79 protein-coding genes and 1 tRNA gene (1 of these 80 only partly in view) are annotated in these 87,471 nt (G+C 66.7%); 43 read left to right on the forward strand and 37 right to left on the reverse strand.

The window, feature by feature from the left end; genetic code table 11:
- On the reverse strand, nucleotides 1-298 hold the 5' portion of the coding sequence (locus ABIR17_RS05615) for a hypothetical protein (protein WP_348003386.1). The gene continues 107 nt to the left of window position 1, outside the view; the window shows 298 of its 405 coding nt (coding positions 1-298); the start codon lies at nucleotides 296-298; its stop codon lies off the left edge, out of view.
- Nucleotides 299-426: 128 nt separating this feature from the next.
- Here ABIR17_RS05615 and ABIR17_RS05620 point away from each other — a divergent pair.
- Nucleotides 427-516, forward strand: a tRNA-Ser gene (locus tag ABIR17_RS05620).
- A gap of 84 nt (nucleotides 517-600) precedes the next feature.
- Complete coding sequence (locus ABIR17_RS05625; protein WP_348003387.1) at nucleotides 601-1,476, forward strand: carbohydrate ABC transporter permease; 876 nt, start codon at nucleotides 601-603, stop codon at nucleotides 1,474-1,476.
- A 14-nt stretch (nucleotides 1,477-1,490) separates the two neighbouring features.
- On the opposite strand, the gene ABIR17_RS05630 is transcribed toward ABIR17_RS05625, so the two are convergent.
- Nucleotides 1,491-2,102, reverse strand: a complete 612-nt coding sequence (locus tag ABIR17_RS05630) for a DUF1349 domain-containing protein (RefSeq protein WP_348003388.1) — start codon at nucleotides 2,100-2,102, stop codon at nucleotides 1,491-1,493.
- Nucleotides 2,099-2,770, reverse strand: a complete 672-nt coding sequence (locus ABIR17_RS05635; RefSeq protein WP_348003389.1) for a substrate-binding domain-containing protein — start codon at nucleotides 2,768-2,770, stop codon at nucleotides 2,099-2,101. Before ABIR17_RS05635 ends, ABIR17_RS05630 begins: the two co-directional genes overlap by 4 nt.
- Nucleotides 2,771-2,776: 6 nt before the next feature.
- On the opposite strand from ABIR17_RS05635, the gene ABIR17_RS05640 reads away from it, so the two are divergent.
- The 4 genes from ABIR17_RS05640 (at nucleotide 2,777) to ABIR17_RS05655 (ending at nucleotide 6,241) form a co-directional block, all read left to right on the forward strand.
- Complete coding sequence (locus ABIR17_RS05640) at nucleotides 2,777-3,283, forward strand: beta-galactosidase trimerization domain-containing protein (protein ID WP_348003390.1); 507 nt, start codon at nucleotides 2,777-2,779, stop codon at nucleotides 3,281-3,283.
- On the forward strand, nucleotides 3,276-4,100 hold the full coding sequence (locus ABIR17_RS05645) for an aldo/keto reductase (RefSeq protein WP_348003391.1): 825 nt from the start codon (nucleotides 3,276-3,278) through the stop codon (nucleotides 4,098-4,100). Before ABIR17_RS05640 ends, ABIR17_RS05645 begins: the two co-directional genes overlap by 8 nt.
- A 261-nt stretch (nucleotides 4,101-4,361) precedes the next feature.
- Nucleotides 4,362-5,417 carry a mandelate racemase/muconate lactonizing enzyme family protein gene (locus tag ABIR17_RS05650; RefSeq protein WP_348003467.1) on the forward strand — a complete coding sequence of 352 codons (1,056 nt, stop codon included), beginning with the start codon at nucleotides 4,362-4,364 and terminating at the stop codon, nucleotides 5,415-5,417.
- Nucleotides 5,414-6,241 (forward strand): amidohydrolase family protein, encoded by an 828-nt coding sequence (locus ABIR17_RS05655; protein ID WP_348003392.1) that lies wholly within the window; start codon nucleotides 5,414-5,416, stop codon nucleotides 6,239-6,241. The genes ABIR17_RS05650 and ABIR17_RS05655 overlap by 4 nt, the downstream gene beginning before the upstream one ends.
- Before the next feature lie 16 nt (nucleotides 6,242-6,257).
- Here the strand turns inward: ABIR17_RS05655 and ABIR17_RS05660 are convergent, their stop codons facing one another.
- From ABIR17_RS05660 to ABIR17_RS05670, 3 genes are all read right to left on the reverse strand, one after another.
- Nucleotides 6,258-6,896: an SDR family oxidoreductase gene (locus ABIR17_RS05660; RefSeq protein WP_348003393.1), complete on the reverse strand. Its 639-nt coding sequence runs from the start codon at nucleotides 6,894-6,896 to the stop codon at nucleotides 6,258-6,260.
- A 75-nt stretch (nucleotides 6,897-6,971) separates the two neighbouring features.
- Nucleotides 6,972-8,144, reverse strand: coding sequence for an NAD(P)/FAD-dependent oxidoreductase (locus tag ABIR17_RS05665; RefSeq protein WP_348003394.1), 1,173 nt, complete (start codon nucleotides 8,142-8,144; stop codon nucleotides 6,972-6,974).
- Nucleotides 8,141-9,577 (reverse strand): MDR family MFS transporter, encoded by a 1,437-nt coding sequence (locus ABIR17_RS05670; protein ID WP_348003395.1) that lies wholly within the window; start codon nucleotides 9,575-9,577, stop codon nucleotides 8,141-8,143. The genes ABIR17_RS05665 and ABIR17_RS05670 overlap by 4 nt, the downstream gene beginning before the upstream one ends.
- A 69-nt stretch (nucleotides 9,578-9,646) precedes the next feature.
- On the opposite strand from ABIR17_RS05670, the gene ABIR17_RS05675 reads away from it, so the two are divergent.
- A complete protein-coding gene (locus ABIR17_RS05675; RefSeq protein ID WP_348003396.1) occupies nucleotides 9,647-10,243 on the forward strand; it encodes a TetR/AcrR family transcriptional regulator in 597 nt (198 codons plus the stop codon).
- Between the two features lie 3 nt (nucleotides 10,244-10,246).
- Here the strand turns inward: ABIR17_RS05675 and ABIR17_RS05680 are convergent, their stop codons facing one another.
- The 4 genes from ABIR17_RS05680 to ABIR17_RS05695 are packed head-to-tail and all read right to left on the reverse strand — an operon-like array spanning nucleotide 10,247 to nucleotide 13,399.
- A complete protein-coding gene (locus tag ABIR17_RS05680) occupies nucleotides 10,247-10,540 on the reverse strand; it encodes a DUF2277 domain-containing protein (RefSeq protein WP_348003468.1) in 294 nt (97 codons plus the stop codon).
- Nucleotides 10,541-10,598: 58 nt separating this feature from the next.
- The gene (locus ABIR17_RS05685) at nucleotides 10,599-11,807 is read right to left on the reverse strand and encodes an aminotransferase class V-fold PLP-dependent enzyme (RefSeq protein ID WP_348003397.1); all 1,209 of its coding nucleotides are present in this window, start codon (nucleotides 11,805-11,807) and stop codon (nucleotides 10,599-10,601) included.
- Nucleotides 11,791-12,672, reverse strand: coding sequence for a hydrolase (locus tag ABIR17_RS05690; RefSeq protein WP_348003398.1), 882 nt, complete (start codon nucleotides 12,670-12,672; stop codon nucleotides 11,791-11,793). The genes ABIR17_RS05685 and ABIR17_RS05690 overlap by 17 nt, the downstream gene beginning before the upstream one ends.
- Before the next feature lie 31 nt (nucleotides 12,673-12,703).
- The gene (locus tag ABIR17_RS05695) at nucleotides 12,704-13,399 is read right to left on the reverse strand and encodes a hypothetical protein (RefSeq protein ID WP_348003399.1); all 696 of its coding nucleotides are present in this window, start codon (nucleotides 13,397-13,399) and stop codon (nucleotides 12,704-12,706) included.
- A gap of 106 nt (nucleotides 13,400-13,505) precedes the next feature.
- On the opposite strand from ABIR17_RS05695, the gene ABIR17_RS05700 reads away from it, so the two are divergent.
- The 5 genes from ABIR17_RS05700 (at nucleotide 13,506) to msrA (ending at nucleotide 17,247) form a co-directional block, all read left to right on the forward strand.
- Nucleotides 13,506-14,048: a PadR family transcriptional regulator gene (locus tag ABIR17_RS05700; protein ID WP_348003400.1), complete on the forward strand. Its 543-nt coding sequence runs from the start codon at nucleotides 13,506-13,508 to the stop codon at nucleotides 14,046-14,048.
- A gap of 11 nt (nucleotides 14,049-14,059) precedes the next feature.
- Entirely contained in the window at nucleotides 14,060-15,748 is a 1,689-nt protein-coding gene (locus ABIR17_RS05705) for an AarF/UbiB family protein (RefSeq protein WP_348003401.1), read from the forward strand.
- 34 nt (nucleotides 15,749-15,782) lie between these two features.
- Nucleotides 15,783-16,136, forward strand: a complete 354-nt coding sequence (locus ABIR17_RS05710; RefSeq protein ID WP_348003402.1) for a hypothetical protein — start codon at nucleotides 15,783-15,785, stop codon at nucleotides 16,134-16,136.
- Between the two features lie 107 nt (nucleotides 16,137-16,243).
- Nucleotides 16,244-16,714 (forward strand): peptide-methionine (R)-S-oxide reductase MsrB, encoded by a 471-nt coding sequence (gene msrB, locus ABIR17_RS05715; RefSeq protein WP_348003403.1) that lies wholly within the window; start codon nucleotides 16,244-16,246, stop codon nucleotides 16,712-16,714.
- A 2-nt stretch (nucleotides 16,715-16,716) separates the two neighbouring features.
- A complete protein-coding gene (msrA, locus tag ABIR17_RS05720; protein WP_348003404.1) occupies nucleotides 16,717-17,247 on the forward strand; it encodes a peptide-methionine (S)-S-oxide reductase MsrA in 531 nt (176 codons plus the stop codon).
- Here msrA and ABIR17_RS05725 read toward each other — a convergent pair.
- Complete coding sequence (locus ABIR17_RS05725; RefSeq protein ID WP_348003405.1) at nucleotides 17,244-17,621, reverse strand: RidA family protein; 378 nt, start codon at nucleotides 17,619-17,621, stop codon at nucleotides 17,244-17,246. The genes msrA and ABIR17_RS05725 overlap by 4 nt on opposite strands.
- A 111-nt stretch (nucleotides 17,622-17,732) precedes the next feature.
- Between ABIR17_RS05725 and ABIR17_RS05730 the strand changes: the two genes are divergently transcribed.
- The 13 genes from ABIR17_RS05730 to ABIR17_RS05790 all read left to right on the forward strand — a co-directional run bounded on the left by ABIR17_RS05730 (nucleotide 17,733) and on the right by ABIR17_RS05790 (nucleotide 35,425).
- A complete protein-coding gene (locus ABIR17_RS05730; protein WP_348003406.1) occupies nucleotides 17,733-18,884 on the forward strand; it encodes a GAF domain-containing protein in 1,152 nt (383 codons plus the stop codon).
- A 98-nt stretch (nucleotides 18,885-18,982) separates the two neighbouring features.
- Nucleotides 18,983-19,690, forward strand: coding sequence for a DJ-1/PfpI family protein (locus ABIR17_RS05735; RefSeq protein ID WP_348003407.1), 708 nt, complete (start codon nucleotides 18,983-18,985; stop codon nucleotides 19,688-19,690).
- 185 nt (nucleotides 19,691-19,875) lie between these two features.
- Nucleotides 19,876-21,468 (forward strand): carboxylesterase family protein, encoded by a 1,593-nt coding sequence (locus ABIR17_RS05740; protein ID WP_348003408.1) that lies wholly within the window; start codon nucleotides 19,876-19,878, stop codon nucleotides 21,466-21,468.
- A complete protein-coding gene (locus ABIR17_RS05745; protein ID WP_348003409.1) occupies nucleotides 21,465-22,328 on the forward strand; it encodes a carbohydrate kinase in 864 nt (287 codons plus the stop codon). Before ABIR17_RS05740 ends, ABIR17_RS05745 begins: the two co-directional genes overlap by 4 nt.
- A gap of 59 nt (nucleotides 22,329-22,387) precedes the next feature.
- Nucleotides 22,388-23,176 carry a DeoR/GlpR family DNA-binding transcription regulator gene (locus ABIR17_RS05750; RefSeq protein ID WP_348003410.1) on the forward strand — a complete coding sequence of 263 codons (789 nt, stop codon included), beginning with the start codon at nucleotides 22,388-22,390 and terminating at the stop codon, nucleotides 23,174-23,176.
- 132 nt (nucleotides 23,177-23,308) lie between these two features.
- Nucleotides 23,309-24,766, forward strand: coding sequence for a mannitol dehydrogenase family protein (locus tag ABIR17_RS05755; protein WP_348003411.1), 1,458 nt, complete (start codon nucleotides 23,309-23,311; stop codon nucleotides 24,764-24,766).
- 13 nt (nucleotides 24,767-24,779) lie between these two features.
- Complete coding sequence (locus tag ABIR17_RS05760; protein ID WP_348003412.1) at nucleotides 24,780-26,348, forward strand: ABC transporter substrate-binding protein; 1,569 nt, start codon at nucleotides 24,780-24,782, stop codon at nucleotides 26,346-26,348.
- 69 nt (nucleotides 26,349-26,417) lie between these two features.
- Complete coding sequence (locus ABIR17_RS05765; RefSeq protein ID WP_348003413.1) at nucleotides 26,418-27,359, forward strand: ABC transporter permease; 942 nt, start codon at nucleotides 26,418-26,420, stop codon at nucleotides 27,357-27,359.
- Entirely contained in the window at nucleotides 27,356-29,290 is a 1,935-nt protein-coding gene (locus ABIR17_RS05770; RefSeq protein ID WP_348003414.1) for a dipeptide/oligopeptide/nickel ABC transporter permease/ATP-binding protein, read from the forward strand. Before ABIR17_RS05765 ends, ABIR17_RS05770 begins: the two co-directional genes overlap by 4 nt.
- The gene (locus tag ABIR17_RS05775; RefSeq protein WP_348003415.1) at nucleotides 29,287-30,336 is read left to right on the forward strand and encodes an ABC transporter ATP-binding protein; all 1,050 of its coding nucleotides are present in this window, start codon (nucleotides 29,287-29,289) and stop codon (nucleotides 30,334-30,336) included. The genes ABIR17_RS05770 and ABIR17_RS05775 overlap by 4 nt, the downstream gene beginning before the upstream one ends.
- Nucleotides 30,333-31,682, forward strand: a complete 1,350-nt coding sequence (locus ABIR17_RS05780) for a carboxylesterase family protein (RefSeq protein ID WP_348003416.1) — start codon at nucleotides 30,333-30,335, stop codon at nucleotides 31,680-31,682. Before ABIR17_RS05775 ends, ABIR17_RS05780 begins: the two co-directional genes overlap by 4 nt.
- Before the next feature lie 107 nt (nucleotides 31,683-31,789).
- Entirely contained in the window at nucleotides 31,790-33,457 is a 1,668-nt protein-coding gene (locus tag ABIR17_RS05785; RefSeq protein ID WP_348003417.1) for an aminotransferase class V-fold PLP-dependent enzyme, read from the forward strand.
- Between the two features lie 51 nt (nucleotides 33,458-33,508).
- Complete coding sequence (locus ABIR17_RS05790; RefSeq protein WP_348003418.1) at nucleotides 33,509-35,425, forward strand: right-handed parallel beta-helix repeat-containing protein; 1,917 nt, start codon at nucleotides 33,509-33,511, stop codon at nucleotides 35,423-35,425.
- Nucleotides 35,426-35,433: 8 nt separating this feature from the next.
- On the opposite strand, the gene ABIR17_RS05795 is transcribed toward ABIR17_RS05790, so the two are convergent.
- Genes ABIR17_RS05795 through ABIR17_RS05805 form a run of 3 tightly spaced genes read right to left on the reverse strand, consistent with a single transcriptional unit; the run spans nucleotide 35,434 to nucleotide 37,447 of the window.
- Complete coding sequence (locus tag ABIR17_RS05795; RefSeq protein WP_348003419.1) at nucleotides 35,434-36,198, reverse strand: ABC transporter permease; 765 nt, start codon at nucleotides 36,196-36,198, stop codon at nucleotides 35,434-35,436.
- Nucleotides 36,195-37,124 (reverse strand): ABC transporter ATP-binding protein, encoded by a 930-nt coding sequence (locus tag ABIR17_RS05800; RefSeq protein ID WP_348003420.1) that lies wholly within the window; start codon nucleotides 37,122-37,124, stop codon nucleotides 36,195-36,197. Before ABIR17_RS05800 ends, ABIR17_RS05795 begins: the two co-directional genes overlap by 4 nt.
- Entirely contained in the window at nucleotides 37,121-37,447 is a 327-nt protein-coding gene (locus ABIR17_RS05805) for a PLD nuclease N-terminal domain-containing protein (RefSeq protein ID WP_348003421.1), read from the reverse strand. The genes ABIR17_RS05800 and ABIR17_RS05805 overlap by 4 nt, the downstream gene beginning before the upstream one ends.
- A gap of 62 nt (nucleotides 37,448-37,509) precedes the next feature.
- Here ABIR17_RS05805 and ABIR17_RS05810 point away from each other — a divergent pair, with 62 nt between their 5' ends.
- A complete protein-coding gene (locus ABIR17_RS05810; RefSeq protein ID WP_348003422.1) occupies nucleotides 37,510-38,796 on the forward strand; it encodes an aspartate aminotransferase family protein in 1,287 nt (428 codons plus the stop codon).
- Between the two features lie 67 nt (nucleotides 38,797-38,863).
- Here the strand turns inward: ABIR17_RS05810 and ABIR17_RS05815 are convergent, their stop codons facing one another.
- On the reverse strand, nucleotides 38,864-39,028 hold the full coding sequence (locus ABIR17_RS05815) for a hypothetical protein (RefSeq protein ID WP_348003423.1): 165 nt from the start codon (nucleotides 39,026-39,028) through the stop codon (nucleotides 38,864-38,866).
- A gap of 9 nt (nucleotides 39,029-39,037) precedes the next feature.
- A complete protein-coding gene (locus tag ABIR17_RS05820; protein ID WP_348003424.1) occupies nucleotides 39,038-39,520 on the reverse strand; it encodes a DUF892 family protein in 483 nt (160 codons plus the stop codon).
- A gap of 192 nt (nucleotides 39,521-39,712) precedes the next feature.
- Here ABIR17_RS05820 and ABIR17_RS05825 point away from each other — a divergent pair, with 192 nt between their 5' ends.
- The 5 genes from ABIR17_RS05825 (at nucleotide 39,713) to ABIR17_RS05845 (ending at nucleotide 46,718) form a co-directional block, all read left to right on the forward strand.
- Nucleotides 39,713-40,399 (forward strand): endonuclease/exonuclease/phosphatase family protein, encoded by a 687-nt coding sequence (locus ABIR17_RS05825; RefSeq protein ID WP_348003425.1) that lies wholly within the window; start codon nucleotides 39,713-39,715, stop codon nucleotides 40,397-40,399.
- Between the two features lie 23 nt (nucleotides 40,400-40,422).
- Nucleotides 40,423-42,507 carry a phosphate acetyltransferase gene (pta, locus tag ABIR17_RS05830; RefSeq protein ID WP_348003426.1) on the forward strand — a complete coding sequence of 695 codons (2,085 nt, stop codon included), beginning with the start codon at nucleotides 40,423-40,425 and terminating at the stop codon, nucleotides 42,505-42,507.
- Entirely contained in the window at nucleotides 42,504-43,658 is a 1,155-nt protein-coding gene (locus tag ABIR17_RS05835) for an acetate kinase (protein WP_348003427.1), read from the forward strand. Before pta ends, ABIR17_RS05835 begins: the two co-directional genes overlap by 4 nt.
- Before the next feature lie 66 nt (nucleotides 43,659-43,724).
- On the forward strand, nucleotides 43,725-46,115 hold the full coding sequence (locus tag ABIR17_RS05840; RefSeq protein ID WP_348003428.1) for a phosphoketolase family protein: 2,391 nt from the start codon (nucleotides 43,725-43,727) through the stop codon (nucleotides 46,113-46,115).
- A gap of 39 nt (nucleotides 46,116-46,154) precedes the next feature.
- Entirely contained in the window at nucleotides 46,155-46,718 is a 564-nt protein-coding gene (locus ABIR17_RS05845; protein WP_348003429.1) for a GIY-YIG nuclease family protein, read from the forward strand.
- Nucleotides 46,719-46,787: 69 nt separating this feature from the next.
- On the opposite strand, the gene ABIR17_RS05850 is transcribed toward ABIR17_RS05845, so the two are convergent.
- From ABIR17_RS05850 to ABIR17_RS05875, 6 genes are all read right to left on the reverse strand, one after another.
- Nucleotides 46,788-48,101 carry an ABC transporter permease gene (locus ABIR17_RS05850; RefSeq protein ID WP_348003430.1) on the reverse strand — a complete coding sequence of 438 codons (1,314 nt, stop codon included), beginning with the start codon at nucleotides 48,099-48,101 and terminating at the stop codon, nucleotides 46,788-46,790.
- Entirely contained in the window at nucleotides 48,098-48,850 is a 753-nt protein-coding gene (locus ABIR17_RS05855; RefSeq protein ID WP_348003431.1) for an ATP-binding cassette domain-containing protein, read from the reverse strand. Before ABIR17_RS05855 ends, ABIR17_RS05850 begins: the two co-directional genes overlap by 4 nt.
- Before the next feature lie 199 nt (nucleotides 48,851-49,049).
- A complete protein-coding gene (locus ABIR17_RS05860) occupies nucleotides 49,050-50,102 on the reverse strand; it encodes a substrate-binding domain-containing protein (RefSeq protein ID WP_348003432.1) in 1,053 nt (350 codons plus the stop codon).
- Nucleotides 50,103-50,251: 149 nt separating this feature from the next.
- Nucleotides 50,252-51,622, reverse strand: a complete 1,371-nt coding sequence (locus tag ABIR17_RS05865) for a glycoside-pentoside-hexuronide (GPH):cation symporter (RefSeq protein WP_348003433.1) — start codon at nucleotides 51,620-51,622, stop codon at nucleotides 50,252-50,254.
- Between the two features lie 15 nt (nucleotides 51,623-51,637).
- The gene (locus ABIR17_RS05870; protein ID WP_348003434.1) at nucleotides 51,638-54,568 is read right to left on the reverse strand and encodes a glycoside hydrolase family 38 C-terminal domain-containing protein; all 2,931 of its coding nucleotides are present in this window, start codon (nucleotides 54,566-54,568) and stop codon (nucleotides 51,638-51,640) included.
- Nucleotides 54,569-54,607: 39 nt separating this feature from the next.
- A complete protein-coding gene (locus ABIR17_RS05875; RefSeq protein ID WP_348003435.1) occupies nucleotides 54,608-55,264 on the reverse strand; it encodes an NAD(P)H-binding protein in 657 nt (218 codons plus the stop codon).
- Nucleotides 55,265-55,361: 97 nt separating this feature from the next.
- On the opposite strand from ABIR17_RS05875, the gene ABIR17_RS05880 reads away from it, so the two are divergent.
- A complete protein-coding gene (locus tag ABIR17_RS05880; protein ID WP_348003436.1) occupies nucleotides 55,362-55,730 on the forward strand; it encodes a helix-turn-helix domain-containing protein in 369 nt (122 codons plus the stop codon).
- Nucleotides 55,731-55,808: 78 nt separating this feature from the next.
- Here the strand turns inward: ABIR17_RS05880 and ABIR17_RS05885 are convergent, their stop codons facing one another.
- The gene (locus tag ABIR17_RS05885) at nucleotides 55,809-56,069 is read right to left on the reverse strand and encodes a hypothetical protein (RefSeq protein ID WP_348003437.1); all 261 of its coding nucleotides are present in this window, start codon (nucleotides 56,067-56,069) and stop codon (nucleotides 55,809-55,811) included.
- Between the two features lie 428 nt (nucleotides 56,070-56,497).
- Here ABIR17_RS05885 and ABIR17_RS05890 point away from each other — a divergent pair, with 428 nt between their 5' ends.
- Nucleotides 56,498-58,429, forward strand: a complete 1,932-nt coding sequence (locus tag ABIR17_RS05890; protein ID WP_348003438.1) for a diguanylate cyclase — start codon at nucleotides 56,498-56,500, stop codon at nucleotides 58,427-58,429.
- Nucleotides 58,430-58,441: 12 nt separating this feature from the next.
- Here ABIR17_RS05890 and ABIR17_RS05895 read toward each other — a convergent pair whose 3' ends face one another.
- Complete coding sequence (locus ABIR17_RS05895; RefSeq protein ID WP_348003439.1) at nucleotides 58,442-59,857, reverse strand: NAD(P)/FAD-dependent oxidoreductase; 1,416 nt, start codon at nucleotides 59,855-59,857, stop codon at nucleotides 58,442-58,444.
- Nucleotides 59,858-59,867: 10 nt separating this feature from the next.
- Nucleotides 59,868-60,188, reverse strand: a complete 321-nt coding sequence (locus tag ABIR17_RS05900) for a hypothetical protein (protein ID WP_348003440.1) — start codon at nucleotides 60,186-60,188, stop codon at nucleotides 59,868-59,870.
- A 38-nt stretch (nucleotides 60,189-60,226) separates the two neighbouring features.
- On the opposite strand from ABIR17_RS05900, the gene ABIR17_RS05905 reads away from it, so the two are divergent.
- Complete coding sequence (locus tag ABIR17_RS05905; RefSeq protein WP_348003441.1) at nucleotides 60,227-60,493, forward strand: hypothetical protein; 267 nt, start codon at nucleotides 60,227-60,229, stop codon at nucleotides 60,491-60,493.
- On the opposite strand, the gene ABIR17_RS05910 is transcribed toward ABIR17_RS05905, so the two are convergent.
- The 3 genes from ABIR17_RS05910 to ABIR17_RS05920 form a co-directional block, all read right to left on the reverse strand.
- Nucleotides 60,494-61,279 carry an SDR family oxidoreductase gene (locus ABIR17_RS05910; RefSeq protein ID WP_348003442.1) on the reverse strand — a complete coding sequence of 262 codons (786 nt, stop codon included), beginning with the start codon at nucleotides 61,277-61,279 and terminating at the stop codon, nucleotides 60,494-60,496.
- Nucleotides 61,276-61,890 carry an NAD(P)H-dependent oxidoreductase gene (locus tag ABIR17_RS05915; protein ID WP_348003443.1) on the reverse strand — a complete coding sequence of 205 codons (615 nt, stop codon included), beginning with the start codon at nucleotides 61,888-61,890 and terminating at the stop codon, nucleotides 61,276-61,278. The genes ABIR17_RS05910 and ABIR17_RS05915 overlap by 4 nt, the downstream gene beginning before the upstream one ends.
- A gap of 101 nt (nucleotides 61,891-61,991) precedes the next feature.
- Nucleotides 61,992-62,774, reverse strand: a complete 783-nt coding sequence (locus ABIR17_RS05920) for an EAL domain-containing protein (RefSeq protein ID WP_348003444.1) — start codon at nucleotides 62,772-62,774, stop codon at nucleotides 61,992-61,994.
- 124 nt (nucleotides 62,775-62,898) lie between these two features.
- Here ABIR17_RS05920 and ABIR17_RS05925 point away from each other — a divergent pair, with 124 nt between their 5' ends.
- Nucleotides 62,899-63,216: an ATP-dependent DNA ligase gene (locus tag ABIR17_RS05925; protein ID WP_348003445.1), complete on the forward strand. Its 318-nt coding sequence runs from the start codon at nucleotides 62,899-62,901 to the stop codon at nucleotides 63,214-63,216.
- Nucleotides 63,217-63,288: 72 nt separating this feature from the next.
- A complete protein-coding gene (locus ABIR17_RS05930; protein ID WP_348003446.1) occupies nucleotides 63,289-63,663 on the forward strand; it encodes a hypothetical protein in 375 nt (124 codons plus the stop codon).
- Between the two features lie 3 nt (nucleotides 63,664-63,666).
- On the opposite strand, the gene ABIR17_RS05935 is transcribed toward ABIR17_RS05930, so the two are convergent.
- Nucleotides 63,667-64,377 (reverse strand): hypothetical protein, encoded by a 711-nt coding sequence (locus ABIR17_RS05935; protein WP_348003447.1) that lies wholly within the window; start codon nucleotides 64,375-64,377, stop codon nucleotides 63,667-63,669.
- Between the two features lie 210 nt (nucleotides 64,378-64,587).
- Between ABIR17_RS05935 and ABIR17_RS05940 the strand changes: the two genes are divergently transcribed.
- From ABIR17_RS05940 to ABIR17_RS05950, 3 genes are read left to right on the forward strand one after another with little or no spacing between them, the layout of a single operon-like run.
- Nucleotides 64,588-65,085: an RNA polymerase sigma factor gene (locus tag ABIR17_RS05940; RefSeq protein WP_348003448.1), complete on the forward strand. Its 498-nt coding sequence runs from the start codon at nucleotides 64,588-64,590 to the stop codon at nucleotides 65,083-65,085.
- Complete coding sequence (locus tag ABIR17_RS05945; RefSeq protein WP_348003449.1) at nucleotides 65,078-66,004, forward strand: hypothetical protein; 927 nt, start codon at nucleotides 65,078-65,080, stop codon at nucleotides 66,002-66,004. The genes ABIR17_RS05940 and ABIR17_RS05945 overlap by 8 nt, the downstream gene beginning before the upstream one ends.
- A gap of 10 nt (nucleotides 66,005-66,014) precedes the next feature.
- Nucleotides 66,015-68,474: a hypothetical protein gene (locus tag ABIR17_RS05950; protein ID WP_348003450.1), complete on the forward strand. Its 2,460-nt coding sequence runs from the start codon at nucleotides 66,015-66,017 to the stop codon at nucleotides 68,472-68,474.
- 9 nt (nucleotides 68,475-68,483) lie between these two features.
- On the opposite strand, the gene ABIR17_RS05955 is transcribed toward ABIR17_RS05950, so the two are convergent.
- The 4 genes from ABIR17_RS05955 to ABIR17_RS05970 all read right to left on the reverse strand — a co-directional run bounded on the left by ABIR17_RS05955 (nucleotide 68,484) and on the right by ABIR17_RS05970 (nucleotide 75,061).
- Nucleotides 68,484-69,263, reverse strand: a complete 780-nt coding sequence (locus ABIR17_RS05955; RefSeq protein WP_348003451.1) for a DNA-formamidopyrimidine glycosylase family protein — start codon at nucleotides 69,261-69,263, stop codon at nucleotides 68,484-68,486.
- Nucleotides 69,264-69,277: 14 nt separating this feature from the next.
- A complete protein-coding gene (locus ABIR17_RS05960) occupies nucleotides 69,278-69,826 on the reverse strand; it encodes a thermonuclease family protein (protein ID WP_348003452.1) in 549 nt (182 codons plus the stop codon).
- Nucleotides 69,827-69,848: 22 nt separating this feature from the next.
- Nucleotides 69,849-74,450: an ATP-dependent helicase gene (locus tag ABIR17_RS05965; RefSeq protein WP_348003469.1), complete on the reverse strand. Its 4,602-nt coding sequence runs from the start codon at nucleotides 74,448-74,450 to the stop codon at nucleotides 69,849-69,851.
- A 137-nt stretch (nucleotides 74,451-74,587) separates the two neighbouring features.
- Complete coding sequence (locus ABIR17_RS05970) at nucleotides 74,588-75,061, reverse strand: alpha/beta hydrolase-fold protein (protein ID WP_348003453.1); 474 nt, start codon at nucleotides 75,059-75,061, stop codon at nucleotides 74,588-74,590.
- A 183-nt stretch (nucleotides 75,062-75,244) separates the two neighbouring features.
- On the opposite strand from ABIR17_RS05970, the gene ABIR17_RS05975 reads away from it, so the two are divergent.
- Both ABIR17_RS05975 and ABIR17_RS05980 read left to right on the forward strand, forming a co-directional pair.
- On the forward strand, nucleotides 75,245-75,787 hold the full coding sequence (locus ABIR17_RS05975) for an NUDIX hydrolase family protein (protein ID WP_348003454.1): 543 nt from the start codon (nucleotides 75,245-75,247) through the stop codon (nucleotides 75,785-75,787).
- Between the two features lie 235 nt (nucleotides 75,788-76,022).
- Entirely contained in the window at nucleotides 76,023-84,446 is an 8,424-nt protein-coding gene (locus ABIR17_RS05980; protein WP_348003455.1) for a DUF5979 domain-containing protein, read from the forward strand.
- Here ABIR17_RS05980 and ABIR17_RS05985 read toward each other — a convergent pair.
- Nucleotides 84,418-84,891 (reverse strand): hypothetical protein, encoded by a 474-nt coding sequence (locus tag ABIR17_RS05985; RefSeq protein WP_348003456.1) that lies wholly within the window; start codon nucleotides 84,889-84,891, stop codon nucleotides 84,418-84,420. The genes ABIR17_RS05980 and ABIR17_RS05985 overlap by 29 nt on opposite strands.
- 45 nt (nucleotides 84,892-84,936) lie before the next feature.
- Here ABIR17_RS05985 and ABIR17_RS05990 point away from each other — a divergent pair, with 45 nt between their 5' ends.
- Together ABIR17_RS05990 and ABIR17_RS05995 are read left to right on the forward strand one after the other, a co-directional pair.
- Nucleotides 84,937-85,383, forward strand: a complete 447-nt coding sequence (locus ABIR17_RS05990; protein ID WP_348003457.1) for an EVE domain-containing protein — start codon at nucleotides 84,937-84,939, stop codon at nucleotides 85,381-85,383.
- Complete coding sequence (locus ABIR17_RS05995) at nucleotides 85,380-85,829, forward strand: hypothetical protein (RefSeq protein ID WP_348003458.1); 450 nt, start codon at nucleotides 85,380-85,382, stop codon at nucleotides 85,827-85,829. The genes ABIR17_RS05990 and ABIR17_RS05995 overlap by 4 nt, the downstream gene beginning before the upstream one ends.
- On the opposite strand, the gene ABIR17_RS06000 is transcribed toward ABIR17_RS05995, so the two are convergent.
- The 3 genes from ABIR17_RS06000 to ABIR17_RS06010 all read right to left on the reverse strand — a co-directional run.
- Nucleotides 85,826-86,389, reverse strand: a complete 564-nt coding sequence (locus ABIR17_RS06000) for a CGNR zinc finger domain-containing protein (RefSeq protein WP_348003459.1) — start codon at nucleotides 86,387-86,389, stop codon at nucleotides 85,826-85,828. The genes ABIR17_RS05995 and ABIR17_RS06000 overlap by 4 nt on opposite strands.
- On the reverse strand, nucleotides 86,358-86,882 hold the full coding sequence (locus ABIR17_RS06005) for a SprT-like domain-containing protein (protein WP_348003460.1): 525 nt from the start codon (nucleotides 86,880-86,882) through the stop codon (nucleotides 86,358-86,360). Before ABIR17_RS06005 ends, ABIR17_RS06000 begins: the two co-directional genes overlap by 32 nt.
- On the reverse strand, nucleotides 86,882-87,471 hold a 590-nt coding region (locus ABIR17_RS06010), incomplete at its 5' end, for a PQQ-dependent sugar dehydrogenase (RefSeq protein WP_348003461.1). The genes ABIR17_RS06005 and ABIR17_RS06010, both read right to left, overlap by 1 nt.

Below are 87,471 nucleotides of genomic sequence, written 5' to 3' on the forward strand. Positions count from 1 at the left end.
GTGGCCTGGACTGCTGGCCGCCCTGACCGCCCTGACCGCCCTGTTGTCCCTGCTGAGCGCCAGGTCCGCCGGGGAAGTGGGCCTGCTCCATCGCGACGCGGCCCTCGCGGTGGTCGGTGGCCCGCCCAATCGCGAACCCTCCGATGCCACCAACGACGAGCGCGAGCGCAATCGCCAGGGCTGAAACGAGCGGCACCAGCCAGCTGCGCCGCTCGCGAACGATCGTCACCGGAGTGGCGGTCGTGACGGGTGACGCGGCTTCCACCGGCGCCACTTCGGGGTTCTTGTTATCTGCCATGTGGACCACCGTCGCCGGAGCGTCTCGGGCTAGACCCAGGCTGGGCTATGGATCCGCCGAGAATCGTCCGGCGGCCGCCGCGATGGGGACGGCTCGATGAGGATGCCGACTGGGCTAAGATCGTCCGCGGTACCGTGTCCGAGCGGCCGAAGGTGCAACTCTCGAAAAGTTGTGTGGGTGAAAGCCCACCGTGGGTTCAAATCCCACCGGTACCGCCAAGGAAAGACCGGGAACTCAGGGTTCCCAGCCCGGGGCGGTGAAATCGAGCCGAAGGGTCGTGAGTGGCGGTGAGAAGCAACGCTGTGAGAAGCAATCTGCGCGTCGTCCGCGCAGGACTGGCTCCCAGCCGCTGGTTGGGACGCGTGCTCGCGTTTGCCATCGTCGCGTTCTTCACGGTGTTCTTCGCATTGCCCGTGGCGTGGCTTCTGCTGGCATCGACGAAGAGCACCTCGCAGCTCAATGGCCTAGGCGGCGAACTTCCGCTCAGCTTCGGGTCGTTCGACCAGCTCGCGCAGAACTGGATCCATCTCACCGGGTACCAGCACGGCATCATCTGGGTCTGGCTCGGCAACTCGGTGCTCTACTCGGGAGTCGCCCTGGTGATCACGATCCTCGTGACGATCCCCGCGGGCTACGCGCTCGCGATGACCGACTTCAGAGGCCGTCGCGCCCTGCTCATCACGACGCTCCTGGTCATGCTCATTCCCAGCACCGCCCTCGCGCTTCCGATCTTCCTCGAACTCGCGACCGTTCACCTCATCAATTCGCCGCTCGCGGTGATCCTGCCGTTCTCCTTCTTTCCCTTCGGCGTCTACCTGGCATACATCTACTTCTCCACGACGGTGTCGCGCGACCTTCTCGACGCCGCCCGCATCGACGGCGCGGGGGAGTTCGCTGTCCTCCTGCGGATCGCCATGCCCCTCGCGGCCCCCGTCATCGCCCTGGTCGGTTTCTTCAACTTCGTCGGGAACTGGAACAACTACTTCCTCCCCTTCATCATGGAAACCGGGTCGACGAGGGTGCCTGTGCAGATTGGCCTGGCGGACTTGACCCGGGGTCTCAGCTCTCCCCAGCTGGCCTTCGCGATCCTCCTCTCCGTCGCGCCGGTGCTGATCATCTTCATGTTCTCGCAGCGCTTCCTCGTCACCGGCCTGACGGCGGGTGCCACAGTTGAGTGAGCGGAAGGCGGGAGCTAACTGCCGTCACGGGAGTCCTGGAGCCCAGTCTCCTGCCACCGGAAATCTGAGAACACCACGCTCGTCCCTTCGCCGGCCGGCGACTGCGCGGCAATCCCGATATGGAGCGCAACGTCGTTGTTCTGATTGAGCGTGAAGTAGCGAACGAGGTCCCACCGGCGACCATCGTTCGAGGCGTGAAGCGCGAACGTCTTGCCTGTGCGAGCGATCCGTAAGAGAACGTCTTCCTTGACCAGAAACGTGCTGTTTGCGTCATCCGATCGCCCGTGAGTGACGACCGTGACCACCCGCTTCTGCCCGAGCGGATCTACCTCTGCGCAGATCTTGAACCACGCTTCGTCATTGAAATATCCGACCAGCGCACCAGAATCGAACTTTGCCCTGAATGTCACCCTGATTCGGGCGCTGAATTGGAAGTCGCCCGTAACTTCACAGGTGAAGAGGCTCGCCGTGTTGACGAGACCGTCACCGCTTGGGTCCGCGAAGAGGTCGTCCCCCGCTTTCGCGACGAGGGTCACTGCGTTCGCGTCGGACTGTACAACTGATGCGTGGTCGCCCTCCTCACTCGTGAGCGGATGCGGAAGTTGTGCAATGGAGATGGCGGTCATGCAGTCGCGGTCTGAGGTACTGGGCCGGTCGACCGACGCACGATCAGTTCGGGGGGTCGTGCCTGCGATGGCGGGGGCGCTATGCCGTCGATGCGCGCGAGCAGTTGCAGCACCGCATCCCTGCCCTGGGCGGCAAAGTCGAGCCGAAGGGTCGTGAGTGGCGGCGAGAAATACGCCGCTTCCGGGGTGTCGTCGACCCCCGTCACGCTCACGTCGTCGGGTACCCGGTGGCCGCGCTCGCTGAGGGCGAGCATGGCACCGAGCGCCGTCTGATCGTTGGCTGCGACAAACGCCGTCGCGGGTAGCTCGGTCGGCAGTGATGCGATCGCTTCATAACCGGAGCGGGAGGACCAATCGCCGTGGATGACGCCTCGAGAGCGAAGGCCAAACTCGACGACTGCCGCCTCGTACTCGCGAACGCGGTTGCGCGCCCCCACCCAGTCGCGTGGGCCGGCTATGTGCACGACATCGCGGTGCCCGAGATCGGCGAGGTGCCGCAACACGGGGAAAAGACCGCCGGGCGTTGAGTCGGTCGGAAGCCTGTCGTGGCCTGTGGCCAGGTAAAGCGGCACCCGAAACGTCGTGGTCTCCACCGCGTTCGTCACCTCGTCGGTCGAAGCCCGGCAGCACTCGACAACCTCGCCGCCTACGCGGATCGCGGTGGCCATCTCGTCGTGACGTTCCAGACCGGCATCGTCGATGAGGCGATGCACATCACCGCGGGCGGCTACCTCGGATCGCTGCAGGCGACGCTCGGCGTGAGCATTGAGGAGTTCGCTCCGCTCGCGCCCCCGGACCTCCGGAAGGATGCCACCGACGCACCGCCGACGGTCGCGCTCGAGGGTGAGCTGGCGGGCACGGGAGCACTGTTCAGCGAATACCTACGGGTGTCGGATGCGGACGTGCTCTCGGTGTTCGCGTCTGGCAACCTCGCGGGGGGTGCCGCCATCACGCGGCGCGCGAACGCCTGGTATGTCGCGACGCTGCCCGACCGCACCCTCACCGGCAAGCTGCTTGACGACGTGCTCGCCTCGGCGGGCGTGCCGACGGATGCGGCCGGCCCGGATTCGGCGGGCATGGTCGAGCGCGTGCAACGCGGCCGATACCGATTCGCGATCGATCATGGCTCGCAGGCCGTGCAGATCGAGGTTCTCGCGAAGACGGCAACGCCGGATGCCTAGGGGCTGGTACCGGCGGATCGGACAGACGCCGCTATCCACCTCGACCATCATCGCGGGAGCGTCGCCGCTGGGCTCGATGCCTCATCTCTACGGCTACGACGTCGACGAATCGGCGGCCGTGGACTTCGTCCGCGCGCTCCTGCGAAGTCCCATCCGTGCCATCGATACGTCCAACAACTACAGCGACGGGGGCAGCGAGCGTCGAATCGGAAAGGCGATCGCGTCAGCCGGGGGAGTTCCCGATGACTTCTTAGTCATCACGAAGGTCGACCGTTCGGGAGAAGACTTCTCCGCGAGCCGGGTGCGCGAGTCATTCCGGGAAAGTTTGGAGCGGCTCGGCATGGAGCGGGTCCCCCTGCTCTTCCTGCATGACCCGGACGCGTTCGACTTCGAGTACATGACGTCCGCGGGGGGCGCCGTCGACACACTCGTTCAGATCCGTGACGAAGGGCTCGCCGATGCCATCGGGGTTGCGACGGGTAACACCAGACTGTTGCACCGGTATCTCGACCTGGGTGTGTTCGATGTGATCTTGTGCCACAACCGGTTCACCCTGGTCGATCGCAGCGCAGACGATCTCTTCACTCGCGCGGTCGAGCTCGGGGTGGGAGTTCTGAATGCGGCCGTCTACGGCGGCGGAATCCTGGCGCGCCCCGGCCAATCGACGAATTACTCGTACCAGCCGGCTAGTCGCGAACTCCTTCAGGCGATCGCCGCCATGGATTTCGAGTCTCATCGCGTCGGCCGGGAGGCAGATCCCGGATGCTGTTTGGGACGAACTGGAACACCTTGTCCCGCCCGCCTCGACGTGGCTTGATCAACTGAAGACCTGACCCATTGACTTGGGTGTCCTGATGCCTCCGGTGACGTCACCGAGAAGGCATCGAGACATCCAAGGACCGGTCGGCGGCGGCCTTGGTTCGGGGTCGCCGCCGACCGCATCCGCCACAACCACCTAGGAAGAGCGATTTATGAAAATCACCGGCTACCGCTGTCTGCGGACGTTCCGTGACTGGGGCCGGCCTGTCGGAGACGTGAACGGGTTTACAGATCCGGGCATCAGCTCGGTTCGATCGTCATCCTCGAGACCGACGAAGGTATCGAAGGCGTCGGCATCGGGTCCCACCAGGACATCGACCGACTATTTCCGGCGATCGAAGGCGAAGACCCTCGCGCCGTGACCGCTCTCTACGACCGCATGCTCGCCCGCGTGTTCAAAGCCGGACACTCGGGTGCGACGTTTGGGGGTATCGGAACGCTGGATGCGGCGCTGTGGGATCTGAAGGCCAAACTCGCCGGCGAACCGCTGTGGCGGCTGCTCGGTGCACGCGACCGTTTCGTGAGCGGCTACGCGTCTGGTCTCGACATCGCCCTCGACGATGACCAGCTCGCGACCTGGTACCGCGCGATGGGTGACCGAGGCTTCACCAGCGGAAAACTCAAGGGCGGCCGTGATCTGGATGGCGACATCCGACGCCTGGGAATCGTCGCCGACGCGCTGAGTGGAAACAGGGTCACTCCGGCGGTGATGCTGGACGCGAACGAATCGTGGAACCTCAAGCAGGCCGTGCGCTACGTCACCGCGATTGAGCGGTATCGCGACCTGACCTGGATCGAGGAGCCGTTGCGGCGCTGGGACGCCGCGGGTCACGCGCGCCTTGGCACCGCAATCCGTGCCGCCGTGGCGACCGGTGAGAACCTCACCGGTCTGGAACAGTTCGCTCCCCTCTTCGATCGCGGCGCGGTCGACATTGTGCAGGTCGGGTGCGTATGGGGCGTGACGCACTTCCTGCGGGTTGCCTATGCCGCCCACTCCCGCGACCTCCCCATCAGTCCGGTCGGCCTGACGGCGAATCCGGCGGTCGCGCACGCCGCGGCCGCCGTGCCGAATCACCTCTCAGCCGAGGTGCAGGATCTCGGCTCGCCGTTCGGCGTCTCGGTCGAGCAGGAGTTCATCGACGGCGGTGTCGTTCTCGGGGACCTTCCCGGCAACGGCATCACGATCGACGAGGATGCCATCATCACCAACCAGCTCATGGTCAATGGGGCAGTGTCCGAGGGACCGCACGTGAGGTCACCCCGTGCTGGTCTCCACCTCGTCGCCGATGCGCCGACCGATATGGTCGTCCGATGAACCACCGCCTCATCGACAGCCATGTGCACATCTGGGATCCGACGGTTCTGGAGTACTCCTGGCTGGAGGGTGAGCTGGATCGCCCCTACCTTCCGGCCGAATACCAGGCCGAGGCGCCGGCAACCACCGGTGTCATCTTCGTCGAGGCAGGTCCGACGGGCAAGGCCGACGAGGTGGCCTGGGCCGAGTCTCTCGGCTGGCCTGAGTTGCTCGGCGTCGTCGCCCACGCGTCGCTCGAGCGGGGCAGCGCGGTCGTCAGCGAGCTGGCGGCGCTGCGGGACGCGGGCCGCACCGTCGGCATCCGCCGGTTGCTGCAGGATGAGCCGCTGTCGTTCTTCGAGGACCCCGGCCTGCTTGAGGGCTTGCGTGCGCTCGCGTCGACGGGACTGCCGTTCGATGCGTGCATCCGACACCACCAGCTCAGCGCCCTGACCGCGCTGCTAGAGAACGTGCCGGAGCTGCCCGTTGTGCTCGATCACCTCGCCAAGCCGCCGGTCGCGACGGGTGATGACGGAACCTGGGAGCGGGACCTCCGCGCTCTCGCCGCCCTGCCGCAGGTCAGCGTGAAGCTGTCAGGGATGCCCCCGGAGCTGGGGGACGACCAGGAACTGGTTTCCGCAGCTCGCCCGTGGCTCGAGGTCGCGCTCGACGCCTTCGGCGCTGACCGGGCGATGGTGGGCAGCGACTGGCCGGTTTCGTCGATGTTGCCCCGACGGCTGGCCCCGGGCCGATGGCTGTCGATGGTGCTGGATGAGCTGGCCGCCAGCCCAGCGGAGCGCGAACAGCTGTCCTGGCGCACGGCGTCGCGCTTCTACGGCGTCTGAGCCTCCTGAAGCGCACCTACAGCGAGCCCTGTGCGGCTAAGTCGATCGTGGCGCCGTTGAGTTCAGTGACCGACTTCTCCCACAAGCTCGCGCACGCGTCCGCGAGAGCCGAGACCGGTGTTCCGCCTTTGCCATCGCCGAGAAATTTCACCCGAAAGATCACGGCGGCGGCGGTGGCCTCTCGGCCCCAGCTGCGCGAGAAGGAGTGCATCCAGGTCTCCGCCGCGGCCTTGGAGATCGCGTAGTTAGCTTCGCGCCAGACAGGGCGATCGACGACGGAGCTCGAGACCATCGCCAGTCGTCCGTCGCCGCTCGCGACGAGCGCATCCCAAAACGCCATGCTGCTGTTGCGAAGCGTCACCAGGTTGGCGTCGAGCAGCTTGGACAGTGTCGCGTCGCCGTGCCCCGGGCTCCATCCTCCGACGAGGTGCACGACGCCATCGACTCGCCCCCAGCGGTCGACGACGTCCTTCGCCACTCGGCTTGTCGCGGCCGCGTCACGAAGATCGACGACGGTGCGCTCGTCCGCCTCAACGGGCTCAAGCCTTTCGGCATTCGACCCGAGCGCGACGACCTTCCACCCGTCCGCGGAGAACTTCCGCGCAACAGCCTGACCCGATTCGCCCGATGCGCCGGCGATCACCAACACCTTCACGCGATGCGCCTTTCGTCCGAGCCGACAGCGTCCGCTGCAATGTCGATCAACAATGTACAAGCCTTCGCCCGTCGGTCACTCCGGGGGGGACTGGCTGTCGGGCGGCCCGAAACTGGCGAACATATCGAGCAGACCTTGGGGAGCATCCGGGGCGAAGATCACCTCGAGGCTTTCCGCCGACTCAGCTGCCGATGCCTCCGATCGCGGAAACATGTCTGTCTCGTACTGGGTGATCGCTGCACCCACGTCGACGGGATGTTCGACAATCGCCCGGGCGAGTTCGGATCCGTCGAACATGGCGAGATTGGCGCCCTCGCCGGCGAACGGGGACATGACGTGGGCGGCGTCACCGAGCAGAGTCACGCCGGGTCGGGCCGCCCATGCGTGCCCCACCGGCAGCGCGTGGATCCGTCGCGGGATGAGCGGAGTGTCTGCGTGTTCGATGAGGCCGCGGAGGTTGTCGCTCCAGCCGTCGAGCAACTCGAGGATTTGTGCTCGCGCGCCGGTCACATCGGTGAAGTCGATGCTGTCGATCCAGGTCTCGTCGCAGCGGTGCCCGAGGTAGACGTGCAGGCTGCCGTCCGGTTCGCGGTGCCCCATGATCCCCGTGTCGCCGCCGAGCGCAAAGAGCATGCCACCGCCCATTGCCTCCGCCTCGGACTTGTGGTCGATGTCGGCGTGATGCAGGTCGGCCTCGATGAACGAAATTCCGGAGTAGATGGGCCGGGCATCTGAGACGAGGGGTCGAATTTTCGACCACGCGCCATCGGCACCGACGAGCAGGTCGGTGGTGAAGGTCGTGCCGTCGGCGAGGGTCACTTCGTGACGGCCTGGACTGTCGGGGACAGCCGTGGCGCCGGTGGCGGCGCTTCCCCACCGCACGGTACCGGGCGGCAGCGAGTCGAGGAGCAGATCCCGAAGGGTACCGCGGTCGATTTCGGGTCGACCGGCGTCGCCGCGGTCAGGCTCCTCCCGGAGGACGTTGCCCTGTTTATCGAGGATCCGCATCGCCTCCGCGCCCTCCTCGATGCGGCTGAGGAAGGCGTCGAAGAGCCCGGCCGCCCGAAGTGCGAGCTGGCCGCTATCCCGGTGGATGTCGAGCATCCCGCCCTGGGTTCGGACACTGCGGCTCACCTCCCGTTCGAACACGGTCGAGGCGATTCCGTTTCGGTGCAGGACGGCTGCGGCGGTGAGGCCGCCGAGGCCACCCCCGATGATGGCGATCGGGTAGTGCGGTGCGGGTGTCATGCGTGTTCTCCCTTTTGCTCGATGCCGGTGGGTGCGACGGGGATGGTGGACGGCAGGAGGAAAGCCAGGGCGACTCCGAGGGCGGTGAATCCGCTGGTCCACCAGAAGGCTTGCTGGAAGGAGCCGACGAGAGCGCTCTGGCTGCCGGCGGTGATCGCGGCCGCGGTGGTGCCGGTGAGGATGATGGCGAGGATGGCGCCGCCGAACGAGCCGCCGATCTGTTGTGAGACCAGCGAAATGATGCTCGCGTCGGGGACATCTGCCCGGGGCAGACCTCGAACTCCGACGGTTCTCAGGGGGACGGTGACGGTGCCGAGACCGATACCGCGGACGAACAGGGTGGCGATGAGCAGCACCCAGCTGGTGCTGGTGTTGGCGAACGCGAAGGGCACGGTGCCGATCAGGACGAGCGCGAATCCGGCAACAACCAGCCAGCGAGGCCCCACCTTGTCGGTGAGTCGGCCGATGAAGGACCGGGTCGCGAGAGCTCCGGCGCCCTGGGCGGCGAGGATCAAACCAGCGTTCAGTGCGGTGGTGCCGCGGAGTTCCTGGAAGTAGAGAGGAACGAGGAGCATCGCTCCGAATAGCGAAAGGCCGGCGAAGAACTGGACGGTCGCTGCGGAGGACAGTGGCCGATATTTGAGCAACTGCAGGTCGAGCAGGGCGCGGCCTTTGTGTCGGAGCGCCCACATCGTGAACGCGGCGACGAGGATCAGCCCTCCGATGAGTGGCCCATCGACGTCGAACCGGGTGAAGGCACCTTCTTTGCCCGCGTTGCTGAGTCCGTAGAGAACGGCGACCAGTCCGGGCGCGAGGAGCAGGAAGCCGACGAGGTCGAAGTGCGTCTTGGTGAGGCCGTTGTCTTTCGGCAGAAACAGGGCCGCAAGGACCAGGCCGGCGATACAGACGGGAACGTTGACCCAGAAAAGCCACGGCCAGTCCAGATTTTGCAGGATCAGACCCCCGAGAAGTGGACCCAGGATCGGGGCCAGGACAACGGGGAGGCCCACGATCGACATGATCCGGCCGATGTTCTTTCCGCCGGCCGTTTGCACCACGATCGTGCCCATCAGAGGCATCATCACGCCGCCGCCGACACCTTGCAGGGCTCGGAAGGCGATGAGGCTTTCCGCGTTCCAGGCGAGGCTGCTGAGAATCGATCCGACCAGGAACAGGGTCAGGGCGATGAGCCACAACCGCTTCGCCCCGATCGCGCGTTGCGCCCAACCGGTAACCGGCATTGCGACCGCCAATGCGAGCAAGTATCCGGTGCTGACCCACTGGATTGTCGCCACCGATACCTTCAGGTCGGCCGCGAGCGAGTGCAGCGCCACCGCGACGATTGTGGTGTCGAGCAGCACCGCGATTCCGCCCACCATCACCGCCCAGATCGTGCGCCACACGGCTGGCTCGATGGTGACTTTCTCTGCCATGACATCACTCCGGTTCTAGATACAGTGTGTATCTTCCGTTCACCATAGACTGGCGGTGGAGGAAACACAATGTCTCTTAGCGACGTTCCCGAACCGCAGCGCCGTCGACACGGTGCCGAGTTGCAGACCGCCCTCCTTGACGCGGCATGGGACGAACTCGTCGAGCAGGGATACGACTCGTTCACGATCGACGCCGTCGCCGTCCGAGCGCACACCAGTCGGGCGGTGCTCTACCGGCGGTGGCCCACCAAGCCGGATCTGGTCAAGGCGGCGATCGCGAGCCGGGCGTTTCAGCAGTCGCTCGAGATTCCCGACACGGGCAGCGTGCGGGGCGACCTGATCGCGTTCATGAAGCTTGCGAACGGATCACGGGCCCAGCAGGGCCTGGTCCTCATCACCCGACTGGGCGCCTTCTACAGCGACGCGGGGACCAACCTCACGGAACTGCGCCGGGGGCTGATGCAAGCGAGAGGCGAAGCCGTTGATCAGATGCTCGCACGCGCCATCGATCGCGGAGAGATCGACCCAGCGAAACTCACCCCGCGAACCCGGCGGGTGGCGTTCGACCTCTTTCTGCATGAACTGATGCTCACGCTCGAACCCGTGCCCGACGACAGCATCGCGGAGATTGTCGACGAGATCTTTCTCCCGCTCGTCGCACCCTGACCGTCAGCTCGCGGTGCGGATGCTGACCTCGCGCGACATCCGCTTCTCGAACCGGTCGCGCCCCTTCTGCGCCTCAACGTCGCGGTCCTTCGGCGGCGCGACGGCGACCAAATCCTCGAGCAGGTGTCGCGTCACGTGCGCGATCTCGGCGACCGCGCGGTCGAAGGCTTCGGTGTTGACCTTCGACGGCTTCGTCGATCCGCTGACCTTGCGCACGAACTGCAGGGCAGCGGCGTGCACCTCGTCGTCAGATGCGGCGGGCTCGAAGTTGTGGAGTACGTGGATGTTCCGGCACATGCCGCCGACGATACCCGCGACCTCCGCGACTGTCAGCACCCGAGGTCAGCGGCCGAGGTCACGCGCCGAGGGCATCCCGAATAGCGAGCACTCCCTCGAGCGCTTCGGCGTGGGTGGTGCTGAGCGGCGAGAGGCCGAGGCGCAGGCCGTCGGGGTAACGGAAATCGGGGATGATGCCCTCGCCCCACAGGGTGCGCACGACCGACTCGAAGTCGGGGTGGCCCAAGGTGACGTGCCCGCCGCGGAGGGCGGCATCGCGAGGGCTGAGCAGTCGCACGCCGGGAAGCAGCTCGTCGGCGGCCGAGACGACGAACGAGGTGAGTGAGATCGACTTCGCGCGGATGGCATCCACGCCCGCCTCTTCGATGAGGTCGAGCATGTCGTCGATCGCGAGCATCCCGAGGATCGGTGGCGTGCCGCTGAGGAAGCGCCGCATCCCGGCCGCGGGGGTGTATTCGCGGGCCATCGCGAACACGTTGCCCGCGCCCATCCAGCCTTCGATGGGTTGGCGCAAGTTTTCTTGGTGGCGCGCGGCCACGTAGCCGAAGGCGGGGGAGCCGGGTCCGCCGTTGAGGTACTTGTACGTGCAGCCGACGGCGAGGTCAACGTCAGCGGCGTCGAGATCGACCGGCACGACGCCGGCGGAGTGGCAGAGATCCCACAACATCAGAGCGCCCGAGGTGTGCACGCGTGCGGTGATCGCGGTGAGGTCTGCGATCGAACCTGACCGGTAGTCGACGTGGTTCAGGAGCACGACGGCGGTCTGCTCGCCGACCGCCCGGTCGACCTGCTCCGGTGAGACACCCGTGACAGGGTCTGCGTCGATCCAGCGCAGGGTCATCCCGCGCCGCTCGGCGACAGCGTGCGCGATGAAGCGGTCGGTCGGAAAGTTTGTCGACTCGATAGCGATCTCGTGACGATCCGCGCGGGCGCCGGCCGCGGCATCCAGCAGCTTGTAGAGAAGGACCGTCGTCGAGTCGGCAACCAGGGTCTGCCCCGCGGCGGCTCCGAGGGTGAGTCGCGCGATGCGGTCGCCGAGTTCGAAGGGGCGCTCCATCCAGCCCTCGTCCCAGGAACGGATGAGCCGCGTGCCCCAGTCGTCGCGCACGAAGTCACCGAGGCGATCGACCGTGGATGACAGCGGCCGGCCGAGCGAGTTGCCGTCGAGGTAGGCGCGCACCCCGGCGGCGGGGACGAACCGGTCGACGTGCGCGTGCAGCGGGTCGGCGGCGTCGAGTTCGGCGGCGCGCTCACGAAGATCGGACATCAAGTTCCTCCCGAAGTATTGGGGTGAGCAGGCGCGCTGAGGCGAAGTCGAGGTCGTCGCCTTCGCCGTCGACGACCATGAGCCGCGACGCGGGGTCGTGGATGTCGGCCAGGTCGAGTGCCTCGAGCAGCTCGGGTGTCGTCAGCCCGGCATCGCGGAGAGCATCCAACTCGTCAAGGTTGAGTCCCAGTGGTGTCGGGCCGTTGCCCATGTCGGTGCCGTAACGGAGGCGTCCCCCTGCCGCCCGGAACGCGGTGACGTTCTCGACGGCGACCCCGCGTTCGGTCGACGCGGCGGGATGGATCGCGAGGGTCGAAATCCAGGTGACGCGGGCGGCGTGCTCGGCGATTTCGTCCGCGGAGAGGAGCTCGCTGAAGGGTGCGTGCGCGAGGTACGTCGCCCCGGCCTCGAGTGCTCGCCCCGCCTCACCCGGCCCTTCGACGTGGACGACCGTCGGGAGCCCCCGCGCATCGGCGCGCGTCACGATCGCGGCCAGCAGTTCAGCGGTGAAAGTCGGACCCGCGACCGCGTTGCTCGCGATCTTCACCAGCGTGACCCCGGCATCCGCCAGTTCATCGACTACCCGGCCGGCCTCCGCAGCGTCGGGGATCTCGCGCACCCACGACGGGTCCGCCCAGTCACGGTCCGAGGGGTACCCGCCGACCGGGGTGAGGAACGGTCCGGCGAACTCGACACGCAGAGGAGGGATGCCGGCGTCCCCGTGAATGAGCCGAGGTGCTGACAGCGATCCGCCGAGATCCACGACACGACCGAGAACCGAGTGCGCGACGGGGTCCCGATCGACGAGACCCAGGTGCACGTGCGCGTCGGTGGGCGCACCGAGGATGGCGAAGGCGCGGGTCACGGTCCCATTCTCAGGGGGTTGCGACACCGGCTCAGGATGCGGGGTTGAAGCGGAACGCGATCTCGTTGCCGTCGGCGGTGACCACGAGGTCGAATCTGTGCCCGAAGTAGATCGACGATCCTGCCTTCGTGGTGACGGTCACGATGCTCTCCGTCGCGACGGCGCTCAGGACGGTGTTGGTTTGCAGGTCGGCGGTGGAAGCCGTGGTCGACCAGGTCACGATCAGTCCGGCGTTTGTCGTGAGGTGGTTCTCGATGATGGTCGTGTTGCCGTCCGCATCCCGAAATGACAAGAATGTCGCCGAGAAGGTGCCCACCGGGTCGCCGTTCGCGTCGAGCAAGGCGGTCGTGCCGGCCAGGTAGCGAGATGCGATCGTCGTGCTGTCGAACGCCACGTTCGAGGTCGGGATTTGGATGAGGCTGTTGGCGAAGATGTCCAGTTGGAAGAAGTACCGGCCTCCGTCGATCGGGGGCAGGGTCGGGGCTGCGGCGCCGGCGGCACCTCGCGGCCCGGTCGCACCGGTCGCACCTGGAATTCCCGTCACCGTCACGGTAGGTGCGGGGCTGGCGGTGCCCGGGACGCCTTGCGGACCGGCGGGACCCTGCGGTCCGGCCGGCCCGGTTGCACCCTCCTGGCCGGCAAGCCCGGTCGCGATCTGGAACCCAGCGAGCACCAGCACGGCTGCGGCGAGCACGGCGAATAGCGCAACGAGCAGCCGACGGGACATGCCCTCAATATAGAGGCCCGTCCACGCCGCGGAGCCCTAGATAGAGCCCCATCTGAACGATGTATCGTTAAGTATCGTTCGCGCATCGCGAACCAAGGAGGATGTCATGGCCGAGTCATACGCAGGCAGTCCGTTCGCGGGAGCGGCGACGGGTCTCTGGGACACCCTGAACCAGTTGCGCGGGTCGTTCGAACAGAAGATCGGCACCCGCATGGGTCGCGGCGATGTGCGGGCTGCCGTGCTCGCGATCCTCGTCGAAGAGCCGATGCACGGGTATCAGATCATCCGGGCGATCGAAGATCGCAGCCACGGGATGTGGAAGCCGAGCCCGGGCTCCGTCTACCCCACCCTGCAACTGCTCGCCGATGAGGGACTCGTGACCGCCGACGAGTCGGGCGGCAAGAAGACCTACTCGCTCACCGACGCGGGCCGTGCCGAAGCCGAAGCCGCACTCGAGCGTTCGGCTCCGTGGGAGATGCCGGGGATGCGCGCCGCCGCGCACGCGGGCACCATCCCGAAGGCGGGGGCGAAACTCGCGCAAGCCGCCGCACAGGTCGCCACCAGCGGAAGCCCCGCTCAGATTGATGAGGCTGTCGCGGTGCTCGACGAGGCACGTCGCAAGGTTTACGCGATCCTCGCCCAAGGGTGAATAGTGCAGGGGTGACCAGCCCTGCGGTGAGCGCCCGGAAAGGTCGCGTCCGCTACCGCCGCATCCTGCGTTTCGCGACGCGCTACATGGTTCAGAACTGGTGGTTCGAACTCGTCCTCCCGCGCGTTGGACTGAGCAGTCTCGCCGCACGCGGGCGCACGAACCGCTGGCGGCGGATGGCGCGTAACTTCCACCGGCTGGCGACCGATCTCGGTGGCCTGATGATCAAGGTCGGGCAGTTTCTCTCGACCCGACTCGACGTGCTGCCGCCCGAGGTCACGCGGGAACTGGAGGGCCTTCAGGATGAGGTCAACCCCGAGAGATTCGACGCGATCCGTGCCCTCGCCGAGGCTGAACTCGGGCTGAAGCTCGAAGACGCCTACGCCAGCTTCGACCCGATCCCGATGGCGGCCGCATCGCTCGGCCAGGTGCATCGCGCGACGTTGACAGCGGATGCCGCTGCCGACACCGGCTGGGCAAACGTCGTCGTGAAGGTGCAGCGCCCCGGCATCGAGATGATCGTCGGCGTTGACCTCGCGGCGATTCGACGAGTGGCGCGTGCGTTGAGTCGGGTGAAAATCATCTCGAGTCGGGTCGACCTGCCGGCGCTCGCCGAGGAATTCGCGGGCACCAGCCTCGAAGAGATCGACTACCTGCACGAAGCGCAGAACGCCGACCGATTCGCCGAGCAGTTCGCCGGGGATCCGCGGGTGCGGGTTCCCGGGATCGCGTGGGAACGCACCACCCGTCGCGTACTCACCCTCGAAGACGTGAGCGCGATCAAGATCAACGATTTGGATGCTCTCCGCGCCGCCGGCATCGACCCATCGCACGTCGCCACGGAGTTCGCGACCGTGATGTTTGACCAGTTGTTCGTGCACGGGTTCTTTCACGGCGACGCTCATCCCGGCAACATTTTCGTCACCCCGCTCCCCGGCGGCGGCTACACGCTGACCTTCGTTGACTTCGGGATGATGGGCGAGATCCCCGCCGACCTTCGACGCGGTCTGCAACAAGCCCTGATCCCGCTCGCCGCGCGTGACGGCCGACGGCTGGTGGCGAGCATGCGCGATCTGGGGGTGCTGCTGCCGTCAGCCGACACGCGCGAACTTGAGAAGGTCATGAACGCCCTGTTCGCCCGGTTCGGCGGCATCGCGTTCACCGCCCTTCAGCAGGTCGACCCTCGCGAAATGCTGAAGTTCGCCGAGGAGTTCGGCGAGACCGTGCGAAATCTGCCGTTCCAACTGCCCGAAAACTTCTTGCTCGTCATCCGGGCGTCATCCCTCACCTCAGGGTTGAGCAGCACTCTCGATCCCGACTTCAACATCTGGAACGCGGTCGAGCCGTACGCGGCGAAACTGTTGCTTGACGAGCGAGGCGGCGTCATCGGGTCGTTCGCTCGCGAGGCGGCCTCGATCGTCGGCATCACGATCGGCCTTCCCCGCCGCCTCGACGACCTCGCCACGCGTCTCGACAACGGCGACCTCGAGGTCAATACCCCGAAACTCGACCTCCGCCTCCGTCGGATCGAACGACTGATCGCCCGGGCCGTGTCGGCGATCGTCTTCGCCGGACTACTGGTGGGCGGCATCCTGCTCCGACCGACGGATGTCGTCCTCGGCACTGTGTTCATGTCGGTATCGGGGCTCCCGCTGCTGCATGCCGTGTTCGGCGGGCTGTTCGGTCGACGCAGTCGCTGATTTCGGTACGCAGGCCTGAGCGTAGGCTCCCCCCATGAATTCACTCCCCGCGATCGTGTGGGTCTTTACCGGGCTCCTGCTTTTTCTCGCGGTGACCTGCGTCGCGGCCAGCCGCGGGGCGATCCGGCTCAATCACCTCTGGGGAATTCGGATCCGCAGCGTGATGCGCACCGACGCGACTTGGCGGGCGGGCCATGCAGCTGGCGTTGCTCCGGCGGCCATCGCGTTCGTGGTTGCGCTCGCCTGCAGCGTGATCGGGCTCGCCGTGCCGCTCGTCGACCTCGGTGCTGTGGTCGCGTTTGTCTCGGGGGTCGTCGCGGTCGTCATCCGAGCGTCGAGTGCCGCCGACCGCGTGACCGCAGCCAGGTCTGCGACGAGCGGATCCTGAACAGTTCCGCGCGGATCCAAGTTGTGCCCTCGTGCGGGAACTTTCAGCCGCGAGCAGTAGTTGTACCCCTATGAGAGCCGCAGCCAGCGACTCATGAGGAGAAAATCATGACCACCACCGAGTACCGCAAGGATGCCGCTGCCATCGCAGCGCTCACCCCGAACCAGTACGCGGTAACGCAGACGGATGCCACTGAGCCTCCGTTCCGCAACGAGTTCTGGAACAACCACGAAGACGGCATCTACGTCGATGTCGTGTCGGGCGAGCCGCTGTTTTCGTCGACCGACAAGTTCGACAGCGGATCGGGTTGGCCGAGCTTCACCCGCCCGATCGAGAAGGCCCACGTCGTCGAGAAGACCGATCGCACCCTCTGGATGAAGCGCACCGAGGTGCGCTCAGCCAACGGCGACAGCCACCTGGGTCACCTGTTCGACGACGGCCCCGTCGAGGATGGCGGGATGCGGTACTGCATCAACTCCGCCGCCCTTCGCTTCATCGCCGTCCCGGAGCTTGAGGCTGCGGGCTACGGTGACTACCTCAGCCTGTTCACCACCCCGACCACGACTATGGAGGCGTAACCATGACCACGACAGAGACCGCACTCCTGGCGGGTGGATGCTTCTGGGGCGTGCAGCAGTTGCTGCGTCGTCGCCCGGGTGTCATCTCGACCCGCGTCGGCTACTCGGGTGGCGACACCCCGAACGCGACCTACCGCAACCACGGCGACCACGCCGAGGCCGTGGAAATCGTGTTCGACCCATCGGTGATCTCGTACCGCGACATCCTCGAGTTCTTCTTCCAGGTGCACGACCCGTCGACGCGGGATCGTCAAGGCAACGACCGCGGACGTAGCTACCGTTCGGCGATCTACTACACGACCGACCAGCAGCACCAGGTTGCTCTCGACACGATCGCCGATGTGGATGCCTCCGGCCTCTGGCCCGGCAAGGTTGTCACCGAGGTCGAGCCGGCTGGCGCCTTCTGGGAAGCGGAAGACGAGCACCAGGACTACCTGGAGAAGTACCCGAACGGCTACACCTGCCACTTCGTGCGGCCCAACTGGAGGTTGCCGCACCGCGATTCGGTAGCAAGCGTGGAGCAGCCGGCCTAACCGATGACGGCTGTCATCCTCACCGAGACGAGAACCCCGGGGATGACAGCCCCCAGTTTGGCGGCGTAGCGCGCCGGAGGATCGGTCGGGAACCAGGTGGCGTACACCTCATTCATCCCGGCGAAATCGTCGGGGTCGGCGAGCAGAATCCCGACCTCGACGACATCCTCGAGTGTGCCGCCGCCGGCCTCGAGGACTGACTTGCAGTTGGTCAATGCTGCCTGCATCTGATCCTGGATCGTCGTCCCTGCGATTTTTCCCGTCGACGCGTCGATCCCGACGAGGCCCGAGATATAGATGTGACCCCCCGCTTTGATGCCCTGACTGTAGAGAGCAGATTGAGACACGAGCGGGGTATGGATGACTTCGCGCATTCATCGATCGTGTCACGCGAATAGGGCACGAGCGATACCGACGTTCTGGAAGTACCCTGAGCGAAAGCCGGGACGGTCAGCGCCTTACTCAATGATCCGAGAGGGAAGCTCATGCGCGGATCGTGGTGGCGTCCGGGGCTTCGCGTCTGGTACCGATGGGAGGGCCGACGACTCGACGGGATCCCCAGGCCCGAGGACCGCGCGTTCGCGAGCGCTCCCGGTGACTCTCCCCTCGAATGCGTCGTGTTCGGGTCGGGGCCGCTCTCGGGGTGGGGCGTGGCAACCCACCAACTCGCGCTTCCGGGCACCCTCGCGCGGAGCCTTTCCCGGCGCTTCCAGCGCGGAGTGACGGTGCGCGGCGAACTCTCTCCCGCGCTCACCGCCCGAGTGATGAGCGAGCGACTCGACGACCTGCCCTGGGGTTCGGCCCAGGTGGGCGTTCTCGCGTTCGGGCCGTACGAGGCGCTCACCGCGGACCTGAAAGAGTGGCGGCGGGTTCTCGTCAGGCTCGTGGGTGACGTACGGACCCGGATGCCAGCTGACGGGGTGCTCGTTGTCGTGGGCATCCCGACGGTCGACTCGTTGAACTGGCTGCACGGATTCGGCCGACCCGTGATGAAGCGAATCCTCCCTGGATACAACGGGGTGGCCCGCGAGGTCTGCGAAGACCTCGGTGCCCGGTTCGTGCCCCTTCCGAAGCCCGCTCGGTCTGGGGAATACATGAGCGCCGGCCACTACCTCTTCTGGAGCGAAGTGATTGCGGCATCCGTCGACTTCGATCTTCACCTAGCCGGGCCGACACCTCCCAGCGAAGCTCAACGAGCGCGCGCGGTCGAGCGCCTGGAAATTCTCGACACCGAACCTGAGGAGCGTTTCGATCGGATTGTGCGTCTCGCACGTTCGACGTTCCAGACGCGCAGCGCGGCCTTCACCGTGCTGTACGGCGACCGCCATTGGCACAAAGCGAGTGTCGGCAAGGACGATGAGCTACCGCGTGAATCCTCGCTCTGCGAGCTGACCGTCGCCCAGGGTCGCCCGCTGGTGATCGGCGACGCGTGGAACGATCCGCGGGTGCTTGACCTTGCCGTGTTGAGGCGCGGCGACGGGGTGCGCTTCTACGCGGGGCACCCGCTGCGGGCACCGGGAGGCGAGTTCATCGGAGTCCTCAGCGTGAGCGACCCGGCCCCTCGCGATCCTGAAGACATGGATGTCGTCATCCTCCGTGACCTCGCACTCAAGATCGAAGCCGAACTGGCCCGCTGAAAGCTAGCTAGCTGTTAACGCTGCTTTGCGGCATGTAGTCTTCCGGACCATCCTCTTTCGACCGTAAACCTTGATCCCAAAGAATCCGAAGGAACCCCATGACCACGCCGATCCAAATCGGTCTCCTCGTGTTCCCCAACATGACGCAACTCGACCTGACTGGCCCGCTGCAGGTGTTCGCCGCGGTGCCTCAGTTCGTCCCCGATCCGGGCGCCGAGATCCACCTGATCTGGAAAGACCTCACGCCGGTCTCGACGGATGCAGTCATGGTGATCACCCCGACCGTGACGTTCGCCGACTGCCCGCAGCTCGACGTTATTTGCATCCCCGGCGGTTACGGCACCGACGCCCTCATCGAAGACCAGGAGGTGCTCGACTTCGTGCGTCGACAGGCCGAAGGTGCGCGGTACGTCACCTCGGTCTGCACCGGAGCGCTCGTGCTCGGCGCCGCGGGACTCCTCAAGGGATACCGCGCCGCCACCCATTGGACGGCCATGGACATGCTCGGTGCCTTTGGCGCGATCCCGACCCACGAGCGCGTCGTGGTCGACCGCAATCGGGTGACCGGTGGCGGGGTGACCGCAGGGATCGACTTCGCGCTGACTCTGGTCGGCGAGATGTTCGATCACCCGACCGCAGAGTCTGTGCAGCTTCGACTCGAGTACGACCCTCACCCGCCGTTTAACGCCGGGTCCCCGGCCACCGCTCCCGCCGACGTCCTCGCACGTTACGAGGAACTGATCGCGCCCAACAAGGTGCGTCGGCGCGAGGCGGTGGCGCGTGCCGCGACCAACCTGGCCGGCTGAAACTTCTCTCGCCAACCCGAGCAGACCCCCACTGCGGTCTTCTGACACCGCGGACCCGCCTGCGGCGGCTCCGGCAATCGGTCACGAACCGGTCGATCGGGCGCTCCGAGTCCACTTTGGCTGCGGTTTGATGCGTGGTCGAATCATGACGTGCCGGGCGACCCGGCGACATCGAAGGAGATGCCATGACGCACCTGCAGCCCGGATCTGACGACCGGATCGAGGTCGCCGCCGCAGCCGGACGCGTGATCGGCCTTCGCGAGGACGGCGTGGCGGTGTTCCGAGGCATCCGGTACGCCGAGCCGCCGCGCGGAGACCTGCGCTTCGCGCCCCCGGTCGACGCTGCACCGGTCGAAGTGATCGATGCGACGACCTGGGGTGCGGTGTCTCTCCAGGATCTCGACCCGCTCCCGCGGCAACTGCCGGGAACCGAGGGCTACTACTACCAGCCCGACATCGAGTTCTCCGAAGACTGCCTTCAGCTCAACGTCTGGGCCCCGCCCGAGGCGACGAACGGCGCTCCGGTGCTCGTCTGGTTCCACGGTGGCGGGTTCGTGTGGGGGTCCGGCACCGGTCCCTGGGTTGACGGCAGTCGTTTCGCGCGAGAGCAGGGGCTCGTCGTCGTAACCGTCACCTACCGCCTCGGGCTGTTGGGCAACCTCTGGTTCGGCGACATCGATCCGCAGAACTCCGACCTCGGTCTTCAGGATCAGACCGCTGCCCTGCGGTGGGTCTCCCGCAATATCGCGGCGTTCGGCGGTGACCCGGAACGCGTGACGATCATGGGGCAGTCGGCCGGCGGACTCGCGGCGTGCGCACACCTCGTCGCGCCCGGCTCCCGCGGCCTGTTCCACGGTGCGGTGGTGATCAGCGGGCACCTCGGGATGACTCCCTCAGTCGCCGACGCCACGGCCTTCCGTGCCCGCGCGCTGGCGGGCCTCTCGGTTGACTCGACGGGTGATGTGCTCGCCCAGTTGCGGTCGCTGTCGACGGCGCGCATCCTGCAGGTGCAGCGCGAGCTCGGCCTCAGTGCCGGGGGCTTCCCCCTCGTGGCTGACGGGGTCGTGATGCCCGCGGTACCGCTCGACGCCGTGCGCCGGGGGGATGGCGCGGCCGTGCCGCTGCTACTCGGCTTCGACGCGGAGGAGAACCGGCTCTGGTCGATCACCGACGGAATCCCGGCGGTGCCCGCGCGCCAACTGCTGACCGGGTTGCTCGTGGATGAGGTGCTTACCGACCAGGCCCTCGCCCTCTATGCGGACCTCGACGTCGACTCCGCCGAGAGCTACTACCCCGTGATCAACGACCAAGCCTGGGCCGTACCCTCGCAGGCTCTCGCCGACGCCCACGCTACGGCCGGCAATCCGGTCTTCGCCTACGAGTTCGTGCGCGAGAGCCCGGTGGTCGCCGGTCCCCACAGCACGCGGGTCGGGGCGGCCCACCTCTCGGAACTGCCATTCTTCTTCGGGAATCTCGACGCCCCAGGCGTTCCGGACCTGCTCGGCCATGAAGTGCTCAGCGACCCAGCCCTGCGCGGGCTCGCTGATCGGGTGAGCGCCACGATCGCCGCGTTCGTGCGCACCGGTACGCCGGATGGCGGCCCACTGGGTGCCTGGCCGGCTACGAAGCCGGGGGCGCGGGTCACGATGGTGATCGGTGAGGGACCGGATGCGATCTCACGCGCCGTCCCCGATCGGCACGCCGAGCGGACCGCCTTCTGGACCGCCCAGACCGGCGCGGCCTCCCTGCTCGACCTGATCACCGCGGAGGCTGGTTGAGCCCCGTCAGCTCGACCGGCGCGCTCGTGATTGGCGAGGCCCTCGTCGACATCGTGCATCGCGTGGGGCAGGACGACGTCGCGCTTCCTGGCGGCAGCCCTCTCAATGTCGCCGTGGGGCTCGCACGCCTCGGCATCCCGACGATGTTGCACGCGGCGTTCGGCACCGACGTTCACGGGCAGATGGTCGCCGACCATCTCGTGGCGAGCGGCGTGATCCCGACTCGGGGCACGGTCGGGACCGCCGCGACCTCGGTGGCCGAGGCGACGATCGACGTCGACGGTGGTGCGAGCTACGACTTCAGGATCGCCTGGGATCCCGCACCCATCGACGCGCGGGGGTACGACCTCGTGCACACCGGGTCGATCGGTGCGGCCCTCGATCCCGGGGCCGCGCGCGTCGAGGCGGCACTCGCGACGGCGACGGGACTGGTCTCGTTCGACCCCAACATCCGCCCCGCCCTCATGCCCGAGGACGCCCTCGCCCGGGTCGAGCGGATCGTGGCGCTCTCGGATGTTGTGAAGGCCAGCGACGAGGATCTCGCATGGCTCTACCCGGGGGCCTCGGTCGACGATGTCCTCGTGCGCTGGTTCGCCTTTGGACCGCGGCTGGTCGTGGTCACCCGTGGCGATTCGGGCGCGGACGCGCTCTCGGCGGACGGTCGGGCCCACATCGAAGCGCCTCCGACGACAGTCGCTGACACGATCGGGGCGGGAGACTCGTTCATGGCCGGCCTGCTCACCCACGTGCTCGAACGGGGGTTCGGGGAGATCCAGAAGACGCTGGCTTTCGCGTCTCGCTGCGCGGCGATCACGGTGTCCCGTCCCGGTGCCGATCCGCCGTGGAGGGCGGAGCTGTAGTTGCTCGCAGGCCAAACGGTCACAGAACGGGCAATCCGGTAACAGATATGCTCAGCGCCGTGACCGATTCCACGCCGAGCGGGGGCGATCGCAGCATCAGCCGCCGCGCAGAGCTGCTGACGCTCATCCGAACCCGCGGCCGTCTCGAGGTCGTCGGCATGCCCGAGCTGCTCGCCGTTTCAGCTGAGACCATCCGGCGCGACCTGCGCACGCTCGAAACCCAGGGACTGGTGCGACGCGGCTATGGGGTCGCCTACCCGGTCGAGAGCGGCGCCTTCGAGAGCGCCCTCGAGGTGCGTGCGAACATCAACCCCGAACAGAAGCAGCGCATCGCGACGGCTGTCGTCTCCCGCCTCGGTGAAGCGCAGACGATTTACATCGACGAGGGCTATCAGACTCAACTCGTCGCGCAGCGCCTGCCGCTCGACCGACCGCTCACGATCGTGACCCCGAGCCTGCCGATCGCCATGCTGCTTGCCCCGCGTTCGAACATGCAGGTCGTTATCCTCGGCGGGCGCGTGCGGGGAAATACCCTCGGCGTCGCCGACCACTGGCCGGCCGAGATGCTCGCGCGGCTGACGATCGATCTCGCGATCCTCGGCGCCAACGGCGTGACGGTGGAGCGTGGGATGACGACCCCCGATCCCGCGGTGGCGGCCGTCAAGGCCGCGGCGGTGCGGGCCGCCGTGCGTCGCATCTTCATCGGCGCCCACCACAAGTTCGGCACGGCGACGTTTGTGAAATTCGCGGACGTCACCGACTTCGAGCTGATGGTCACGGGCCACGAGCTCTCGGCTTCGATGGCCGCGCGCTTCGCGAACACCGGGGTTGCGCTGCTCCGGGTCTGATCCGGCAATCGGTCGTGAACCGGTCAATCCGGTAGGGGGAATCCACTCGGTGGTCGATGGGTGCGCGTGCTTCCATGAACTCCACTCGGCCCGCTACGGCAGCGGGCGTGGATCAATGGAGATTCATCCGACATGCCTCTGAAGCCCGTCGCCCAACCCGGCTACGATCCCGCCGACCTCACCGTCGGGATCGTGCACTTTGGCGTCGGAAACTTCCACCGCTCGCATCAGGCGCTCTACCTCGACAAGCTGTTCACCCTCGGCGAGGCGCTCGACTGGGCGATCTGCGGTGTCGGGGTCCTGCCCCAGGACGCGCGCATGCGGGACGCGCTGCGGTCGCAGAACATGCGGTACGCGCTGGTCGAGCGTCACCCCGACGGACAGGCCCATGCGCGCAACATCGCGTCGATCATCGACTTCCTGCTCGCGACTGAGGATGCCGAAGCCGTTCTCGAAAAGCTCGCGGACCCCGCGGTGCGCATCGTCTCGCTCACGATCACCGAGGGCGGCTATAACATCGACGAGGCCACCGGCGGCTTTGACCTCGCGAACCCATCCGTCGCCGCGGACCTTCGCCCGGGCGCCGTGCCGGCGACCGTCTTCGGCCTGGTTGTCGAGGGGCTCCGCCGCCGCCGCGACCGCGGCATCCCCCCGTTCACTGTCATGTCGTGCGACAACCTGCAGGGCAACGGCCACGTCGCACGGGGCAGCTTCCTCGCCTTCGCCAGCGCCAAGGATGCCGATCTCGCCGCCTGGATCGACGCCGAGGTCGCGTTCCCGAACAGCATGGTCGACCGCATCACCCCCGTCACCGGGCCCGAGGAGCGGGCGTTCGTCGCGGAGACCTACGGTGTCGACGACGCCTGGCCCGTCGTAGCCGAGGATTTCACCCAGTGGGTACTCGAAGACCGTTTCACTGCGGGCCGTCCACCGTATGAGAATGTCGGAGTTCAGATCGTCGACGACGTCGTGCCCTACGAGAAGATGAAGCTCCGGCTTCTGAACGCGAGCCACCAGGCGATCGCCTACGTCGGCTATCTCTCGGGTCACCGGTTCGCGCACGAGGCCGCGACCGATCCGCTGATCGCGGCATTCGTCACGCGGTTCATGCGGGACGAGGCTGAGCCGACCCTCGGGCGCGTTCCCGGAGTCAATCTCGCCGTGTACGAGGCCGGGCTGATCGAGCGGTTCGCCAACCCCTACGTTCGGGATACTCTCCTGCGGCTCGCGACCGACGGCTCCGACCGCATCGCCAAGTTCGTGCTCCCCATCATTCGGGACGGGATCGCGGCAGGCAGCCCCATGCCGCTCAGCGCGGCGATCGCCGCAAGCTGGGCGGTCTTCGCGAGCGGCGTCGACGAACAGGGCGCGCCGATCGTCGTCGCCGACCGCCAGTCCGCCATCGTCGCGGATGCGCTCGACCGCGCCTCCGGCGATCCCGCGGTGCTCGCCACTGACGCCCGGCTCTTCGCCGATTTGGCCGTCGAGCCCGCATTCATCGAAGCCTTCGCGCGGGCGTACCGCGCGATCCGAAACGACGGCGCGCAACAAGCGCTCGCCGCCATCGATGCACCCCTGCATCGCCCCTAAGGAAAGGAAACGCATGTTCGCCACCGCAAGGACGCGAGGGTCACGCGCTATCCGCGCGATCGCACTCGTTACCGCAACGGCCACAGCACTGGTTCTGGCCGCATGCACGAGTGGAGGGGGTACCGACGCCACGTCGGACACCCTCACCGTTGCGATCACCACCCCGCCCCAGAGCCTGGACCCCACGTCCGCAGCTAACGGCGTGCCGCTGATTTGGTACATGAACCTCGCGTACGAGCCGCTCATCAAGCGCGGCGTCGACGGTGCCGCCGCCCCCGGTCTCGCGACCGAATGGGCCTACTCGGACGACCGTCTGAGCTTTACCATGAAGCTGCGCGAGGGCGTCAAGTTCAGCGACGGTGACCCACTGACTGCGGATGCGGTTGTCGCCTGGCTGAAGCACTACAAGGAGAGCGGCAGCTTCGCGGCGTGGCTCGCGAACGTGACCGACATCACGGCCAGCGGCCCCCTCGAGGTGACGTTGAAGCTCAGCACGCCCGACCCGATGTTGCCCTACGGCTTCGACCAGGGCGGCAACGCGGGCGCGATCGTCTCGCCGACTGGCCTCAAGGACCCCACGGTCCTCGGTACCGAGACCCACGGCGCCGGGCCCTACATGCTCGACCCGGCGGCCACGGTCGCCAACTCGACATACACCTACGTGAAGAACCCGAACTACTGGAACCCGGAAGTCCAGTATTGGAACACCATCGTTCTGCAGGTCTTCACGGACTCGAACTCGGTGCTCTCCGCACTCCGGTCGGGCCAGGTGCAGGTTGCGCAAGGGTCGGCCACGACCGCCGGAGCGGCGGCCGACGCCGGCTTCGATGTCACGACAGCGCCCTCGGGCATGGTGGGCATCTACCTCGCCGACATCGACGGCAAGATCGTGCCGGCACTGAAGGACGTCCGCGTTCGCCAAGCGCTCAACTACGCGATCGATCGTGAGGCGATCACGAAGTCGATCTACGGCGAGTACGGCATCCCGACGACGCAGTTCGTGCCCGAGGGCATCGGCGGCTACCTGCCCGCGCTCGAGGACACCTACCCGTACGACCCTGAGAAGGCGAAGGCGTTGCTCGCGGAGGCGGGTTACCCCGACGGGTTCAGCTTCACCGTGGCAGGGCAGCCCGGATTCGATGGCTCCGACCTGCTGCCGCAGGCGATGGCCGCCCAGTTCGAAAAGATCGGCGTGCATATGGAGGTCAAGAGCTACACGGCCTTCGGTGACTACGTGAGCGAGCTGCTCGGCGGGACCATCCCCGCGACGACGCTGCAGTTCAACTACTCGGTGCAGTTGACCGACACGCAGCAGCTAGTCACGAACCCCGCGGTCTACAACTATCTCGGCTACACCGACGCGAAGGCGAACGAGCTGGTGGCGGCTCAACGCGCCCAGGATGTCGACACGCCCGAGGGGATCGCTGCGGCCGAAGCGTCGGAGACTTACATGGTCGAAAACGCTTTCCTCGTGCCGGTTGCCAGCATCCAGACGGTGCTGTTCTCGGCGAAGTCGGTTTCCAACATCGACTTCACCGCTTACCCGTGGCCGGACCCGTCGCGCTGGACGCCGGCGAACTGACCTTCGACGTGATGCCGTCGGATCGCACCTCGCGCGATCCGACGGCATCGCCCTAGCCTTCGAGAACTCATGATCAAGAACTTCGTGTGGCGCGTGCTCGGCTCGCTGGTGCTGCTAGTCGTCGTGCCGACCGTCACCTTCTTCCTCCAGGCGATCGCGCCCGTGAACATCGCGCGCTCAGTGCTGGGGCTGAACGCAAGTGAGGAAACCGTTGCCGCTTTCAACAAGCGGCTCGGCCTCGACCAACCCCTCGTCGTGCGCTACGTTGACTGGCTGACCCACGCCATCCACGGCGACCTCGGCGTCTCGTACACCAACCTCCAACCGGTGCAAAACATCATCGGCCCCCGACTCAGCGTCAGCCTGTCGCTGATCGTCGGCGCCCTCCTCGTATTCACCCTCGTCGGCGTTCTGCTGGGGGTGCTCTCCGCGACCGGCGGCAAGGTGGTCGGCAGTATCGTCGACGCCGTCTCGACCGTCGGTCTCGCGGTGCCCAGCTTCGTGCTCGCCGTTCTCCTCATCGCGGCGTTCGCCCTACAATTCCCGATCTTCCCCGCGACGGGGTACGTGGCTCCAACAGTCAATACGGGCCGTTGGGCTTCGTCGCTCGTACTGCCGGTCATCGCCCTCGCCTTCGCCGGCGTCACCGCGGTCGCGAAACAGACCCGCGACCAGATGATGACCTCGATCGCGAGCCCCTACGCCCGCACCCTCCGCGCCAACGGCGCCTCGGAGTTCTCCTTGATCTACAAACATGCGCTCCGCAACGCGTCGGGACCCGTCGTCACGGTGCTCGGCATCATCTTCGTCGGGGCGCTCAGCGGCTCCGTCGTCGTCGAGGGGATCTTCGTGCTCCCGGGTCTCGGCAGCCAGGCGCTGCAGTCGGCTCTGCAGCACGACCTCCCTGTCATCCAGGGCATCGCCCTCTACTTCACGATCATCGTCGTGATCGTCAACGTCCTGATCGACGTCGCCACAACGATCCTCAATCCGAAGGTGCGCCGCTCATGAGCTCGCTGACCGAAGCCATCGCGACCGCCGAGGTCGGGGGATCCCGGAGCGTGCGGTTCCCTCTCGTGCGCGACTTCCTGCGCCGTCCGCTCGGCGTCGTCGCCGGCGCCTTCCTCGTCATCGTCGTCTCGGCGGTTGCCCTGGCCCCCGTCATCTCGCCGTACGACCCGCTCGCCCAGGACCTCGCCCGCTCGCTCGAGACCCCGACGGGCGACCACCTGCTTGGCACCGATCGGCTCGGCCGCGACATCCTGAGCCGCTTGCTCTGGGGTGGCCAGATCAGTTTGATCGGGCTCGTCGAGGCGCTCGCCGTCGCCTTCATCGTCGGCATCGTCCTCGGCCTGCTTGCGGGCTACCTCGGGCGCTTCATCGACCTCGCAGTGTCACGCGTCACCGAGATCGTGATGGCGATCCCGGGCGTCGTCGTGCTGCTCATGGTCTATTCGCTCACCGACAACAACGCGCATGCCGGGATGATCACCCTCGGCTTCTTATCGGTGCCCACGATTCTGCGCGTGACGCGCGCGGCAGCCCGGTCGGTCCGTGGGGAGAACTTCATCGCGGCGTCGCGGGTGTCGGGGATGGCAGGGTTCCGCATCATGGTGCGGCATGTGTTGCCCAACATCTGGGGCCCGATCATTGTCAACACGGCGGTGCTCGCGGCCGTGATCCTCGGCGTGCAGGGCGGCCTCAACTATCTCAATCTCGGTGTCACCCCGCCCGACCCCAGTTGGGGCGGTATGGTCGCGGACGCGCAGAAGAGCCTCGCGCTGCAGCCCTGGCTGATCATCCCGAGCGGCCTGCTCATCACGCTCACGATCATGTCGCTCGCGCTCGTCGCCGACGCCGTGCGCGACACCCTCTCGGCGAAGCGCTCGCGGTCGGGGCGTCGCCTGCTTGTCGCCCCGACCGTCGTCGCGGCGGAGCCGACCCTCCCCGTCGACACCGAGGCGGTTTTATCGGTGCGCTCGCTGTCGATCGCGTTCTCCGGGGTCGAGGTTGTGCGCAACGTCGACTTCGACGTCGCAGCCGGATCGACCCTCGGGATCGTGGGGGAGTCGGGGTGCGGCAAGACCGTCACCGCGTCCGCCGTGCTCGGCGCCCTCGGCCCGACCGCGACGGTGACCGGCCAGGTCGTGTTCGAGGGCCTCGATCTGAACGCCGCGACACGGCGCCAGCGCGCCGCCGTCCGCGGTACCGGGATCTCCTACATCTCGCAAGATCCGATGGTGGCTCTCGACCCGAGCTTCACCGTCGCGAACCAGCTGGGTGAGCTCATCGGACGGCACGATGGCACTCGTGGCCGAAACCGTCGGGCCCGACTGATCGAGCTGCTCACGCTCGTCGGACTGCCGAACCCCGAGGATGTCGCGAAGCGGTTCCCGCACCAGCTCTCGGGCGGGATGGCGCAGCGCGTTGCGATCGCCTGCGCCCTTGCGGGCCGACCCCGCATCCTGGTCGCGGACGAGCCAACGACCGCGCTCGACGTCACCATTCAGGGCGACATCCTCGGCCTTCTGCGACGACTGCAGGAGGAGACCGGGATGGCAATCATCCTGATCACCCACGACCTGGGCGTCGTCGCCGACCTGTGCACTTCGGTGGCGGTCATGTACGCGGGCGAGGTCGTCGAGAGCGCGGATGTCGCGACTCTGTTCGCCGAGCCCGCACACCCGTACACGCGGGCGCTCCTCGCGTCGAATCCGATCGTGGCGGAGCCGGGCACGGTGCTGCGATCGATCCCCGGCACTGTCCCGAGCCCGGCGGACTGGCCGGTCGGCTGCCACTTCTTCGACCGCTGCCCGGTGCGGGTCGACGGCTGCGCGGCAGGTCCCATCCCGCTCGTCGCCGTGCTGAACCGCGAAGAGCACGAAGCCCGCTGCATCCGCGCGGATGAAATCGTCGTCGCGGCCGAGAGGAAGTCAGCATGAGTCCCGAGGCACTGCTCGAGATCAAGGATCTCGCGGTCACCTACTCCCGCGGCCTCGGACGGGCGCCGTTCGTCGCCGTTCACGACCTGTCGCTCACCCTCGGTCGTGGCGAGACCGTTTCGATCGTGGGGGAGTCGGGATCGGGTAAGTCGACGATCGGATCGGCCGTCCTCGGGCTGCAGCCAGCCGCCGCGGGGCGCATCGTGCTCGAGGGCTCGGACATCACGCGACTCAGCCCTCGCCGTCGACGAGAGCTGCGCTCGACGCTGCAGGCCGTGTTCCAGGATCCGTTCTCCTCCCTCGACCCGTCGCAGACGATCGGGGAGGCGGTGGCCGAACCACTCAAGGTTGCCGAGCTCGGCCTCACTTCTGCCGAGCGCACCGACCGCGTCGTCGCGATGCTCGAGAAGGTCGGGATCGGCCGCGAGGCGATGTCGAAGTTCCCTGCCGAGTTTTCGGGCGGTCAGCGTCAGCGCATCGCGATCGCGCGGGCCCTCGTGCTCGAACCGAAGATCGTCGTGTGCGACGAGGCGGTCAGCGCCCTCGACGTCTCTGTGCAGGCGCAGGTGCTCAACCTGCTCGAGCAGATCCAGCGTGAGGCGGGCACCAGCTACATCTTCATCTCGCACAACATGGCGGTCGTGCGGCACATCTCCGATCGCGTCGTCGTGCTCTACCGCGGGCGGGTGATGGAGGAGGGGGCGGCGTCAGACGTCTGCGATCGGCCGGCGCATCCCTATACGCGGTCGCTGCTCGCCTCCGTACCGGTACCCGACGTCGTGGCTCAGAAGCTCCGCCGGGAAGCGCGCGCCTTGGCGAACGCCTCGACCGGTCTCGCGCCTCAGGATGGGGTGGGCTGCCCGTTCGCTCCTCGCTGCCCGTACGCCCAGCAGAAGTGCGTCGAGACGACCCCGCCGCTCGTCGAGACCGGGGACGGCCGCAAAGCCGCGTGCCTCAGACTCGATGAGATTCCTGCCCCCGATGACGTGCCCGCGCTGCGGGTCGTCGCAGTGTCTGCTGTGCCAGTTCTCGGGGAGGACTCGTGAACCCGATCATCACCACTTCGAAGGGTGCCGTCGAGGGTCGCAACGTCGACGGGATCGATCGATTCCTCGGCATCCCCTATGCGGCCCCTCCGTTCGGCGCGCACCGCTTCCTCGCCCCCGCCCCGGTCGCTCCGTGGGAGGGCGTTCGCCAGGGCGACGCGTTCGGACCTACCGCCCCACAGCGGGTCGGAGTCGCTTCGGGCGGTCTGCCGACCGTGATCGAACCGACCGTCGCGGGGGATGACATCCTCAATCTCAACGTCTGGACGCCGGCTGGTCGCGAGGTGCCGTTGCCCGTGCTCGTGTGGATACACGGCGGAGGGTTCTTCGAGGGCTCGAGCGCGAATCCCTGGTACGACGGGGCCGCGTTCGCACGTCAGGGGCTCGTGGTCGTGAGCATCAACTACCGCTTCGGCGCGGAAGGGTTCCTCGAGCTCGAGGGCGCCCCGTCGAACCGCGGATTGCTCGACTGGGTCGCGGCCCTGACCTGGGTGCATGACGAGATCGCGGCGTTTGGTGGCGACCCGTCGCGGGTGACCGTGATGGGACAGTCGGCGGGCGGGATGGCGGTATCGGCGCTGCTGGCTGCCCCGGCGGCGCGCGGGCTGTTCCTCCGGGCGATTCTCGCGAGTGCGGTGAGCGATGTGAGTATCTGGTCGACAGTGGCGGCTCGCAAGGTCGCGGACGCCGTAGTCGCCGAGCTGGGCATCCCGCGCACTCGCGACGCTGCTGCCGCGATCGATCCCGCCGCGTTCCTCGAGGCGCACGCCGTCGTGCTTGCCGCGGCGCAGGCCCAGGGCGAGCCGATCATGCCGCCGTGGGCACCCGTCGTCGACGGCGAGAACTTGCCGGGGTCGGTGTTCGACACGATCGAGGCAGGAGCCGACATCCCGGTGCTGGTCGGATCGACGTCGAACGAGTTCGCGTGGATGGCGTATCGCGACAACCCCGACGACACAGCGAAGCGCGACGAGGGGCAGCGGCTCTTCGCCGACGGGTTCTTCCGCGTTCCGATCCAGAGATTCGCCGAGGCGCGGGTCGCGGTCGGTGCGGCACCCACCTTCCGCTATGAGTTCGCGTGGCAGTCACAGGCGGCGCCGTACATCCGCGCCGGACATTCGCTCGACATCCCGTTCTTCTTTCACAACCTGGACGCACCGTACTTCGCCGACTACGCGGGGCCGAACCCGCCGGTGGCGCTGGCCGACGAGATGCAGGGCGCCTTCGCGGCATTCGTGCGCGACGGCGACCCTGGTTGGGCTCCCTACGGCGAGGGTCGCGCGGTGCGGCTGTTTGACGACCCATCGTGGGTCGGGACGGATGCCGACCTGGGTTTGCCGGCCTGATCGGCGTCGCGGGTCTCTCGATCGCCGAGACCCTCGTGCGGGAAACCGCTCGTGTTCTCGCTGACTGAGAGCTAGCCCGACGGCGACGAGACCGGGATGATGAGCGGATGACGCTGCTCGATCGCATCCGGGAGTCGGTGATCGGCGACGACCAGGTCATGCCGGGGCCGTTCGGTCCGCGTCGCGTCACCTACGCCGACTACACCGCGAGCGGCCGGTCGCTGGGGTTCATCGAAGACTTCATCCGCGAGGAAGTGCTGCCGAGGTACGCGAACACTCACACCGAGTCGTCGGGAACCGGGCTGCAGACCACGCGACTGCGTGAGGATGCCCGCGCCGCGATCCATAGATCCGTGCACGGCACCGACGACACCGTCGTGATCTTCGCCGGGAGCGGGTCGACGGCTGCGATCGACAAACTGGTCGGCATCCTGGGTCTGCGGATTCCGGCCGACCTCGACCGCCGGTACGGGCTCTCCGCGACGATCCCGGCGGATGAGCGCCCCGTCGTGTTCATCGGACCGTTCGAGCACCACAGCAACGAGTTGCCCTGGCGGGAGTCGATCGCCGATGTCGTGACCATTCCCGAGGATGCCAACGGGCACGTCGACATCGACGCCCTCCGCGCCGCTCTCGTCGCGCACGCTGAACGGCCCCTGAAGATCGGCTCGTTCAGCGCCGCGAGCAACGTGACCGGCATCATGACCGACACCACGCTGGTCACCGAGTTGTTGCACGAGTACGGCGCCCTGGCCTGCTGGGATTTCGCCGCCGCCGCTCCCTACGTCGACATCGACGTCGCCGCGGGCGGATTCGATGCCGTGTTCCTGTCGCCGCACAAGTTCATCGGCGGACCGGGGACTCCCGGCATCCTCATCGCCGACAAGCGCATTCTGACCAATTCGGTGCCCGACATGGTCGGCGGTGGCACGGTTGCCTACGTCAATCCGCTTGAGCACCGGTACCTCACCGATCACGCGCATCGGGAGGAGGCCGGCACTCCGGCGATCATCGAGTCGATCCGCGCCGGGTTGGTGTTCGGGCTCAAAGATGCCGTGGGCGTCGAGACGATCCGGGCGGTTGAGGATGACTTCTTAGCGCGCGCGATGCACTCCTGGCTGCGGCATCCCAACATCCAGGTGCTGGGCAACCCGGATGCCGAGCGGTTGTCGATCATCTCGTTCGTCGTGAAACGTCCCGGCGGACGCTACCTGCACCACAACGCTGTCGTCGCGATTCTGAACGACCTGTTCGGCATCCAATCGAGGGGTGGATGCTCGTGCGCGGGCCCGTACGGACATCGCCTGCTCGGCATCGACATCGAGCGATCGCAGGAGTTCGAGCGCGAAATCGCGCGCGGCTGCGAGGGCATCAAGCCGGGCTGGGTGCGGGTCAACTTCAACTACTTCATTAGCGAGACGGTGTTCCAGTACATCGTGCAGGCCGTCGAGTTGGTCGCCGAACACGGTTGGAAGCTCGTGCCGCACTACCGCTTCACGCTCGACTCCGGGCTGTGGCATCACGAGGACGGCGCCGTCGAGCCGCCGCTGCGGCTGACCGACGTGCACTACGACGCCGACGGCCGGATGACGTACCCGCACCACGAGGATCGGGCGCCCGAAGAGGTTCTCGCGGGCTACCTCGAGGAGGCCGTTGCGTTGTTCGCGTCGCTGCCGGATGCCGAGACAATTGAGCAGGCGACCGACGAGATGCTGGGCGAAGATCTCGAGCGACTGCGCTGGTTCGACCTCCCCGCCGTCTCGCTGCGCCCATAAGATGCACCCAACCTTCTCTCCGCGTTGCCAATCGGTCGTCTGAGGACATCCATGCCTGTTCGACCGTTGATGCGCAGCGTCTCGATCGCCGCCACGGCCCTGCTCGTCGGCGTCGGCCTCGCCGTCGTTACCGCCGCACCGGCCAATGCGGCGACGGTGAGCGACACCGCAACGCTCAATGCCGCGATCCTCGCCAACGACCCTGTTCTCGAGATCACCTCGGACTTCACGCTCACCGCGAACATCGCACCCATCAGCTACGCCGTGCAGATCATCGGCAACGGCCACACGATCGATGCCGCCACCTTCGACGCCTTCCGGCTCGACGCCTCGGCGACCGTCGACTCACTCGCGATCGACAACGCGCTGCATGATGCGTTGGCCATCTACCTCGTCAGCGGTGAGACGGCAGTGATCACAGATTTCTCCTCGCACGGCGCGAGCAATGACGGAATCGATGCGACAGTCCTCGACGACGCCGTCCTTCAGGTGACGGGGGGCGAGCACGTCGATGCCTCCTACGGGATCTACCTCCGTGCCGGCGATAGCTCGTCGGTGACGATCGCTGATGTCTCGGTCACCGACGTCAGCTACCCGATCTTCGCCGAGGCTCACGAGGATGGGTCGGTCGTCATAACCGGCGTCCGCGTCACGGCGGGACCGCTCCACAACGGCGGCGGCAACGGGTACGGCGTAGCTCTGTGGGCGACCGAAACGTCGTCGGTGACGCTGGACGATCTCACGGTCACGAGCGCCGCGGATGTTGCAGACGGAGCTTTCTCGACCGGCATCAACGATTACCAGACCGACACCTCGCAGGTCCGGCTCTCGAATGCGACCCTCACGCGGAGCAGCTTCGGCATCCAGAGCTACCTCTTCGACGCCTCCAGCGCTGAGATCTCGAACATCAGGGTGGCCGACAACGGCGCGGGAATCCTCGCGGGTGTCAACGGCGCGCAGGCGTCATTCACGATCCGCGACAGTTCGGTGACCGACTCGGCCGACTACGGCATCGATCTCGAACTCGAGGGGACGGGACTGGTCGACTCCACGACGGTCAGCGGAAGCGGCGGGACAGGGATCTCGATCCTCAAATCCGGGGGAACCCCGCTGTCCATCGTGAATTCGACGATCTCGGGGAACGTCAACGGGGGGATCGCGGGGTCGCTGAACGATAACGGAACGACCCTCGCGATCGCGGGGACGACCGTCGTTGACAACGAGAACGTCGGAATCTCGCTCACCTCCTTCTCCGCCTCCGCGGTCACCGTCGACAACTCCACGATCTCCGGCAACTCCGCAGGCGGCCTGTGGAACGACTTGCGCGACACCAGTTCGGCGATCGTCACCAACTCGACGGTGTCGGGCAACTTTGCCGGCGCCGAAGGCTGGGGTCTGTGGGCCGGCGGCGAGCCGACAGCGTCGTACGAACTGCGCAACTCGACGATCACCGGAAACCAGGGCGTCGTGGGTGCCGGATTCGAGGACGTGAGCGCCTTCATCACTCATTCGATCATCGCCGGCAACGACATCGCCGGGAGTTACGGCGAGTTCTGGGTGAGCCCCGGAACGACCGACAGCTCGGTGGAATGGAGTCTGATCGGCGAGCTCGTCGATGACACCGCGGGCGCGGGATTCACCCAGGGCCCCGGAGTGACGAGCGGGGTTACCGACCCGGGACTTGAACCTCTCGGCGACAATGGCGGACCCACGCTCACCCACCTGCTCTCCGCCTCCAGCCTTGCCCGCGACTCCGGCAACCCGGCGATCACGGATGCTCCCGCTCTCGACCAACGCGGTGAGGCTCGCATCGTCGGCTCAGCGATCGATATCGGAGCCGTCGAGATGGCAGCGACCCTGGCTCCGACGGGCTTCAGCCCGGGACCGGCGGCGGTGCTCGCCGCCCTGCTGCTGCTGGCGGGGTCGCTCCTCGTGGCTGCGCGCGCTCTGCGCCGTCGGCTCGTCTGAGCGGTTCGTTAGAGTTCCTGCCGGCGGAAGATCATCGCGGCCAGCCCCACAACGGCGGCGCAGGCCAGGAGCGAGATCACCATCGGCCAGGTCAGCGGTTCGGTGGCAACGCCCGCCGCGAGGGTGGCCGCGCGGCTAGGGAGTCCGGCCGGCGAGTAGTCGGCGGCCGGCATCCATAGTCCTGCGACCGACAACACCAGGAACGCTCCCAGCCCCGCACCCGAGGCTCCCGCCGATGACCGGATCAGCACCGAGAACAGTGTCATCAGCGACAGGTAGACCAGCGCCAGCACGAGCCAGACTGCGGCGGACGACCAGAGCGCGGCACCGGGTGCTTCACCGAACATCAGCGCCGAGACTCCCCAGGTGATCAGGGTGCCGATCGCCACGAGCGCCGTGAGGTAGAAGGCATTGACGACAGCCTTGACGATCACGAAGGTCGCCCTCGACAGCGGCTTGGTGAGCACCAGGATGGCCGTGCCACTGCGTCGCTCCGATGAGACGAGACCCGCGTAGATGATGATGATCGCGAAAATACCGATCTGCGAAAGGTTCTTGATCCACTGTCCGTAGGCGTCGAAGACCGTTGGCGTCGGCAGCTCGAGCCCCGAGAGTTGGCTTCCGGCGACGGCGGTGAGCAGTTCGGGCGTGTACTTCGCGAGCACCGGTCCGGTCAGCGCGAACAGCAGCACGATCGCCGGAAGCACGACGATCCGCCAGGTGCGGAAGATCTCGAAGAACTCCTTGCGGGCGAAGACGAGCGCGCTGCTCATGAGTGCGCCTCGCCGATGAGATCGAGAAAAACTTCCTCGAGGCCGATCTCGCCCGCCTCAAGCCTGATGAGTCCCGCCTTGTGGTCGACGACCAGGCGCGGGATGTCGTGCTGCGCAGCCCGCACATCGGTCACTGTCGCTTCGATCGACCCGACGTTCTCCCGGGTCACAGCTCCCGCCCAGGGTCGCTGGGCGATCGCGGCGGCGAGAGCATCCGCGCTGCCGGTGACCTCCATCGAGATCTTGTGAGTTCCGTAGCGCGCCTTGAGCTCGGGGATCGGAGCCTGGGTGAGAACGCGACCGCGATCGAGCACCGCGACAGTGTCACAGACTCGTTCGACATCACCCAAGATGTGGGTCGAAAAGAAGATCGTGGTGCGACCGCGCAGCGAGTCGATCATGTCGAGCACGTCTTTGCGCCCGATCGGGTCGAGCGCGCTCGTCGGTTCGTCGAGAAGCAGCAGTTGGGGCGCGTTAATGAGGGCCTGGGCGATGCCGAGGCGTTGCTTCATCCCGCGTGAATATCCGCCGATGCGCGTCGTGACCCCGCCCAGCCCGGCGCTGTCGAGCAGCATCCCGGCGCGTTGGGTGAGCACGCTGCGCTCCACCCCGAAGAGGCCGCCGGCGAATCGCATGAACTCGGGTGCCGTCATCCAGTCGTAGAACGCCGGAACGTCGGGAAGGAAGCCGAGTTGCGCGCGCACCGCGTTGCCCGCACGCGCGACATCGTGCCCGAGAACCCGCACGACGCCGCTGGTCGGCCGCGTCAGCCCGGTGATCAGCCGCAGGGCGGTCGTCTTACCGGCACCGTTCGGGCCGAGAAAGCCGAAGATCGACCCCTCCTCGACGGTGAGGTCAATGGCGTCGAGCGCGTGCTTGCCGTTGTAGGTCTTGGTCAGTGCCGAGACCTCGAGGGCGACCGTCACGGTGCGTCTCGGGTTTCGGGTTCGCCGTAGAGCGCGTCAGCGACTGACTTTCGGGCGGCGCTGCTCGGCGGTGCGGCGGGAGCCAGCTCGGCGGGCGGTGCCGAGGCGCGACCGATAGCGAGGTACAGGATGGCGCCGATCATGTTGACCAGCAGGATGATCGCCACCCAGATCCACTTGTTGCCGAACGTGACGCTCGCGCGCGGTCGGCGAGCGAGGCTGACCAGAGCGACGACGTCGAGGGCGATCTGGACGACGGCGAGGACACCCAAAATTGCCCACACTCCCGGGGAGATCGAACTGAGATCCAGGTTCGGATTCACGGTGACGCCTCCTGCTCTCGTTGGCGTCAATGTAAGCACGGGTAGATCGGTATCGTTCGAAGATGACCGACTTCTGGGCCGATGCCGACGCTCACCTGCTGCGCTACGGCGCGACCTGGACTCCCGAGATCATCGTGAAGGCGAAGGGCACGCTGCTCTATACCGAGAGTGGTCGCGAGTTGCTCGATTTCACGAGCGGTCAGATGAGTTCGATCCTCGGGCATTCGCATCCCGACGTCGTCGCGACGGTGCAGCGTCAGGTGGCCGAACTCGATCACCTCTACAGCGGGATGCTGTCGCGCCCGGTCGTCGACCTCGCACGCCGTCTGAGCGAAACGCTGCCGGCATCCCTCTCCAAGGTGCTGCTGCTCACCACGGGGGCAGAGTCGAACGAAGCCGCGATCCGCATGGCCAAGTTGGTGACCGGCAAGCACGAGATCGTCTCGTTCTCGCGCTCCTGGCACGGGATGACGCACGCAGCCGCCGCGGCGACCTACAGCGCCGGGCGCAAGGGCTACGGCCCGGTCTCGCCGGGCAACATCGCGATCCCGCCGCCCTATGCCTACCGCCCAGATTTTGTGAACCCCGATGGCACGCACGACTGGCGTCGCCAGCTCGACTTCTCGTTCGAACTAGTTGACGCGCAGTCGGTCGGCAGTCTCGCCGCCTGCATCATCGAGCCGATCCTCAGCTCGGGCGGCATCATCGAACTCCCGCTCGGGTACCTCGCCGCGCTGAAGCAGAAGTGCGAGGAGCGCGGGATGCTGCTGATCCTCGACGAGGCGCAGACCGGGGTCTGCCGCACGGGCGACTTCTACGCGTTCGAGCGAGATGGAGTGGTGCCCGATATCCTGACCCTGTCGAAGACGCTCGGTGCCGGGCTGCCGCTCGCCGCCGTCATCACGAGCGCTGAGATCGAGCAGGAGGCCTACGACCGCGGGTTCCTGTTCTTCACGACCCACGTCTCCGACCCCCTGGTCGCCGCCGTCGGACTGACCGTTCTGGATGTCATCGAGCGCGACGGGCTGCTCGAGCGGGCCCAAGTGCTCGGAAAACAGCTCGGCGACGGACTACGCGCGCTTCAGCAGAAACACGAGGCCATCGGGGATGTGCGCGGCCGCGGGTTGATGCAGGGCGTCGAACTGGTGCTCGACCGCACGACGAAGGAGCCAGCCGAAGACCTCGGCGTGCTCGTCACACAGAAGTGTCGGGAACGGGGGCTGCACATGAACGTCGTGCAGTTGAAGGGGATGGGCAGCACGTTCCGCATCGCGCCACCGATCACCAGCACCGCCGACGAGATCGCCCAGGGGATCGACATTCTCGACCAGGCGCTGTCTGCGGCTTAAGCCATCGTCTCTGCAATGCACAATGTCGGCCCACTGGCCGTCGGTTCTGCGCTGCTTCAGCTGCGAGTCACTCCTCGCTTGAGGCGGCGGCCAGCAGCATCGCGGCGACCTTCTGCACGGGTTCGTTCCGAGCCAGCGCCCTCACCAGCGTCGCCTGCAACCGAGCTGTCTGCTCGGGATTCAAGTCGGGGCTGGAGATGGAGTCGCTGACCGTGTCGTAGGTGATCTTCATGTCGTAGCCTCAGCCCGCGAGCTTCTGCAGCATGGTGTGCAGTTCTTCACTGGTGTGGGTCTCCTGGTCCAGGTTGGCCTGCAACAGTGCGGCGACCTCGGTCGCGCCCATCGCCGTCACGGGGATGATCAGAGACTGATAGGCCGAGATCTCGTAGTGCTCGTTGCCGAGCGCACAGGACAGCACGACCTGGTCACGCAGCTTCGGGGCGCTGCGCTCGATCAGTGAACCGGCCTGCTTGCCAATCCCCTTGGTGCTCGGCGAGGGAGCCTTCGAGAGCTTGAGGTCGAGTAGTTGGAACACGCGATGAAGGTTGGCGATCTGCTCCTTCGTCTCGTCCGCGTGGTGGCGGAACATCTGCTTCACCTCTGCCGACTTCGCTCCTTTGCTGAGTTCGCCGAGTGCGGCGAGAGAGTCGTCTTCCATCGTGAGGGCGGTACGGAGCTGGTAGTGGAGCAGCTCGGGGGGCGTCTGAAGTGTCTGCTGGACCATGGGGATCTTTCCGGGAGTACGCGCTTCTGAGGCGAGCGTCGAGTCGGGCTGTCCGTCTCGTACGTCAGGTCTACGTGAGGTGTTGGCGCCCTCCAAGAGGTTGACCTTCGCGGGTCGGGCGGCTATGCGCGACCCTCTACGTTCACCGTGAAGACGTTCCCCGTCGCCCCCCTATCGCTGTACCGTGAATTGATGCGCACACTGAGCTACAACCTCGAGAAGCACAAGGCCGCGGGTGAGCTGGTGGCGTTGACGGAGCAGTTCGACCTCGACGTGCTGTGCTTGCAAGAGTGTGAGACGACCGACCTCCCCATTGAGCTGGGGCCGCTCCACCTCGCCGATTCGACGCAGCGCAACCGCCTCGGGCTGGCGATCTACCACCGCCGCGACCGCTTCGAGTCGCTCGAGACCAAGGCCTATTCGCTCAAACGTGGGCTGCACGATCGCATCGCAGCGCCCGCCCACGAGCGGTTGCTCGCCTGCCGACTCCGGGATGTCGTTGAGGGCCGAGACCTGCTCGTCGCCTCATTCCATGCCTCGCCGCTGACGGCATCCAACTCGTTGCGACGCAACCAGATTGCGTCGGCACACGCGCGGTTGCGCGACCTTGGCCCGGGGCTGCCGGCCCTGATGGTGGGTGACTACAACTACCCGCTCGGCAAGGCGAAACTCGGCGCCCGGATGCTCAAGGGCGGCTACGACCTCACCCTGAGCGACACCCGCACGTACACGAGATACAAGGTCGTGCGGGGTCACTTCGACTTCGCGACCTCGGCCGGCATGACAATCGACGGCATCGAGACTCTCACCCGAGGGGCGTCGGACCACATGCCGATTCTCGTCACATCGACCTACCGCGAGGTCGAAGCCGCGGCCTGACCGGCACCGGTAGCGTGAGGCACGTGGCGACTCGCATCTACGTGGCATCCGCCGAAGGCGGCACCGGCAAGTCAACGGTTGCGCTCGGAATGCTCGACGCACTCCGGGCCAACGCTCCGCACGTCGCGGTGTTTCGACCCGTATCGCGATCGGATGCCGACCACGACTACGTGCTCGAAATGTTGCTCGAACACGCCACCGCCGGCCTCGACTACGCGGCCTGTGTCGGGGTGACCTATCCGGAGTATCACGACAACCCGGAGGAGGCGATCACGACGATCGTCGAGCGCTTTGCCGCCGTTGAAGCGGCGTGCGATGCCGTCGTGATCGTGGGGTCGGACTACACCGACGTCGGCACTCCCACCGAGCTCGCCGCGAACGGGCGCATCGCCGCAAATATAGCCGCCCCCGTGTTGCTGGTTCTGAGCGGTCGGGATCGCGACGGATATCGCACCTCGGGCGAGGTGCGGACCTCACTCGAGGTGGCTCTGGGTGAGCTCGAGGCGGAGCACGCGACAGTACTTGGCGTCGTCGTCAACCGCTCTGACCCCGAACGACTCGACGAGATCCGCGCGGCACTCGTGGGCGATCACCGACCCGATGCGATCTGGGCGATTCCCGAAGACCCGGTGCTGGTTGCTCCGCTCCTGCGCACGGTGTTTGCCGCCGCCCACGCCGAGCTGCTGATCGGCGACCCGGAACGTCTGGAACGCCCCGTGCTTGGCACCGTCGTCGCTGCCATGTCGCTCGAGAACGTGCTGCCGCGCCTGCTCGAAGGGTCGGTGGTCGTCGTACCGGGAGACCGCTCCGACGTTCTGGTGGGTTCCGTCGTCGCACACCTGTCGCAGAGTTTTCCGTCCCTCGCGGGCATCATCCTGAACGGCGGCTTCCCGATCGCGCCAGCGGTGCGCAAACTCCTCGACGGACTGGATGTCTCACTGCCGATCGCCGCGACCGCCACCGGCACGTTCGATACCGCGGTCGCCGTGACTCAAGCGCGCAGCCGGTACGCTGCCGACTCCCCGCAGAAGTATCAGACCGCTCTCGCGCTCTTCGAGAACCATGTGGATGGCGCCGAGATTCTGCGCCGCCTGAGCCTTCCCGCGACGACCGTGCTCACGCCGATCCGGTTCGAGCACATGCTCATCGAGCGGGCGCGCACCGACGTTCGCCACGTCGTGCTGGCCGAAGGCGACGACGACCGGATTCTGCAAGCCGCTGCGATCGTGCTGCAACGCGGGATCGCGCGGCTCACGATTCTCGGCGACGAAGCAACGGTGCGTGCCAGGGCTGCGGAACTCGGGGTCGACATCGCGGCGGCCGCGATCATCGCGCCAACCGATCCGGAGCTGCGGGAACGGTTCACCGACGAGTACGTCAGGCTGCGGGCGCACAAGGGTGTCGCGCGGATTCAGGCTTTCGACACCGTCACCGATGTGTCGTACTTCGGCACCCTCATGGTGCATCTGGGCCTTGCCGACGGGATGGTGTCGGGCGCCCGGCACACCACGGCGCACACCATCCGACCGGCTTTCGAGATCGTGAAGACGGCCCCTGGAGTCTCGGTCGTGTCGAGTGTGTTCTTCATGGCGCTCGCCGATCGGGTGCTGGTCTACGGAGATTGCGCCGTCATCCCGGAGCCGACGGTGGATCAACTCGCCGATATCGCGATCTCATCGGCCGAGACCGCTCGACGGTTCGGGATTGAGCCGCGCGTCGCGATGCTGTCGTACTCGACCGGCGACTCCGGTTCTGGCGCCGACGTCGACCGGGTGCGGGCAGCGACAGCACTCGTGCGGGAGCGCGCCCCGGAACTGCTCGTTGACGGTCCGATGCAGTACGACGCCGCCGCCGACCCGACGACCGGCGCATCGAAACTGCCGGGGTCGGTGGTCGCCGGCCGGGCGACGGTCTTCGTCTTTCCCGACCTGAACACCGGCAACAACACCTACAAGGCCGTGCAACGCAGCGCGGGAGCGATCGCGATCGGCCCGGTGCTGCAAGGGCTCGCCAAGCCGGTTAACGACCTGTCGCGTGGTGCGCTGGTGCGGGATATCGTCAACACGATCGCGATCACCGCCATCCAGGCGCAAGGAACGACCGGATGACCGCCCCGCGCGTCCTCGTCGTGAACGCCGGGTCGTCGTCGCTCAAGTACCGCGTTGTCGACCCGTCCGTTCCAGGGCGGGGCCGCTCTGCCCTCCAACGCTCTGTCCTCCAACACTCCGGTCTGATCGAGCGGATCGGCGAACCCGGCTCGGAGGTTCCCGATCACCAGGCCGCTCTTGCCACCGCGCTCGCCGATGTCGACCTCGACGGGGTCGTCGCGGTCGGGCATCGCGTCGTGCACGGCGGGGAGTTCGACAGCGCCGTGCTGATCGACGCCGAGGTCGAGCGCCGTATCGACGAACTCAGCGCGCTCGCCCCGTTGCACAACCCTCCAGCTCTGGCCGGCATCCGGGCCGCACGGGCGGCGCTCCCCGAGTTGCCCCAGGTCGCGGTGTTCGATACCGCGTTCCACGCCACGATGCCGCGCGAGGCGTCGACCTACGCGATCGACGCGGCCCTTGCTGCCGAGCACGGCATCCGGCGGTATGGATTTCACGGCACCTCGTACCGCTACGTCTCGGCTCGGGCTGCGGAGTTCCTCGGGCGTCCGCTCACCGAGTTGCGGCTCATCGTGTTGCACCTGGGCAACGGCGCCTCCGCCGCGGCGATCCTGAACGGACGATCGATCGACACCTCGATGGGGCTCACCCCACTCGAAGGTCTCGTGATGGGGACGCGCTCGGGCGACATCGATCCGGGAGTGCTTTTTCACCTGCACGCCGTGACCGGAGCGGACTTTGACGAACTCGACGACCTGCTCAACCGTCGCAGCGGTCTGCTCGGGCTCGCGGGCCGCTCGGACATGCGCGAGGTGCAGGCGGCGGCCGACGCGGGATCGGATGCCGCCGCCCTCGCTCTCGACGTCTACCTGCACCGGCTGCGCCGCTATATCGGCGCCTACCTCGCGGAACTCGGTGGCCTCGACGCCCTCGTCTTCACGGCGGGTGTCGGCGAGAACAGCGCGATCATTCGGGCGCGGGCGGTCGAACGGCTTGCGCACCTTGGCCTGGCGGTCGACCCGGCACTCAACGCCGCGGCGGGCGGGGATGCCCGGGTGATTTCGCCGCCCGGAGCAACGCCGGTGCTTGTCGTGCCCACCGACGAAGAGTCTCAAATCGCCATGGAGACTATCGAACTCGTCGCAGGTTAATCCCGCGCTCTCCCAGGTTGACCCGGCGCTCTCGACGTGGCGACCCCCACACACCAGGGTGGGGGTATGACCCCCACCACAGACCAGACCATCGATCGAATCGACGCCTGGTGGCGGGCGGCGAACTACCTGAGCATCGGGCAGATCTACCTGCTCGATAACCCGCTGTTGCGGCGCCCGCTGACGCGCGAACAGATCAAGCCGCGCCTGCTCGGGCACTGGGGAACCACCCCCGGCCTCAACGTGCTCTACGCGCATCTCAACCGCGTCATCCAAGAGCGGGATGTCGACATGCTCTACGTGACCGGTCCCGGGCACGGCGGACCGGGGATGGTCGCGAACGCGTACCTCGACGGCACCTACTCCGAGGTCTACTCCACGATCGAACGCACCGAAGACGGCCTGCGCAAGCTCTTTCGACAGTTCTCGTTTCCGGGCGGCATCCCGAGTCACGTCTCGCCCGATACCCCCGGTTCGATCCACGAAGGGGGCGAGCTGGGCTATTCGCTCAGCCACGCCTACGGCGCAGCGTTCGACAACCCCGATCTCATCGTGGCCTGCGTCATCGGCGATGGTGAGGCCGAGACGGGTCCGCTCGCGACGGCCTGGCACGGCAACAAGTTTTTGAACCCCGCACAGGATGGCGTGGTGCTGCCGATCCTGCACCTCAACGGGTTCAAGATCGCCAACCCGACCGTGCTCGCGCGCATCCCGGAGTCGGAGCTGTTCGACCTGATGCGCGGCTACGGGCACGAACCCTTCCTGGTCGAGGGGGGAGCGCCAGGTGAAGACATCCGTGACTTCCATCGTCGCTTCGCCGGGGTCCTCGACACCGTCTTCGACCGCATCGCCGCGATCAAGGCGGCGGCGGCCGACGGGTCGCTCGAGGGGCGTCCGACCTGGCCGATGATCGTGTTGCGCACGCCCAAGGGCTGGACCTGCCCCGCCGTGATCGACGGCGTGCCGGTGGAGGGAACCTGGCGGGCTCATCAGGTCCCGCTCGCGAACGCCCGCGACACCCCGGAGCACCAGCAGGTACTCGAAGACTGGATGCGGTCCTACCGACCCGAGGAACTCTTCGATGACGCCGGGGCACCGCTGCCCGAGGTCACCGCGCTCGCTCCGACCGGGAACCGCAGGATGAGCGCGAACCCGGTCGCGAACGGTGGGCTGCTGCGCCGCGACCTGAAGCTGCCCGACTTTCGCGCGGCAGGAGTCGAGGTCGATCCCGCCGAGCGTGGCGCGATCCAGGCAGAGTCGACGGCGGTGCTCGGCCACTGGCTGGCGGGAGTCATCCGGGGGAACCCCCACACGTTTCGCATCTTCGGGCCTGACGAGACGGCGTCCAACCGGCTCGCACCGGCAATCTACGAAGCGACCGACAAGCAGTGGAACGCCGAGGTGCTTCCGGTCGATGAGCACCTCGCTCCGACCGGTCGAGTCATGGAGGTGCTGAGCGAACACCAGTGCCAAGGCTGGCTCGAGGGCTACCTTCTCACCGGGCGACACGGAGTGTTCAACTCCTACGAGGCGTTCATCCACATCGTTGATTCGATGTTCAACCAGCACGCCAAGTGGCTCGAGGCATCCCGACGAATTCCGTGGCGCCGACCGGTCGCGAGCCTGAACTACCTGTTGTCGAGCCACGTCTGGCGCCAGGACCACAACGGCTTCAGCCACCAGGACCCCGGGTTCCTCGACCTCGCGGTGAATAAGAGCAAGGAGGTCGTTCGGGCCTACCTGCCCTTCGACGCCAACACTCTGCTCTCGGTCTACGACCACTGCCTGCGCAGCGTCGACTACGTGAATGTCGTCGTCGCCGGCAAGCAACCCGAGCCGCAGTGGCTGACGATGGAGGAGGCCATCGAGCACTGCACCCGCGGGCTCGGCATCCTGCCCTGGGCGGGCACCGAGGTCGAGGGCCGTGAACCGGATGTCGTCCTCGCCGCCGCCGGGGACGTGCCGACGCTCGAAGTACTCGCCGCGGCCGCCATTCTGCGTGACCGCATTCCGGAGTTGGCTGTTCGGGTCGTTAATGTCGTCGACCTGATGCGCCTGCAATCGGAGGGGGAGCATCCGCACGGGCTATCTGACCGGGAGTACGATGCGGTGTTCACCGCCGACCGGCCCGTGGTCTTCGCGTACCACGGGTATCCGTGGCTGATTCATCGGCTGGCCTACCGACGCACCGGCCACAATCAACTGCACGTGCGGGGATTTGTGGAGCGGGGCACGACGACGACACCGTTCGACATGGTGATGCTCAACGACCTCGATCGGTTCCGGCTCGCGATGGATGTGATCGACCGGGTCCCGGGGCTCGCCGCGACGCACGGCGGGCTGCGCCAAGAGCTCGACGACGCCCGCCTGCGTGCCCGCGCGTACACCCGGGAGCATGGAGAGGACAGCCCGGTGGTCGCCAACTGGCGGTGGCCACGGTCGTCACTCGACGCCTGACGGCTCCGCGGTGATCTCATGCGGTGATCTAATGCTGGGATGGGTCTCTCGTCGGCGCGGTGCCTCGCAGCTGACGGATCGTGCGCGGGCGGCATCCCCGTCGACGCTCCGGTCGCCCTCTGCGAGCGGCATCTCGCACTCGCTGCCGAGTGGGCCGGTCGGGAGTACGGCATCCCGGATCTGCTGCCCTCGCCGTGCCGAGTCTGCGGGTCGCGTCTCGGTGTTCGCTACCCGTCGGGCTGGATCTGCGGGGTCTGCGAGTGGCGAGTCGGGGAGCTGGTGGATGCCGAGCTTCCGCCGCCGCGGATCGATGTCGTCTACTACGTGCGACTGGGCGATCGCGTAAAAATCGGCACGACGAGCAACCCGCGTCAACGATTCGCCGCGATTCCGCACGAGGAGGTGCTGGCGTTCGAGCGCGGGGGGCGGGCGCTCGAGCAACGTCGGCACCTCGAGTTCGCCGTCGACCGGCTCGGCACTTCGGAGTGGTTTGCCCTGTCGCACGCGATCCGGCAGCACATCGATGTCGTCGGAGGCGGGGTCGAGTCCGCTTGGCACGCGTACGACCGGTGGCTGAGTGAGGCGATCGCTCGACACGGCTGATCAGGTCGTGAACACGTTCAGAAGGCCCCCGCTCTGGTGGGAGCGAGGGCCTTCCGGCACACAGGATGCTTAGGTGCGAGCCCCGCCGCCACCGTTGCGCTTGCGGGAAACCGCGTCGACCGTAGCCGCGAGGATCAGCACGGTGCCGGTCACGGCGTAGTTGATACCGGCCGCCAAGTGCAGCAGGCCGAGGCCGTTGGTGATGACCGCGATCACGAGCGCGCCGACGGCCGCATGAAGCAACCGTCCGCGTCCACCGAAGAGGCTGACCCCACCGACGACAGCGGCCGCGACACCCGACAGCACGACGTCGCGACCCATGGCTGCGTCGACCGATCCCACGTAGGAGACCTGGAAGATGCCGGACACGACCGCGAGGGTCGAGCAGATGATGAAGGCCGTCCAGCGCACGAAGACGATCTTGACTCCGGCTCGCCGTGCTGCCTCGGCGTTGCCACCGATCGCGTAGATGTAGCGACCGTAGCGCGTGCGGTCGAGCACAAACGTTCCCAGCCACAGGATGCCGAGCACGAACGGCACGACGATCGGAACACCCGTGACTTCGTGCCCACCGACCGTGACCCCGTTCAGCACGGTGCCGGACTGACCGCGGTTCTCGTTAAGCAGGAACACCACGATGCCACCGGCCACCAGGATGACGACCAGCTTGGCCAGCACGAGGAGGGCCGTGCGGTTCGGAACACCGGCGCGAGTGCGGCGGGCGCGGTCCCACATCGAGGTGCCGATCGAGACCAGGGCGACGACGCCGAGGAGCGCCCACCCAGCCCAGGTGGGCATGGTGCTGTTCTGGATCGCGAGAATCTCCGGAACCTGCACGAGGTACAGGCCGCCGGCACCGATGACGATCAGTTCGACACCCTGAAGTCCAAGGAAGAGACCCAGAGTCACGACGAACGACGGGATGCCGACTTTCGCGACGAAGAAACCGATCAGAGTACCGATCGCCAGGCCGATGGCAAATGCGATCGCGAGCGCGAGAATCCAGTTGAGGTGCTGCACGTTGACCAGCACGACGAAGGAACACATCGTGACACCCGACGTGACACCGGCCGACAGGTCGATCTCGCCCAGGAGGATGACGAACACGAGGCCCATACCCAGCATGACGAGGGTTGCTGCCTGCACGAGAAGGTTGGCGAAGTTGCGCTCGGTGAGGAAGAACGGGCTCAAGACCGCGAAGAGGGCGCTGAGTACCACGAACCCGCCGACCGCGGGAAGGACTCCCATGTCGCCGCCCCGCACGCGCGAGATCCAGCCGCGGACCTGGTCCATGAGGCCGCCCTCTTGGCCGCTCCCGATCATGTCATCGGCTGCCGGGACCATCCCGGTGTTCGGATCGCCGAACTGCTGGTTCAGGCTCATGCGTTCGTTCCCTCGAAGGTCTTGGTTCCGGTGATGTAGCCGACGACGTCGTCGCTGGTCACGTTCTTCGGTTCGACGGTGGCGACCATCTGGCCGAGGTAGAGCACGCTGACGAAGTCAGCAACAGCGAACACGTCGACCAGGTTGTGGCTAATGATGATCACCGCGACACCCTGTTCGGCGAGACGCTTGACCAGGTTCAGCACCTGTTCGGTCTGGGCGACGCCGAGGGCCGCGGTCGGCTCGTCGAGGATCACGACGCGCGCGTTCTTCAGAACGGCGCGAGCGATCGCGACGGTCTGGCGCTGGCCGCCGGACAGTGACGAGACCTTCTGGCGCACCGACTTGACCGTGCGGACCGAGAGGGAGCGCAGGGTGTCTGAGGCTTCCTTCTCCATCAGGCCCTCGTCGAAGGTGCCGAACTTGGTCTCTTCGCGGCCGAGGAACATGTTCTGCACGATGTCGAGGTTGTCGCACAGAGCGAGGTCTTGGTAGACAACCTCGATGCCGAGCGCTGCTGCGGCGCGCGGGCTGTTCAACACGACCTCGTGGCCGTCGAACTTCACCGAGCCCGAGTCGTAGGGCTGAACTCCGGCGAGACCCTTAATCAGGGTCGACTTGCCGGCGCCGTTGTCACCGACAAGTGCGGTGACCATTCCCGGGTAGGCCTTGAGTCCGACACCCTTGAGCACGCTCACGGGTCCAAAGCTCTTGACGATGTCCGTCAATTCGATAATCGGCTCAATCATGTGGCCGGGTTCCTTTCACTGCCGCGCAACATCCCCGACCTGGTGGCTCGTCGGAAGATGGCGCTACGTGGACAACGACGCTGTGTCGGCTCAGTCTGACCTGAATCACTCGAAGATTCGAGCTGAGTGCACTGCGGAGATGAAGCGAGGCCCCGTGCTGACCGAATCGGTGCAGCCCGGGGCCTCGCAAATCACTGTGTTACTTGACGCCGTACTGGGTGCACTTGGCGGCAACGTCGCCGGTGCAGAGGTCAGCAACGGTCGCGTCGCCAGCAGCGACAACGTCCTTCACCTTGTCCGGGCCAACCAGGATCGGAACGACCTGGATGTAGGGCGTGCCGTCGTCGAGCTTCGCGTCGGCCGTGATCGTCTCACCCTTGAGGAGCGAGACGGCGGTGGCGACGGCCTTGTCGGCCTCGAGCTTGATCGGCTTGTAGACCGTGGCGGTCTGCTTGCCGAGGAGCACGTTCTGCAGACCGGCGACCGAGGCGTCCTGACCCGAGACCGGAACGGTGAGACCGTTCTTGTCGAGGATCGTGATGACGCCCGCAGCGTTGGTGTCGTTGGCGACCCACACTGCGTCGACCTTGCCACCGACCGAGGTCAGAGCCTGCTCGAAGTTGGTCGCCGACTTGGCGCCATCCCAGATACCGGCCGGCTCAGCTGCCGGCTTGATGCCAGCGGCTTCCATCTTGGAAACAGCACCGTCGTGGAAGAACGCCGCGTTGCCGTCGGTCGGGTCGCCGCCCATGTAGATGACGATTGCCGTCTTCGGGTCCTTGCCAGCAGCGGTGAGGCCGTCGACGATGGACTGGCCCTCAAGCGCGCCAACCGTGAAGTTGTCGAACGAGACGTAGTAGTCCGCACCCTTGATGGGGCGGTCGTACGCGATGACCGGGATGTTCTGGGCCTTGGCCTTGGCGGCCACGGCAACGCCAGCACCCTGGTAGTCGACGAGGATCATGACGCCACAGCCCTGAGTGAGCTGCTGGTCGGCGATCGTCGCGTACTTGGTGGTGTCACCCTGAGCGTTCTGGATGTCGGCAGTGAAGCCGGCGGCCTCAAGACCCTTCTGCAGGTAACCACGGTCGTTGGCTTCCCAACGCGGCGACGATGCAGCATCGGGCAGGATCACGCAAGCGCGAGTCGAGCTCGCGGTTTGGGTGCCACCGCCCGCGCCCGCACATCCGGCCAGGACGACAGCCGAGAATCCGGCAATCGCTACAACAGAGAACAATGAAGATCGCTTCACAGTGCTCCCCTTCTTTGAAGGTGAGGTAAACCCCTCGCTGGTGCCCCAGATCGTCTTCGACGGGGGCATCAGCAATGCTCTCCCCTTGCGTTGGGGATTCCGTACAAACTTGATAACGCTTAGGTAACTTTCAAATGTTTTCGAAACGTTTACGAAAGTCCCAGATCGGCGACCGGCTCCTGGGGGCCGAGTTTGTAAAAGAAAAACGGCACCAGCGAGGCCACGCAACTGACCGCCGGGAGGATCGTGATCGCCAGAAAGACGGTGTCTTGCATCTGCGGGGTGACCGTGACGCCATCCTGGTATCCGGCGATCACGATGAAGATTCCGAAGGCCAGCACCGAGAACGCGCTCATCACTTTGGTCACGAAGGTGAGGGTCGCGAACGAGATCCCGTCGTTACGGACCCCGGTCTTCTGCTCGGCGTAGTCAACGGCATCCGCGATCATCGTGGTCTGCGCGACCAGAAACACCCCGAGCATGAGGCCGCTCAGGAAGATGAACACGACGAGCACGATGAGGTTCTCAAACCCCGCGAAATACATGCCGACGTAGATGATCGCGGCCGCGACGGCGCTGAACAGGATGAGGGTGCGGCCGGAAACGCGGCGCATCACGACGGGCGTCGTGAAGGCAGCGATCACCATCCCCGCAATGATCGCCGCGCCGACGAGCGTGAAGTTCTCATCGCTGCCGTAGGCGACCACGACAAACACGGCGCCGCCCGCCTGCACGATCGAGCGGCCGAAGCCGAGCACTGAGCCGAGCAACACGAGCAGAAGAGGCTTGTTCTGAAAGAGCGTCCCGAACAGTTGCCGAAATCCCAGTGGCTCGGTTGTGGTCGCGCGCTCACGCGGAACAAAGAACGCCAGAAGGAAGATTCCCATCCCGACGACCGCGATCACCGCAACGGCGCGAGACCACCCGGCCGCGGTTGTGTCAGGCCCGAAGCTGAGGGCCGCGGCGAGCTTGGGCGCGCCGAGCGTTGAGAGTCCGATCGCAATTGCCCCGAAGGCCCGCACGTTTCCGATCACCCGGGCGCGCCGGGTCTGGTCGGGGAATGCCGACCCGATGAGCCCCCAGAGCGGAACGTCGCAGGCCGCGTAGACAAAGCCCCAGACCAGGTAGCAGATCGTGAAGTAGACGAGCTGCCCACTCTCGTCGATGTCGGGCACCGCGAAGATTAGTGCGGTCAGCAGCGCGACGGGAGCTGCAGAGAACAGGATGAACGGCCGCAACTTGCCCCACCGGGTGCGGGTGCGGTCGACCAGGGTTCCCACGAAGGGGTCGGCGATGGCATCCACGATGCGGGCGACGGTCAGCACCACGGTGACGACCGCGATCGCTCCGACGCTCAGACCCACGTACTCGACGAGGTAGAAGAGCAGGAAGGTGCTCACCGTCGCGTAGACCAGGTTCTGCCCGAAGGCCGCTGTCACGATCGCGGTGGATTGCGCCCGCGGCGTCGGCATCCACACTGCCTTGAGCGGCTTGCGGGTCGGGTCGGTGGTCGACGTCATTGTCGAATCCCTTTCTTAGGGCTTGAGCAGCAGGGTCTTGATTTCGAACGGCCCAAAGCGGAGTTCGTTCAGGTCGGCGTCAGCGGTGGATCGCTCGAGCAGATCGGTTTCGGTCACCTGGCTGTGCGGCAGGGTCGTGCGCAGCGACGTCGTGGTCGCTGCGCCGAGGCTCTCGTACATCCGGATCACCGCTCCCTCGCCGTCTTCGGCAGGCTTGATGGTTTCGATGATGACAGCAGGATTGCTCGCTGTCGCGATCGAATCGAACGACACCCCCGAACGAACGAGGAGCGGGTTGTTCATCCGGTAGCCGTCGCGGATCACCGCCGTGAGATCACCCGTGGCGAACGGCCGGAAGGCGTAGCTGAATTCATGGCTGCCGCGGTCGGCGGTCTTGTCGGGAAACGTGGGCGACCGCAGCAGGTTCAGGCTGAGCAGGCCGCTCTTGGCGCGGTGGCCATACTTCGAGTCATTGAGCAGCGCGAATCCGCCGTCGGCATCTTCAGTCGCGATCCACTTGTGGGCGCAGATCTCGAACTGCGCCGTCTCGACGTCGGTCTTTTCGGTCGTCGGGCGTTCGATATGGCCGAACTGGATCTCGCTCTTCGACGTCTCGCCGTAGTGAGTTGGCCGGAAGTCGGCGCGCAGCATCCGGTGCGTCTCGTGCCAGTCGACGTGCGTCTCGATTCGCACCAGCGGGCTGCCGGCTTCGACCACGATGCGTTGCTCGATGCGTGAGCGGCGGAACCGGTAGACCTGCCGTCGCATCGCCGTCGGCCCGTCGACGAAGGTTTCGACCTGCGACGGCCGCAGCACGCGCGGGGAGCGCTTGAGGTAGCCCTGCCCGATCTCCCAGGCGTCGAACGGCCACTGGTAGGGGTCGCGGTGCAGCACCAGGCGGTTGAGGCCGGCACCCGCGTGCTCATTCCCGACGGCATCGAGGCACGAGACGATCTCACCGGTCGGTCCAAAGCGCAGGGTCAGGATGTCGTTGCCGAGCAGGTCGCCTTCGGCGATGAGGGTCGGCACCTCAGCCAGCGGTTCAAGCGGAGCCGCAGCGTACGGCTCGACCCGGGCGCGATACCAGGTGTCTCCGACGCGCAGCAGCTCGTCGCGCGGAACGCCGGTCAAGTTGAGCGTCCCGAGTTGTTCGCCCGCGTGCGGCAGCAGCGCTACGAACTCCTCCGAGATCACGTCGAGTTCGCCCGCGATGCGGCTCAGCGTCTCGCGGGCCTCTCGGCTCACGCGGGCGATCGAAGAGCCGGGCAGGATGTCGTGAAAGTGGTGCAGCAGCAGGTCGCGCCACAGCTGCTCGAGTCGCACGCGCGTGGGTTGGCCGACCGCCGCCGCGAGTGCCTCGGTCTGGTGCATCGTGCGTTCGGCGATGCGATTGAGCCGTTTGATCGCGCCGTTCGTCGTGTAGGTGCCCTGGTGCGCCTCGAGATAGAGCTCGCCGCGAAAGCGGTGGCGAATGTCGAGGAGCTCCAGCCGTCGAAAGAAGTCGGCTGCGCGCGAATACATCACTCGGGGCAGTCCCCGCAGGTTGGCTTCACGGGAGGTGACTTCGTGGTGGATCTCTCCCGGCCCGCCGCCACCGTCGCCCGAACCGTAGACCAGCAGAGCCGCGCCGAGGTCCTTCTCGGGATACTTCTTCAACCCGGCCAGGAGCCCGTCGGCAGCGCCGCGCGAGTTGTAGTCGCCTTCGGGCGGCATGTGTACGAGCACGGTCGAGCCGTCGATGCCCTCCCAGGTGAAGGTGCGGAAGGGGTGGTCGTTGAGTTTGTTCCAGGCGAGCTTGATCGTCTGAAACCAGTCCATCCCGCTCTTCTTCAGAATCTGTGGCAGTGCACCGGTGTAGCCGAAGGTGTCGGGCAGCCAGCAGAGCCGCAGGTCGTCGTCGGTCAGAGCGAACTCTTCTTGCAGAAACCGCCGGCCGATCAGCGCTTGGCGCACGAGAGACTCACCACCGGGCATATTGGTGTCGGTCTCAACCCAGAACGAACCCTGCAGTTCGAGCCGTCCGGCAGCGACAGCGTGCTTCATGCGCGCGAAGAGGTCGGGATGACGCTCCTTCATCCACTGCATCTGCTGCGGTTGTGAGGTGCCGTAGATGTAACCGGGGCGGTCCTCAATCGAGGCGAGAGCTCGCGTGTAGGTGCGTGCGGCCTTGCGGCGCGTCTCACGCAGGGGCCAGAGCCACGCCATGTCGAGGTGCCCGTGGCCAACGGCGCTGTACAGAAACTCGGAGGTCGACGGCTTCGCAAGCGGTGCCGCGAGCACCAGTCGGGCGTTCGCGAGGTCGCCCTCCTCCACGTGCGCCCAGGCCGTGTCGAGATCGATCCGCAGCTCCGTGGCGAGTTCGGCATCTTCGGTCACCCCGGCGAGAACCGTGAGGGTGAGGTAGTCGTAGTAGAGCGCGAACGCCTCGTCGTCGCGCACCGCGAGATGAGCGCCCCGGAATCTGCCCTTTCCTACCGCGTAAATGATGTAGCCGTTGTGCGCGACGTCGGCGAAGAACTCGACGCGGTCGCCCGAGGTGTCGATTCGACGTATGGGACGGTACGCACCCCCGCTGTGCGGCAGGTCGCCCTGCTGGAACGCGGTGGTGACAGCATCCAGAATCGTTCCGTCGGCGGCGTGTACCAACCCTTCGCCGCGGATGCCGAGCATCACCACGAGGTTGTCGCGCGGGGTGCCCGGCGGGATCTCGCCGCTGACGTGCAGCCAGGCGCAGTCGAGCACCTTGCCGTACGACGCGCCCCGACGGATCGGCCGAAACGCGCGCCCCGGAAGTTCGTCGAACGTGATCGGCTCAGGCGAGCGCAGAACTTCCGCGTGCAGCTCGCCCACGGTGCGGTAGATCAGCTTCCGGATGCGGCGCAACCGCCGGTACTCCTTGGGCTGCTGAGCCGCGATGCCGAACAGCCAATTTGCGAATCCACGCATGCATCACATCTTGGCCTAGAGCACCGCGGCGCGACCCGCTTAGTGCATCGCGGTGAACCGAGCGCGGTGGTGAGCGCCGTTCTCGATCTCGTCGACGATCGCGATGGCCAGGTCGTCGGCCGAGATCGTCGAACCGCCGTCGGCATCCGTAAGCAGCACGTCGCCACCGAGCTGGTAGCGACCCTTCGACGGGGTGCCGAGCCACGACCCGAAGTCCCGCGGCGGGCTGACGTAGAACCAGTCGAGTGTTTCCGGCGTCGCTTTGAGTGTCTCAAGCACCCGAATCCCGGTTTCGACCTCGGGCTTGACGTCGTCAGGGATGTGCTCCTTCGAAACGTCCCACAGGGTGGGGCCGCCCTCTTCGGTCTGGAGTGAGGACGCTCCGCCAACGAATCCCAGACGGGTCGGGATGCCGGGGTGCCCGAGTCGCGCGATCAGCCCGTCGATCACGGCGTCGAGTTGCTGAGCCATGTCGCCGCGCGGCGACATGGCGCTCACCACGACATCTCGGCCCGGCAGAACTGCGTCGAGTACGGCGGCGTCGAGGGCCGAGCCGGTGACGTAGTGGACACCGTCGATCGGAGATTCGGATGCCGACCGGCTGACCGAGGTCACCTCGTGTCCGCGCTTGGCGGCCTCTGCGACGATCGCCGCTCCGGCGTAGCCGGTGCCCCCGAGAACTGTGATGCGTGCCATGAAATCTTCCTTTACTCTCTATTGGTTACTCATGTACGGTACGACGAGTTGGGCATCCGCGGAAGTACGCACTTTGCAGTAAGGAAGGAACACAACGGTGACCACCTCACCCGCACGCGAGATCTGGAACCCGTATCGCCCCGACTGCCCGTCGCGGCGCCTGCTTGACCGGATCGGCGATCGCTGGACCGTCCTCATTGTCGGAGCGCTGGATGCCGGACCGACGCGGTTTTCGGCAATCGGTACCCGTGTGGGCGGCATCTCGCAGAAGATGCTGGCTCAGACACTTCGTGGCCTCGAGGCCGACGGGCTCGTTAACCGCACCGCGTACGCCGAGGTGCCGCCCCGCGTTGAATACGAACTGACCGCGCTCGGTCGCTCACTGCAGGTACCCCTGCAGGCTCTCGAAGACTGGGCGGTCGAGAACATGTCTCGGGTCGCCGAGCACCAGAAGGCCGCTAGCTAAAGGTTCAGAGTTCACGGTTAACGGGAGATGCCCCGGAACCGGGGAGGTTCCGGGGCATCCCGGGTGCTGTCGCCGCGCTCATCGCGAGGTGATCAGCAGGTGCCGCGCGCGAGCCCAGGTGAGTTCGCGAGTGTGGCGGGCCGACTCGTTCGCGTACCGACGAGAGATTTCCTCGCGGGGCAGCGCATACCGGCGACGGCCGTAGGTGATGAGAAGCAGCCCGAGGTGCAGAGCCAATCTGTCGAGGGCAGTCGGGCGCCGAGTATTCGCGTGCTGCGAGATCGGGCGCGACAACTCGTCGAGTTGGTGCGGCGGGTGGGCGTACAGCGTGGATGACATGGGGTTTTCCTCACAGGAGAGATTCGAGTCGAGACAGGGAGATCCGCTGACTGCCGATGAGGCAAGAGACGGACCTGGGCTTCGCGTGCGCCGCCACCGTGAAGCCGGCGGCGAGAAAGCCGCTAGTTCTGACCGGTGAGGACGCCGACGAAGCCGGCAGTGCGCGTGCGGAATGGAGTCATTCCTGCGAGGTTCGCGTTCAACATGCTCGGCTCCTTTCTTGAGATCGGCGGGATGCGCTTACTGCGCTCCGCCAACCTACCGACCTGGGTATCCGAGGATCAAGGGCCACACACCCGAATGCGGCCCGAACTTCATATCGGATCGGTAACGGATGGCCGTCTTTTACATTGCATCGAACACCCGTCCCGCCGGGTGATACCTTCGACTCCACCGGTCCCAGAACCTGATCGCAGACGGAGCCTGAGATGGATCCCGCCGAACTCGCCACCGATGCTGCCGAGATTGCGCGCCTTGTGGAGTGCGCGAAAGAACTCATCCGCACGCCGGGGGCGATTCAGTCCCACGGCTCCCTGCTGGCCATTGATGTCGAGACCTCGACCGTCGTGGTTGCGAGCGAGAACGCCGCGAGCTGGTTAGGCCGCACCCTCGACCAGCCGGGCAGCGAAGCTCTGGCCGAAATCGTCGCGAGCGGGAGCTATGTCGACCCGGTGCGGCTGGACTGGGAGGGCGTTGAGTCGGATGCCATCGTGCATCGCGTCGATCGATTGGTCGTCGTCGAGTTCGAGCCCGCTATTGCGGGTCACGAATACGCACGCACCTCGGTCGTCAGCGCAATCCAGCGGTTGTCGGCCATCACCGACATCGGCGAGCTGCGCCGCACCGCGACCGCCTCGATTCGCGAGATCACCGGATTCGACCGCGTGACGATGTACCACTTCCATTCGGACGGACACGGGGAGATCGTGGCCGAAGACCGGCATCCCGATCTGGAGCCATACCTCGGCCTGCATTTTCCGGCGTCGGATATCCCGACTCAGGCGCGCGAACTGTATGCCTCCAAACTGTGTCGGGCGATCGTTTCGACGACCGAGCCCGTGATCCCGCTCGTCTCATTGGGGGGTGACAAGCGCGTTCTCGATCTCAGCAACGCGGAACTGCGCAGCATCTCGCCCTATCACGTCGCCTACATGCGCAATATGGGGCAGGCCTCGACGGTGACCTGGTCGATCCTCGACCACGGACGACTGATCGGGATGATTACCTGCGCGCATCGCACCCCCCGCCGGCTCCCGGTGTTGATGCGCCGTGCCATCGAAGTGCTCGCCGGGCAGGTCGGGTTGCAGCTCTCGGCGATGACCGAGATCGCGCAGCTGCGCCACACCATTGAAATCCGCGAGCGCCGCGCCGCCCTTCTGGCTCCGCTCTACGCGTCCGACGACATCGCCACGGCACTGCTGGGCGGGGTTCGCACGGTTCTCGACCTGGTACCGGCTGACGGTGTTCTGGTGAGCCTCGCGGGCGAGACGCGCAGTGCCGGCGTGGTGCCGCCACTCGACGGGGTGGAGCGAGCCCTGGCGATCATGGGGGAAGGCGTATTCACGACCGAATGTGTCACGGCTGAGCACCCCGAACTAGCCTCGTTGCTGCCCGGAGTCGCCGGCCTCCTCGCCGTTCCGCTCGGCGCAGACGGCAGCCATCTCTTGTTCTTCCGGGGCGAAGAGGCTCGCGAGGTGAGCTGGCTCGGCGACCCGGGTGCAGCGAACCGCGCCGACCAGTTCTCGCCGCGTGCGTCATTCGCGAGCTGGAAGCAAAGCGTGCGGGATCGGTGCCAACCCTGGGGAACCCTGCGTGAGGAGGCGACAGAACTCGGCAGCGACCTCGAGGATGCGCTCAAGAGGCGCGCCGAGGCCCGGCTCGCTGAGCTCGCGATGCGCGACGCTCTGACCGGCCTCTACAACCGGCGCTATCTGCTTCAACGGCTCGAATCGTCGCCGCCTCCGGGGTCCGACGACACGGCGATGCTCTTCATCGATCTCGACGATTTCAAGCTCATCAACGACGTACATGGCCACGACGTCGGGGATGGAGTCATCCTCGAGATCGCCCGACGGCTGCTTGCCAATTCGCGTCCCCAAGACATCATCGTGCGGCTCGGCGGCGACGAGTTCGTCGTGTTGTGCGACGGGGTGACGCGCGATCGCGCACAGGCGCTCGCCGAACGCCTGGTGCGCGCGATCTCGATGCCGGTTCTCGTCGGGGCAATCGTGGTGGAGATCACCGGCTCGTGCGGCGTCGTCGTGGCGGGTGACGATTCGCCGCGGGAGAATCTGATCGAGGCGGCCGACGCCGCGATGTACCGGGCAAAGCGCGCTGGGCGCAATCGCGTGTCGAGCTAGGCGCGTCGGCGTTCAACCGCGCCGGTAGGTCTCCAGCAGCCGCAACCAGACCTCGCTGAGAGTCGGGTAGGACGGCACCGCGTGCCACAAGCGATCCAGCGGAACCTCGCCGACGATCGCGATAGTCGCGGCATGGATCATCTCCCCAACGCCGGAACCGACCAGGGTCATCCCGAGAAGAACGTGCCGGTCCTCGTCGACGATCGCTCGAGCGCTGCCGACATAGTCGTCGGCCTGCACGGTCGCTCCGGCGAGCCACGAGAGGTCGTAGTCGACGACTCGGATGCGGTGGCCCGCCTTCTCGGCAGCTGCGGCGGTCAAACCGACCGCGGCGACCTCGGGATCGGTGAACGTCACCTGCGGAACCGCGGCGGCATCGGCGGTCGCCACGTGACGCCCCCAGCGTGCGTCATCGACGGCTCGTCCGGTCGCCCGGGCCGCGATCACATCGCCGGCAGCGCGCGCCTGGTACTTGCCCTGGTGGGTGAGCAGGGTGCGATCGTTGACGTCGCCAACGGCGTACAGCCAGTCGTATCCGCGCACCAGCATCGTGTCGTCGACGTCGAGAAATTCGCCCGGCGTCAGCCCGATCGTCTCGACTCCGAGGTCGCCCGTGCGGGCGATGCGTCCGGTCGCGACGAGCACCTGTGCGCCGCGCACTTCGCTGCCGTCCGAAAGGGTCAGAACCCCGTCGTGCCCATCGGGGCGGGCGCTCACGGCATCGACGCCGGTCTTCACGGTGACCCCTCGAGCGGTGAGGGCTGCGGCCACGAGTTCACCCGCGAACGGCTCCTGGGTACTCAGCAGGCCGCCACGCGCGATTACCGTCACCTCGCTGCCGAGGTCGCAGTAGGCGGTCGCCATCTCGAGGCCAACCACTCCGCCCCCGAGCACGACCAGGCTCGGGGGCGCGGCCCGCGCGCTGGTGGCTTCACGGCTGGTCCATGGTTGCAGGTCGAGCAGACCGGGGATGTCGGGAAGCAGTGCCGCGCTGCCGGTAGCGATCGCGACGGCATGACGCGCGGTGAGCTCGATCACGGTGCCGTCCGCCGCCGTCACGGTGAGCTGTTTGACCCCCGTTATGCGTGCGTGACCACGGATGGTGTCGATGCCGGCGCCGTCGGCCCAGGTGACCTGCGAGGAGTCGTCCCAGTCGTGCACGACCTTGTCGCGACGTGCGAAGACTTCGGAGGGGTCGACGACGCCGGGGCTCGACACCCCCTGAACTGCGGACGCGGCGCGAACGGCGGCTCCCGCCCGCAGCAGAGCCTTGGATGGCATGCAGGCCCAGAACGAGCACTCGCCGCCGACGAGTTCCGCCTCCACCATCGCGACCTTCAGGCCGCCCTGTGTCGCGTAGTCGGCGACGTTTTCGCCCACCGCTCCCGCGCCAACCACGACGAGGTCGTACTCGCGGCGATCAGTCATCGGCGGCAACTCAGGACGAGGGGGCGCGCTCGGGTTCGGGAAAGATCCGCATGCCCGCGGTTGTGTTCGCGGAATCGATCATTTCATCGAGCCACTGACGGTTGATCTGGGCGGTTAGCGTGGCCTGCGACGGTTTCGTCTCGAACACAAACCTGAGGGTCGAGGCTGAGCTGATCCAGAGCGTCGAGCGTCCGGCGCCTTCCTCATCAAAGGTCAGCGCGAAACTCTCGTGGCGTCGCAACTTCGCCAACACGACCAGTTCGACATGCGCGAGGGTACGGTCGTCGAGCTCGAAGGTCGCGGGCGGGGAGCCGTAGTGCAGTGATCCCATTTGAGGTTGATCCTACGACCCCGAGGTAGCCTGGCCCGATGACGATCGTCAATCGCCTGACCGTAGATGGTCGCGACTACTTCCTCCCCGAACCGGTGACAGAGCTCAAGGCCAGCATCCTGACCGCGATCCAGGCGGGTGGCGGGTATGTCAACATCCCTCCGCTGCGAGGCGGCCCGGGCATCGACATCCTGTTCTCGCCCGGCATGCCGGTGACCTGGTCGCAGATCGATGTCGGCAGCGAGTCGCCGGCGGAGGATGACGCGCTCGCCGCACCCGGCGCCGAAGACAGTTACGGCATCTAGTTAGGGCAGCCCTCGCGCCAGATTCGTCCACGCCAACTGCTGGGCGAGCTTCGTCTCAACGACCGCATCCTCGGGCAGCATCGTGCGATACAAACTCCGGGGGTCGGGGATGACGTCGATCATGGCGTCGATCATCGGCTGTGGGTCGTGCTGCAGGGCCATCACCGGGCCAGCCGGCGGCATCGGGACGAGCACGTCGGAGCGACTCGACCACTGGCTGTGACTCTCGGCACCTGTTTCATTGAATCCGGTGCGGTAGAGACCGGGGTTGATGGTCGCCACGCCGATCCCGAACAGGTTCAGTTCGGCCCGCATCGTCGACGCGATGGCTTCGATCGCATGCTTGGTCGCGGCGTACGCGCCGAGGAATGGCGGGGCGTACAGCCCGGCCTGCGACGAGGTCCAGACGATTCGACCCCGCTTGCGCTTCATCATCTGAGGCACGAATCTGCGCGCGAGGTCGAGCTGGGCGAACACGTTGATGTCGAACGCCCGGCGTAGCAACTCCATGGGCACGTCGACGATCGACCCAGCCTCCTGCACCGCCGCATTCAGCACCAGCACGTCGACCTCGCGTTCTGCCGCGTGGGCGAGGTCGACCTCATTCAGCAGGTCGAGCTTGATGACCTCGAGTTTTGCTCCCGCCTCGGTGGCGCGCTCGCGGAAGGCTGTCACCTGCTGCCAGGTCTCCCCGGCAACCGTGACGTGGTGGTGGCGGGCAAGGCCGAGCGCTGCGCCGGCGCCCAAGCCGCTGGTCGCCCCGGTGAGCAGGATGCGTTGCTTCACGAGGCATCCACCGGGTACTTTTTCGCCTTCAGCAGAGTGGCCAGATGCACCGCGTTCGCCGCGACAGTCGCCGTCGTGCCAGCTGTAACTTTCGGGGTCGACGGCAGATCCTGGTAGTCGACCTTCGCCATCGCCTCGCCGACCCAGTACGTGACACCCTGAGCGGGAATCGTGTAGCCGACGTCGTTGAGGGCTTGAAACAGTTGCGCAGACACCAGGTGGGCGCCATCCTCATTGCCGACAACGGCGACGATCGCGACCTTGTCGAACAGCGTCGGACGTCCGTCGGCGCGGGTCTCGCTGAGTTCTGCGTCCAGTCGCTCAAGCAGGCGGTGCGTGACGCTCGAGGGATGACCCATCCAGATCGGAGTGGACACCACCAGGATGTCGGCCGCCAGAACCTTTTCGCGGATTACGGGCCACGCGTCCCCGTCACCCATGTCGGTATCGACCCCCGGTTTGATGTCGTGGTCGACGAGCCTCACCAGCTCACCCGTCACGCCGTGTACGGCAATCGCCGCGAGCACCTGCCGAGCGAGTTTCTCGGAACTGGATTTTGCCGGACTCGCCGTGAGCGTGCCGACGAGAGCAAGAACGGTCAATTTCGTCATGTGGTTCAGGATGGCTGCGGCATCGCGGATATGCGACGGGCTTGCCAGATGACCTCGGGCTTGCTAATCGCGGCGGTCTTCGTCGTCAGCGATCTTCGTCGTCAGAGCGCTCCGACGAGCAGAGGCGTGAGTTCGTCGGCTGGCAGCGGGGGCGCGAAGAAGTAGCCCTGAGCTCGGTCCACTCCCCAGGCGACGGCCCGAGCGAAGTGTTCCTGGTTCTCGATGCCTTCAGCGACGACGGTCGCGCCGCGGCCATGCGCGACGCGGATGCAGTCACGCACCACAGCATCCGTTTCGTCCGAGTCGTCCTGCACGAGCGACCTGTCGATCTTCACCTCGGTGATCGGCAAGCGCTCGACGAGTTCAAGAGTCGTGTGGCCCGTGCCGAAGTCGTCGAGGGAGACCCCGACCCCACCATCGATGAGCGACGCGAGCGCCGAAAGCTCGGGTTCGGAGAACGAGATTTCTGGGGACTCGGTGATCTCGACGGTGAGCACTCCCTGAGGCAGGCCCAGTTCTGTCACATGGCGCAGCACCCCCTCGGCGAAGGCGGGGTCGAGTTGACTCGGCGAGACGTTGATCGACACTCCGATCTCGGCTCCCTGACGGTGCCACTCGCCGATGCGCCGGCCAGACTCCTCGAGCACGAAATCGCTGATGCGCGCCATCAGACCGTGTGCCTCGGCGACCTCGATGAATTGAACGGGAAGCAGCAGGCCGTGCTGCGGGTGGCACCAGCGGCACAGTGCCTCCACGGCGACGACGCGACCCGTCCCCACGTCGTACTCCGGTTGGTAATAGACGACGAGTTCTCCGACTTCGAGAGCGCGCCGGAGGCCGTCCGCCAATTCTGCGGCGATGGCCGCGCGATCGTCGCTGTCCATCGCTTCACCATCAGCGCAGGCGCAACCTGGGTCAACACGGTTGCCTCCGCGCCCTGCCTGCGTATACTGCGCGGCACGCGCGGGTCGGAAATCTCACCTATTCGGGCAGGTTATGCTCCCGATCATGGGCACGCTGACCTATGACTCCAAGCTCGCAGTTTCTTTCGACGACCGCATCCTGGCGCATCTCCAGGTGGTGATCTGGTCGAAGCTACGGCGGGGGGAGCACTTCTCGTTCTCGTGGCAGGAACCGTCACGCAGTGGATTCGGGCGCACCTCCGTCTGGATCTCGCCGTCGATTCCCCTGACCTTCGAGTATTTCGGCGGACGGCAGCCGCGACTCAACGCCCAGTGGGTGCAGATTCTGACCAAGTCGGCCAACTCGCCGGGCGGTCTGATTCTGACCACCGAGCCGCCCGAGAAGGACACCCAGAGTCCGTAGCGGCTCATAAGTCGATGGACGCCCCCTGTCAAGCCCTGCGCACGGGTCTGATCGGGAACGTACCGTCATGCCATGACCTTCGAACTCGCGCCCCTCGAACCGGGGCTGGTCGCTCACGTCGCGGGGCACTCCTCGCAGCTCGAGACGCGCGCCGAGATCCGCGAGATCCGGTGGATGTCTCCCGTGGCCGGGCTGTGGGTCGCCAGTCGGCGCGGCGAGCACGCGGGAATGGTCGAACGCATCGACGGCATCTATCGCGCCCGCAACTCTCGGGGCCGCGAGGTCGGCAAGTTTGATGACCTCGACGCTGCGCGTGCCGCAGTAGAAGGTAACGACGAAGATCGCGGAAATTCCCGTCGCTTTCGCCTCCTCCTCGGAGGGATGATCGCTCTCAACGGCGCCATCGCGGGAGTCTTGGCCGGACTCGCCGTTCTGCTCCTTCGCTGACCGTCACTGCCCGAGCAGGGACACCGATCGCGCAATCACCAGCACGAGGATCACGAATCCGACGAAGGCCTGCAGACCGGTCAGAATCTTCGCGCGTGAGCTGAGCGGGAGGGCATCCGGGGGGCTGAAGGCCATCGTGTTCGAAGCCGAGAAGTACGCGTAGTCGACGAAGGATGCGGTCCAGTTCGACGACACCGACGACCCACGCGCGACCTCGATGACGGTATCGCGGTCCTCATCTTGGGGAAACCGGATGTCAGCCAATGGCAACTTCTCGCGGGCCACTGTCGTTCGCACGACCGGGCCGCCACGATCGAGCTCCCAGTAGATCAGCGCGTACACGATGACGTGAGTGAGCCAGACCTGCAGGGCGGCGAGCAGCAGGGTGCCGGCCGGATCGCTCTGCGCCTGAACCAGTTGGATCACGAGCTGCACGACAGCGACGTGGTTGGCGAGGGCGAGGACGATGGTCAAACCGATGGCGAAGCCTCGCGACCATTTCGTCTGCTTGGCGAACCGCACCGGGTTGGTCGCGATCATCGGAATCAGCAGCAGCAGGCACAGGCCGACCACCGAGTACCGCACGATCGGTAGGAAGCTGCTGGGCAGCAGCGCGTAGAGCACGAGGGCGAACACGATGGCACCGACGGCCGGCCAGCGGTGTTCGGTTCGGGGAGCGTCGGAGGGTCCCTTGGGGACGGCAGGCGTTGGCACGCTGCGACATTACGGGTGCCAGGCAAACGTCGACTACCACTTGCCGAACGGTCGGATTTATGCGAATGCGCAGGATTTGCGGGGAGTCCACTTCGCTCCATGGACTGTGGCGCCGGGTGACCGTATGCGGCATCCTGTGCACAGCGTTTCTTTTGTGGGCCTGTCAACCTGACCGACCCATTCCCGCGTCGAGGGAATGTGAGCGTCGCTGTGACTGAACGAACCCAGGTTGACCTGGATACGTTCATCGCCCGCGAGTATCCGAAAGTCGTCGCGGCCGTGGGGCTCATCACGGGCAACCGGCAGGATGCTGCGGACGCGGTTCAGGATGCGATCGTCGGGTTTCTGGCGAAGCCGCCGGCCCGAGAGATCACGAACGTCGCCGCCTGGATCACCGTGGTCGCGACCAACCGTGCGCGTGACCTGCAACGGTCGCGGGGGGCGGAATCCCGTGCCTATGCCAAGGTCGGAACCTCCGACGGGAGTTACGACTCGGCTCTTGCCGGACTGGATGTTGACGTTCTCGACGCCATCAACAAGCTGCCGGTGCAACAGAAACAAGTGTGCGTGCTGCACTACCTCCTCGATCAATCGGTGGAAACCATCGCCGAAGGTCTCGGCGTCAGCGAAGGCACGATCAAGACTCAGCTGTTCCGCGCCCGAAAGGCGCTCGCGGCACGAGTGAGGAAGGAGGATCACCATGGCTGAGTTCGACGGACTCGACAGCCTCGTGCGCGATGCGCTCGGACGCGCGGCTGCACCAGGTGACTCCACCGGTGTCGCCGACGCCATCCGTTCACGGGTTGCGTCCGGCGACGCCGGTGCCTCCGCCACCGGATCCACCGCGCCCGGATGGGGTGGAAGCCCGCGCGGTTGGGTTCCGTGGGTGGGCCTCATCGTGGTCGCCGGAATCGTGGGGAGCGTTCTTGGGGCGAGCGGTGCGTTCGGTCGACCCGCAGGGGAGACCACGGTCGCCAACGTCCCGGTCGAGCTGGGTCAGACCGCCGCAATCTACGAATGCATCGACGGCCCGATCCTGGGTCGGGTTCCGGCCAACACCCGCGTGCTCGCTGTGTCCCGTAGTGAGGACTCGCTCTGGCTTGGGGTGCGCGACCCGCAGACCCTCGGCGGAACCGTCTGGGTTCAGCTCGGCGATGTCTCGCTCGACTTCCCGAGCTACATCAGCGACCTCACGATCAGCGAAGGGTGCCCGACGGTCGTCGTGACCCTCCCCGCCCCCGTGGTCACAGAAGCGCCCGCGCCTCCGGCCCCACCTGCGCCGCCGAAGCCGAACCCGCCGGCACCGACGTCGGATACGACCCCGCCGACCATCGGGCAGCAAAGCGTATCGCCGAATCCGATCAGCAGCTGCGACCCGGCGCCGTCAGCCACCGTGGCGGCGAACGCGTCCGACAACGTCGGCGTTCAGTCGGTCTCCGTCAGCTGGAGCGGCGCGATCACTGGCTCCACCTCGATGTCGTTTGCAGGTGGAACGCATTGGACTTACGCATTCACACCGCCCAACGCAAACGGTTCAGTCACCTTCAAGATGCAGGCGCGTGATGCCGCAGGCAATCTCAGCCCGTTCGTTTCCACCTCCGTCCTCAACTACAACTGCATCGGCTGAGGCGACGACGATGACTGTTCCTAAGTGGCTCATCCCGGTGATTTCGGTGGTCGCGGCGCTCGCCGTCGGCATCGCGGCCGCCCTGGTTGGGGGGCTGTTCGCCGCTCCGCAGTCGACCACGATCACGGCCGCGACGATCCAAGCTCCCGTTCTGGCTCCCGTTGCGGGCGACCAGACCCTCAAGGAGCTGCTCGACGCCAATCCGGATGATTTCCCCGTCAGCGGCACCGTGGGCGTGGGAACGGCCGTGGATCCCGACTCTGTCCCCTCCGGCGTGCTGCCCGACGACGTCTCGACGCTGCTCGACGACCTCGACAACGCCCCCGATCCGGCGGATGTCGCCCCTCCCGGGACCGATCCCACCAGCCCGGCGCCGACCGGCGACCCGTGCGCCGATGACCCTTCCGGCCCGGAATGCCCGACCGGCATCCCCGGCACGATCCTCGCGATCGGCGGTGAGCTGCCCGCGCTGCGCGTCGTCGCGACGGGCGCCAACTCCGCCGACTGCCCGGCGCCCGAGGCGGGGATGATCCGCTTCATCGCGACGACTAACGCACCCGTCACGTTCGACCAGTACTTCATCTCCTTCACCGGTGGAACCAGTATCAACACGCATGTTCCGTTGGAGACCACGGATGCGCAGCGCACCGCGTGGAACGACGCCAACACCGCGAATCCCGACCAAACCGCGACGATCGCTTACTGCATCGAGCGGTCGGGCTACACGACCGATTCGAACGTGCAGGTGAACCTCTCCGCCACCGACGACCTGGGGCGAACGGCGTCGGCGACGATCACGGTGCGGGCCTCGAACGGGCTCGACGTGCCGCCGACGCGCATCTACCCGATCGGATCGAGCACGGTTTTTGCCTCGGCGCCGCACACCGCTGACGAGGTCGTGCGGATGTTCGTCTACGACCAGGCGGTCGTGCCGTCGTGCGACTACGCCGACGGCGCCGGCACCTATCCCACCCTCCGCTCGCCGACGACTGAGGTCGTCTCGGACAGCTACCTCAGCGACCACTCGTACGAGCCCGACTACACCCGGCGCACCAGTGCGACCTTTGCAGTGCCTGTCGCGACGAATCTGCTCGTCTGTATCGGATGGTTTCCCGCCCACGACTCGAGGCCCAGTTTCAGCCGGGACACTCCGCTCCGCGTCAGCGAGTACCCGATGACCAGCCCGGATGTCTCCGCCCCACGCGTCGTCGTGACCGAGGCCGAGACCTGGGGTGGAGTCGCCACCGGCAGTGTGACGCTCGATGCGACCACCGAAAACGGGCAGTTCTGCGGGGAGTGGACGGGACCGAGCTCTACCTCGACCGGCGTCGTGCTCTGTGACTACGCCGCCCTGCTCGGCCGCACCGACGCGGGCGGCTCGATGTTGGTGACGACCCGCGTGCCGACGGCGGCGGGATTGGCGGTCAACCACCAACTCCTCGATGTGAGCCTGCTTTCCTGCGACGGCGGGTGCGCGGGCCGCACCCGCACCTTCGACGTCCCCCTGTCCTCTTTCGTACGCCCGACATCCATCTGCAGCCAGAACTGTGACGTGCCGGTCGGCCAGTCCGTCGGGGTCGCGCGATTCGTGGTCACCTGGCCGGCGACGACCACCGGCGCCGGATGGGTGCTGGGCGATTGGCGGGAGGGCGACCCGACGGTCGACACCGATCCGCGACCCAGCATGAACACGGATGCGACGGTCGTCGTGACGCCGAGCGCGACCGGTACCCGCTCGTACGACGCCACCCTCGGCGTCACGACCGACCGACCGACGACCGTGACCGCCCGACTCGTCGGCGGCGACGGAGTTGCCGGCGTGTGTCCGCTCGCCGGCGGCACGGCTACGACCCAAGACGCGACCCTGACCACCCTGCACTCATTGAGGTTCACAGGACTCTGCGCGGGGACGGGGTACGCGATCTCCGTGACGCTGACCGATGCGTCGGGTGCGACGACCAGCTACGGGCCGAGTGGTGCCCACTCCGACGAGGGGCCGTCCCGCCTCTGGATCGATGGGTCGTTCTCTACCCCTTCCATCAACGCCTCTGCAGGAGTAACCGGCACGTTCTCGACCGGCGACTCGACCGCAGTGATCGCGGTCACGCGATTCCTGGTGTCGTTCAATCACCAAGATGTGAACCTCGCCCCGCACACGATTGTGACCACGACGGCCGACTGCTGGGTCGGCGACGCCCACGACTACTACGGGTCGCACGCGCTCACAGTGGGTGAGACGATCCCGATCACCGTGCATGTCGAGTTCTGGCCGGGCACCGACTTCGTGGCGTCGACCGCTCCGGGCGAGCCGGGCTACTGCACGACCGCGAGCGGTTGGTCGTCATTCCGTCAGGTCGCTTTCACGGGCTGGGTGACCTACGACCAGCTGATGGCGAACGCGACGGTGACCTTGACCGACCCCGATACGGGCTACGTCGTGACGCTCGCGTTGCAGGGTTTCACGCGCTGATCATCACCATCACGACTGACACCGCGGACACCAGGTGACCTGGCGCTCCTGGCCCTCGACGCGACCGATCTCGTCGCTCAGAAGTCGGGTGCCGCAGCGGCGGCACGGTTGCCCCGCTCGACCGTAGACCCAACTCCGTTTGCCGGGTCGCAGGTCGCCGGTCGTCGACCGCGTCCAGCGATCCTTGTTGGCCTGCAACATCCGTTCGGCCAGGTCGACCAACGCCGGAACGTCGCCGATGTCGCCGAGGGGACGCGTCGGCAGCAGCCCGCGCACGAAACACAGTTCGTTCGCGTAAACGTTGCCGATACCCGCGAGGTTGCGTTGGTCGAGCACGGCGACGTAGACCGGTACCTCCGGAGCCGTGGCCAGCCTGCGTACTGCTTCAGCGGCATCCCAATCGGGTCCGAGTAGATCAGGCCCGAGGTGCGCGACGACCTCGCCCTCGCGCGCGGTCGGGATGACCTCGAGCATCCCGAGTTCGAAGCCCACAGCCTGCACGGTCGCGGTATCGATAATCGCGCGGGCAAGGTGGGCCGGGCGCTGCCACTTCTCGCCCGGACCGAAGGTGCGCCAGACACCCTCCATTTTGAGATGCGAGTGGATGCTCAGCTCGCCGATCCGGTGAAACAGGTGCTTGCCGCGCGACACCACTTTCCGCACGGTCTCGCCCGCGAGATCGACCGTCGCGAACTTCGGAACCCGGATGTCGCTGTGCGTCACCACCTGACCGGCCAGTGCGGCGTTCTGTAGCTGCGCGGTCTTCCACACGGTGTCGCCTTCGGGCATCTAGCTAGCCCCGATCAGCACGAGCCCCACATCCCGAGGTTGGAGCGCTGGGCGGCGTTCTCGGCATCCTTCAGCACGTCGAAGTAGGCGTCGTTGGGGGCAACCTTGATCGCCACGGCGAACCCCTCTTGCACGAGCGAGAGGTTGATAAAAGTGCCGTCCTCGGTCCACAGGTAAAAGAGGGAACGGTCGTAGCGATCCGTGAGTCCGGCGTCGTGGCTCACCAATAGGGTGGCGCCGACCGGCGCGAGGCGTTCCAGCTCGGAGGTCGCTTCGTGGCCGTAGCACTCCAGCTGCGGGTAGATCTCGGGAGTGTCGATGCCGATCAGACGTACCGTGACCGGCGCGGCGGAGTAGACGACGACCCCGTCGGGGGAGTCGGTCTGCAGGTTAAGGGTGTCGCCGTCGTGGACGCTGACGACCTGCATTTCGAACGCATCGGCGGGGACACCGACCGGGAGCGGCGACCCGTGAAGGATGGCGGGGTTCGCCCGCAGAATCCAGAACGCCGCGAGCACGAGTACCGCGACCAGCAACACGGCGATCAGTCGGCGACGGGGCATGCTCCTACCCTCTCAGTTCTGTTCAGCCGCGGAGCCGTAGGCCCTGCGGGGTGGCCGCGAATCCCGCCGCGATCAGGGCAGCGCCCAGCGGCGTGTTCATGGCGAACTCGCCGTCGATCTTCTCGATGCGCACCTTTCCTCCCGTGCGGCGGATGGCTTCGGTGAGGGATGTCGCGGCGGCTCGAAGCTTCGGCTCGTCGCTCGTGAAAGTCAGGACTGTCTTTCCGCCGCGCTCCACGTAGATGCCGAGGGCGCCATCCACGAGTACGACGAGGGAGCCGGCTTTTCTGCCCGGCCGATGACCTTCGGCACCAGGCCAACCCAAAGCTGCGCCGTAGGGATTCGCCGGGTCGGTCGCCGTCATCGTCACGGCGACCGGGGTGACGCCCTCTTCGGGTTCGGCGGCGAAGGTGCGCAGCCGGTCGACGGTGGCAGGGGTCGCGAACTGGGCTGCGCCGAGCCCGTCGATGAAGTACCCCCGGCGCGTGCGACCGGTCTCTTCGAGTGACGACAGCACTTTGTAGGCGAGCGAGAACCCGCCGACGACGCCCTCGGACATCACAGCCCCTCGGGTCACGACGCCGTGCCGTTCGAGCAGCTGTTCGGCGAGGGCCGAGGCGCGCACCGTGGGGTTTGCTTCGGGCGCGGGGAGGAGAGACCACCTTCCGGCGACAGTGGGCGGCGCAGTTTGCGCGAGGGAGTTCGCGACTCTGGCCCGCATCCGATGGGCTCGATTACGGGGAGTGGCTCGGGCTCTCGTTGTGGTGGCACCGAGGCGGGCGCGCAGTGGGGCGAGGGTGTCGTTGCCGACGAGTCCGGCCCAGACCAGATCCCAGAGGGCGCGAGCCAGCGCGGTGTCATCGACCGGATCGGTGAGGCTCACCGCGGTCGAGAGTTGGCGGAAGAAGAAAGCACCGCCCCCCGCGAGGGCGTCGATGATGCGGCCGTGCACATCCCCTTGGTCGGTGAGGTTCGGTTCGCCGAGGGTGAGGGGTGCGGCATCCGCGAGATGGAGGGCGACCCACCCGTCGCCGCCGGGCAGCTCGCCGCGACCCGACCACAGCACCTCACCGGAGGTCGTCAACTCGTCGAGCATCGCGGGGGAGTAGTCGCGCACCCGGCTGGGCAGAACCATGCTCTCCCAACTGCTCGCGGGCAGCGCGACGCCGGCGAGTTGGTCGATCGCGGTCACCAGTCCGTCGACTCCCCGGAGGTCGCCAAACCGATGCCAGGTAGGAAGGAACCGTCCGAGCGCCTGCTGCGGCACAGGTTCGACTTCGGAGCGCAGGGCCGCGAGTGAGCGTCGTCGCAGCCGACGCAGGATCTCGGCATCCACCCATTCGGTGCCGGTCGCGCCGGGACGGAACTCGCCCTCGACGACCCGGCGGTCAGCGGCAAATCGGCGCAGCACGTCGGTGACGACGGCGACGCCGAGTCCGAGTCGGGATGCCGCATCCTGAGCGCTGAACGGACCGTGGGTGCGCACATAGCGCGACACGAGGTCACCGACCGGATCGTCGACCGGATCGAGGAACGCGTTCGGCACCCCGATCGGCAGCGGGACGCCGAGGGCATCCCGAAGCCGGCTCGCATCTTCGACGACCGCCCAGCGTTCATCGCCCGCGATCTGCGCGCGGATCACTCGGTTCGCGCGCACCAGTTGCTCGAGTGCCGCTTGGACCCAGCCATGCGCACTCGGACCCGAATCGAGGGGGGTCTGATCGCGCATGGCTGGGTCTAAGCGGAGGGAGAGTTCGTCGGTCGAGAGCGGACCCAGGATGCGGAGGAGGTCGACGATGCCCTCGGCGTCCTTCGCGTGCCTCTCGGGGTCGAGGCGCTGCAGTTCGAGTTCGGTCTGCTCGATCACCTTCGGGTCGAGCAGTTCGCGCAGCTCCGCGCGACCGAGCAACTCGGCGAGCAGTTGCGGGTCAAGGGAGAGTGCAGCGGCCCGGCGCTCGGCGAGGGGAGAGTCTCCCTCATACATGAACGCGGCGACGTAGCCGAAGAGCAGGGTGCGGGCGAACGGCGACGGGGATGTGGTCTCGACCTCGACCAGCCGCACGGCCCGGCTTGAGATCGCAGTGGTCAGCTCGGCGAGGGCGGGGAGGTCGTAGACATCCTGAAGTACCTCGCGCACGGTCTCGAGGATGATCGGAAACGTCGGGTACTTGCGCGCGACGTCGAGCAACTGGGCGCTGCGCTGACGCTGCTGCCAGAGCGGATTGCGGCGGCCGGGGTTGTAGCGCGGCAGCAGCAGGGCGCGCGCCGCGGCCTCGCGGAAGCGGGAGGCAAAGAGCGCCGAACCCCCGACCTCGGTCGTCACGATCTGTTCGAGTTCGTCTTTCTCGAACAGGAACAGGTCGGCACCGGGCGGCTCGGCGTCGGTCTCGGGCAGGCGCACGACGATGCCGTCATCTCCCGCCATCGCGGAGCCTTCGACGCCCAGGCGTTCGCGGATACGCGCCGAGATCGCGAGTGCCCACGGGGCGTGCACCGGCATCCCGTAGGGGGAATGCAGCACGACCCGCCAGTCGCCGAGTTCGTCACGGAAGCGCTCGACCAGCAGTGTGGTGTCGGTCGGGACGGCGCCGGTCGCGGCCTTCTGCTCCTCCACGAAGCGGATCAGGTTCCTCACCGCCCACTCGTCGAGTCCACTGTCGCGCAGCCTCTGCTCGATCCCCTTCGGCTGCGCGGCCAGGTCTTTCGTGAACATCCCGATCGCCTTGCCGAGTTCTGCGGGGCGGCCGAGGCCGTCACCCTTCCAGAAGGGAACGCGACCGGGCTGCCCGAAGGCCGGGGTCACCAGCACGCGGTCGGAGGTGATCTCTTCGATCCGCCAACTCGTGGCACCGAGGGCGATGACATCCCCGACACGGGATTCGTAGACCATCTCTTCGTCGAGCTCGCCGACCCGGCGGGCGCCCTCAGCGGTGCCGACGATGAAGACGCCGAACATCCCGCGGTCGGGGATCGTGCCGCCGCTCGTGACAGCCAGCCGCTGCGCTCCGGGACGTCCTTCGATCGTGCCGGCCACGCGATCCCAGACGATGCGCGGGCGCAGTTCGGCGAACTCGTCGCTCGGGTAACGTCCCGCGAGCAGGTCGAGCGTCGCCTCGTAGGCGGAGCGGGGGAGCGTGGCGAACGGCGCCGAACGGCGCACCGTCTCGAACCACCCCTCGACGTCGAGGGTTTCGAGGGCGACCGCAGCGACGGTCTGCTGCGCCAGGATGTCGAGCGGATTCTGCGGCACCCTGAGTGCCTCGATCAGCCCGGTGCGCATCCGCTCGCTCACGACGGTCGTGCCGAGCAGGTCGGCGCGATGCTTCGGAAACAGGATGCCCTTCGAGATCTCGCCGACCTGGTGGCCCGCTCGCCCCACGCGTTGCAGGCCACTCGCGACCGACGGCGGAGTCTCGACCTGGATGACGAGATCGACGGCTCCCATGTCGATGCCGAGCTCGAGGGAACTAGTGGCGACGACACAACGGAGGCGACCCGACTTGAGCGCGTCTTCGATCTCGGCGCGTTGCTCCTTACTTACTGAGCCGTGGTGGGCTCGTGCGAGCTGCGGATTTTCGGCGAGCACCTTGGTGGCCACCCCCGTGGTGCCCGACTGCCCGACCATCTGCGCCGGGAACTTCTCGGGCACGATGCCGGTGAGCATCTCCGCGTAGATGTCATTCATCGCCGCGGTCAGCCGTTCGGCCAGCCGCCGGGAGTTTGTGAACACGATCGTCGACCGGTGTTCAAGCACTTGTTCGACGATCGCGCGATCGACGTGCGGCCAGATCGAACCCGCGGATTGCAGCCCAGTCTCTTCGGGTTCGCCGGGTCCGGTGATCACCGCGTCGGTCGTGCGCACGCCCAACTCGGTCATGTCTTCGACGGGAACGATCACCCGCAGGTCGAAGGTCTTCGCGGCCGGCGGCTGCACGATCGTCACCGGGGCGGCGCCGCCGAGGAAACGCGCGACCTCCTCGATCGGCCGGACCGTGGCACTCAGCCCGATGCGTTGCGCGGGCTTCTCGAGGAGAGCATCCAGCCGCTCCAACGTCACCGCGAGGTGCGCGCCACGCTTGCTCGCCGCCACCGCGTGGATCTCGTCGACGATCACCGTCTCGACCCCGGTCAGCGTCTCGCGGGCCGCACTCGTCAGCATCAGGTAGAGCGACTCGGGGGTCGTGATCAGGATGTCGGGAGGCTCCCGCAGCAACATGCGACGATCGGCATTCGTCGTGTCACCGGATCGCACGCCGACCGAGATCGGCGGGACGGCCTGGCCTAGGCCCTGCTCCTTGAACAAGCGCAGCCCTACCTGGGTGATTCCCACAAGCGGGGCGCGAAGGTTGCGCTCCACGTCGACGCCGAGCGCCTTCAGCGGGGAGATATAGAGAACGCGGGTGCGCTGCTTCGGGGTGTCGATCTTCGAGCTGGCGGCGAGTTGGTCGAGAGACCAAAGGAATGCCGACAGTGTCTTACCGGAACCCGTGGGGGCGACGACCAGGGCGTGCCGACCCGACGCGATGGCATCCCAGGCGCCGACCTGCGCGGGAGTCGGCTCAGGGAAGGCGCCGGCGAACCACTCCCGCGTGGCGGGGGTGAAGCGCGAGAGCGCGGGATGCATCCTCACATCTTCGCCGTTGCCGCAGACAGCCGCTCGCGCTCGCGCGCCGTCGGCATCCCGTACGTAACTCTCGGAATCACCGGGGTTCGTCGACGATACGTGCACGAGTACCACTCGGGCCGAGAGTTAGGTACGAGTCAGCCGAGCTGCTCCCGCAGGAACGCGTTGACGTCGACCAGTTCCTCGTCGGAGATCCCATGACCAAGCCCCGGGTAGCTGCGCCGCGTGAGAATCGAATGCCCCGGGAGCCATTCCCCCAGGCGCGCGACGTGGACAGGTTCGATCACCAGGTCGGCGGTGCCGTGGCCCCAAAAAACCGGGTGCGGGTGTTCGGCAAGCACCGCATCCCCGGGATCCGGCGCCGGCGACATGAGCCCCGAGAGCACCAGAACGTACGAAACCAGATCGGGATGCCGGCGCAGCACCTGCACGGCAATCGATGAGCCTTGCGAGAATCCCAGCAATCCGACCGACGACGCGTCGGCGACTGCCGAGGACAGCCAGGCGGCGAAATCATCCGCCACCCGGTCGGCCACCTCGACCCCGCCTTCCAGCGGGATCGGGTACCACTGCCAGCCGGCCCCCATCGGATGCCGGTCGGGCGCGCGCACCGCCGCGATCACGAACTCGGGCGGGAGATACGGAACAAGGGAGAAGAGGTCTCCCTCATGACTGCCCTACCCGTGCAACAGGACGAGGAGCGGTTTACCCGCGCGCTCACCTTCGGGAACGTTCCACAGGACTGCGGCGGGGTCGATAGACACCTCACCAACCTACGTGGGTCACAATGGAGCATGAGCTCCGTGGGCACCCCCGACCCGAACTCGTCCTGGCTGTCGGACGACGAGCTGGCTGAAGTGCGCCGCCGCATCCCTCTTCTCTATGTCGAGGCGGTTCCGGTGCGCGTCGACGGGATGGGTGTGGTCACGAGCGTCGGGCTGCTGCTGCGCGCCAACCCGCAGGGCGAGATCACCCGCACCGTCGTCAGCGGTCGGATCATGTTCGGCGAGACGATTCGGGATGCGCTGTTCCGTCACCTCGAAAAGGACCTCGGCCCAATCGCGTTCCCGCAGTTGCCGGCCAGCCCCATCCCGTTTCAGGTCGCCGAGTATTTTCCGATTCCGGGGCTGTCGGCGTTCACCGATGAGCGGCAGCACGCCGTCTCGCTCGCCTACGTGGTCCCTGTCACCGGCACCTGCGAACCCCGGCAGGATGCCCTCGAACTCTCCTGGATGACTCCCGCCGAGGCGTCATCGCCATCCATTCACGCCGAGATGGAAGGCGGCCGCGGCACCCTGTTGCGCGCGGCTCTCGCCTCCGTCGGCGTGCTGGGCTGACCCCCCGACCAAGCCCTCCAAAATCGGCCCGGGAGGCGCCGGGGTACAGCAATCGGCGTGTCGAACCCTGAAGCCCGCATTTCGGGGGACGCGCGTACCCCCCCATGCTGGTCGCGCCCCAACTGGGTCGATGACACCCGTTTCCGCCTCACCCAAACTGGGCGTCACGGCACCCGAGCCGTCGACGTGTGATGCGTCGCCCCGGGTATCCGCACGGAATCTGGGGGGATTTGTTATGACGTCATGGACGTCCAAGCTTCGGGGAGTTGCCTCGCGCGCAGCCCTTGCTGGCGCGCTTGTCGGGCTGTTCGCCGGAGTCGTTGCCGCAGCACCGGCCGCGGCCGCCCCGGACTATTCCGCCGTTCTGCATGTCACCAAGTCAGTTCAGAACGCCGTCCTGGCCCCGACGGACACTCTCGCGTACACGATCGCGGTTGAGTGCCTCACCGACGACTGTGTGAGCGCCCAACTCGTTGACGCCATCCCCGCCGAGTTCGACGCTCTGACTCTCAATCCCACGGTCGTCGTGACCGGTGGAGCCTCCACGTACTCGTGGGGCGGCACCAACAACCGCACTCTGACGGTCAACTTCACCAAGGCCACACCGAGTGGACCGGGAATCCCGTCGGGTGACGGCTACTCGGTGCAGGTTTCCCTGGTGGTTCCGGGCAATCTTTCGCCGGACTGGCCGTCGAACGGGGTGCCGGTGACCAACACCGCGACCGTGACCGCGACGACCGCGGCTACGGCGTCCGCAGCCGTTGCGGCCACGATCACCGTTCCGTACACCGTCGCAACGACGGCGAGCGCCGCCTGGTCGCCCCCGACTACGCAGTTCAAGGTCGGTGAGCTCTCGAACCTGACTCTCACGACCCGCAACACGTCGAACGCCAAAGCCGACACGCTGACGCTGCTCGCTCCGACCGACCCGACGTCGGGAACGAACCTCTTCGAATGGGTGAACTTCGCCAGCTTCGGTGCGGTCACCTTCCCCGCCGGCGCCGATCGCATCCAAGTGGATGCCTACGTCGCAGGATCGTGGATCAACGGTGCATTCGACACTGTCGCCGCTCTCCCCGCCGGGGTGACGGCAGGCCAGGTCACCGGGTTGCGCCTCACCTTCGGATCGTCGATCGCGGGCGCTCAACTGACTGCCAACGGCAGCGCGGGATCAGTGGTGCTGAACCTGGCGCAGCGTGCGACCACCCGCACCGGGGCAACGTCGCTCGTCACCGGTGCCGTCGCCACGGCGGACGTGCGCGGCACGGTGTCGGTTCCCGGCCACGGCACTCAGTCCGCGAACGCCTCGGCGACGTACACGATCGGCGGACTCACCTCCGTCGTCAGTGGATCAGTGGTCTTCTCGACCCCCCGTATTCCGGCCGGTGGCTGGACGATTTCGACCATCACCGGACGCAACGCATCCAACGGCAACCTGACGGAACTGACCGTCACACAACCTGCGGACACGTTTCTCACCGACAAGATCACCTTCGGCGGGTTTACGGCCGGAGGGGCCGCCTGGCCCGCCGGAGCGACGTCAGCGACGGTCACCTGGTTGGTTGCCGGACAGGCGGGCGAAATCGACCCCGACCCGATCGAACTGACGGCGGGCGACGCGTTCCCAGCCACCCCGACGCTGTCGGCGACTCAGAGCATCACCGGATTCTCGATCCAATTCCGTGGCACGATCCCGGTCGGCGCCGCAGCGACCGTTCCCTTTCGCGTGAACCTCGCCGATGACGCGGTCGCGTCGTCACCCGGCACTGCCGTGTTCACTCAGACCGCCCAGATCGACGGGGCGAACGACGCCGGCGCGGCAACCCCGGTTACTCCGTCGGCAGACCTCACTGTTCTCTACCCGCAGGTCGCCGTCGCTCTGATCAAGACCGTGACCCCGACCGCCGCGGTTCCGGCCGGGGGGCGGTCGGTCGTGCAACTGCGCGCGACGACGTCAAGCGACTCCGGCTATCTGAGCCCGACCTCGATCACGATCACGGATGCGATGACCGCGGGCTCGCTCGACTATTGGCGCGCGTTCGATGCGGTCGCGATCGCCCCGACTCAGATTCCGGCCGGGGCGACACTGCTCATCGAGAGCACGACCAACGGCACCGACTGGACCACCGTCAGCTCGACTACCGCCGGCGCGAGCGCGATCATCCATCAGGAGGCGCCGGTCAACGGGACCGATCTGGTCGGGTTGCGGTTTACATTCACGAACACCGATGGGTTCAGCCCGGGCGGCGCCGTTCAGGCCAACATCGCGTTCGTCGCTCGCGCCACCCTGCGCGGCACGGCCGACCCGACGTCGTCCGACGGCACCGACGTGACCTACCTCAACAACGCTCGCGCCGACGCGGTCGGCGAGGTGGTGCTCGAAGACGGGTCTTTGGTCAGCAGTTCGTCGACGAGTGCCTCGTCCGCCGTCATCAAGACCATCCCGTCAGGCCCGGGCGCCGGGCTGATGTTCGACAAGACCTGGGTTCCGGTTTCGGGAAGCACGACCGTTTCTTCGCAGTCCCGCCTTCAGCGCACCGCACGATTGTCCTGGGGCTCAGAAATCGGCGGATACGATTCCGCGGTCGTCTCAGACCCTGCCGACCCCACCGCGCCTGTTGCAACCACGGTGTTCCAGGCGTTCGACCTGAAGAGGATCCAACCGATCAATTCGTCGAACGACCCCTATATCGCCTATGACAAGGTCACGAACGTCGAGCTCTACGTCGGGGGTGCGTGGGTCTCGATCTATCCCGAGGCCTGCCCGACAGCTGCGGCGTGCACGGGTCAATTCTTGGGCTACACGTTGTCGACGCAAGAGAGCACCGACACGACAGGCGTACGTCTGACGTTTGCCGAGAACTCGGCGGCCCGCGGAAGCGACCCTCTCGCACCGCCGATCGGCTCGGGGATCGCGAGCGGCCCGGACCCCCGCACGATCGACCTCACCTTCCAGATTCGCAACCGGTTGCGTGACGCGGCGGCCACCGCCGATCCGACCGACCCGTGGGTCACCGGCGATCGCGCGTACAACAACACCGATCCCGGCTCAGTACTCAACACGGCGGTGCTTGCGGTTAATACCGGCAGCCTCCCGAGCTCGGCCAGCATCCTGATCCTCGACCCGGTTCCGGCGGTCTCCCTGACGAAGGCGGCCCAGCCGAAGACGTCAGCGGGCGCCAATCTGACCAGCCCGGTCTCGGTCCCAGTTCTGGGGGATGTCGCCGCCACGTCGTATCCGAGCGTTCAATACACGATGACTGCCACCAACGCCTCGGCTGCTCAGGCCTGGTACCTGCGGGTGACCGACCAGATGCCGTGTTCGACGGCAGCGGTCAGCGACTGCGCGCACCCGACCTCAAGCGGGGTCGGGGGCTGGACCGTCAACCCGTACCAGGGTCACACCTGGGACCCGGCGACGAGCCCGTTCCAATACCTGACGATCCGCGGGATCAGCTACACGCTCAGCGCGGGATCGGGGATCGACCCCGCCGTCTCGACCGTCGTGCTCTGGTACGCGGATGGCACCAATGCCCCGATGTCACTCAGCGCGGCCGTGGGTCTGAGCTCGACCTCACTGGTCAATGTCGTCGGGGTCAGCGCCCTGTTCGGCGGCACCTCAAACGCCGACGGCGGCACGATCGTCAGCGGGGCAACCGCGACGCTCACGCTTGACACCCGGTTGCGCCAGTACCTGAGGTCTGACTCGTCGACGTTGGTCGCGGGATCGACCACCGTGACCAACTCGTCGTTCGCCCAAGCGTGGGACGGGGTGCTCAACGACACCGCCGCTTACGCCGCAAAGAGCGCGGCGATCACGCTCGTGGATGCCAGCCTGGCGGTCACGGTGAGCAAGTCGGCGAGTGTCACCACGATTCTCGAGGCGAACCGTACCGTCGACAGCAACGTGACGCTCACCGCGAATCAGAGCACGTCGACGGCGTCGCCACGCCAGGTCGTGATCCAAGACATCGAGCCGACCTTCTGGAACGCCTTCGAGCTGCGGTCTCTGACCTCCGTCTCGAAGCCCACCGGTGCCGACTCGATGCGGGTTGACGTGCAGCTCAACGGCTCGTCGACGTGGACCTTAGGCACCGTCAAGTCGTCGAGCCCGACCCTTCCGAGCGGCATCACCAACTCGCAGGTGACCGGGTTGCGGGTCACCTATTACAAGGCCGACGGTTCGCTGTTCTCGGTCACATCGCCCGCTTCGTCGTGGACCACCTCGGTCGTCTTCGTCGTGCGTCTGCGTGCCGCCTATCGCGACGGGACCGGCGCCATCCCGTTCCCGGCGACGATCACCAACACGGCGACGGCGACCAGCGATCACCCGACACTGGGTACCAAGACCGCCACCGCGAACCGTGCCTTCACCCTCGACCCGGGAACGTTCAAGGTCGACGTGCAGAAGTACACGCCGGTGAAGACCACTCCGGCCGGTGAGACGGTCAACTTCTCACTCATCAGCACGAACACCGGCACCGGCTACCTCGACAACCCGGTGATCGTCGATCAGCTCCCGCTCGATGCGGGTCTCGCGACCGGTGGACCGCTGCTGTTCGACCCGACCAGTGAGATCACGTACTCGACCAGTTCGGGCGGCATCCTCTCCACCACCTCGGTCGGCTATGCCTACAACCCCACCCTGCGCACCCTCACCTTCAGTTGGCCGGCCGGCGCGCGCCTAGCGCCGGGCGAGATCTACACGATCGTCATCCCGCTCCAGATCGCACCCGGGCTTCCGGCGACCTACGGTGACGTCCTGAACCGCATGACTTTCAGCTCCGATCGCACGCTGGCCGCGAGCGGGGGCTGCACGAATACATCGGGCAACGGCGAGGGCGTCACGAAGGTCGGTGCGAAGGGGTGTTCAACCAGCAACGACGTCACGACGGTCTCGGCCTCGGCGATCTCGTCGTTCAAGGGCGTCAAAGGCAATGTGGATGCCGACGGTGTCTCGACGTCCGGCGCGGTCAACGTGAACAATGTCGCAACCGCGTGCGTCGCCGACGGCCAAGGCTTCTACCGCAACCCGTGCGCCGCGTACTCCGTGGTGGGCGGCACCGACCTGTGGAAGCTGCAGTTCACCAACGGCGGCAACGTGCCCTCCACCTCGGCATCCATCGTCGACGTGTTGCCGAAGGCCGGCGACGTCTACCTCGGCACCGGCGCCTCGCGCGGATCGACCTACCGCCCGGTATTCGCCGGCGGTCTGACGCTCGCTACCGACACGGCGGGAGGCACGACCTACACCTGGGAGGTCACCACCACCGCCAATCCGTGCCCCAGTTTCACGACCAACGGAACCTGCTCGACCGCGACCTGGGTGAGCAGCTCGTCGTTCTCGGGTGCCTACGGCACGATCACCGCCATTCGGGTGAACTTCACCTTCCCGGGCGGCGAGCTGCCGCCGGGCGCGACCCTTGCCGTCACCTACCAGACCGTCAACACCCCGACCACGACGGTCGGTGACGGCCGCGCACCGGTGACCGCGCCGCTCGGTACCCCGCGCGCCTGGAACAGTTTTGGCGTCGACGCACTGTTCCCGACCGGGTTCGTCGAGCGCCGGGTCGAGCCGGTTCGCGCCGGCGTGCAGCTCTCGAGCGGCCCGATTCAGGTTTCCAAGGTGATCTTGGGCTCGACCGCGTCGTACGCGCCGACCTCGTTCGCTGCCACCGCATCCTGCACCGTCGCCGGGGTCCCGGTTGTGCTGCCCGCGTCGGGAGCGCTCACCCTCGCGGCCATCAACGCGATCCCGTATACCGCGCGGATCGACGGCATCCCGGTGGGATCGACGTGTCAGATCGTGGAGAACACGACCGGTGCTTCGTCGGTCAGCTATTCGCCCGCAGGTACCGGTGCTGCCGCCTTGACCATCGCTCAGGCTGGGGCCTCGACGGCACCGGTACCGGCTGCTCAGGTCGCCACGATCACCAACACCTACGACACGACCGACCTCACGATCACGAAGGCCGTCGTCACGACAGCGACGGCCGGACAGTTTGGTCCGTTCGCCTTCACCCTGGCGTGCACGGTGAACACCGGAAGTGCAACCCTCACCGTTCCGCTCGCCGCTGGGGATGCCTCGTTCACCTTGGAGGACACCGAGTCGCACACGGTGACCGGTCTTCCGGTCACCGCCCGATGCGCGTTGCGTGAGGCCGACTCCGATGGGGCAACCACGATCGGCGTGCGGGTCGACAGCGGCTCAACCACAACGGTCGTCGAGAACGCACCCGCGACCATCGTGCTCGGCACCAGCGCGTCGTACACGGCCACAGTCACCAACACCTACTCCGCCGGACGGCTGGCGATTCACAAGGATGTCGCCGGAGCTGGCGAGGCGGACTACGCCGGTGGCACCTACATCGTCGCCATCACCTGCAGCTATGACGGGCAGACGCTCTTCGACGACTCGGTCGACATCGTCGCCGCCCAGACCGTGACGCTCGAACCGATCTTCCCGATCGGCACCGCGTGCGACGTCAGCGAGACGGCTACCGGCGGCGCCACGACGCCCGCGGCGGATGCCTCGGTGACCATCGGGGTGGGGACGACCACGACCATCCTGACCAATCGCTTCGACACCGGAACGCTGAGCATCACCAAGTCGCGCACCGGTGCCTGGGATGCCTACGGCGCGGGTCCCTTCGAGGCGCATGTCGTCTGCACCTGGGACAAGCCGGGCAACCCGGCGATGCTCATCGCGCTACCCAACTCGGGCTACCTGACGCTCGACTCCGCGCACGGCTACGCCGCATCGGTGACCGGCCTCATCGCGGGAGCCGACTGCAGCGTCACCGAGACGAAGACCGGCGCAGCGACCACCTCGACGGTGTCGGCGCTCACGCCCCGCTACATCCCGGATGGCGGCACCAGCACCGTCACGATCACCAACGACTACGCGACGGGGTCGCTGCGCATCGACAAGGTGCGCGACATCGCACCCGGCGCCGAAGAGTTCGCGAACGGCCCGTTTGCGGTCGCTGTCGCCTGCGGTATCGACCGTGATGGCACCTGGTACGACCTCGACCTGGGTGCTGACGCGACTCAAACCCTCTCGACCGACGATGACTACACGGCGACGGTTTCCGGCATCCTTCAGGGCGCGTCGTGCACCGTCACCGAGACGGATGCCGGCCTCGCCATCACGAGCGACACGAGTCCCGAAGACGGCACCGTCGTCATCCCCGCTGCTGCCGACGGCCCTGCGGTCGTCACCGTGACCAACCACTTCCTCACCGGCAAGTTGGATGTCGAGAAGACGGTCGCCGAAGCCCTCGTGCAAGGCGGAGACACCCTGCACTACACGATCGATGTCGCCAACGTCGGGGATGTCGAGGCGGGTGGCGTGACGGTCACCGACGCGATCGATCCCGCCCTCAACGTCGGCACGATCACCGGCGACAACTGGACCTGCGATGTCGCCGGCCGCGACGGCAACGGGTACGGCGGAACCCTCGCCTGCGATCTGACCGGAACGCTGCCGGTCGGGGCGAGCGCACCGACGATCGCCTACACGGCTGAGCTGCGCGCGACCTACAGCGCCGACACCATCGACAACACCGCGGTCGTCGCATCGACCACGGTCGTCGTCGCGGGGGACCGTGACACCGTGTCGACGCCGGTGAAGTGGCTCGCCGTCGACGCCTCAAGCGTGTGTGTTCTCGACGCCCCGTGGCTCGACTACACGGTCGATGCTCACAACCTCGACGTCGCCGCCCGCACCATGCACGTGAGCTGGCTGAACTCCAGCGGCGATGTCGTGCACACCGATGATGTGCCGATCGCCGGCGACGGAACGGTCACCGGGCGCCTGCTCTGGCCGGGTGCCGCGGTGGATGGCGACGGCAATGGCGTCGCCTGGCCGGGGTGGCGTCCCGCCGCTGCGGGGGAGACCCCCGACTGGGAGAACCTGGTCCTTGACCCGACCCTGTCCAGTTACGGACTGCGAAGCGGCGCCTCGGTGCGCTTCGCGATCAACCCGTCAACGACCGTCACCGTGACCTACCCGCCTGCCACGGCATCCTGCGGGGAGACGCCTGAGGGCCAGAACTCCGACCTCTGGATGTCGAAGACCGCGTCGACCAACCGGGTCTCGGCGGGGGACACCTTCACCTACACGATGCAGATCGGCAACCGCGGTCTGGGTGGGGTCGGCGGGGTGGTTCTCATCGACGACGTGCCGCAGGTGCTGCGCATCCTTTCGGTGACGCCGACCGACGCCGCCGACGCGAGCCTGCCCGGCTGGGTTGACTGCGTGGTCTCTGATCGACTGCCATCCGGGTTGGGCGGCGTCATCACGTGCGAACTCGATCGGCCTCTCGGCTACAACCAGCAGGCACCCGACGTGCTACTCGACGTGCAACTAAGCCCTAACGCTCCTGCCGGTGCGATCATCAACACCGCAAAGGTAACCGGGTACGAACTGCCGACCTATCCCTTGCCGGACGATCCTCGCCCCGGCGATCCGGGTTTCGATCTGACGACCCTGGCGCTGCACGATAGCGCGGTGGTCGAGACGTCGGGGCGTCTGGCGGCGACGGGATCGACCCCGGAGCTCGGTGCGCAGCTTGCTCTCATCCTGATCACCGTCGGCGGGCTGCTCGTGATGTGGCGCCGCTCGCGGACTAGGGCCGTGCGGCGCGACGCGCGATAACGCGACGGATCCCGTTAGCGCGGAACTGCCAGAGCGCCCAGATCCCGATCCACACCACGGGCGTGAGGATGCCGGCCGAGAAGTCGAGCCGGTCGCGGTAGAGCGTGCGGTCGCCCTCAATTCGGGAGACTGCCATCCGGTGTCGCCAGGTCGTGATGACCGCGAGCATGCCCGAAACCGGACCACCGGAGTCCTCGAGGATTCGGGCGTCGCCGCGGGTGGACTCGCTGAGGCGGATGAGCTGGTCGCCTACCGGAACAACGCCGAGCACCTTGGCGCGCGTCAGGTGTTCGCCCGAGCTCCAGCGCGGCGGGAATCGGCGGTGACCGACCGGGGTGATGCGCAGCAGCGGCGCGAGCACCTGACCGAGCGCGAGGGGGTCGTGCAGCATCTCCCACACCGCGTCAGGCGTGGCGTCGAGTTCGAACTGCAGAACGACCCGCATAGCTCCAGTGTGGGGCGTGTCACCCGTCAGAGCCAGACTCGACGCGTGACGTATTGGCTGGCAGTTGTGCACCGTGACCACGTTCGCCGGGGAGTCGACCAGGGGATCGTGCAGGTCAACCACGGTTCGAAGGCGGGCGTCGCCAAGATGTCGCCCGGCGACGGCCTGGTCTACTACTCGCCCAAAGACGCCTACCCCGAGGGCGCTCCGCTTCGCGCGTTCACGGCTATCGGCCTCATTGCCGACGGAGATCCGTGGCAGGCCGCACCGATGATGATGCGCGGCGACGGCGAGGTTCGCCCCTGGCGGCGCCGGGTTGAGTACCTGGAGGGCGTCGCCGAGGTGCCGATTCAGCCACTGCTGCCGGTGCTCGAACTCACCCGTGACACGCCGAACTGGGGTTGGCTGATGCGTCGCGGGCTACTCGAACTCTCGGCTGCGGACTTCGCGGTGATCGCGACCGAGATGGGCGCCGATACCCTCATTCCGTGACTGACGCCGCCGAACCCCGCAGCCAAACCGCGTACCAGGTGCGTTTCGACTGGGGCCTTGCCGGTGCTGCCGCGGTCGAAGTCGAGGCAGATGTCGTCGCCTGGGTCGATGAACTGGATGCCGCGGCCGGGCCGAACGATACGCGCCCGGCGAGCGCGGCGAAAGCCGGCGAGTTCGCCCGCTGGTGCCTCGACCGGCAAGTGGAGTTGGGCGGGCGTTTCCGGATCGCGGTGGTCGCGGCCGGGGTCGTGCTGTCGGACGGTTCGCTGCGGTTCGCGGTCGAAGACCTCCTCGGCGCCGGTGCCGTCATCGATGCGCTCGCCGAACTCGGGATCGACCATCAGTCGCCCGAAGCCGCTGCGGCCGCCGCCGCCTACACCGGGCTGCGCAACGCGACGCGGCACCTGATGAACGCGTCGGTCAGTGCGCGGGAGTTGCGCGCCTAACCCGCGAGAGCCTGGGCTGCTCGCGCTCGGTGCGCGCGCACCTTCGCACGGTTACCGCAGCGCTGCATCGAACACCAGCGCCGGTTGACGGTGCGCGACTCGTCGCGGAACACCCGACGGCAGTCCTCGGCATCGCAGCGGCGGATGCGTTCGGGCTCGACACTGAGGATCGCGATGATGTCGCGGGCGAGCGTCGAGAGCACCTGACCGGTGCGTAGTCGCCCGGCTCCCGCCTGACGGCGACCTCCTGCGAGGGTCGGCGGAATGTCGGGAGTCGCCCCGAAGAGATTCACGGTGTCGACGTCATCCGGTCCGAGGCTCTCCTGGTCGGCAGCAGCGATGCTCAACCGGGTGATGGCCGCGCGCAATCCCCGCGCATCGGTTAAATCGCGCTCGCTCGCTTCGGTCGCGTCGAGACGTTCGTATCGGGCAGCGAGCCACTCGCCGAGATCACGGCCGTGCACCGGCTCGGGGGCGGCCGCGAAGTCAAGAGACTCCGCTCCGGCATCGAAGAACCAGGTCGTACCCTCAGGAGCGATCAGCCACTGTCCCGTACTCATTTAGCTGCGCCTCATGTAACTCAGCTTGGCGGTTACCACCCTCATCCCGGTGGTGCCACGCGATCACGAGTGCGGGGTTGAAACGCTTCGAACACTTGCCGCACGACAGCGCGCGGGTCGGTTTGCGATACCGGTAGTGGGTGTGGCCGTTCGGGCACCTTCCGATCCAGGTCGCCAGGTCGTCGGCGATCGCCCCGCCGTGCAGGCGCTTTCCTTCGTATCCCAGACCGGCGGCGATCTTTTTCCAGCGCGGCCCGTGGCCGGATGCCGGCCCGGCGAGTGCATGGGCGACCTCGTGCAGTAATACCTGGTGGATCTCGTCGTCTTCGTAGCGGGAGGCAAGATGCCGCGACACCGAGATGCGGTGTGCGCGGTAGTCACACAGGCCCGCGCGGGTGCGGGCGTGGTCGAACTCGAAGGTCCACAGCCGCGGGTCGAGATGGAGGGCGATGAGCGCATTCGCCCAGGTGCGCACCCGTTCGAGCTCGGCCACTAGCCCTCAGCCAGCGCAGCAAGCGATACCTGCAGCAGGCGGTCGTCACCGTCTCGGGGGTCGCCGCGCCCGTCGGTGTTGTTGGTGATGAACCACAGCGTGCCGTCGGGGCCGGCCGTCACATCCCGAAGTCGACCGAATTTCCCGACGAACCACGGGGTCGCGCTCGCTGTGCCATCCGCGGCGACGTCGATCGCCCAGATGCGCTGGCCCTTGAGTGACGCCAAGAAGAAGGTGCCGTCGACGTAGGTGAGCCCACTCGGGCTCGCGTCGTCGGTTGCCCACTGCAGCACGGGGTCGACAAACCGCGAGTCGCCCGCGATGCCTTCGACGATCGGCCAACCGTAGTTCGCCCCGGGCTCGATGCGGTTGAACTCGTCCCAGGTGTCTTGACCGAACTCCGCGGCCCAGAGCTGCCCGTCGGCATCCCATGCCAGCCCCTGCGGATTGCGGTGCCCCATCGAGTAGACCAGGGACCCCGACGTCGGGTTGTCGGTCGGCACGTCGCCCGTCGGTGTCATGCGCAGGATCTTGCCGTTGAGCGTGGCCGGGTCTTGAGCGGTGTCGGGGGTACCCGCATCGCCCACCG

It is taken from the genome of Pseudolysinimonas sp. (assembly GCF_039912695.1).
In the GTDB taxonomy this organism is placed as follows: domain Bacteria; phylum Actinomycetota; class Actinomycetes; order Actinomycetales; family Microbacteriaceae; genus Pseudolysinimonas_A.

Coding starts and splice junctions, on each gene's coding strand:
- ABIR17_RS05960 (WP_348003452.1), bottom strand. CDS start 69,826: ATGCCCCGTCGCCGACTGATCGCCGTGTTGCTGGTCGCGGTACTCGTG.
- ABIR17_RS05630 (WP_348003388.1), bottom strand. CDS start 2,102: ATGACCGCCATCTCCATTGCACAACTTCCGCATCCGCTCACGAGTGAG.
- ABIR17_RS05965 (WP_348003469.1), bottom strand. CDS start 74,450: ATGCATCCCGCGCTCTCGCGCTTCACCCCCGCCACGCGGGAGTGGTTC.
- ABIR17_RS05775 (WP_348003415.1), top strand. CDS start 29,287: ATGAGTCCCGAGGCACTGCTCGAGATCAAGGATCTCGCGGTCACCTAC.
- ABIR17_RS05885 (WP_348003437.1), bottom strand. CDS start 56,069: ATGTCATCCACGCTGTACGCCCACCCGCCGCACCAACTCGACGAGTTG.
- ABIR17_RS05710 (WP_348003402.1), top strand. CDS start 15,783: ATGAATTCACTCCCCGCGATCGTGTGGGTCTTTACCGGGCTCCTGCTT.
- ABIR17_RS05855 (WP_348003431.1), bottom strand. CDS start 48,850: ATGATTGAGCCGATTATCGAATTGACGGACATCGTCAAGAGCTTTGGA.
- ABIR17_RS05785 (WP_348003417.1), top strand. CDS start 31,790: ATGACGCTGCTCGATCGCATCCGGGAGTCGGTGATCGGCGACGACCAG.
- msrB (WP_348003403.1), top strand. CDS start 16,244: ATGACCACCACCGAGTACCGCAAGGATGCCGCTGCCATCGCAGCGCTC.
- ABIR17_RS05790 (WP_348003418.1), top strand. CDS start 33,509: ATGCCTGTTCGACCGTTGATGCGCAGCGTCTCGATCGCCGCCACGGCC.
- ABIR17_RS05850 (WP_348003430.1), bottom strand. CDS start 48,101: ATGAGCCTGAACCAGCAGTTCGGCGATCCGAACACCGGGATGGTCCCG.
- ABIR17_RS05700 (WP_348003400.1), top strand. CDS start 13,506: ATGGCCGAGTCATACGCAGGCAGTCCGTTCGCGGGAGCGGCGACGGGT.
- ABIR17_RS05685 (WP_348003397.1), bottom strand. CDS start 11,807: ATGTCCGATCTTCGTGAGCGCGCCGCCGAACTCGACGCCGCCGACCCG.
- ABIR17_RS05635 (WP_348003389.1), bottom strand. CDS start 2,770: ATGGCCACCGCGATCCGCGTAGGCGGCGAGGTTGTCGAGTGCTGCCGG.
- ABIR17_RS05820 (WP_348003424.1), bottom strand. CDS start 39,520: ATGGTCCAGCAGACACTTCAGACGCCCCCCGAGCTGCTCCACTACCAG.
- ABIR17_RS05760 (WP_348003412.1), top strand. CDS start 24,780: ATGTTCGCCACCGCAAGGACGCGAGGGTCACGCGCTATCCGCGCGATC.
- ABIR17_RS05680 (WP_348003468.1), bottom strand. CDS start 10,540: ATGTGCCGGAACATCCACGTACTCCACAACTTCGAGCCCGCCGCATCT.
- ABIR17_RS05755 (WP_348003411.1), top strand. CDS start 23,309: ATGCCTCTGAAGCCCGTCGCCCAACCCGGCTACGATCCCGCCGACCTC.
- ABIR17_RS05845 (WP_348003429.1), top strand. CDS start 46,155: ATGGGTCTCTCGTCGGCGCGGTGCCTCGCAGCTGACGGATCGTGCGCG.
- ABIR17_RS05900 (WP_348003440.1), bottom strand. CDS start 60,188: ATGGGATCACTGCACTACGGCTCCCCGCCCGCGACCTTCGAGCTCGAC.
- ABIR17_RS05675 (WP_348003396.1), top strand. CDS start 9,647: ATGTCTCTTAGCGACGTTCCCGAACCGCAGCGCCGTCGACACGGTGCC.
- ABIR17_RS05920 (WP_348003444.1), bottom strand. CDS start 62,774: ATGGACAGCGACGATCGCGCGGCCATCGCCGCAGAATTGGCGGACGGC.
- ABIR17_RS05980 (WP_348003455.1), top strand. CDS start 76,023: ATGACGTCATGGACGTCCAAGCTTCGGGGAGTTGCCTCGCGCGCAGCC.
- ABIR17_RS05695 (WP_348003399.1), bottom strand. CDS start 13,399: ATGTCCCGTCGGCTGCTCGTTGCGCTATTCGCCGTGCTCGCCGCAGCC.
- ABIR17_RS05735 (WP_348003407.1), top strand. CDS start 18,983: ATGACCACGCCGATCCAAATCGGTCTCCTCGTGTTCCCCAACATGACG.
- ABIR17_RS05730 (WP_348003406.1), top strand. CDS start 17,733: ATGCGCGGATCGTGGTGGCGTCCGGGGCTTCGCGTCTGGTACCGATGG.
- ABIR17_RS05870 (WP_348003434.1), bottom strand. CDS start 54,568: ATGCGTGGATTCGCAAATTGGCTGTTCGGCATCGCGGCTCAGCAGCCC.
- ABIR17_RS05815 (WP_348003423.1), bottom strand. CDS start 39,028: ATGAAGATCACCTACGACACGGTCAGCGACTCCATCTCCAGCCCCGAC.
- ABIR17_RS05740 (WP_348003408.1), top strand. CDS start 19,876: ATGACGCACCTGCAGCCCGGATCTGACGACCGGATCGAGGTCGCCGCC.
- ABIR17_RS05950 (WP_348003450.1), top strand. CDS start 66,015: ATGACTGTTCCTAAGTGGCTCATCCCGGTGATTTCGGTGGTCGCGGCG.
- ABIR17_RS06000 (WP_348003459.1), bottom strand. CDS start 86,389: ATGAGTACGGGACAGTGGCTGATCGCTCCTGAGGGTACGACCTGGTTC.
- ABIR17_RS05955 (WP_348003451.1), bottom strand. CDS start 69,263: ATGCCCGAAGGCGACACCGTGTGGAAGACCGCGCAGCTACAGAACGCC.
- ABIR17_RS05765 (WP_348003413.1), top strand. CDS start 26,418: ATGATCAAGAACTTCGTGTGGCGCGTGCTCGGCTCGCTGGTGCTGCTA.
- ABIR17_RS05895 (WP_348003439.1), bottom strand. CDS start 59,857: ATGACTGATCGCCGCGAGTACGACCTCGTCGTGGTTGGCGCGGGAGCG.
- ABIR17_RS05945 (WP_348003449.1), top strand. CDS start 65,078: ATGGCTGAGTTCGACGGACTCGACAGCCTCGTGCGCGATGCGCTCGGA.
- ABIR17_RS05655 (WP_348003392.1), top strand. CDS start 5,414: ATGAACCACCGCCTCATCGACAGCCATGTGCACATCTGGGATCCGACG.
- ABIR17_RS05930 (WP_348003446.1), top strand. CDS start 63,289: ATGACCTTCGAACTCGCGCCCCTCGAACCGGGGCTGGTCGCTCACGTC.
- ABIR17_RS05770 (WP_348003414.1), top strand. CDS start 27,356: ATGAGCTCGCTGACCGAAGCCATCGCGACCGCCGAGGTCGGGGGATCC.
- ABIR17_RS05905 (WP_348003441.1), top strand. CDS start 60,227: ATGACGATCGTCAATCGCCTGACCGTAGATGGTCGCGACTACTTCCTC.
- ABIR17_RS05890 (WP_348003438.1), top strand. CDS start 56,498: ATGGATCCCGCCGAACTCGCCACCGATGCTGCCGAGATTGCGCGCCTT.
- ABIR17_RS05795 (WP_348003419.1), bottom strand. CDS start 36,198: ATGAGCAGCGCGCTCGTCTTCGCCCGCAAGGAGTTCTTCGAGATCTTC.
- ABIR17_RS05665 (WP_348003394.1), bottom strand. CDS start 8,144: ATGACACCCGCACCGCACTACCCGATCGCCATCATCGGGGGTGGCCTC.
- ABIR17_RS05835 (WP_348003427.1), top strand. CDS start 42,504: ATGACCGCCCCGCGCGTCCTCGTCGTGAACGCCGGGTCGTCGTCGCTC.
- ABIR17_RS05825 (WP_348003425.1), top strand. CDS start 39,713: ATGCGCACACTGAGCTACAACCTCGAGAAGCACAAGGCCGCGGGTGAG.
- ABIR17_RS05840 (WP_348003428.1), top strand. CDS start 43,725: ATGACCCCCACCACAGACCAGACCATCGATCGAATCGACGCCTGGTGG.
- ABIR17_RS05670 (WP_348003395.1), bottom strand. CDS start 9,577: ATGGCAGAGAAAGTCACCATCGAGCCAGCCGTGTGGCGCACGATCTGG.
- ABIR17_RS05985 (WP_348003456.1), bottom strand. CDS start 84,891: ATGCGGGTCGTTCTGCAGTTCGAACTCGACGCCACGCCTGACGCGGTG.
- ABIR17_RS05645 (WP_348003391.1), top strand. CDS start 3,276: ATGCCTAGGGGCTGGTACCGGCGGATCGGACAGACGCCGCTATCCACC.
- ABIR17_RS05865 (WP_348003433.1), bottom strand. CDS start 51,622: ATGACGTCGACCACCGACCCGACCCGCAAGCCGCTCAAGGCAGTGTGG.
- ABIR17_RS05915 (WP_348003443.1), bottom strand. CDS start 61,890: ATGACGAAATTGACCGTTCTTGCTCTCGTCGGCACGCTCACGGCGAGT.
- ABIR17_RS05925 (WP_348003445.1), top strand. CDS start 62,899: ATGGGCACGCTGACCTATGACTCCAAGCTCGCAGTTTCTTTCGACGAC.
- ABIR17_RS05875 (WP_348003435.1), bottom strand. CDS start 55,264: ATGGCACGCATCACAGTTCTCGGGGGCACCGGCTACGCCGGAGCGGCG.
- ABIR17_RS05810 (WP_348003422.1), top strand. CDS start 37,510: ATGACCGACTTCTGGGCCGATGCCGACGCTCACCTGCTGCGCTACGGC.
- ABIR17_RS05975 (WP_348003454.1), top strand. CDS start 75,245: ATGAGCTCCGTGGGCACCCCCGACCCGAACTCGTCCTGGCTGTCGGAC.
- msrA (WP_348003404.1), top strand. CDS start 16,717: ATGACCACGACAGAGACCGCACTCCTGGCGGGTGGATGCTTCTGGGGC.
- ABIR17_RS05725 (WP_348003405.1), bottom strand. CDS start 17,621: ATGCGCGAAGTCATCCATACCCCGCTCGTGTCTCAATCTGCTCTCTAC.